A 115,343-nucleotide genomic window follows, 5' to 3' on the forward strand; every position below is an offset into this window, starting at 1 on the left:
AGGCCGCCGCGCTGCTGCGCGACCACACAGCCGCCCTCGCGGCGCGGGCCACCGCCGCGCGCACGCCGGCGCTCACGCTGGTGCTGACCTCGCGCACCGACAGCGCCGCCCTGGCGCTGCTCGCCGACGCCCACCGCTCCGATCTGACGACGCTGCCGCTGCAGGCAGGCGCTGCCCTCACCACCACTCCCGCAGAGGTGAACGCATGACCCCGAACTGGATCACCACGACCACCGAGCGCGCGCGCTCCCGTCGACCCGTCACCTGGCTGACGCTCATCGGCGTGCTGCTGCTTCCGGTCGTCATCGGCGGAATCCTCGTCGCCGCGCTCTACAATCCGACCGAACGACTCGACAGCCTGACTGCCGCCGTTGTGAACGAGGACGAGCCCGTCACGATCGACGGCCAGATGGTGCCGCTGGGCCGGCAGCTCACCGCGGGCCTCGTCGAGGGGTCGGACGACGTCGACAGCAACCTGACGTGGACGATCTCGAACGCCGACGACGCGGCAGCCGGCCTCGCCGACGGCACGTACGCCGCCGTCATCACGATCCCCGAGAACTTCTCGGCCGCCGCGACCTCGACGCAGCCGGGCGAGACGCCCGAACAGGCGACCATCAAGGTCACGACCCCTCCCGACAGCCTCATCGTCGACGACGCCATCACGTCGCAGGTCGCGTCCGTCGCGGCATCCAGCATGGGAACCCAGCTGTCGCAGGTCTACCTCGAGAACGTGTTCCTCGGGTTCACGACGCTGGGCGACCAGCTCGGCACCGCTGCCGATGGCGCGACCCAGCTCGCCGACGGCGCGACCCAGGCCGCCGACGGCGCCGCGCAGCTGCCCGCGGGCATCACACAGCTCGCCGACGGCAACACGCAGCTCTCCAGTGGTGCGACGCAGCTCGCCGACGGCGCCGCGCAGCTGTCGGGCGGCGCCACGTCGCTCGCCGACGGCGCGGGTCAGGTCGCCGGCGGGGCGACCTCGCTCCAGTCCGGGCTGACCACGATCGCGGGCAAGACGCGGGATGCCGCCGGCGGAGCGCAGCAGCTCGCGGACGGCGTGAACGCCGGCGCGACACAGCTCGAGCAGACCGGTCTCGTGCCCGACGAGCTGTCGGGCGCCGCCGGCGCCAGCGCTCAGGCCGCCGCGGGAGTCCTGGCGATCGCGCAGAACTGCGCCGCCAGCGGCGCCGCCCAGGCGTACTGCGACACGCTCCTGACTGCGGCGCAGGGTGTGGATGCCGCGGCCTCCGGCACGTCGGCAGGCCTCACCCAGTTCGACACCGAGGCGACCGCCCAGATCGCCGGACAGTTCCGTGAGATCGGCACGAACGTGTCGACCCTCAGCGGCGGCCTCACCCAGCTCGCCGGCGGCATCGACCAGTCGGCCGACGGCGCCGGCCGGCTCGCGACCGGAGCCACCGGCATCCAGGACGGCGCGGGTCAGCTCGCGACCGGAGCGACGGGCATCCAGGACGGCGCGAACGGTCTCGCCAGCGGAGCCACGCAGCTCGCCGACGGTGCGACGCAGGCCGCGAGCGGCGCAACGACCCTCGCCGACGGCGTGGCGCAGCTGGCCGACGGCACCGCCACGCTCGCGACGGGGCTGCACACGGCTGCCGACTCGCTGCCGTCGTACACCGACCAGCAGGCCACCGACCTCGCGACCGTCGTCGCCGACCCGGTCGACGCCGACGGTGCGGGGTCGTCGCTGTTCGGGGCCTCGGCCATCCCGCTCCTCGCCACGCTCGCGCTGTGGTTCGGCGGACTCGGCACGTTCATCGCTCTGCAGGCCGTATCGCGTCGCGCGCTGACCTCGCGCAAGCCGTCTGCGCTGCTCGCGCTGCGCTCGTACGCGCCCGCTGCCGGCATCGGCGCCCTCCAAGGCCTGCTGGTGGCCGGGGTCGTGCAGATCGCCGCGTCGTACTCGTGGAGCGAGTGGTGGGTGTTCGCGGGGGTGAGCATCGTCGCGGGCATCGCGTTCGCCGCGGTCAACCAGGCGCTGGTGGCGGTGTTCGGCGGTGCGGGCCGCTGGATCTCGGCCCTGGTCGGAGTGCTCACCGTCGCGACCGGCATCGTCTCGACCGTGCCCGGCGTGCTGTCGAGCGTCGCCGCCCTCATGCCCACGTCGGCCGCCTACCAGGGGATGGTCGCCGCCCTCACCTCGGCCGGAGGACTGGGTGCCGCGTTCGCGGGCCTGGTGATCTGGACGCTCGTGTCGCTCGCGGTCACGATGCTCGTGGTCGCCCGCCGTCGGACGACGTCGGCGCGCGCGCTGCTGAAGGCGACGCCCATCACCGCCTGATTCCGCTGTTGCCCCGAGCCGGTCTGCAGGCCAGGATCGAGGCGTGAGCTCCCCCGACGACACTGCCTCGCACGGCAGCGCGAAGCTTCCGCCACGGTGGTTCATCCGCACCGCGTGGGTCGTCCACCGCGGGCTCTATCGCGTGTCCGGCGGGCGCCTGGGGCTGCGCGAGCCCACCCCCGCCGTCTGGGGCATGATGCGGCTGCACACGGTCGGACGCCGATCGGGCACGCCGCGCGTGGCGATCCTCGCCTACTTCGAGGACGGCGACGACCTCGTCACGCTCGCGATGAACGGCTGGGGCGACCCGCCTCCGGCATGGTGGCTCAACCTGCAGGCGATGCCGACGGCCGAGGTCGATCTGCCCGGCGGGCGGCGCACCGTGGTCGCCCACACCGCGGCCGGGGCCGAGCGCGAACGGCTCTGGGCCGTCTACCGCACGCTCAACGGCGGCGACGACCTCGACGCGCACGCGGCGCTGCGCAGCCGCGAGACGCCGGTCGTCGTACTGTCACCCGCGAACTGACAACTGACGCGGACGGTTCCGGCGGGTCGGGGTCGTCGGGGGAGAGTCGGCCCGACCCGCCGGAGTCTGTGGGACGGGCTAGCCGTCGTCGTTCTTGACCGTGACGAGGCCCTGCGCGTCCGCGAGGTTCGCGCCGGGTGCGGGGTGCAGCGTCACGGTGAACGCCTCGTCGGGCTCCTTCGCGGAGTCGCCGACGATCGTGAAGGTGATCGTCGCGGTCGTCTCACCGGCGGCGAAGACGACCGTGCCCGACGTCGCGCCCGTGACATCGGATCCCCATGTCGCACCGTTCGCGATGACGGTGTCGACGCTCCAGCCGACCGACAGGGCTGCGCCCGCCTGGTCGCGCGTGACGGTGAGGGTGACGGTCCTCGTGGTCCCCGCGGCGCGCTCGATCACGGTCGCGTCGGAGATCCGCACGGCCTGCGCCGCGGCAGCGGAGCCCGCGTAGGCATCGTCGTCGGTGCGCAGCCGGTAGTCGGCGGCCGATGCCGTCACGCCGGTGCCGAACGCGAAGAGCCCCTGCGCGCCGTCGGCGAGCGGCGAGTTGAAGGCGTACGACGCCAGCACCTGCCCCGCGAGGGTCACGGTCACCACCGTGGCCTTGAGCGTCACGTCGAGGACGTAGTCGACGCCGGCCGCGAGCGCCCGCGAGATCACGAGGTCGATCGTGCGCACGCCCTTGGCGACGTGGCCGACGACCACTCGCTGCCCGGCCACGTCGATGCCGACGAACTTGTAGTCCGTCGCCGAGTACCAGTCGAAGAGGATGCCCGTGAACCCCGCGGCCCGCAGCGTCGCGGTCAGCTGCAGGTAGGCGGTCGGTTCGAGGTGCGGCACACCGTCGTACGGCGGCAGTCCGGGAGCGGTCGCGGACGTCGCGATGCCCAGCAGCGTCGTAGCCGTGCCGCCGGCATCCGTCACACCCTGCAGCCGACCGTCCGTCATCGTCCAGGTCCCCGTCACGTCCTTGCGAACGGCGACGGCGCTCCCCTCGAAGAACTCGGTGCGGTCGATCGTGATCTCGGGTGAGATCACCGTGAGCGCGATGTTGTCGAACTGCCCCTTCGCCTGATTCGATCCGAACCCGGTGAGGCCGCGGTTGAGCGCCACCTTCTGACCGCCGATGGTGCGCGGTGCGAAGGTGTAGCGGAACGCGTTCCTTCCGTTCGCGGTCACCGTGACGATCAGTCCGTTCACGACGACGACGAGGTCGTAGAACGTGCCGGCCTTGACGCCGCCCGGAACGCTCCCCTGCGCACGCACCCACCAGCCTGTGGCGGTGCGCTCGCCGATCACCATCTTGTTGACCGACTGGTCGATCCCTGCGAACTTGAAGTCGGTCGGCCCGAAGTAGTCGAAGACGATGTAGGCGTTGGCCTTCCAGCCGCCCGTCGGCTTCTGCATCGAGATCTTGGCCGACACCTCGTAGTACACCGTCTGGTACGCGTCGGAGTACCAGACCGCGACCGCGTCGCCCTGCGAGTCGGCGGCGGTCACCGTCAGAATGCCCTGCGTCACCGTGAAGGTGCCCGAGTCGGTGAGGAAGCCCTGCAGCGTGCCGTCGTTGAAGTCGGCCCCCCGCACGCTGTCGCGCTTGCCGCCGGGGATGTTGCCCGCCTGCGGGTCGGTCGGCCCGCCGGTCTGGGTCTGCCAGTAGCCGTGGTCCTCCTGGCGGATCAGGCCGAGCTCGCCGAAGGGCTCGCCGTTGCGCTGCGGGTCGCTGCCCTCGTCGCTCCAGCGGGTCGGGTCGGCGCCCTGGCTGCGGCTCAGCGCGTACAGGAACTCCGGCAGCGCCGGGTTGTTCTGGCGGCTGACGGTCGCCATTCCGAACGGGGCGAACGGCACCAGGTAGGTGTTGAACTCGCCGACCCAGTCGATCAGGCGGTCGCCGGCGGTGTTCGCGATCAGGATGTCGAGCCCGGCGCCGCCGTAGGCGCGGTCCTGGTAGCTGGAGTTGACGCCGTCGGGCGTGTTGTTCAGCCAGGTGTCACCGGGCTGCGTGCACGTTCCGTTCGGCGCGGTGGCGAGGCATCCGGAGTGCAGGTCGTCGTCGACGTTCAGCAGATCGTTGCCCCAGCCGCCCCACAGCGTGTCCATGCCGGTGCCGCCGACCATCCAGTCGTTGCCGAGGTCGCCGAAGATGGCGTCGTCGCCGTCGGTCGGCTGCGTGTTGTACACGTACTGCAGGCAGCCGCCCTGGTTGTCGACTGCGACGCACACCTTGGCGAGGATGTCGCCGAACGTGTCTTCGTTGTTGAGGAAGTACTGGTTCGGGAACAGCGCGCGGTCGGTGCTGCCGGTGCAGGTGTGGCCGCTCGGCGACCAGGACGTGCAGCCCCACGTGTCGCCGGCCGCGTTGAACAGGATCGTGCGCAGCGGGTCGTACTCGTCGTAGAGCAGGAACTCGCCGAGCCGCATCTCGTTGTGGTTGTTGGCGTGCCACGGGTTGGTGTCGGCGCCGAAGTGCAGGACGTCGCCGGGGTTGTACGGGTGGGCGAAGTCGATGTACTCGAGGCCCGCGAGCGTGCCGTCCGCGGTGTAATGCTGGGTGAATCCGGATGCCGCCGGCAGCGGCCCGTTCGTGCCGCCGGAGCCGGTCAGGTCGTCGGGGTCGGTGCCGATCGCCTCGGCGCCAGAGATGGCGTCGTCACCCGCGCCGCCGTGGATCCAGTCGGAGCCCCAGCCGCCGAAGATGATGTCGTCGGAGTTGTTGGCGTCGTACAGCGGCGAATCGGCGACGTGATGCTGGCTGGCGTTCACATCCGGGCCGAGGTTGTACACGGTGAGGTCGGCGGCCTTGTTGAGCGCGCCCGTGCGGTTGATCGTCGCGGTCTGGCCCTGCCCCGGCGTGTAGATGAACTCGTCGAGCACGTTGCCGTTGGAGTACTTCGTGTCGGGATCGGCGGCCAGCAGTGCGGTGATGCCGAAGAGGCGCTCGCTGTAGCAGGCGGTGACCGCGCCGGGCGCAAGCCCGTCGGCGGTGCAGACCGCGCCGCTGGCGGTGAGCCCGGTCGAGCCGTTGCGGCTCGTGAAGATGCGGCCGTCGTCGCCCAGGATGCCGTCCTGGCCGGTGCCGCCCGAGATCCAGTCGTTGCCCCAGCCGCCGATGAGGTCGTCGCTCTGCGCATCGCCGTAGAGGATGTCGTGATCGGCGCCGCCGTACACGGTGTCGTCACCGGTCTCGCCGTGCACCTCGTCGCGCCCGCCGGTCTGCCACGGCGTGGCGCTGCCGCCCGCACCGGGGAACGTCGTGTTGCGCCAGGCGCCGGCATCGGTGTCGAGGACGTTCGAGCAGACGGGCTGGGTCGGCGAGCCGTTGGTGCAGTCGCCGCCGACGCCCAGGCCGAAGTTCTCGGGCTGGAAGTCGGGGCCGCCCACCGTGTAGTCCAGCAGCGTGACGCCGCGCACGATGAGCCGTTGCGCACCGGTGCCCTGGTCGTACTGGAAGGTCACATAGTTGTTCGGCGCCTGCGCGGCGGTGGTCTGCCCGGTGCCGATCCCGGCGATGCGGTCCGTGCCGCCTGTGCCGACGATGCGGATGATGCGGCCGTTGTCGCCGATGATGGCGTCGGCGTCGCGGGCGTCCATGTCGGCGGCGGTCGTGTGATCGGCGAGCGAGCCGCCGGTGGCCGGGGTGCTCGGCTGGGAGCCTCCCGCCGTCTCGTCGTTGATGCCGACACGCGATCCTGCGCCGCCGAAGACGATGTCGGCGCCGCGGTCGTCGCCGCGGCCGTAGCCGACGGCGTACCAGTCGGACGGGCCGATCAGTCCGTCGGGGCGCATGTCGGGCGTGGTCAGGCTGAAGAAGTCGCTCGATCCGCCGATGAGGTCGTCCTGGCCGAGCCCCCCGAAGATGCGGTCGTTGCCGCCGCCGCCCTCGATGTAGTCCTCACCGTCGGTCGCTGCCTCGGTCGACGCGATCACGGTGAGCACACCGGTGAAGTCGCATTCGATGCCACGCGGTCCGGCGCCGTCCGGGTCGATGCAGCCGAGCGGGGTGCGGCTCGCGCCGACGTGCCGCGTGACCTTCGGGTCGTCGGTGATTCGGGCGAACGCCTCTTCGGCGTCGCCGTCACCAACCAGCACATCGTTGCCGAGCTGCCCGAAGATCAGATCGTGCGCGGCGCCGCCCACCAGGTGGTCGTTGCCGAGGCTGCCGGTGCCCACCGCTCCCGCGTCGATCGCGAGGGTGTGCCACTGCTCGGTGACGTCGTATTCCGCCCACCACGGCGCTCCGTCGGGGTCGCGGTATGCCCGCTCCACGCCGTCGGTCAGCAGGGCGCCGGAGTCGTTCGCGCTGGGCGCCGGCATGCCGGCGCACACCTGCGCGGGCATATCGCTGCGCGAGTACAGCAGCGTGCCGCACAGCGTCTGGAACCGGCCGTTCTCCCAGTGGCCGGGCGTGCGGTCCAGGATCACGTTGTCGCCGAACAGCAGGTCGTCGGACTGGTCGCCGTCGGCGAGGTCGTGCCCGGGTCCCCCGACGATCACGTCGTGGCCGAGCCCGCCGAAGATCGCGTCGTCGCCCCCACGCTGCACGTTGCGGCTCTCGATCGACAGCACGGTCGAGATCGCCGTGGTCTGGATGGCCTGCAGGCGGGTGTCGGGCAGGTTGGTGTCGGCCGTGTTCCACGTCGCGCCGCCGTTCTGCACCACGATGCCGAAGTCACCGAAGATGATGTCGTCGTACGCGTCGACGGGCCCGCCGGTGACGGTGCCGGGACCGTCACCCCAGATGAGGTCGCTGCCGGGCACGAGCAGGTCGTCGCGCACGAGCGCCTTGTACGGCTGGATCGTGGTGCCGTTGTTGACGTACCCGGCACCGGTCACGCTCGGCGCCGGCGACCGGTCGGCGACCGCGACGTCGAGGATGCGCGTGAAGATGTCGACGTTGATCCCGTCGTCGCCGTAGAGGTGGTCGGCGCCGCGCAGGCCGCGCAGCTCGTCGTCGCCCGATCCGCCCGCGAGGCGGTCGCCGGCCTGACTGCCGATCAGCAGGTCGTCGCCGAGCCCGCCATAGGCCGTGATGCCGATCGACGGCAGGTTGGCGCACGTCGCGTCGCACACGATGCCGGCGAACAGCCCGCTCGCATCGATGATGTCGTTGCCGGCGTGGTCGTACGGGTCGGCGAGCCCGAAGACCCACTCGTCGTCCTCGTTGTCGGAGTCGGGGATGTGCGTGAACGGGTCGAACGGCTTGGGCCCGAACTCCATGCCCAGCACGTCGCCCGGGCGGCCGCTGTACCAGACCCCGTCCTGCGACGTGTCGCCGTAGACCACGAGCGGCGAGTCGGGTCCAGCCGTGTTCTGCTGATCGCACGGCACCGGGTCCCCGTTGGCGGGGTCGATCGGCGGGGTCGCGTCGCACACGGTGATGATGTCGCCGCCGATGCGCTGCCCGCCCGCACGACCCTCGTCGTGACCGGTGACCGTGAGGGAGGTCGAGAACCAGGTCGCGACCCCGCCGACGAGCTTGACGGTCGGCTGCAGCGCGGTGCCGGCGAGCACCAGCACACCGCGAGCGACGCCGTTCACGAGCTCCGTCGTGGTGCTCTGGATGGTGTAGACACCCGGCAGTCCGCTGATGCGCACCTGCATGCCGGCACGGAAGCCGCTCAGGTCGCTCTGGCTGCCCAGGTACACCAGGCGGTCCTTGCGGATGAGGAATCGACCGGATGCCGCGACCGTGAGCGGATCGACCACCGAGACGGTCGTGGGGCCGGTGCCGCCGCCCAGCGCCGTGCCCGCGACGAGCTGCGGGCCGAGGATCATCACGGCGCCGACGCCGCAGCCCGGGAACGGGTCGACGATGCCGATCGCCAGGCAGTCGACGTTGCCGAACCCGACGATCTTGCGGGTCGAGCTCTCGCCCGCCAGCAGCACGTGCTGCGGCAGCGTGCCGTAGGGGGTGCCCGCGACGTAGCCGCTCCCGGCGAACTGGCCGGTGTACGACCACGGCATGCCGTCCAGGCGCGTGATCGTGCGTCCGAGTCCGTTCGCCCCGCTGCCCGCCGCCGTCATCTCGAACTCGTTGCCGATCGGCCGGTTGCCGCCGCCGTGGACGACCGTGAGGCCGCCGTGTGGGCCGGGCACGTAGACCGTGCGCGCGCCGCTCATCGCGGTCGTCATGACATCGCCGCGCGCGAGAGTGAGCACCGTGGCGGTGACGCCGACGAGCCGCCACTGCCCGTCGATGCCCTGGATGCGCACCAGCTGCCCGACGGCGAAGCCGTCCGCCGCCCAGTCGCCGCCGACCCGCGTGATCGTGCCGCCGTCGCCGTCGAGGTTCGGGGTCACCGTGATCGATCCGGTCCGGGTCACCGGCACGTCCTGCGCGATGACGACGGTCTTCGCGCTCACGGGGAGCGATCCGGGCGCGCCGCCGCTGATCAGTGCCAGGTACATCACCGTGTTGTCGGTGGTGTCGCCCGTGAACGAGTCGGCGAAGCCCATGACGCGGAACAGCCTGCCCGGCTGGCTCGCCAGGGTGACCGGCTGCCCGATCAGGAAGCCCTGCGCCTTCCAGTCGAACGGCGCTTCGCGCGTCAGCTCGTACCAGCCGGCGCCCGGCGGCGGGAAGCCGGCATAGGCGTGCGCCGTGCCGAGCGTGACGGTTCCGGTGAGCTTGACGGGCACATCGGGCTGCAGCGTGCCCTGGATGTCGAGCCGGTCGTTCCCCGTGCCGAGGAGCAGGTTCACGACCTCGATGGTCGAGACCGTGCCCGCCGTCTGGTACTCGCCGTCGACGTACTGGACGCTGCCGAAGCTGATGCCGCCGCGGAAGATCTGGCTCTCGCCGAAGCTCTCGGCCCCCGGCGCACTGTACGACGGCCCGAAGTCGAGGTCCTTCGCCATGCCGAAGCCGGTGAGCGTGGTGGCCGTCATGACGCCGAGGCCGTCGGCCTTGGACCCGTCGTTGTACACGGTCAGCACGTCGATCTGCTTCGACTCGGGCGCCTGTGTCGCGATCGCGAACAGCGGACCGTCCTTCTCGCCCGGCAGCTTGAGACCGAGCTCCAGCGACCGGTCGGCGCCGGTCACGCCGCCTTCGACCGCGACCGGGCCGCGCAGCTTCGAGAGCCGGTGCGTCGACGCCGGGAAGACCTTGACGCCCTGCCGCTGGATCGGCTGGTCGAACCACACGTCCGCCCGCAGCACGATGTCCTTGTCGTGGAACCAGTCCAGCGCTCCGAAGTCGACGAACGCCGCGATCCGGCGCACCGTGAACGTGCCGCCCGAAGTGAAGCCCGCGAGCGAGTCGCCGCTTCCCACGGCGCGCAGCTCGAGCACGTTGTCCTTGCCCTTGTTGGTGCCGCGGATCACGGCGATCTTGGCGCGCACCTTCGTCGCGCCCTGGCTGATCTCTACCCACTGGCCTTCGAGGAACCCGTCGGCGAGCCACGCGTTGTCGGCGCCGGTGTCGCGCACCAGCTGCCAGGACCCGTCGGGGTTCTGGGTGGTCGCCGTGCCGTCCCACGCGCCGATGCGCGTGAGCACGTTGATGCTGTCCTTCGTGACCTCGGTCGCGGTGGATGCCGCCACGCACCCGCCGACCGTCTTGTCGAGGGTCATCGCCTTGCCGTCGGCGGTGATCGACACGATCGTGAACACGGTGGCGCCGCAGCCCGAGATGGTGATGCGCTGACCGACCGTGAATCCCTCGTCGCGGAAGCTGCCGAGGTCGCTGCCGTTGGCGCGGGTCACGGTGGCGCCCGAGAAGCGCAGCCGGCCGAGGAACGCCCGCGTCGGCACGTCGCCGCCGATGATCCGGTACTGGCTCGGGCTGATCGCCACGCCGTCGACCATCACGACGTCGACCATGCCGTCAGGCAGCAGCGACACGGTCACGGTGCCGCTCGCCGGCTTCGTGGTGAGGCGGATCGTGTAGTCGTCGGTCGCGCCGGGGATGGTGCAGTCGGTGTCGAGGCAGCGCACCACGACCGTGTCGGTGCCCGACGGGATCGCGACGATCTCGGGGGTCTCGTCGTCGTACACCAGCACGTCGGTGCGCTGCAGTCCGCTGCGGAGGTTGGGGAACGGGTAGGCGGCCGCTGCCGCGGGCGCGGTGTGCGCGGCATCGAGCTCGTAGTGCAGGACGGCGACGGTCGGGTCGTCGGGGGTGTTGTTGACGCGGGCGCGCACCACCACGCGCAGCGGGGTGTTCCAGTTCGTCGCGTCGAACCAGACGCGGTACCAGGTGCCGGTGCCGTCGACGACCCGGAACCACCGCGAGCCCTCACCCGGGATGCCGCTCAGGTCGATCTGCAGCGGGCGCTGGCTGTCGGCATCCATCCAGATCTTCACCCAGATCCGGTCCGTGCCCGCCGGAGCCTTCGCGAGCGAGAGCAGCACGACGTCGGTGCGCTCGTGCGTCGAGTCGCCCTCGATGACGATGCCGCGGCCGTCCGGCTCGCACGTCGCGACGTTCGCCGCGCAGGAGGCCGTGGGCTCGACGTCGACGGCGTACACGCCGGGGGTGTCGTCGTCGTAGACGAGTGCGTTCACCTGCCGCACCGCCGCGCCGTGATACCGGGCGTCGGCGCTGATCACCGAGTGCTGCAGCACGACGATGCGATCACCCTCGGCGCGCTGGTCGAACCGCCCGGGCACGTCGTCGTCGACGGCCCACACGTAGACCCGCTTCTTCGCCGTGTCGTGGGCGTTCCAGGTGAGCACGACCGCGCGCCCGGCCTCGTCGACGATGGCGCCGTTGCGGATGTAGTGCCGCTGGAACTCGGATGCCTGGTCGCAGTCGGCATCGGTCACGCCGACGCACAGCCACACGGTGTCGCCGAACCCGTCGCCGAGCGGGTCGGGGTTGAGGTCTGCACCGTTCGCCTCTTGCGACGGCGAGCCTGCGGCCGACACCGTGACGTACACGGGGGCGGTGTGGTCGGCCGCGAGCGAGATCTCGTAGTAGGTGTAGCTCTTGATCGCGCCCGTCGATCCGGCGCCTTCGCGCACGACCGTGCCGCCGGTCTTCTCGGTGATGATGACGATGCCCTGCTGGTCGGTGGCGAGGTTGTACGGCATTCCGTCGGTCGGCAGGCCGTCGTAGCCGGGATCGCCGGGCGCCGTCACGATGTGGTCGACGGCGCCCGACAGACCCTCGAGCTCGCGGGTCACGATGTCGGCCGTGACGTCGCCCGTGACGTTGATGCGATCAGAGCCCAGGCCGCCGATGATCCGGTAGGCGACGCCATAGGCCGTGGACTGCACGAAGAACTCGTCGTCGCCCTCGAGTCCGTCGATCTCGAGCACCTCGATGGTCGTGTACCTGACGTTGAGGCCGGCACCGTAGATCGCCTTGTCGGTGATGGCGAAGTCGTCGGCGAACTCGGTGCCGAGCACGACGAGCTTGTCGAACCCGGTGCCGCCGTCGACGTTGACTGGTGCGTTGACGTTGTACTGCACCTCGTCCTCGCCGCCGCCGGCGCGGATGTCGAGGGGCCGGCTCGTCGAGAACCCGAGGCCGATGATCGGCACCGCGACGCCGTTCGCGTCGAGCGGGATGGTGTCGTCGAGCCACTTCGTGTGGTCGAGGTCGACGTTGGAGCCGGCGATGTGGTTGTAGGTGGAGTGGGCGTCGGCGTTGTTGCAGACCTTGTCGCCGTTGCGGTCGTAGCGCGTGTAGCCGGGCACGGCCAGACCGGTCACGCGCGACACGTAGCCGCTGATCATGCACGAGCCGAACGCGGTCGTCGTCGGGAACACGCCCTTCGCCGGGCGGAAGTCGACGTCGTCGAGGTCGCAGCCGGCGATGCTGTCGGCGCTGAGATCGCACACCGCGGCGAGCGCGAAGGCCCGCACGATGAACAGGTCGTTGTCGTCGTCGCCGTTCAGCTGGATCTCGGCCTGGTTCGAGTAGACGACGAACCGGTCGTTGCCGGTGCCGCCGGTCGCGAGCAGCGGCGCGTGCGTACCGGGACTCAGCCAGCCGCGCGTGGTGGCCACGAGCGCGGGGAACGTGTCGGCCGGCAGCAGCGCGCCGTCTTCGGGGTCGCGCTGGGTGCCGAAGATCTGGCCGATCTGGAACGCGTCGTCGCCCGCACCGCCGTCGAGGGTGACGGTCGCCTGCGTGTCGTCGACGTAGAACGCGTCGTTGCCGCCCTGGCCGTAGACCGTGATGCGGCCGTTCAGCGCGCGGTCGTAGGTGATCCGCTGGACGCGCGGGTCGGGCTCGTTGTTCTGGACGCGGTCGCGGTAGAGGCCGAGGCCGGCGTCGTCGTTCCCGTTGCCCGCCAGCAGCGCGATGTAGGCCGGGTGGTCTGCGGGCGCCGTGGCGCTCGCGCACGCGGCCTGCCCGCCGGCGACCGTGATGCCGTAGGGCGCTTCGCTGTCGATGCAGGTGAGCGCTCGCAGCAGCCACATGTCGTCGACGCGGGTGCCGGTGTTGTGCGTCGAGTCGCGGTCGTCGAACCCGTAGACGGCGAGCTCGTCGACGCCCTGGTTCGCAGGTCCGGAGTCCAGCACCTCGATGTCGTAGTTGCGGATGCTGCCACGGCTGCCGTTCGTGTACACCGCGTAGTGGTCGGTCTCGCCCTGCCCGTCGAGCACGAGCACGTGTCCGGCGCCGGCACCCGACTGGGCGGGGCTCGTGATGACGTCCATCGACTGCAGGTAGTAGACCGTGATGACGTCTTCGCCGTCGGCGGTGGCCGAGTCCGCGGCCGAGGCGGCTGCGAGATTGCCGTGCACCGTGGTCTTCGAGCCGAGGAAGATGTAGCCCGCGCTCCCCCACGTGATCTTGCTGTCGTCGCGGTCGAGGCCGGATCGATCGCCGAACTGGATGACGTCGACGTCGGAGCCGCCCCAGATCTCGGTGTCGGCGGCCGGGTGCGGCTGGGTCGACGGGGCGCACGTGCCCATCGGGTCGGCACCGGCGACACCGAGGGAGAGGACGCAGTCGGCGATGATGCGGCCGCGGAGGATCATCGACGTGCCGTACTCGGAGGCGACCGTGCCGGTGTCGGCGTTGCCGTGGTCGCCGCGGATGTCGATCGACAGGTCGGCGAGGATCTGGCTGTTCTGGTGCAGCGTGATGTCGTCGCCCACTCGCAGCTCGACCGCGCCGCGCTCGGCGAAGATCGTGCCGTGCGCGATGTCGCGCGGGGCGTCGTCGTCGGAGTGGGGAAGCCGCAGGTGGGACTCCGCGAAGCGGGCGCTGCCCTCGGCGACGAGGTAGAGGTCCTCATCGAGAGCCGAGGTCTCGCGCACCGTGAGGCGGACGGTGCCGTTGAAGGAGTGGGCGAGCACGAGACGCAGGTAGGCGTCCGTCTCGGTGTAGTAGATGCCGCTCGTCGCTTCGAGCCCGACATCGTCGCCGGTGTTCGCTCCGACGTTCGACAGGCGCGGGTCGGAGAGGTACGGGTCGGCGGGGGCGTTGCCGCAGTTGAGGTACGTGCACGCGAACGGGGGCGCGCGGTTCGAGTCGACCATGACGTCCTTCGACGAGAGCCCGATCGAGCCGCCGTTGGCATCCATGTCGACGGTGTCGCCGTGCACGTTGTCTGCGGTGGCGTCGAGCTTCGCGTTCAGGATGCTGCCCGCCGTGGTGCGCAGGCCGACGTCGCCCGTCGCGAGCGCCGAGCTGCCGCCGGTGAAGATCTCCCAGATCGGCATGTCGCCGACGATCTCGTCGAGGAAGATGCCGCGAGTCGTGCCGTTGCCGGCGATGTCGTGCGCCGTCAGCACTCCGCCCGAGATGCCGCTCGGCTGCTTCACGGCGGTGTTGACCTCCAGCCAGTCGCCCGGCATCCCGATTCCGCCGAGTCCGCCGGCCTCGGCGGCGAACATCGAGACGTTGACGCCCGTGACGTCGATGGTGGCCTGGCCGTCGGCATCCAGGATCCGACGCGGCGAGTGCAGCTCGACGTCGCCGTCCGTGGAGTGGATGTGGCCGACCAGCATGTCGCCCACGAGCTCGGTGGCGGTGATGTCGCCGTTGGTCGACAGGAAGATCTGCGCCACATCGGCGCCGATGCCGTCATCGTCGTCGTCCACGGGCGCCGGGTAGGGCAGCGCGGCGTCCTCATCGAGGAAGGCCACGATGTTGATGCGCGCGGACGCCGGCGCCGGCGCGTAGGCGAGCGTGCTGGGGTCGCGTGTCGGGCACGGGTGCGCGTGCGCCGTCGCCTGATCGGCGGCGCTCGTGTAGTCGCGGCTGGCCACGTGGCAGACGTTGATGTCGTCGCCCGCGCGGAGGTCGCCGTACAGCGTGCCGGCGTCGCCGAAGGTGTACGTGCTCATGACGGCGGACCGCACCCCCACGCCGAAGGCGCGCAGGATCGTGGCGTAGTCGACGGCCGGCGTGTCAGGACGGAAGTGGTACTGGAACGTCTGCGGCCACCCCGCGCGCGGCGCGCCGGCGAGAGGCTCGCCCTGCCCGTTGTCGGGTGTGTAGACGAACACCTGGAGTCCGTTGACGCTCGGCGCGTCGGTGCCCTGGATGCTGTCGTTGAGCACCACGTCGACGTCGTCGCCCGCGATGATCCGGTCGATCTGCCACGAGACCGCCGAGGCCGCGGACGCGAGCGACCGCTCGTTCCCGGTGATGTCGAGCACGGCGTCCTTCGCGGCATCCGCCTGCAGCTCGATGTCGAACAGGCAGCTCGACGCGCCGCCGCAGAACTCGGGGTCGATGTGGCGGAAGCGGATCAGCTCGACCGCGACGGGCACGCGCGTGACACCCGCACCGGCCTGTCGTCCGATGCTGCCGGTGTCGGAGTCGATCCGCAGCCGGTTCGTGCGGATCAGCTCGTAGTCGGTGTCGGCGCCGGGCCGCGCGAAGATCGCGACGCGGTTGCCGTCGACGCCCGTCGACTCGATGCCGTCGAGGTCGGAGGAGTCGTCCGAGAGGATCGAGCCGCGTGCGTTGCGGATCTCGGTGAGGCCGATCGGGTTCTCGATGTCGCCGTCGAGCCAGATGTCGGAGGCCCCTGCACCGGCGAGCCCCAGGATCTGGACCTGCGTCGGCGCGAACTTGTGCACGATGTCGAACTCGAAGGTCTGCGGCGTCGCGGCGCCGTCGATGGGCGTCCGTGTCCAGCCTCTGCCGGTGGCGGCCACCACGACGACCGCGTTCACGGCCGGCTCGTCGATCGAGACCGGGAACTGGCCGGCGACCGGGTCGGGCACATCGCCGATCGAGAGCTCAAGGATCGGGTTGGTCTCCAGCAGCACGACGTCGATGTCGTTCACGACGAGGCGGCGGTCCGACGCGTTCTGGATCAGCACCGAGTCCCACGTGTGCTTGATCTGCACCTCGCCGGCGTTGCCGCGGATGAGGCTGTCGGGACCGAGCCCGCCGACGCTGTTCGCCTGGAAGTGGATGCGTCCGCCCTCATCGAACAGCAGGTCGCCGACGACGATCCACCGGCCCTGGGCGATCTGGTCGCCCACCGCGAGCAGGCCGGAGTACGTGTGCGTGCCGGGGTCGTACGCCTTCACCTGGACGTTGCGCGTCTTGGCGACGATCGTGCCGGTGGCGTCCACCGTCAGCATCGGGTTGGGCTCGCCGAGCAGGATCGTCGTCGCCTCCCAGAAGAACGTGCGTCCGGCGCTCGTGGTTCCGGGCGTCGATTCGCTGCCGCCGTCGAAGAGTCCGCCGTCGGAGTCGGCGTCGCGGCGGTAGGCGGCGCCGTCGGCCACCTGGAACGCCTCGATCCATACGAAGGCCGCGCGGATGATGCTCTCGTCCTCGGCCGAGACCCGCGCGCTGGAGCGATAGTCGAGGGATGCCGTCGAGTCGGTGTCGCCGCCGCCGCACGAGCAGTCGGCCCGGGCGACGGCGTCGAGGTCGGTGGCGAAGTGGCGGGCGCGCAGATCGGCGCGGTCCGACGTGGTGAACTGCGCGTGCGAGCGCAGCAGCACTTCGGTGAGGTCGTCGATCGTGACGGTCGCTCCGGCGTCGCTGTCGGCGCCGAGCGCCGTCGCGTCGGCGTCGGACCGTGCGTACGCGCGGTACTTGGTCACGACGGTCGCGTCGGGGACGATCGTGCCGTCGGCCGCGGACACCTGGTGCGCCGCGCCCTGCGTGGCCCACAGGTAGCCGTTGGCCGAGAACATGCGGGCGGTGCCGAGCAGTTCGACCGCGACGGCGCTGATGAGATGGATGCCGCGCGCGGTGTCGTCGTTCGCGTCGGCGTCGGCGCCGAGCCCGCCGGTGTCGGCGTTCGCGGTCACGATGATCTCGAACCCGTGACGCGCCTCGGCCAGGAGCGTGCGGAACGCGTACACGCGCCCGCCGACCTGGACGAGGCTCAGTACCGCGACGGTGGCCTTGGCGTCTCCGGTGGCGACGCTCACGAAGCCCATGCCGTCGGTCGACGACCGGCCGTTCATGTACTCGACGGCGGTGCTCAGCAGCGACACATCGCGCCCTGCCACCAGATCGGCGCCGCTGCTCACCGTCGTCATGGCGGTGCTCGAGGTGATGCCGTACGCCTTGGCGATGCCGACGTCGATGAATCCGCCGCCCGAGTTCGCCGAGACGAACGACGTGTTCACGACCGAGGTGCTGTCGACGACGATGTCGCGGGCCCTGAGCGTGCCGCCCTGGATCTGCGCACGGACGTCGGCAGTGGCATCCGAATACGAATACGACTCGCGCACCGCGATCGCACCGACGCCGAACCCGGTGCTCGAGGCGGTCGAGACCTCGTCGCTGCCCGACCCGATGAGGGATGCCGGTCCCCCGACGCCCACCATGGCGCCGTTGCCGCCGCCGGTCAGATCGACCACGAGCTGGTGGATGCCGCCGGTGATGGCGCCGGTGAGGCCGGCCACGACGGTCAGCTTGTGCGTGCCGGTGCGGGCGGCGGTGCCGCCGCCGGGCCAGGTGATGGTCGACGACAGACCGACGAGCGAACCGCTCGCGTCCCAGGACGGCCGCGTGCGCAGCTTGATGTGATCGGCGTCGACCAGGACGACCCAGTACGTGTCGTTCGATGTGGCCAGCGGCTCGTCGGTCGCGAGGTACACCCGCTGGTCGCCGGTGGCGCCCGAGCCGCTGACGTCGATCACGTGCAGGGAGTCGGCCGCGCTGCCGAGGTCGACGAGCATCACGGCCTGCGAGCTCGTGATGTACACCTTGTACCATCCGCCGCTGACGAGGTGTCCGCTGCGGCAGCCGGTGTACACGTTGCTCGAGACTCCGGAGCACGACAGCGCGCCGCCGTCGGCCCAGTAGCGCACGATGTCTCCGGTGTGAAGGCCGTGGGTGCCGGTGTAGATCTGGTTGCTGTTCGAGGGCAGCGGGTTGCCGTCGCCGTCGCGCGCGATGACGTCGACGCCGTTCTTGGGCGTCAGCACGACGTCGACGCCGTCGGGCCGGAACGTCTGCTGGGCCGGAGCCTCGTAGTGCACCGCGGTGTCGTCGCCGAGGCCGTGCCCGGGCAGGTAGATGGTGTCGTCGCCCGAGTCGACGGCCGATCCGGGGTGGACCTCGAACGAGGCGCTGCCGATCGGACGCAGCTTGATGCGCAGCGCGTCGATGCGGATGACCTCGTAGAGCGTGCCCTCCACGAGGCCGGGCACGTCCGCGCCCGTCGAGGTGTAGCGCACGCGGTCGCCGGTCTGCAGGTTGTGCGCCGACCGGAACACGATCGTGCCCTGATCCAGGTCGACGGCGGCCTCGCCGGGTTCGGTGTTCGCGTCGCCGTCGTCGGCGATGAACTGCGCGCCCAGCTGGAGTCCGTTCGGACCCGTGACGATGACGCTGTAGGTGTGCTTGGTCACCAGCCCGTTGATGAGGTCGCTGCCCGCTTCGTAGACGACGGTGTCGCCGGTGCGCAGTCCGTGGGGCTTCTCGAACGACACCGTGTCGGTGTTCGTGTCGACGCCGTCGACGGATCCGTCGTCGAGCTGCGGCGCGAGCTTTCCGTACCGGGCGAAGACGCGCAGCGTGCCGCCGGCCTGGACGAGGCCGCCGGTGACGACGGCGCGCACCGTCGGGTTCGTGTACGAGTGCGACTCGAGGTTGTTGACGGTGACGACGCCGCCGGACTGCGAGTCGGTGTTCGAGTCGGCGTCGGTGTGCGCTTCGGCCGTCAGGGTCACGTCGCCGCTCGCGGTGACGTGACCTCCGCCGAACCGCGCCGTGGTCAGGGGCTGCACGACCGCTTCGGCCGTCGACGGCGACAGCGAGACGAGGCCGAACGACGACGACGCCACGCGCGCACGGGCCTTGTCGACGGATGCCGCGCCCACCGTGATGGTGGTGGCTCCGGGTGTTCCGAGGGTTCCGGTGACGCCGTCGGCACCCGGACCCGTGGTCGTGCCGCCGACCGAGCCGTCGATGGCCGCCGTCGTCGTGCCGGCCGAGATCGCCGTCGGGCTGCTGATGGCCACGGACACCGCGCCGAGTGCGTGCGCCTCGACGGCCGCATCGGCGGTGTTGGTCGATTGCGCGTCGACGATGACGGCGCCGCTCACCGTCACCTGGGCCGGGCCGCCGATGATCGCCGAGGTCTCGGCGCCGGTCTCGGTGGCCGACGTCGACGGGTTGTCGCCGATGTGCGCGCCCGGCAGGCTGTCGTTGACCGCGCCGATCCCGATCGACAGCGCGGCCGACGACGCGATGGCCGTGCGGTGCGCGATCGCGGTGACGGTGAGGGATGCCGCAAGCGCGACGTCACCGTCGAAGCGGGCCCTGACCGCGCCCTGGATCTGCGCGATCGGCGCTGCCGCGCCGATCGCGACGATGCCGCCCGATCCGACGTCGCTCGACGAGGTCGCCGTCATCGTGCCGTTCGCCGTGACCGAGATGGCGCCCGTCGCGCCGATCGTGCCGGTGCCGACGGTCGCGACGATGTCGGCGCCGCCCATGATGCCGGCGTCGCTGATCGACCCTGCGCCGGCGAATCCGATGCCCACCGCCACCACGTCGGTGATGGCGGTCGCGGCGATCGTCCCGACGGCGTTCACGAGCAGGTCTCCGGCGCTCGTGATGCCGCCCTCGAAGCTCGCGGTCACGCCGCCGCGGGCCGTGCCCACGGCTCCCGCGATCGCCACGGTCCCGAAGATCGCACCGGACGCGATCTCGCTCTTGGCGTCGGCGAAGTCGTGCTGGCCGAAGGTCTTCGCCTCGACGGTGACGGTGCCCGAGCTCGCGAGCTGTGCGCCCGACCCCACGGCGGCGACGATGTCGGCGTCGCCCGACAGCGTGGCGGTCGAGACCGCGCCGGCGGCGCTGCCGACCGACAGGGATGCGACGAAAGCACGTGCCTTGGCGTGGTTCTCGCCCTCAGCGCGGACCGTGATCGCCGTCGACGAGGTCACGTCGCCGTCGATCCTGGCGGTCGTGTGCCCGTCGAGGTCTGCGAACGCCAGCATGACCGCGATGGCGATGAGGCCGACGTTGACGCCGGGCGAGTTCGCATCTGCCGTGTTGCTGACGTGCGCGGTGATCTTCACCGCCCCGCCGGCCGAGACCGAGGCCGCGGAGCCCAGGAGGGCTTCGGCGTGGCGGCTGCTGTCGGCGCGCGCGACACTGATGCCCACGGCGAGTCCGCCGATGGTGACGTTCACGGTGTGCGCCTTGACGACCCGGGTTCCCGTCAGGGTGGCAGTGACGTCGCCCGCCACCGTGCCGACCGGGGCGACGGCGGCCCGCGCGGTGCCGCCGAGGCTCACGACCGCGACGACGCCGCCGATGGCGCCGACGCCGACGCCGATCGCGACGCCCAGGTCGTCGACGGTGATGTCGTCGGTGGTGGTCGCGGTGAAGCCGGCGACCGCCCCGTCTGCGGCGACCTGCACGCCGCCGGTCTCGGCGATGTTGCTGCCGCCCACGTTGACCACCGACACCGAGATGCCGGCGCCGACGAACCCTGCGGCGAAGCCGATCGAGTAGCTGTTCAGCGTGCGGTCGGCCATGGACGAGATCGCGACCCCTCCACCGGCCTTGCGCACCTGCGCGCCGGTGTCGAGGTGCACGTGCTGCGAGCCGGTGTCGTTGATCACGACGACCTGGCCGGCGATGCCGACAAGGCCGCCGCCGCCCGCGACGCCGATGCCGAGGGTGTCCTCGTCCATCTTCGCGGCGAGCGTCATGGCCCCGCCCGACGAGAGCCGTGCCGTCCCGCCCACTGCGACCTCGGTGTTGCTCTCGATGTTGAGCACAAGCACCGAGATGCCGATGCCGACCGCGCCGACGGCGGCGGCTCCCGCGACGCCGAGGATGCGCAGCCAGTCGGTCGCGCGTCCCGTGAGCGCGCCGCCCGCCGAGAGCACGCCGTTGATCGTGACGACGGTGCCGCCGGTCGGAGTCGACCCGAGCGCGTCGCCCGCGATGTTCGATGACGGCGCGGCGGCCCCGATGCTGGTCTTGGCGGCGCCCAGCTGCGTCTTCATGCGCTCGCGGGTCATCATCGCCGCACCCGACACCTCGCGCCACTGGCCGGCCGCGCTTCCCGGAGCATCGGCGACGCCGCTCGCGATGTCGGCGCGTGCGGCCCACGTCTTGCCGCCGTACGTGACGAGGTCGCCTTCGTGCCACGCCTGGCCGCTGGTCCATGCGACGGCGTCGTCCGAGGTCGCGCCGTCGAACGCGCCGCTGTAGCTGCCGCCCTTCGCCGCCTCGCCGCCGCCGGTGGCGCTGCCCAGCACGCCGCCCGGACGCCAGTCGGGGCTCTCGTAGTCGTTGCAGTCGTCCAGCGGCTCGTCGCCGTCTTCGCGGCAGTTCGGCAGGAACGTGTCGTGCTCGGTCACCGGGTTCGAGGTGACCCCGTCCTTCTTGGCGGTGTAGTAGTTGCCGTCCGAACCGCGGACCTCGTCGCCCTTGTTGTAGTACTGGCCACTCACCCAGTCTCCGCGGCCGAATGCCGAGTTCTGACCGAGCCACTGCTTCGGGTTCGATGCGGGGTTCACTCCGACGGTCGGGCTGTCGACCTTGGCCGAGTAGCGCTTGCCGTTGTAGGTCACGATGTCGCTCTGGCGGTACGTCGTGGTGCCGTTCCACGCGCCGCGGTCGGTGCCGCCGTCGGCCGCGTCGTATGTTCCGGTGACCGCGGTGCCGATGGTCCACACCGATACGGCCGCCGCGACGCCCACGAAGCCGCCGGCGAAGCTGAAGGCGACGGTCGAGATGTCCTTCGAGGTCAGCGCGAGCACGTCGATCGCACCTCGTGCGCGCACGTCGGCGTTCTGACCCACGGATGCCTGCACCGCCGCGTTGAGGACGCCCACGTCGACGCCGCCCGACACGCCCACGAGACCCGCCGCGACACCGCCCGCGATCGTCAGCGAGCGGAATCGGTCCGTCGCGGCGATGCTCACGCCCTGCGCCGCATTCGCGCCGGCCGCGTTGTTCACGTGCGCGCCGCCGCCGATCAGCGCTTCGACCTTGATCGTGAGGAGCGTCACCGCGACACCGCCGGCGACCCCCACCGCGCCGACGCCGATCGCCGGCGCGAGGCCGAACAGCTGCTCGGTCGAGTCGGCACGCACCACGACGCCGCGCACGGTCTTGCCGTGCCCGGCAGCGCCCGCGCCCACGCTGCCGTCCGCGACGCCGGTGATCCCGCTGCCGGCGGCTGCGGCATCCACCGTTCCGTTCGCGCCGAGCGACGCGCGCACCTGCTTGTCGACGCTCGCGATGCCCACGGCGGCGCCGACGCCGACGTAGCCGCCCGCCGCCGCGATCGTCAGCAGGAGGAGCCTGCTGTCGTCGCTCGCCGACACCAGCACGCTGTCACCGGCGGTGAGCGTCGCGCCGTCGCCGTTGCACAGGTAGGCCTGGCCGCCGAGCGGCGTGCCGGTGCACGCGACGGTGTGGATCTTGACGACGGTGACCGAGATGGTGCCCGCGACGCCCACGGTTCCGGCGCCGGCCCCGGCCGCGACCGACACGATCGTGTCGCGGCCGTTGGCGCTCACGATGATGTCGTCAGTGGCCTTCACCACGGCGCCGGTGCCGATGTACGCGAAGGTGTCGAGCGTGACCACCCGCACTCCGACCGGTACGGCGACGCCGGCGGTGCCGCCGATCCCGACGGCCGCGGCGATGCCGAGCTCGTAGAACTGGTTCGCCGCGGCGACCTTGACGCCCTGCGCACCGGCGACAGCGCCGGCGACGTTGCCGGTGCAGGCGGCGTTGCAGTTGATCTTCGCGTTCGCGGCGATGAACGCGGCCGTCGTCGCGGTGTGCACCGCGATCGAGCCCGCGACCTGCACGCCCGCCGTCCCGCCGATGCCCACCCCGACGCCGAAGGTGCCGATGTCGTCGGAGTTCGACGCGGAGACCGCGACGCCGGAGAACTGCGGGGCGGTCTGCACGATCGAGCGCGGCCCCATGGCCGACGCGTCGCCCGAGGGCAGGTTGCCCGCCTTGGCGATGCTGTGCGAGCGACCGCTCGTGCCCGAGAGGCCGATGTGCACGGCCGTGCCGCCGTCCGACGACTTCTTGTCGTACAGCTGGAAGACGCCGGGGCTGACCAGGTGGTAGTAGTACGTGGCGCCGTCGACCAGCCCCGCGATCGGCGCTCCGCCGCCCGACGAGTACACCACCGCGTCGTCGTTGCTCGCCGTGAACGTGTAGGGCAGCGTGATGGTGTCGGCGCCGTCGTTCACAGCCGAGGCCGGGTCGAAACGGTCGGAGAAGTCCTCTTGCACGTTCGCCCGGTCGGCGCGGAACACGCGCTGATTGTTGCTGACGCCTTTCGAGCTGAAGGTGATCGCGGGGCCGCCCTTGGTCTGCGACAGCCGGAAGGTGTCGGTCGTGGCACCGACGATGTAGTAGAGGCCCTTGTGCGTGAGCCCGCCGATCCCGACGCATCCCGCCGTCGAGGTGTCGCAGCCGACGTCGTACTGCACCCGGTCCCCGTCGAGGAATCCGTGGCCTGCGACGTGGATGGTGCCAGTGCCCGTCGTCACGTCGCCCGGGGCGAAGCGCAGGTCGACGGTGCTGACGCCGTACGAGCCCGACGCGACCGCCACGCCCTGCTGCGCCTTGGCCGCCACCGCCGCGCCCGAGCCGATCCAGGCGCGCGTGGTCTTGGTGGTGACGGGCACCGAGACCGACGCCCCGACGCCGGCGCTGCCGCCGACCGAGATGTTGCCGGCGATCACGTTGAGGGTGAGGCGCTCGTCCGCCGAGACCCGCACGCTGCCGTCGACGATGACGTCGGCGTTCGCGCCGATGTGCGCCTCTGTGGTGACGGTGATCGCCGAGACGGCCGCGTTGACGTTCACCGCGGCCGAGCCGCCGAACCCGCCGCCCACCGAGAGCGATGTGATGGTCTCGGCCGAGACGGCGTCCACGGTGAGGTGCCCGCTCGCGCGCACCGTGACGCCGTCGCCGAGCCACGCCCGCGTGGTCTTGCCGATCACCTCGACGTCGACGCCTGCGCCGACGCCGGCCGTGCCGCCGACGGTCAGCATGCCGGCGAGCGCGAACACCGTCGTGGTGTCGCTCGCGAGGACCGCCACCGTCGTGGTCGGGGACTGGATGTCGGCGCCCGCGTCGATGTGCGCCGTGGTCGTGTGGTTCAGCACGTCGACGAGGGCCGCGCCGGCGATGCCCGCCGAGCTGCCGCCGGAGCCGGCGACGGCGACGAAGGTGACGCCGAGGGTCTGCGTGGCGTTGACCTCGAGCCCGGCGCCGCCGGCCTGGATGACCGCGTTCGTTCCGACGTACGCGTCGACCACGCTGCCCCGCACGACGACGACGATCGCCGCGCCGATGCCCGCGCCGCTGCCACTGATGGCGATGTTGCCGCTGGATGCCGCCAGCGTCGCGGTGCGCGAGGCCGACACCGTCACGCCGCCCGCGGCCAGCACGTGCGCCCCGGAGCCGATCGAGGCGCGCACCCGCGGGTCGGAGCCGCCCTGGTTCGACACGAACACCAGGACGGATCCGGCGACGGCGGCCGAGCCGCCCGAGCCGGAACCCGCGACCGAGAGCAGCAGCCAGTCCTCGGCCGAAGCAGCGGTGACCGAGACGGCACCGCCGGCCCGCACGTCGGCGCCGGTACCGATCCAGGCCTCGACGTTCTGGTTGGTGATCTGCACGAGCGCGGTGAGGCCGACGCTCGCGCTCTCGAGCGAGATCGAGATGGCGCCGGCGACATCCACGACGGCGATCGTGTCGGATGCCTGCACCGTGACGTCCTGGGCGGACCCCGCTGTGCCCTGCGTCTGGTTGATCTGCGCGTCGTCACCGATCCACGCGCTCGTGTCGAACGAGTACACGTCGATGACGAACGCGCCCGACACCGCGGCGCCGCTGTTGCCTGCGCCACCGGCGACGGCCACTGCGGTGAGTTTCAGCCAGTCGATCTTGTCTTGCAGCGGCGTCTCGGGTCGGAACGGGGTCAGCGTCGTGCGCGCGCTCACGTCGAGGGCGCGCGGCGAATCGAACGAGGCTGCCGTCTCGAGGTGCGCGTAGGTCGTGATCTCGAGCCAGTCGACGGCGATCGCACCGCCGACCGCCGTTCCGCTGCCGGTCGAGAAGGCGGCGGCCGCAGCGATGGTCTGGATGCCGAAGTCGTGCACGGCGCGCACGGCGCTGTCGCCGGTGACGGCGGTGAGGTGCGCACCGGCACCCACGACCGCCTCGGTGTGCAGCAGGAGGATCTGGATGCCGGCGGACGCCGCGACGCCCGCAGTGTTCTTGCCGCCGCCGGCGGCGATGCCCCACGCGATGAAGTCGTTGCGGGCGCCCGCGGGGGTGCGCGCTTCGACCACGATCCCGCCGTGGCCGGTGACCGCCGCGCCCGCTCCGATCTCGGCCCGGATCGTCAGGTCGGCGACGTTCAGGCCGATGGCGGCCGCGATGCCGGTGTCGTTCTGGAGGTCGATCGCCGATCCCATGGCGCGCGCGTTCGCGTCGGCGTCGAGGATGCTGCGGACGACGACCTGGCCGGTGGTCGCCGTCACGGTGCGGCCTCCGGCGATCCGCGCCGTGCTCACCGCGACGAACCAGTTGACGCCGACGGCCGCCGCGATGCCGGTGCCGCCGCCGGACGAACCGGACTCGGAGCCCGACTTGGTGTTGGCGCCGCCGGTGCCGTTGCCCCCCGTGCCGCCATCGGTGCCGCCGTTGGAGGTCGGCATCCCGGCGGTGTCGCCCTTCGTGCCCGCGGTGTTCGGGTTGTCGCCGTTGACGGCGCCGGTGGACTCCTGGTCGCCGGTCTTGCCGCTGTCGCCGGCGCCCTTCGCGCTCGCGACCGCCTTCGCCTCCGACCGGACGGTCGACAGCGCCTCCACCGTGACGGCGGTCCCCTGCGCGTTGCGGGCGATCTCGGCGAGCGTGTCCCACCCGACCACGGCGTTGACGACGACCGTCGCGCCGACCGCGGTGCTCTTGCCGGCGGCATCGGCGTTGCCCTCGGTCGCCACCCACGTGACGTGCGTCGCCCGTACGACGATCGCCCCGGTCTGGATCATCGCCGTGCCCGACGTGCCGATGCGTGCGGTGACGTCGTCGTCGACGCCCACCACGAGCGATACCACCGGTGTGATTCCGGTCTTGCCTGCCGTGCCGCCCTCTGCCTTCGTGGCGAGATCCCGGAACCCGATGGCGGCGACGGTGAGACCGGCGCCTCCCGACACCGCGGCGCCGTCGGCGATCGCCGCCGTGACGTCGCTGCCGTCGATCACCTGCAGCGCGACCGATGCGCCGACGCCGGTGGCCGAGCCGACGCTCGCCTTGCTCGTCGCGGTCGCGGCGTCGCGCTCGTTGCTGTGGGCGCGGACCGTGGATGCCGCCGACGAGAGCGTCACGACGGCACCTGCCGGGATGAGCGCCTCGGTGGTGTTGCCGAGCACGTTGATGGCGACGGCACCGGCGACGCCGACGCTCGACGACTTGCTCGCCCCGGCGCGGGCGATGGAGGTGATCTCGTGCTCGTACAGCCGGAAGAGCGTGTCGTTCAGGGCGCCGGTGGGCAGGGCGACGCCCTCGCCGACGGTCACGTTCTGCTTCACCCAGGCATGGCTGCCGTTGCGCTTGTAGAAGCCGGGGGTGTTCGCGCCGTCGCCCGTGGTCAGCTGGAACCACGTGTTCTCGGCGATCTGATCCTTCGCCAGCTGCGACTTCTCGGTGACGGCGAACTTGGTGACGAACACCCATGCGCCGCCTTCGCCCTTCCACACGCTGCCGGCCGGGTGTCCGTCCTTCTCGGCGTCGAGGATGTACCAGTTGCCGTTGACGACCGAAGCGGGCAGCTCGTCGACGGTGCCGGTGAGGGTCTTGTCGGTGTCGAGCGTCCACGACCCGCCGGAGAACTTGTACAGGCCGTCGTTGCCGCCCGACGCGTTGTCGCCGTCCGCGTTCGTCTTCACGAACACGAGGTCGCCCTCGCTCGGCCCCGGCAGCTGCTCGCCCGACTCGACCGTCTCCCAGCGGTGGGCGGTGTCGTTCCAGCGGCGCACGATGTCGTCGTCATCGCCCTGCAGCATCTCGGCGAGCACCGTGAGCCCGGTCGCCGTGATCGTCGACGCGCCGGTGGTGGCGCGCACCGTGATCTCGACGGCCTGCACCGCGACACCGGCGCCGACCCCTACCGAGCCCTTCGTCGAGGTGTCGCCCCGCGCGTCTGCGAGGGAGTCGGTGTCGCCCCGGGCGATCAGCGAGACCGTGCCGCCGGCATCCACCACGATGCCCGAGGCCAAGCGCGCCGTCACCGTTCCCGAGACGACGGCGATCGCGATCGCTCCGGCGATCGAGACCGAGTTGCCGCTGGAGCTGCCGCCCGCACCCTGACCGGTCGCCGCCTTCGGCGTGGCCGACGTGCTGGTCGAGCCGCCGCCGTTCTGCTGCTTGGTGGCGCTCGCCTGGCCGAGGTTCGCGTCCGCCTTCTGGTTGACGTCCTTGCCGGTGGGCTGGTCGCCGCCCTCGCTGGGGCTCGCGCCCTGGGCCGCCGCCTTCGCCGTCGTCTTCGCGTCGATGCGCTGCGTGGCCGTGAACGAGACGGCGCCGGCCGTGGTGAGGCTGCGGTCGCTGCCCGAGGTCGACGTGATGTCGTCGAGGATCGCGAGGGCCAGCGAGACGCCGATCCCTGCGGTGCTGCCGGCGGTGGTGGAGCCCTTGGCCGTGGTGTCGGCCGTCACGGTCTGCGTGGCGGTGGCGGTGATGCTCGACGCGGTGAGCGGAGCGGAGCCTCGGCCGATGGATGCTGCGGTGTGGACCGTCGCGATGACGATCGCGACCGACGGGGTGATGGTGACGGAGCCGCCTGCGGCGCCTGCTTCTGCCTCAGTGGTGAGCGTGACGTCGTGGGTGGCGGTGATGGTCAGTGCGCCGGCACCCGTGACGGGAGGGCCGCGGGTGCCGTTGGCGGCGGGTGCGATGCCCGCGTACACCTCGTGCGTCACGAGGTTGAGCGCGAATGCGGCGCCGATGCCGACCGTCCCGTCACCGGACTGACCGGCCTTGGCGGACGACTTGTCGGTCGTCTTCGACCCGGCGGTGAAGCTGGCCGTGCCACCGGTGAGCACGACTCCCGGCAGCGGCGGTGCGGGCTGCGGCGAGGGGTCGCTGCTCGCGTCGAGCAGCGCGCGGGTGTCTTCGTCGACGAGGTTGATGGCGAAGGCGCCAGCCACGCCCAGCGTGCCGCCGGTGCCGGTGGCGCCGGCCTGCGCGACGGCCTCGAAGGCGTGGACGACGTCGGGACCGACCGCCTTCACGGTTGCCGACACCGTGAGCGACGCGGCGTGCACCGACGCGCCGACGCCGAGCCCCGCCTCGTTGATGAGCCGCACCTTGTTGACGGCGACGGCGGCTCCGATGCCCGCCGTCGTCGAGTTCACCGCGGTGCCTTCGGCCGTCGCCGAGGCATCGGTGTTGTTGGTGGCGGTCAGCGTGACAGCCCCCGGCGTCGAGACCGACGCGCCCGCGAGAAGCATGGCCCGTGCGACCGAGGTGACCAGGTTGACGGCGATGGCCGCGGCCACCGACACCGACGTGCCGTCCTCGTTCTTCTGGTCGGGCGTCGACGTGCCACCGCCTGCGCCGCCCGTGGTCCTGCCACCGGCGCTGCCGAGCTTGGCATCGGACTTGGTCTTCACGTTGTCGTTCGTCGAGTTGCCGCCCGCACCTTCTCCCGGTGCGCCCTGCGCGGTCGCCTCGGCGGTCGTGGTGGTCTTCGACACGTTCTCGGCGGCGAGCGACACGGGACCGGTGGCGGTCACGGTGCGACCGATGGATGCCTCGGCCTCGTGGTCGATGCTCGCCAGCGCGAACGAGATCGTGAGCCCGAGCGTCGCACCGTTGCCCGAGTTCGTCGCTCCGGTCGCCGACGTCGTCGCCTTCGCCGCCTGCGTGGCGGCGGCGGCGAGCGAGGCCAGCGCGAGGGCGGGGCCGGACATCACGCCGGCGAACGTGCGGACGTTGTGGATCGTGATGCTCGCGACGCCGGTGAGGGTGGCGCTGGTGCCGCCGTCGGCGCCGCCGACAGTCGTGGTGGTCGCGTCGTCGGCGCCGTTCGCGGTGAGGGTCAGGGCGCCGATCGCGCTCGGCGCCGCCCCCGCGGCCACCGCGGCGACGATGTCGTCTCGGATCAGCGTCAGAGCGACAGATGCGCCGGCGCCGACGGGGCTGCCGTTCGTGCCGCCCATCTGCTGCTTCGCGGTCGCCTGCGCGGTGCTCTTGCTGCTGCCTCGCGCCGTGACGGCGACCGCGCGGCCGGCGAACGACGTCGCGCCGTTCAGCGTCGCCGACGTGAGGGTGTCGATCTTGGCCAGTGCGAACGAGCCGGCGAACGCGACCGAGCCCGAAGCGGGCTTGGCGCCGGAGACGGCCGTCGCGGTGAACGACGAGTTGCCGGCATCCGGTCCCGCCGCTCGCACCGTCACGCCGCTCGGGGCGTCGATCGCGCCGCCCGAGATGTAGGCACGGGTCGCGAAGTCGAGGATCAGCAGGCCGACGCCGATGCCCACGCCCGCGCCGCTGGCGCCGCCCGAGCCGTCGGCGGTGCCGCCGTTGCCGGTGACGGCGACGGTGTTCTTGGCGTGCGCCCGATACGCCTGGGCCCCGGTCGTGACGACCTTGGCCCCGACGGCGCGGCCCCGCGTGTCGGTCTTCACGTGCGCGAGTCCGAAGGCCGCCGCGATGCTGATGTCGCCGCCGCCGCTGGCGCTGCTTCCGGTGTTGGACTGGCCGTTCGCGCGGCTCGCGCTGTTCTGGTTCTTGTTGGAGTCCTTGGCGCCGCCCTTGCTCGCGACGGCCGTGGCCGTCACGTTCGCGGTCTGGTCGGCGAGCACGTCGACCGATGCTGCGGACACCCCGATCGCGCTGGTGGTGTCGATGGCGGCATCCGTCGTCTGCGACAGGTGGACGACGGCGACGCCCGCGCCGCTCGTCGCCTGGTGCGCGTCGCCCGTGGCGGTGAGGGTCGCGGCGTTCGCCGCGGTGATGCCGAGAGCCCCCGCCACGGCGACCCTTGCCGTGCCGGTGATCTTGGCGATGACGTTCGCCGTGGTCCACAGGACGGCGACCGCGGCGTCGAAGCTGCCCGCCGTCTCGTGCTTCGAGCTGTCGCTCGTGGGCACCGCCGATGCGGTGACCGTCGAGGTCGCATCCATCGTCGCGGCACCCGTGACGGTGACCGCCGAGGATCCGCCGATCATGACGGCGGCGTTCGAGGTGATGATCGCCGCGTCGCCGTACTGCTTGCCGAGTGTGAACGGGCCGACGGTGGACGTGGCGGTGGCCGTGAGGTCTCCGTTCGCCACGATCGTCGCGCCGCCCGTGATCGCGACGTTCGCGTTCGCGTTCGCGATCACGGCGTACGCATGGTCGGCGTCCGTGTCGGGGGTAACGGTCGAGGTGGCGGTCATCGTCAGATCGCCCGTCGTGATCGAGCCGCCGTCGACGACCACCGACGTGTTCGCGTCGTGGTCGAGGCAGTCGACGATCGAGAAGTCATCGAAGTCGGTGCAGTCGGCGGCGCCGATCCCCTGGGTCGCGGTCTCGTCGGCGATGACCTTCACCGACGACGCGGTGACGGTGGCGCCCTGGAACATCACCGACTCGAAGTACGCCTCGAACGCGGCGTTCAGGAGGTTGATCGCCCCGAGGACCGTGAGGGTGTCGTGCCCGGTGCCGCCCGAGATCTTCAGGACGGTGCCCGTTCCGACCGGAGCATCGAACACCGTCGTCTCGAACGAGGCGTTCGCGCTGCGCAGCTGCAGTTGGCCGGTGGCCGGGCCCTGCTCGAGCACCGCGTCGTCGTCGCCGCTTCCGAGTGCGAAGTCGGCGCTGCCGGTGCCGCCGGTGTTGGCGACGATCGGCTCGATGCCCGCGTAGTGCACGACGGTCGAGCCGAACGTCATGGTCCCGCTGGACCCGTCGGTCGGCTGCGAGGCGAACCCGCCGCCGCCGTTCGTGACCAGCGTGTCGAAGCCGGCCGCGCCGTCGAAGGAGACCGGGATGCCGGGGTCCGTGCCGCCGAAGTCGATGGTGAACGTGTCGTCGCCCGACGTGCCGGTCACGCGGATCCCGGAGATCTCGGCCAACGGCCGTGTGACGCCTTGGAAGGTGACGGTGCCGTCGGCGTGGAAGACCAGCGACGAGGCTGTGCCCGACATCGTCAGCACCCACGGCGCGGGTGCGGCGGGGGCGGCCGGAGCCTGGTCGACGGGTGCCGCCGGTACCGGGTCGACCGGTGCCTCGGGCGCCGGTTCGGCCGGCACCGCGGGCTCGGTCGGCGCCGGAGCGGTCGGCGCCGGGTCGGCGACCACGGGCTCGGTCGGCGCGGGCGCGGGATCCGGCACAGGAGCCGGGGCCGGGGCCGGAGCGGGATCCGGGGCCGGAGCGGGATCCGCGGCCGGATCCGGGGCCGGAGCGGGATCCGGGGCCGGAGCGGGATCCGCGGCCGGATCCGGGGCCGGAGCGGGCGCGGGATCCGGCGCAGGCGCCGTGTCGGTCGGAGCGGCGACGTCTGCGGCGTCGAACGGCCGCACGTTCAGCGCAGCGACCGAGCCGACCATCTCGTCCGCTGCGGCGTCGGCGGATGCGCCCACCACGGTCGCGGCGAGCGCTGCGGGCGCCGGTGCCGACGCGGGTGCGGGTGCCGACGCGGGCGCGGGTGCGGGTGCGGGTGCCGACGCGGCGACTGCTACCGGGCTGGTCAGGGGCGCGCTGTACGGCAGGGTGATGCCCACGGCGACGGCGATCGCCGTCGCGTACGCGAGCACGCCGAACGCCGCGCTGCGGTAGCGCCCCGTTCCCGATCCCCAAACCATGACGCGCCTGTCGCTCGTTCGACGAAACTGACAACGCGCCGGTGCACTCGATCCGCTGCGCGGCTCCCCCGAACCCCGGCGATGACACCTGAGTGTCTCTCGTGTAACTCAACCCCAACCGGCTCGAGGACCGCACGCACACGGTGTGGATGCGGTCGGCGAACCGGACACGCGCCAAAGTAGACCCGAGTCGCGAGATCCGTCAAGAGCGTGTCGCAAATTCCCGACGCCGGGCACGAGAGCACGCGGCATTCCCGGAGCGGCATGACGCGGACGCGACGGGTCAGTTCAGACCCGAGTAGGCGTGCAGGCCCTTGAAGAACATGTTCACGATCGTGAAGTTGAACAGCACCGCGGTGAACCCGATGATCGACAGCCAGGCCGAGCGAGAGCCGCGCCAGCCGCGCGTCGCGCGCGCGTGGATGTACCCGGCGTAGAGCACCCAGATGACGAAGGTCCAGACTTCCTTCGTGTCGAAGCCCCAGTAGCGGCCCCACGCGTCGTTGGCCCAGATCGAGCCGGCGATCAGCGTGAAGGTCCAGAAGATGAAGCCGATGATCGCGAACCGGTATGCGAGCGACTCGAGGGCGTCGGCGCTCGGCAGCGTCCGCAGGAACCCCGGCCCCGTCTTGACGGGAGTGGATGCCGCACCGCCGGCCGACGTCATCGCCTCGGCCGCCGCGACCTTGCTCTCGCGCCGGGACTGCATGAGCTGCAGCACCGACAACCCGAATGCGAGGGCGAAGATGGCGGTCGACAACGACGCGACGAAGACGTGGATGACGAGCCAGACCGACTTCAGCGGCTCGGCGAGCGGCACGACTTCGGTGTAGAACCAGATCGCGGTGCCGCCGAGCAGCACCACCACCAGGCCCGTGATGAACGTGCCGAGGAACCGCAGGTCGTAGCGGAAGAGCACGCCCAGGTACACCGCGATGATCAGCATCGTGCCGGTGAGGGCGAACTCGTACATGTTCGACCACGGCACTCGTCCGGCCGCGATCCCGCGCGTCACGTCGGCGCCGACGTGGAACAGGAAGCCGAGCACGGTCAGCGACGTGCCGATACGCGCCCATACGAGTCGTTCGCGCCGCCCGACGGGCGCGTTGATCGCCGCCTCGGATGCCGTCTCCTGCGCGCGCATCGCCTCGACGATCCCGCCGCGGGAGCTGCCGGCGGCCACGAGCTCGCGCTCGCGCGCGGTCGCCGCATCCTTCGCGGCTGCGTCCTTCGCGTCGGCGGCGACGACCCCGCGCCGCGAGAGGTCGACAGTGTATGCGATGAACGCGAGCGCGTAGATCGCGATGGCCGTCCAGACCAGCAGCCGCGAGATCGAGTCGAGGTCGAAAGGCATGGCGTCGGGCATGATCCTCAGTCTACGTCGGGGGTGGTTTCAGGCTTCGAGTCGGTGAGCGACGCGAGGTGCTGCACCGCGAACTGGTCGACGGCGCCGGCGAGGGTGGGATCCTCGCCTCGGGCGAGGCCCGCGTACTCCAGGTGCACGGTGTGGCCCTGGACGACGGCCTTGACCCACATGCGTCGGCGCGGCACGAACAGCGCCGCGAGCAGCCCGGCGAGCGCCAGGATGGCGAACACGAGCACCCAGGTCGCGGCGGCGTCGCGGTGGATCGACAGCGACACATAGCGCTTGACGGAGCCGTCGTACCCGTGTGCGCCTGCGGGCGCCTCGTTCTCGAACGTGACCGTGCCGCGACCCCCGGGAAGGTCCGCGGTGTCGCCTGGCGCCAACTCGAGGGAGGTCACGTCGGTGCCCGCGCCGGTGAGCTTCTTCATGTCGCTCGTGTCGAGCGTGTACACCGACTTCGGCACGCCGCCGTCGATGCCGAGATCGCCGACGTAGACGTCGAGGGTCACGACAGGGCTGATGAGCGCCGGGTAGGCCGAGGTGTACGCCCCGCTGTCGAGCTTGACCTGCGTCGGGTAGAAGAAGCCGACGAGGCCGAGCTGGTCGCTGAGGCCGTCGGGCACCTTGATCACGCCGAGCGAGGTCATGTTGGTGTCCTGGGGCAGGAACGGCACCGCCTCTGAGAACACGACATCGCCGTCGGGGTCGCGGATCGTGAGGGTCGGGGCGTAGCCGTTGCCCATGAGGTACACGCGGTCGCCCGCCATGTCGAGCGGGTGGTTGACGCGCACCTCGCCCTTCTCGGCGTCGCCGCCCGCGTACTGCGTCGTGAGATTGGCGACGAAGTCGCCGGCCATGCCCGCGCCCTTCGAACCGCTCGGCTGGTATGTCACGTCGAACCGGTCGAGCGTCAGCGCGTACGGCGTCAGGGCGTCCTCGTCGACGAAGCGTCCCGGGTTGAACGACGTGTAGTCCAGCATCGCGTTCACCCACGTGCGGCCCTCGATGATGACCGTCTGGCCGGTGTACGTGAACCCGCCGCCGATGCCGACGGCGAGCAGCACGCCGACCAGCGCGGCGTGGAACACCAGGTTGCCGGTCTCGCGCAGATACCCGCGCTCCGCCGACACCGACAGCGCCCTGGCGGAGTCGTAGCGCTCGACGCGGTAGCCGGACTTGCGCAGCTGATGCTGGGCGGCCTCGATCGCGGTCGCTGCTGCGGCGGCGGCATCCGCGTCATCGGCATACTCGAGGATCTCGGAGCGGTGGGCGTCCAGACGCGACAGCCGCGCCGGGGTGCGCGGCGGCTTGGCGCGCATGGCCTTGAAGTGGTGCTTCGTGCGCGGGATCACGCAGCCGACGAGCGAGATGAACAGCAGGATGTAGATCGCCGAGAACCACGGCGAGGTGTACACGTCGAACAGGCTCAGCTTGTCGAGCACCGGTGCGAGGTCGGGGTTGTCGACGAAGTACTGCCGCACGCCGTTCGGGTCGGCGCTGCGCTGCGGCACGAGCGAGCCAGGGACCGCCGCGATGGCCAGCAGCAGCAGCAGCACGAGGGCGGTGCGCATCGAGGTGAGCTGGCGCCACCCCCACCTGAGCCAGCCGACGACGCCCAGCGACGGCTGGGTGATGTCGTCGGATGCCTCTGCGGCCGGGGTGGCGCTGTCGGCGTGGTCGGCGGGCCGGAGCGGGTCCACCGACGTCTCGGAGTCAGAGCGGGGCCGGGACACTGGAGAACACCCCCTGGAACTGGGCCATCACGGCGGTCCACACGCCGGTCACCATAAGGAGACCGAGCACGATGAGCAGACCGCCGCCGATGAGGTTGACGACACGGATGTGGCGGCGCACGAAGGTCACCGAGCGCGTCGCCCAGCCGAATCCGAGCGTGATGAGAAGGAACGGGATGCCGAGGCCCAGCGAGTACGCGACGCCGAGGAGCGCCGCACGACCGATCGACCCCGAGTCGAACGACATCGTGAGGATCACGGCGAGGGTCGGGCCGATGCAGGGCGCCCACCCGATCGCCAGCGCGATGCCCAGCAGCGGCGCGCCGATGAGCCCGAGGTTGCCGCGCACCTGCGGCCGCGCGATGCGCTGCGCCAGCCCGAACCAGCCGATGAACACGAGCCCCATCGCGATGATGAGCACGCCCAGCACGCGGGTGATGACGTCGGCGTACTCGAGCAGGAACCGCCCGACAGTGCCGCCGAGCATCGCCATGCTGACGAACACCACCGTGAAGCCGGCGATGAACAGCAGCACGCCGAGCACGAGGCGGCCGCGGGCCGGCGCCTCCACCCCATCGGTCGTCGAGCGAGCGACGGAGGAGCGAGTCGGAACGCCTTCGCCGTCGGTCGACCCCGGCGTGACGGCATCCCCCGCCGCATTCACGGCGACCGGCGCCGGACGCGGCGCCACCGCGCCCCCGATGAAGCCGAGGTAGCCCGGCACGAGCGGCAGCACGCACGGCGACAGGAACGAGATCGCGCCCGCGAGAACGGCGATGGGGATGGCGATGAGCAGCGAGCCGTCGGCGACGAGCTCGCCCAGGCTCACGATTCCTCCAGCGTCTCGCGCACGATGGTCTCGAGGATCGACGCCTCTTCGATCTGCCCGATCAGGCGTGCGGCGACGCGCCCCTCCTTATCGAGCACGAGCGTGACCGGCACGGCGTTGAGGGGCGACGAGCCGGCGAACGCGAGCTTCATCGAGCCGTCGACAGTCATGAGCGCGCTCGGGTAGTCGATGCCGAACTTCTTCGCGAACGCCTGCGAGGCCTCGGCACCGTCGTAGAGGTTGACGCCGAGGAACTTCACGTCCTTGCCCTCGAACGAGTCGTGCACCTTCGCGAGCTCCGGCGCCTCCACGCGGCAGGGTGCGCAGCTGGCGTACCAGAAGTTCACGACGGTGACGTCGCCGGCGTAGTCCTCGCTCGTCGTCGTCTCACCGGTGTCGAGCACGCCCTCGAACTCGACGGGCTCGGTGCGGTCGGCGGCCTCGATCTCGACGACCTCGAACCCGTTGGCCGCCGAGACGAAGCCCTTGTTGTCGCCCTCGCGGTACTGCTCGGCGAGCGGGTCGGCGCTGCACGCCGCCAGTCCGGCGATGAGCACCGTGCTGAGAAGGAGGGATGCCGCCACGCGGACCTTCCCGAAGCCGCGAGTCATACTGCTCCCACATCCACCGCGCCCGCCGTCGACGCCGGTTCGGCGTAGGCGGTCTCGGTCCATTTGCCGTCGACCATCTCGAAGCTCGTCACACTCGACAGCGTGCAGCGTCGCGCGCGCGGGTCGTGCCGCAGGGGCTGCCCGGTGACGGCCAGGTGGGTGATCCAGATGGGGAGCTGGTGCGAGACGATCACGACGTCGCCCGCGTCCACCGACTCCCACGCCTCGGTCATGGCCTTGTTCATGCGGCCCACGACGTCCGCGTACGGCTCGCCCCAGCTGGGCAGGGCCGGCTTGCGCAGGTGGCGCCAGTTCCACGGGTTGACCAGTGCGCGCGCCATGCGCTTGCCCTCGAACACGTTGGTGGGCTCGATCACGCGCTCGTCGATGACCGGCTCGATGCCGAAGAGCTCGGTGAACGGCTCGGCCGATTCCTGCGTGCGCTGCAGCGGCGAGCTGATGAGCACCGAGACCGGCCGCTCCAGCGCCTTCACATACTCGGCGGCCTGCCGCGCCATGCGCCGGCCGTCCGCGCTGAGCCGGTACCCCGGGAGTCGCCCATAGAGCACGCGGGCAGGGTTGTGGACCTCCCCGTGGCGCACGAGATGAAGGCGAGCGGCGGGCACCGCACCAGTCTACGTGGGCGTCTTCTGTGGGCCGGCTGAGCGTTCGCCCTACGGCCGCGCGCTCGCGCGAGAAGAACCCCGTGACCTGCCACGTAGACTTGTCGCTCGTGAGTGAACGCGTTCTCGTCAGTCAGTTGAAGGGTCTCCCCGACGGACCCGTCTCGGTGTCGGGCTGGGTGGAGACCGTCCGCGATCAGAAGAAGGTGCAGTTCGTCATCCTTCGCGACGAGACCGGGGCGGTGCAGCTGGTCAACCCGGCCACGCGCCCGGCAGAGGACGGCAGTGAGCAGGATGCCGCGGCCCTCGCGCTCACCGACGTCATCTCGAACCTCGCCACGGGCACCTTCCTGACGGTGCGGGGCGAGCTCAAGCACGACGAGCGCGTCAAGCTCGGCGGCGTCGAGATCAAGATCGGCTCTCTCGACATCGCCGCCGCGGCGCTCCCCGAGACGCCCATCGCCGCCGACTCCGGTCTCGACAAGCGCATGGACTGGCGCTTCCTCGACCTGCGTCAGCGCCGCAACAACCTCATCTTCCGCGTGCAGACGACGCTCGAGCACGCGTTCCGCTCGTACTGGATCGAGCGCGACTACATCGAGGTGCACTCCCCCAAGCTCATGGCGAGCGCGTCGGAGTCCAACGCCGAGCTGTTCTCGCTCGACTACTTCGAGGACAAGACGGCGTACCTCGCGCAGTCGCCGCAGTTCTTCAAGCAGATGGCGCAGGTCGCAGGCTTCGGCAAGATCTTCGAGATCGCGCCGGCCTTCCGCGCCGACCCCTCGTTCACCTCGCGTCACGCGACCGAGTTCACCTCCGTGGACGCCGAGATCAGCTGGATCGACTCCCACGAGGACGTCGCCACGATGCAGGAGGAGCTGCTGCAGGCCGGCTTCCAGGCGGTGAAAGACAAGCACGGCGCCGAGATCGAAGAGCTCTTCGGTCTCGAAGTGCAGGTGCCCAGCATCCCCTTCCCGCGCATCCCGCTCGCCGAGGCGCGCCAGATCGTGAAGGGCCGCGGCTACGACATCCCCCGTACCGACGGCGACCTCGACCCCGAGGGCGAGCGTCAGATCTCGGCCTACGTCGAAGAGACCTATGGCCACCAGTTCGTGTTCATCACGGACTACCACCCCGAGATCCGCGCGTTCTACCACATGCGCGACGAAGAGACCGGGCTCACCAAGTCGTACGACCTGCTCTTCAAGGGCGTCGAGATCACGACCGGCGCGCAGCGCGAGCACCGCGTCGACGTGCTGATCGAGCAGGCGAAGGAGAAGGGCCTGGGCGCCGAGCACCTCGACTTCTACTTCGACTTCTTCCGCTACGGCGCCCCGCCGCACGGCGGCTTCGGCATGGGCCTCGCGCGCGTGCTGATGCTGCTGCTCGGCCAGGACTCGATCCGCGAGGTCACCTACCTCTTCCGCGGTCCGACGCGCCTCGCGCCGTAAGCACGACCGCACGGAGCCCCGTGAGCGCCTCGCCGCTCACGGGGCTCCGTGCGTGTGCATGCGCTCCCCCGACGCGCTGAAGATGCTCAGCACCTCGGCCGGGCCATCGGCGGTCGCGCTCAGGCTGTGCGGCAGGCGCGTGTCGAACTCGGCGGCCTCGCCCCGCTCGATGACGTGCTCGTGGTCGTCCAGCGCCAGGCGCAGCCGGCCGCTGAGCACGTACAGCCATTCGTAACCGTCGTGCACGCGGGGTTCGGGCGCCTGCGCGACCGCCGGGAAGGTGATCTTGTACGTCTGCACCGGCGAGTGGTCGAGGGTGAGGGGCGCGATCACCATGCCCTCGCGCCGTTGGACCGGCCGGTGCACGCGGGGGTCGGCGGGCGCCTCGGGCAGCAGGTCGTCGATCCGGATGCCGAGCTGTCGGGTGAGCGGGAGCAGGAGCTCCAGCGATGCCTGGCGCTTGCCGGCCTCCAGGCGCGAGAGCGTGCTGGGCGACATGCCGGCACGGGTCGCGAGGTCGTCGAGCGTCCAGCCACGGTCTTTGCGCGCGGCGCGCAGCCGCGGGCCGACCTGATCCAGTGCATCCATGGGTTCATCTTGCCATTTCTGCAAACCTGTTTGCCAATGTGGCCGCGTGCGTCGAAGCTGGAGTCATGGAGAACGAGTGGGATGCCGTCGTCATCGGCGGCGGTACGGCCGGGCTGAGCGCCGCGCAGATGCTGGGCCGCTCCCGGCGCCGCACCTTGGTGATCGACAGCGGGATGCCGCGCAACCGGTTCGCGGAGCACATGCACGGCGTGCTCGGCCACGACGGCTCATCCCCGACCGGGTTGCTGGCCACGGGCCGCGACGAGGCTCGGGCCTACGGGGTCGAATTCGCCGCCGGCGTGGTGATCGACCTCGCCGACGAGGGCGCCGTGCTTCGCGTGACCCGCGAGGACGGGTCGGTCGACACCGCACGCGCCGTCGTCATCACGACGGGCATCCGCGACGAGCTTCCCGATGTGCCCGGTCTGCGCGAGGAGTGGGGCCGCACAGTGCTGCACTGCCCGTACTGCCACGGCTGGGAAGTGGCCGGGCGCCGCCTCGCCGTCCTCGCCACCTCGGCGGCGAGCCTGCACCAGGTCGAGCTCGTGCGCCAGCTCTCGGACGACGTCACGGTGTTCACGGGCGAGCCCTGGGACGAATCGGCGATCGTCCGGCTGAGCGCCCGCGACATCCGGATCGTGGCCGCTCCCGTGCGAGCCGTCACCGGCCGCGACGGCGCGCTCGCGATCGAGACCGAGGCCGGCGAAGAGGTGGTGGTCGACGCGCTGTTCACCGGCGGGACGCCCGTTCTCGATCTGGGGTACGCCGACGGCCTGCGGCTCGCCCGCGCCGAAGCGCCCGGCAGCCCGCTGGTCGCCGACCTGCGCGGGGCGACCAGCCACCCCCGCGTCTTCGCCGCAGGCAATGTGACAGGGCCGTTCGGCAACGTGCCGCTGTCGATGGGGGCCGGATCGATGGCCGGGGCCGGCGCGAACGCGATGCTCGCCGCCGAGGACTTCGACCGGGCGGTCGAGGAGCGCACCGCGCTGCGCAACGCCGGCTGGGAGCAGCGCTACGCCGCCGAAGAACGCTTCTGGTCGGGACGCGTCAACGCGACGATGGCGGCCATCGTCTCCGGGCTCGAACCCGGGACGGCGCTCGATCTCGGCTCGGGCGAAGGCGGAGACGTCGTCTGGCTCGCCGAGCGCGGCTGGCGCGCGACCGGGGTCGACGTCTCGGCGACCGCGGCGCGACGTGCCGCCGACCTCGCCGCGTCGCACCGAGTCGACGCCGACTTCCGTGTCGGGGACGGGGCGGCATCCGTTCCCGGCGAGTTCGACCTCGTGCTCGCGAGCTTCCTGCACTCCTGGGAGCCGGACTTCCCCCGCCTGCGCATGCTGCGCGAAGCGGCGGACCGCGTGGCACCCGGCGGCAGGCTGCTGATCGTGTCGCATGCCGCCCCGCCGCCGTGGGCTCGTGAGGTCCCCGTGCACGCCCCCGTCATGCGCACGCCCGAAGAGGAGCTCACGCTGCTCGATCTCGACCCCACCCGGTGGCAGCCCGAGCTGGTCGAGGTGCGCCGCCGCGAGGCGACGGCGCCCGACGGCACGCCGGCGCACCTCGACGACGGCGTGCTGCTGCTGCGCCGCGTCAGCTGAGACGGCCTCCGCCCCCATAGTGTGGACCGGTGATCACGATCGACGGGCTGCAGAACTTCCGCGACACGGGCGGCACGCCGCTCACGACGGGCGGTGCGACGCGTTCCGGAGTGCTCTACCGGTCGGAGGCGCTGAGCACGCTCACGCCGACCGGTGTCGAACAGCTCGCGGCGTCGGGCATCGGCGTGATCGCCGACTTCCGGACCGACCTGGAACGGGGCATGTCGCCCGACGTGCTGCCAGCGTCGCGACCCTTCGAGGTCGTCGCCCTGCCGTTGCTCGAGGGCGCGATGACCGGCTTCGCGCAGGCGGCGACGCAGGCGGCGGATCCGGATGCCGCCGGCCAGGCGATCGCGTCCGCGCTGGCGCAGCTGCCCGGGCTCGGCGAGCTGTACGTCTCGATGCTCGAGCACGGCGCGGCCGCCTTCGCCGAGGCCGCGCGCCTCGTCGCGGCCTCGCGGGACGACTCCCCCACCGCCGTCCTGGTGCACTGCACGGCAGGCAAGGATCGCACCGGCGTCTCGGTCGCCCTGATCCTGGACACGGTCGGCGCCGATCGCGCGGCCGTCGTCGCCGACTACGCCGTGTCTGCCGAGCGTCTCTCGGGGCCGTGGGCGGAACGGATGCGGGGCATGGTCCGCTCGATGGGTGTGCCGCTCACTCCCGAGCTCGATGAACTGATCACCGCGACGCCGCCGTCGGCGATCGAGCACGCGCTCACGTGGGTCGACGCGCAGGGCGGCTCGGCGGCCTACTTGCGGTCCGGCGGCCTGACCGACACCGAGCTCGACGCGCTGCGGTCGCGGCTGACCTCCTGAGCCCGCAGCATCCCCTTCCTTCCACCTTCGTGCGCCGCTAGCGTGAAGCCGGCGCGAGGCGCCGGGTGCACGGCGTCCGCCCTGCATCAACTTCTCTCGAGGGGGTTCCGATGGCGGGCAAGTTCGAACTATGGGTCGACAAGGGCGGAGACTGGCGTTTCAACCTGAAGGCGTCCAACGGGCAGGTGATCGCGAGCAGTCAGGGGTACTCGTCGAAGGCGAGCGCGCTGGGCGGCATCGAGTCGATCAAGACGAACGCGCCCGGCGCGGAGGTCGTCGAGATCGAGAAGTGACGATGGTCAGCGTGCGGCGTCCAGCGCCGCGCGCAGACGATCGGGCGACACGCGCCAGTGACCGTGCAGCTCGCCGTCGATGAGGACGACCGGGATCTTCTCCCACCACGTGGCGTAGAGCGCGGGGTCGTCGGCGATCGACAGCTCCTCGACCTCCACCGCATCCTCGGGCAGCTCGGCGACCACGGTCTCGACGACCTCGCGCGCGACGTCGCACAGGTGGCAGTCGGGCTTGCCGATCAGGGTGAGCGTGGCCATGCCGTGCCCGGCCCCGCTCAGGCCTCGACCGGGAAGCCGGCCGCGATCCACTCGTTCGTGCCACCGTCGACGTTGGTCACGTCGTAGCCGCGCGCCTCGAGCGCCTCGACCACCCGGCCCGAACGTCCGCCGACGGCGCAGATGACGTCGAACGCGCCGTCGGGAAGCTCATCGAGGCGGCCGCCGATGACCGACATCGGGATGTTGACGGCGCCGGGCACGTGGCCGGCCGCGTACTCGTCGATCTCGCGCACGTCGATGAGCGGGGTATCGACGCGCTCGCGAAGCTGCTGGACGGTGATGGACTTCATGACGGCCTTTCGGGGTCCTGCGGAAGATACACGAAGCGCCCGTCCGGAGACAGGCGCTAGGTGCGGATGCCGCTTACTTCTTGTTGCGGCGCTGGTGGCGAGTCTTGCGAAGCAGCTTGCGGTGCTTCTTCTTCGCCATGCGCTTGCGGCGCTTCTTGATGACAGAACCCACGGAAAACCTCACTATGTCGGGGTCTGGGCGCGGCGTGTGCGGCGCCCGGGAACGGGCAGATACGGAAAATGCCTCGGAACAGTCTAGCCGACGTCGGCGATGGGCCGTTGCAGGGCCTCGGTGACCGCGGATTCCGGCACACGATAGCTGCGCCCGAAGCGCACGGCGGGAAGTTCCCCCGAGTGCACAAGGCGGTACACCGTCATCTTCGAGACACGCATCAGCTCGGCGACCTCGGCGACCGTGAGAAAGCGCACGTCCGGCAGCTCAGCCATGTCATTCACCTTCCCCAGATCTGTGACCGACTGTCAAAGCCCTGATCGGGCTTGGGATCACTCTAGAGCTCCCGCGGGACGCGTGTAAACCCGTGTGGCCCGTGGTGTTGCCGGGAACTCGCTGTCAGCCCGTCGGGTTCAGCTTCGCGCGGCGATCGCGCGCCGCGCGCGCCTCCTGGCGCTCGGCCTTGCGCGCAGCGCGCAGCACCTTCTCGGCGTCGCGCACCGCCTTGCGCGCCTCGCGGAACCGCTTGTCGTCGGCGATGTCGGCGTCGTCCGGGACCGCCCACGGGATGCCGGGGTCATGGCGTCCCTCGGCCGCCGCGGCGATGTAGTCGCCGATGCCGTCGAGGCCCCGCTCGAGGGCGAACGCGAACGGGTCGGAGTCATCGAGGAACGCCCCGGCGTCGATCGCGGCGCGCAGGTGCGGGTACGCGTCGCCCGTGATGAGCGCGCGGAACATCGCGTCCTCGGTGCGGGTGATCGCCGGACCGTCGAGGCCCTGCTCGCGGGCCAGCCGCGCGTAACCCGCCAGGATGCTGCCCGCCCACCGCGCCGCACCGCTCACGAACAGCATCACCGCGAGCCGCTCCTCGTGGGTGAGCTGCGTCTCGGCGAGCGCACCGATTCCGGCATCCATCCACGCGGCCATGTTCGGGGTGACCGGCACGCCGGAGATCGGGATGTCGAGCACCCAGGGGTGGGCGAGGTGGTTCTGCACCTGCTCGCGGTACAGCGCCTCGAGCTGCTCGCGCCATCCGCCCGCCTCGCGCACGGCGTCGGACGGGATGCCGGTCGCCTCCTCCTGCATGAGCAGGATGAGGTCCTCCTTGGCGCTGACATATCGGTACAGCGACATCGGCGTGAAGCCCATCCGCGCCGCGACCGCCGCCATCGACACCGCCCCCAGCCCGTCGGCATCGGCGATCTCGACCGCGGCCTCGACGATGCGCTCGACGCTCATCTCGCGCTTGGGACCGCGCTGCGGGTTGGCGGCCACGCCCCAGGCGAGGGCGATGCCGCGCGGAAGCTCCGGCTCGAGGTCTTCGGTCATGTCGTCATCCTAGGACTGTTTATTACGTAAACAGTGTGTTACCGTCATAAACAGTTGCGGCAGTAACCAGTTTTCCTGATACACGGAAGGATGCCTCACTCATGATCCCCACACCTCCCGCCATCGACGTCCGCGGGCTCGGCAAGAGCTTCGGGCACTCCGTCGTCCTCGACGGGCTCGACCTCACCGTCCCCCGCGGCGAGATCTTCGCTCTGCTCGGCGCGAACGGCGCCGGCAAGACGACGACGATCTCGATCCTCACGACGCTGCAGCGACCCGATCGCGGCTCCGCCGCAGTGGCGGGCTTCGACGTCGCCGCCGCGCCCGACGCGGTGCGTCAGCGCATCGCGCTCACCGGCCAGTCGGCAGCTGTCGACGACACGCTCACCGGCACCGAGAACCTCGTGATGCTCGGTCGCCTGTCCGGCCTGTCCCCTCGCCGTGCGCGCGCCCGAGCGGCCGAGCTGCTCGAGCGCTTCGCGCTGAGGGATGCCGCCACCCGCCGGGTCGGGACCTACTCGGGCGGCATGCGCCGCCGGCTCGACCTCGCGCTGAGCTTCGTCGTGGTGCCCGAGGTGCTGTTCCTCGACGAGCCCACGACGGGCGTCGACCCGCGCAGCCGACGCGACCTGTGGGAGGTCATCCGCTCGCTGTCGGACGCGGGAACCACCGTCTTCCTCACGACGCAGTACCTGGAAGAGGCCGATCAGCTCGCCGACCGCGTCGCGGTGCTCGACGGCGGACGGATCGTCGCGACCGGAACCCCCGCCGAGCTCAAATCGCTCGTCGGCAGCGACACGGTCGTGCTGACGGGCGCCGACGGCGCTGTCGTGCGCGAGATCGCCACGGACGGATCGGTCGCCGGCCTGCGCGCCGCCATCGCGGAGCTCGGCGCGGACGAGGTCCCCGACGCCGAGGTCACCCTGCGTCGGCCCACGCTCGACGACGTCTTCCTGTCGCTCACCGGTTCCCCGGATGCCGCGGCACCCGCGCCCGCCCTCGACACCGCCAAGGAGCTCGCATGACCACGATGACCGCCCCCGTCTCCGCCGCACCCGCCCCACGGCCCCGACTGCGCGGATTCACCGCCGAAGCGGTGTTCGTGCGACGCAGCATGATCCAGTCGCTGCGCGACGGCGAGTCGCTCAGCATGTCCATCATGCTGCCCGTGATGCTCATGCTGCTGTTCACGTTCGTGTTCGGCGGGGCGCTCGACCCCTCCGGCTCGTACGTCGACTACGTCGTGCCGGGCATCATCCTGCTGTGCGCCGGCTTCGGCGCGGCGACCACCGCGACCTACGTGGCGCGCGACATGTCCAGCGGCATCATCGACCGGTTCCGCACCATGCCGCTGCGCAGCGGAGCGGTGCTCACCGGGCATGTGATCTCGAGCCTCGCGCGCAATCTGCTGGCCACCGCGGTCGTGATCGGCGTGGCGCTCCTGCTCGGGTTCAGCCCGACCGGCGACGTCGCGGCGTGGGTGGGTGCCGCCGCCCTCATCGCGCTGTACATCCTCGCGATCACCTACCTGTTCGCCGCGATCGGCCTGGCCGCCGGCAGCCCTGAGGCGGCATCGGGCTACGGCTTCATCCTGCTGTTCCTGCCGTACCTGTCGAGCGCCTTCGTGCCGGTGGACACCATGCCCGCGTGGCTGCAGTGGTTCGCCGACAACCAGCCCATCACGCCGATCATCGAGACGATCCGCGGCCTGCTCATGGGCACCGAGCTCGGCACCGAGCCGCTGTGGGCCATCGGCTGGTGCGTCCTGATCGTCGCGGTCTCGGCGGTGTGGGGGGCGTGGCTGTTCCGCCGCAGGAGCGGCCGCCGCTGACGCCGAAGCGACGGTGGATGCCGGCGGCCGCGGCCGCCGGCATCCACCGTCTTCGTTTCAGCGACCCGGAAGCCTCTTGAGCGCCGTCTCGAACGCGTGCTTGGCGGACGCCGCCGCCCGGCCGACCACCTCGGCGGCGTGCGCCGCGGAGTCGGTGAGCGTCGCGGCCGGCAGGTCTGCGGCATCCGCACCGTCGTCGTCGAGGAAGGGGACGAGCCAGTCGTCGACCTCGTCCAGCGGCGCGGCCGACAGGCTGTAATAGCGGTGCTGGCCCTCTTCGCGCACCGACACGAGGTGCGCGTCGCGCAGCACCTTCAGGTGCTTCGACACGGTCGGCTGGCTGGCACCGAGCTCGGTGACGATGTGCGACACGCTGGTGCCGCGTTCCCCGGCGGATGAGCGATCGAGCAGCAGTCGCAGGATGTCGCGACGCGTTCCGTCCGCGATCACGTCGAAGATGTCCGCCATAGGCTCAGAGTAGTCGGGACCCCTGCCGAGTACCATGAGCACGACCGCTCGGCGTCCGATGACCGGCGCCCGGGACACGTGCGCCGATTCGCTCAGGAAGGACTCCGCATGACGGATGGCAGGCGCACCGCTCCTGTCGTCGGCAGGAGGCCTGTCACCGCGATGGGCTGGGTGCGAGCCGTCGGCCACGGGTTCATGGAGTTCTTCCGCGACCTGACGCAGCGCTCCCCGGCGCGCTTCGCGATCATCATCTTCCTGTCGCTGATCCTCGTCTTCACGGCGCTGTTCTCGCTGCCGATCGCCGCGGCGGACGGGATGAGGACGCCGTTCGCCGACGCCTTCTTCACCGCAGTGTCCACGATCTGCGTCACGGGTCTCGCGACCGTCGACATGGCGACCCACTGGTCGCCGTTCGGCCATGTGCTGGTGTTCATCGGCGTCCAGATCGGCGCTCTCGGCGTGCTGACGCTGGCATCGATCCTGGGCCTCGTGATCTCGCGGAGGCTGGGCCTGCGCGCCAAGCTCATCGCGGCCAGCGACACCAACCCGCTGCGCACGCACGGCGGCCCGGTCAACGAGAGCCAGACGGTGCAGCTCGGCCAGATCGGCAGTCTGCTGGCGACGGTCGCGCTGTCGACGCTCGTGATCGAGGCCGTCATCGCGATCCTGCTCTATCCGGGCCTGCTCGTGGCCGGCGTGCCGTGGAACGTCGCCCTCTGGGAGGCGCCGTTCTACGCCGCGATGTCGTTCACCAACACCGGCTTCACCCCGAACGCCGACGGTCTGGAGCCGTTCCGGCACGACTACTTCTTCCTCACGGTGCTGATGGCGGGCGTGTTCATGGGCTCTATCGGGTTCCCCGTGATCTACACGCTGCGCCGGCAGCTGTGGCACGTGCGGCGCTGGTCGCTGCATGCGAAGCTCACGATCATCACGACGGTGACGCTCTTCTTCCTGGGGGGCGTCGTGTTCCTCGTGCTGGAGTACGACAACCTGCTGACCCTCGGCACGAAGGACGCGTGGGACACCACGTTCCAGGCATTCTTCCTGTCGGCGATGACGAGATCCGGCGGGTTCGCGGTGCTCGACATCGGCGAGCTGAACCAGTCCAGCCTGCTGGTCGCCTGCATGCTCATGTTCGTCGGCGGCGGCTCGGCGTCGACGGCCGGCGGCATCAAGGTCACGACGCTCGCTGTCATCGCGCTCGCGGTCGTCTCCGAGGCCAAGGGCCGCGCCTCGAACCAGGTGTTCGGGCGCCGCATCCCGAGCGACGTCCTGCGGGTCGCTCTGTCCGTCGTGGCGTGGGGGTCGACGATCGTCGCCCTGTCGACGATCACGATCACCCAGATCACGAAGGCCGACCTCGGCGATGTGCTGTTCGACGTGATCTCGGGCTTCGCGACGGTGGGACTGTCGACCGGCCTCACCGAGACGCTGCCCGATCCCGCCGTCTACGTCCTCGCCATCACGATCGTCATGGGTCGCGTTGGTACAGTGACTCTCGCCGCGGCCGTGGCTGCGACGAACCGTTCGCAGCTCTACTCGCTGCCTGTCGAAAGGCCGATCGTTGGTTGAGCGGATGAGGGGCGACGCGCCCGTCCTGGTCATCGGACTGGGCCGTTTCGGCGCCGCGTGCGCCGGTGAGCTCGATCGGCTCGATCGCGAGGTGCTCGCGATCGACGAGAACCTCGACCTGGTGCAGAAGTGGTCCGAGCGGGTCACCCACACGGTGCAGGCCGATGCGAAGAACATCGACGCGCTGAAGCAGATCGGCGCCCAGGACTTCCAGGTGGCGGTCGTGGCCGTCGGCTCCTCGATCGAGGCGTCGGTGCTGATCACCGCGAACCTCGTCGACCTCAAGGTGCCGCAGATCTGGGCGAAGGCGGTGTCGCAGTCGCACGGCAAGATCCTCGCCCGCGTCGGCGCCAACCACGTCATCTACCCCGAGCGCGAGGCGGGCGAGCGCGTCGCGCACCTCGTCAGCGGGCGCATGCTCGACTTCATCCGCTTCGACGACGACTTCGCCCTCGCCAAGCTCTACCCGCCGAAGTTCATCCGCGGCAAGGGCCTCAACGAGTCGGGCGTGCGTACGAAGTACAACGTCACGGTCGTCGGCGTGAAGAGCCCGGGCAAGCCGTTCCGCTACGCCGAGGCCAACACGGTCGTGACGAACCACGACCTCATCATCGTGTCGGGCACGAACTCCGACATCGAGCGCTTCGCGTCGCTCGAGCGCTGAGCCTCACGCGCCGGCGGCCAGCTCCTTCGCCCGGGCGAGGGCGGCATCCGTGGCGCGTGCGAACACGTCGTCGAGGCGCGCGTCCTGCAGCACGGCCACGGCACGCTCGGTGGTGCCCTTGGGACTCGTCACCTGCCGGCGCAGCTCGGCGGGATCGTGAGGGGATGCCTCCAGCAGAGCGGCCGCGCCGACGAAGGTCTGCTCGGCCATGAGCCGGGCCTCGCGCTCGGCGAAGCCCTTGCCGATCGCCGCCTTGGTGAACTCCTCGACCACGAGGAAGAAGTACGCCGGACCCGAGCCCGAGATCGTCGACAGCGCGTCGATCTGCGATTCGGGCACCTCGACCACGGTCCCGACGGTCTCGAACAGCCGCCGGGCGGTGGCGAGGGCCGCGGCGTCCGCGCGCGTGCCCGCAGCGAGGCCGGTGACGCCGCGTCCCACCAGGGCAGGCGTGTTCGGCATCGAGCGCAGCACGACGACGTCGCCGCCGAGGATCTGCTCGAACGTCGCGACCGTGACGCCGGCGGCGAGGCTCACCACGATCGTGCCCGGCCGCAGTGCGGGGGCGATCTCACGCAGCAGCTCGGGCACCATGGCGGGCTTCACGCCCACGAGCACGATTCCGGCGGCGGCTGCGGCGTCCGTGTTGCCCGTCGGCCGGTTCTCGAGCGCGATGCTCGTGACGTCCGCCAGTCCGTCCAGCTCCGCGGCGCTCGCCAGCGACCGGTTGGTGGCCGTCACTCCCCCCGCCGCCAGACCCGAGCGCGACAGACCGCGCGCGATCGCGCCGCCCATCGAGCCTGCGCCGAGGATCGCGATGGGCGGAAGGGCTTCGGGGTTGTGAGGCATGCCGTCATCCTACGAGCGGGCGTGGCGGCATCCATTCAATCGGTCTTGACTTATATAAGCAACCGCGCAATCATGGACGCATGCACGCGCTCGACATCCTCGGCGACCCGGTGCGACGGCGCATCCTCGAACTCCTCGCGGAGGGCGAGCTCAGCGCCGGCGAGATCGGCGACGAGGTGCAGCGCGAGTTCGGCATCTCGCAGCCGGCGGTGTCCCAGCACCTGCGGGTGCTGCGCGAGTCGGGGTTCGCGACCGTGCGCCCCGAGGGCACGCGACGCCTCTACGCGATCGCGCCCGAGCCGCTCGCCGACGCAGCCGCGTGGTTCGATCCGTTCCGGCGGTTCTGGCAGCCTCACCTCGACGCGCTGGCCACCGAGCTCGCACGCGGCCGTCGCCGACGCCGACTCGCCGCCGAACGCGATGCCGAGACCGACGAACCGGACACGACCGAACCCCAGGAGGACTGACATGGTCGACGTACAGGGCCAGCTCGACGCGGTGACGCGCGGGATCGCCGACGAAGACATCGACGGGTACGCGTCGCGCGTGCAGACGCTCGCGCAGACCTACCCGTCACCCCTCGACGACGTCTGGGACGCCGTCACGACGGCGCCCCGGATCGCCCGGTGGTTCCAGCCGATCTCCGGCGACCTGCGACGGGGCGGTCGGTACCAGATCGAGAACAACGCGGGCGGCGAGATCCAGGAGTGCGTGCCGCCCGCCGGCGGGGCGGCGCACTTCAGTGCCACCTGGGAGTACGGCGGCGGCGTGACCTGGCTGACCGTGCGGCTGACCGCGGAGGGCGAGAACGCGACGCGGCTCGAGTTGGAGCACGTCGCCCGCACCGACGACGTGCCCCCGGGGTTCTGGGAGACCTACGGCCCCGGCGCCACCGGCGTCGGCTGGGACGGCGGGCTGCTGGGCCTCGCCCTGCACCTGACGAACGCATCGGGGCCCTCGCCCGAAGAGGCCGAGGCCTGGGCGTTCACCTCCGAGGGCCGCGCCTTCTACCGCGGCGCCGCTGACGCATGGGGCGCCGCCCAGCAGGCCTCGGGTGCCGACGCCGAGACTGCGGCACGCGCGGCCGACAACACCTACGCCTTCTACACGGGTCAGTCGTCCGCGGAAGGATGACCGATGGATGCCGCACCGCCGGCGGTGCGGCATCCACTCTCCCCCGTCCGCGCCCGCACGCAACCTGAAAGCTGATTCACAAAGCGCGCGCCCCGGTCTATTCTCGGAAGGGCCGGGGCGCAGGGGCCCCGTCAAGGATGTGGGAGAACCCGATATGACCCTCTTCGACGGCATCACCGCGCGCACCGTGGAGACGCCCCGCCTGACCGTCAACGTGCTGGAGCGCGCGGGCGACGATCCCGCAACACCTGCCGAGCGCACCGTGGTCCTCATCCACGGCAACGTCTCGTCCGCGCTGTTCTGGCAGGAGACGATGCAGGACCTCCCCTCCGACCTGCGGGTCATCGCGATCGACCTGCGCGGCTTCGGCGACACCGAGAACACCCCCGTCGACGCCACCCGCGGCGTCCGCGACTTCAGCGACGACGTCCACGCCACCCTCGAGGCCCTGGGCATCGAGACGGCACACCTCGTCGGATGGTCGATGGGCGGAGGGGTCGTGATGCAGTACGCCCTCGACCACCCGGTGCTGAGCATGACGCTGCAGGCACCGGTATCGCCCTACGGCTTCGGCGGCACGCGCCGCGACGGCACCCGACTCACCGACGACGACGCGGGCTGCGGCGGAGGCGGCGCGAACCCCGACTTCGTGCAGCGCCTGAACGACCGCGACGCCACCGACGAAGCCCCCACCTCGCCGCGCAGCGTGTTCCGCTCGGGCTACGTCGCCACCGGCTACACCACCGAGCACGAGGACGTCTGGGTCGAGTCCATGCTGACCACCTCGACCGCGACCGGCAACTACCCCGGAGACTCCGTCGCGAGCGAGAACTGGCCGGGCTTCGGCGCGGGCGCGCTCGGCGTGCTCAACACGATGGCCCCCCGCTACTTCGATGTGTCGGCCATCGTCGACCTCGCCCCCAAGCCGCCGGTCCTGTGGATCCACGGCACGGCGGACGCCATCGTCTCGGACATGTCGTTCTACGACCTCAACAACCTCGGCAGGCTCGGGGTGATCCCCGGGTGGCCGGGCGACGACGTCGCGCCCGCGCAGGAGATGGTCTCGCAGACGCGCGACGTGCTCGGCCGCTATGCCGCAGCAGGCGGCGCCGTGACCGAGGTGAACCTCGAGGGCGTCGGCCACTCGCCGCACCTCGAGCGCCCGGCAGAGTTCCGCCACGCGCTGCTCGAGGTGATCGGGTACGTCGGCCGGGCGCACGACCCCGCGCCGCCGACCGAGGCCATCATCCTGCGCTCGTCGGATTGATCACGGCGCGGCGCCGGGCCGGACTGCGTCGTCACGCGTACAGGCCGGCGCCGCGGCATCCGTAGACTCGTCGGCATGAGTGCTTCCGGCGGCGGCAAGGCGATCCTCGCGGCGTTCCTGGCGAACATGGGCATCGCCCTGGCGAAGTTCATCGCGTGGTTCCTCTCGGGGTCGGCGTCGATGCTCGCCGAGGCGATCCACTCGGTCGCCGATTCGTGCAACCAGCTGCTGCTCATGCTGGGCGGGCGCCGCGCCAAGAAGGCCGCCGACCGTGAGCACCCGTTCGGCTACGGCCGCGAGCGCTACGTGTACGCCTTCGTGGTGTCGATCATCCTGTTCTCGGTCGGCGGCCTGTTCGCGATCTACGAGGGCGTCGAGAAGATCACCCACCCGCACGCGCTGGACGAGAAGTGGTGGTGGCTGCCCATCGTGGTGCTGCTCGTCTCGATCGTCCTCGAAGGGTTCTCGCTGCGCACCGCCGTCCGCGAGAGCAACCACGTGCGCGCCAAGGGCCAGTCCTGGGTGGCGTTCGTCCGTCGCGCCAAGGCCCCGGAGCTGCCCGTCGTGCTGCTCGAAGACGTCGGCGCCCTCACGGGTCTGTGCTTCGCCCTGCTCGGCGTGGGCCTCACGGTCATCACCGGCAACTCGCTGTTCGACGCGCTCGGCACCCTCATGATCGGCACGCTGCTCATCGTCATCGCCATCATCCTCGGCGTCGAGACGAAGAGCCTCCTCGTCGGCGAGGGGGCGACGGATGCCGACCACCAGCGCATCGTCGACGCCATCGAGGACGGCCCCGAGGTCGAGAAGCTCATCCACATCAAGACGCTGTACCTCGGTCCCGACGAACTGCTCGTCGCGGCGAAGCTCGGCTTCGCCTCGGACGCGCCGCTCGCGCATGTCGCCGCCGATATCGACCGCGTCGAGGCGCGCGTGCGCGAGGCCGTGCCGGCCGCCCGCGTCATCTACTTCGAGCCCGACATCTACCGCCCGGGCGACGACCCGACGCCGCCGACGTCGGAATTCGTGATCACCTCCTCCAACTGACGCTTCGACAAGCTCAGCGACCGACGGGTTAGGGATCGACATGGAGTACTGCGTCTTCACCGAGCCGCAGCAGGGCGCGAGCTACGACGACCAGCTCGCCTTCGCGCAGACCGCCGAGCGATACGGATTCGACGGATTCTTCCGCTCGGACCACTACCTGCATATGGGCGACGGATCAGGGCTGCCCGGCCCGACGGATGCGTGGACGACCCTGGCCGGTCTCGCACGTGAGACCTCCCGCATCCGCCTCGGCACGCTCGTGTCATCGGTCACCTACCGCGTCCCCGGCCTGCTGGCGATCCAGGTCGCACAGGTGGACGCGATGTCAGGCGGACGCACAGAGCTCGGACTCGGGACCGGCTGGTTCGAGCGTGAGCACCACGCCTACGGCATCCCGTTCCCCGCCAAGCGGTTCGACCTGCTCGAGGAGCAGCTGCAGATCATCACCGGCCTGTGGTCGACCCCGGTAGGCGAGACCTACAGCTTCGCCGGCGCGCACTACGAGCTGACGGACGCCCCCGCGCTGCCGAAGCCCGTCCAGAGCCGCGTGCCCGTCATCGTGGGCGGCGGCGGCCCGAAGCGCACGCCCGAGCTCGCGGCGCGGTTCGCAACCGAGTTCAACATCGGATTCCAGTCCGAGGCGGTCATCGCCGAGAAGTTCGCGGGCGTCCGCGCCGCGTGCGAGCGGATCGGGCGCGACCCCGGGTCGCTGAAGCTCTCGGTCGCCCTGCCGACGCTGGCTGCGGCATCCATGTCCGAACTCGACCGACGCGCCGCGAACATCGGCCGGACCGTCGACGAGCTGCGCGGAGACGTCAACATCGTCGGCGGACGCGACGAGATCGTCGCCAAGGTCGAGCGGCTCGCGGCCCTCGGCGCGCAGCGCGTGCACTTCCAGCTGATGGACCTGCAGGACCCGGCCCACGTCGAGTACCTCGGCGCCGAGGTGCTGCCGCACCTCCCCCGCTGACCCTCCCCCTCTCCCTCCCTCCCTCCCTCCCTCGCTCCCTCGCCCGCCCGGCGACCCGTCTGAACGTGTTCACTTGCGCTGTTCGTACGCCCGGAGGCACTTTCGGCGTACATTCAGCGCAAGTGAACACGTTCAGTTGGGGGGAAGAGAGTGAGACGTGGATGCCGGGCGCCCGGCATCCACTCGCTCACACCGGCAGGCGGTACGAGGGCAGCCCGCGCCGGCGGATGAGCCACTCCGCGAACACGAGATTCGGCAGCCAGCACAGGAACGGCACCGCCGCGTAGGCGTTCGCGAAGGCGGCGTCGAGCTCCCACGGCTGTCCGAGCATGAGCGGGGCGAGGAGCAGCAGCGGCAGCCAGATGCGCAGCGTCACCCCGGCGTAGGTGAGCGCGTAATTGCGGATCATCCACGCCTGGTGGCTCGGGACGTCGCCGCGCCGGATGGCCCGGTACGCGCGCCACGCCGTGACGAACCACAGCACGGCGAGCGCGCCGAAGCCGAAGAACCCGACGTAGCCGGCCCGGCTCCACGGCGCGATGACGAGGCCGGCGACGGCGCCGACCGCGACGGCGACGAGGTAGACGCGCCCGGTCCAGCGATGCACGCGCGGGGCGCGGGACCGCAGACCCCGCCAGAACTGCAGCGGTCCGGCGAGGAGCGCCACCGCTCCCCCGACGATGTGCACGTAGAACGCACCCTGGACGAACGAGGGCGCGGCCGCATACGTCGAGGCGAGGCCGACCTCCTGGCCGGCGAGCTCGGCGAGCGACGCGGTGAAGTACGGGACGGCCGAGTACGCGACGACCGCGAGGGCCGTGAGCAGGACGAAGGTCCAGCCGATGCGCGAGCGGATGCCGCCCGGACGTGGGACCGCGGGCGCCGTGCGGACGGGTTCTATGAGGCGGGTCATGGCCGTCACGCTAGGCCCGGAGCACAGACGCCTAGCAGGGGGCTGTCCCCCGGATCGGCCGCGGCAGACCCCCGAGCCGCACCTGTTCATCCGTCACAGATGTACGCGTAACCGCGCTGCCGGCGTGCATCTGTGACGGATGAACGGGAGTGGGTCAGCGTCGCTCGTCGAAGAAGGCGCGAAGAAGAGCGGATGCCTCGTCCGCCCGCACCCCTGCCACGACCTCGGCCCGGTACGGCAGGCGCCGGTCGCGCACCACGTCGTACATCGAGCCCGCGGCACCGGCCTTCTCGTCCCACGCCCCGAACACCAGCCGCGAGACGCGGGACTGCAGCACGGCACCGGCGCACATGACGCAGGGCTCCAGGGTGACCACGAGCGTGCACCCCTCGAGGTTCCAGTCACCGTGGGCCGCGGCGGCCGCGCGCAGTGCCACCACCTCCGCGTGCGCCGTGGGGTCATGGTCGCGTTCGCGCAGGTTCAAGCCCTCGCCGATCACGGTGCCGGCGGCATCCATCACCACCGCGCCGACCGGGACGTCCCCGGAGGCGCCCGCCTGCGCGGCGAGCCGCAGTGCGCGGTCCATCGCCGCGAGATCGGCCGGGTCGACGTTCACGGGACGAGCGTATCCGGCGGTGCTCTCCCGCGCCCGCCCCGTGCCGGAACCCCGGCCTCCCGTACGCGAGATCAGGAGATCTCGCCGAGGCAGGACGTTCTGGGCGGCATCATCCTGCGTCCGCCAGATCTCCTGATCTGGGAGACGGAGCGCCCGCCCAGTAATCTGGGCTCATGCGCCTGCACGTCGCCGACCACCCCCTCATCACCCACAAGCTCACGGTGCTGCGCGACCAGCGCACCCCGTCGCCGGTGTTCCGTCAGCTCACCGAAGAGCTCGTGACGCTGCTCGCGTACGAGGCGACCCGCAACGTGCGCGTCGCACCGATCGAGATCCAGACGCCGGTCACCACGACGACCGGCGTGCGCATCGACGAGCCGCGGCCGCTCGTCGTGCCGATCCTGCGCGCGGGCCTCGGCATGCTCGAGGGAATGGTCAAGCTCATCCCGACCGCCGAAGTCGGCTTCCTCGGGATGGTGCGCGACCACGAGACCCTCGAGCCGTCCACGTACGCCGAGCGCCTGCCCGAGGACCTCAGCGACCGCCAGTGCTTCGTGCTCGACCCGATGCTCGCCACCGGCGGATCGCTCGGTGCGGCGATCGAGTTCCTGTTCCAGCGCGGCGCGCAGGACGTCACCGCGATCTGCATCCTCGGCGCCCCCGAGGGAGTGGCGGCGATCGAGAAGCAGGTCGCCGGTCGCGACGTGACCCTCGTGCTCGGCGCCATGGACGAGAGGCTCAACGAGAAGGGGTACATCGTGCCCGGCCTCGGCGACGCCGGCGACCGTCTCTACGGCACGGTCTGACGCGAGGGATGCCGCGGCCTTCAGCCGCGCGGATGCCCGGGTCGCAGCATCCCTCACTCTCACCGAGACCGGGGATCCTGCCCGAACCACAGGGCCACGCCCCCGGCCTGGGCCTGCACCCCCGGTCTCGACGACCACGCCCCCGGCCTCGGCCCGCACCCCCGGTCTCGACGACCACACCCCGGTGCCGACGCGGGCGGGCCGTCAGACGATCGGCACGCGCCGCACGTCGGCTGCGTCCTGCACGGCGTACTGCACGGCGGCATCGGTGGTCGCCGCGACGGGATCGAGCGCTGCGACGGGCGTGAGAGGGCGGCCGTTGAAGCGGGTCGCCGTCACCGTCGTGTACGCGCCCATCGTCGGGCTGACGAGCAGGTCGCCGACCCGCAGGTCCGGCAGCAGCACGTCGCGTGCGATGACGTCGGACGAGTCGCAGGTCGGCCCGCCGAGCGTCGCCCAGCGGTGATCGGCGGTGTCGCGCGCACCTGCGTGCAGGTCCCGCTCGGCGAACACGAGCGGATGCACATCCTCGGTGAGCACGTTCGAGTACGAGCCGTACAGCCCGTCGTCGACGTAGTACCAGCGGCCGTCGCCGCGTTCGGCGATGCCGACGACGCTCGTCACGAGGCTCATCGCATCGGCCACGAGGACGCGGCCGGGTTCGGCGATGATCCGCAGCCGTCCCGCGTGCGGTGCCAGCACCGGGCGCAGCAGCCGGGCGACATCCTCGATCTCAGCGGACTCGGTGTCGTACGAGGCCGGAAAGCCGCCCCCGATGTCGAGCGTGTCGAAGCGCACCTTCAGCCGCCGCTCCAGGATGCCCATGAGCTCGAGCGTGTCAGCGGCAGCCGCGGCGAATCGCGCCGGATCGTCGAGCTGGCTGCCCACGTGATAGCTGAAGCCCGCGACCCGCACGCCGGCCGCGACCGCGTGCGCGACGAGCCGGGCCGCCTCGAACGGGCCCACGCCGAACTTGCTCGACAGGTCGCTCTTCGCGTGCGGACTGCGGTACGCCAGCCGCACCAGCAGCCGGGTGTCGGGCGGCGCGTCGCGGAACTTGTCGATCTCGACGTCGTTGTCGACGACGAACGTGCGCACCCCGGCTGAGAGCGCCTCCGCGATCTCGGTGGGCTTCTTGATCGGGTGCGTGTGGATGATCCGGTCCGCCGCGACACCGCGGCGTGTCAGCATCCCGAGCTCTTCTCCGGTCGCGACGTCGAAGCCGCAGCCTGACTCGTCGAGCGCCGCGAGCACCGCGTCGTGCGCGAGCGCCTTCACGGCGTAATGGAACCCGACGAACGGCAGCGCACGGCGCAGCCGTTCGTACTGCCGCCGCACCCGGTCGGGTTCGAGCAGCAGCACCGGCGTGCCGTGCAGCGCGATCGCCGCGCGCGCCGCCACGGACGAGAGAAGAGTGGATGCCTCGGACCGCCGCCGATCGTCGAACGCGGATGCGGACGCGGACGCGAGGACGGATGCGCGCAGCGTGCCCTCGACGATGTGGGCGCTCACGGCGTCACCGCTTGTTCCGCCCCGACCCCGGCATCGGTCGTGCGACGGCGGGATCCGTCGCGCAGGCCCGCTCGCGCGGTCAGTGTGAACGCGCCCGCCGCGATCGCGTAGAAGATGATGTCTGCGGCGATCTTGCCGGCGAGCATGCCCCACACCGGGTCGGGAATGAGCCAGACGCCAAGCATGAGCGCGGCCGGGCGCACCAGCAGGGTGTCGAGCAGTTCGGCGGCGCCGAACTCGGCGACCAGCAGCATCGCGGTGCGAGCGATCGCGCGGCGACGCGTGGCGGCGACCTGCGACTGCTCGAGGTAGATCGTGATGGCGAGCACGGCGTAGAAGCCGATGATCTCGCCCACCAGCGCCGCCAGCGCGACGAGGGCGGGCGCATCGGTCCACGTGGTGACGACGAGTCCGGCGATCACCATCGCCGCCGTGCCGACCAGTTCCGCAGGCAGGTAGCGGACGATCCAGAAGACCAGGCCGCGGCGTCTGGGCGCCGCCTGCTCGTCGGTGGTGTGTGCGGGTGCTGCCGTCGTCGCCGACGCCTGCTCGATCGTGGTCATGTCGTTCCCCTCCGTGTCACAGAGGAGGGGCGATGCCGATCGGTGATACCGCCGAACCCGCGGCGACGGGCTCAGTCGCCCAGTTGCGGCTCCTGCGGGTTGCGGCGACCGGTCTCGCGCTCCCAGAACTCGAGCTGCTGCGTGAGCGCCTTCGCGAGCTCGAACACCTGCTCAGGAGGGATGCGGATGCGGCTCACGACGCGCGCCGGAACTACGGTGTGGCGCTGCCCGGTCTCTGCGTCGGTGTCTTCGCGAGGCGGCTGAGCGAGCGTGAGGAAGTCCATGACGAACACCGTGGGCGTGTGCCACACGTTGGCGAAATCGGCGTAGGCCCCGCCGATGAGCTCGGGCGGCAGGTCGATCTCGAACTGGCGGGGTGCGTCCTCGGCCATGCGGGCTCCTTCTGCGGGTGTGCGCGAGTCTAGCGGGTGCTCGGTGCGGTCAGCCGCGTCCGACGAGGCGAGCGAAGCCGCTCAGCCGCGCCACCCCCTCGGGCGTGTACGGAAGGTCGTCGAGCAGTCCGGGCGAGTACACCACGTACGCGGTGTGCATGGCGCGCGAGATCGCCACGTTGAGCCGGTTGCGCAGCAGCAGGAACTCGAGGCCGCGCGGCGCGTCGCGCCCGCTCGAAGCCGCGAGCGACACGATCGCGACCGCGGCCTCCTTGCCCTGGAACTTGTCGACGGTGCCCACCGGCACGTCCGGGAACCCGGCGGCGGCGAGCGCCTCTTCGACGGCGACCTGCTGAGCGTTGTACGGCGTCACGACGATGAGATCGCGCTGTCCGAGCGGCCTCGGCGGCACAGCGGTCGAGACGCCCTCGTCGTCTGTGCGGGCATCGGTCCACTGGCGCCCGATGAGATCGGCGACCAGCCGCGCCACCTCGGCCGCTTCTTCCCGCGACTGCGTGGCGTTGCCGTGGTGGCGCATCGGGACGGGGATGAGACCAGGATGGATGCCGTCGAGCCGGCGCAGCGCCGTCGACGGATGTGCCTCGAGCCTGCCGCGGTACGACAGCGTCGACACCGGCTCGGCGACCTCGGGGCGCATGCGCCGCGTCTGCGCCAGGAAGTAGCCGTACTCCACCGGGATGACGTCGGCGCCGTCCATGACCCACCCGAGCGCGGACGTGTCGACGGGCGCCGGATGCGTGCCCTGGCTGACCTGCGGAAGCTGCTGCGGGTCGCCGAGCAGCAGCAGCCGCGGGGCGGCGAGCGACACCGCGATCGTCGACGCGAGCGAGAACTGACCGGCCTCGTCGACGACGAGCAGGTCCAGGCTGCCGCGGGGCACGCGACCCTCGTGGCTGAAGTCCCATGCGGTGCCGCCGATGACGTAGCCGTCCGTCTGGTGCTCGCCGGTGAACGCGGCGATCCCGTTCTTGGGCAGGACCGTGAACGAGTGCGGCGCCGACGCATCCTTCGGCGCCTTGCCGACCTGCGCCGCGGGCACTCCCGCCGCGATGACGCGCTCGAGCAGCTGCTCGACGGTCGCGTGCCCCTGGGCGACCACCCCCACCTTGTAGCCGTGATCGCGCACCAGCCGCGCGATCACGTGCGAGCCCACGTAGGTCTTGCCCGTCCCGGGGGGACCCTGCACGGCGAGGTAGCTGCGATCAAGATCGCGGACGGCGCGGGCGATCGCGTCGACGATGTCGTCGCCCGCCTGCGGCAGTGTTCCCGTGAGGGTGCGCGGCGCTTGGCGACGCAGGATGTCGGTGGCCGGGTCCGCGGGCAGTTCGGGCGATGCGTCGATGACGGCATCCGCCCAGGCGTCGATCGCGGACTGCTGGTTGCCGGCGCTCGGCGGCGCCGGCGGCGTCAGCGCGAGCGGAAGCTCGCTCCAGGTGATGCCGTCGACGGCGGTCTCTTCGATCACCGCGCCGTCGTCGAGCACCTCGACGACCGTCACCGAGCGGTACGAGTGCATCCACCGCGCCCGCGGCTCGAACGGGTAGGGCGCCGGCAGCTCGTACAGCGCGAACGGGTTCGTCCCCTCGCTGAGGCGCGTCCCGGGCGCGAGATCGCCGTGGATCTCGACGAGGCGCCGCTCGCCGCCGCGCCCGCTCTCGGCGAAGTGCCAGTCCTCGCGCACGGTGCTGCGCGCGTGGTCGACGACCACGACATCGCGGTTCTCGTCCCATAGCGAGACGGGCTCCCGCAATCGCAGGAAGTGCGTCGCCCAGAACGATTTCGACTCACGGGGGTAGTAGTCGATGGCCGCTGCGCCCAGTCGGAGCGCCCGCGCCGTCACCGAGTCCTCGGGCTGCTGCTGAGCGAGCCCGTCGAGCATCGTCGCGCGCGGCGACGGCTCGTAGGCGCGCTCGTCGGGCTCGGGGTCGGTCGACGGCCGCAGATCGGCCTCACGCGCGCGATCGACCAGCCAGTCGCGGAGCCGGCGCGTCGAGACGCAGTCGTAGCGGTTGTAGTCGGCGAGATCGTCGAGCACCAGACCTGCCGCAGCTTCGTCGCCGTCGGCCTGCAGCGCCCGTGCCTCGACGTAGCGCACGATGGAGTCGTCGCCCTTCTGCACGTCGCTCGTGCGCACCTCGTCGCCCATGTACAGCGGCTCGAGCTTCTTGATCGAGTACGACCGAGATCCGACACGCAGCGCCCGACGCACGATCGGGTACAGGTCGACGAATACGCCGTCCCGCAGCAGCCGGTCGACGTCCGCCTCGCGGACGCCGTGGCGGGCGGCCATCGCGAGCAGGTGTGTCGGCTCGTACGGCGCGTAGTGGTAGATGTGCATGCCGGGGAACTGCTGCCGGCGCAGATTGACGAGGTCGAGGAACACCTCGAGCGCCCGCTTCTCCTCCGCGAAGCTGTGCGCCCACAGCGGCGTGTACTGCTCGCGGTTGTCGACCCAGCCGAAGAGGTAGTCGATGCCCCACTGCGTCGGCTCCCCCGGCACCGGCGGCTCGGTGTACAGCGGGTCGCCCTCGAAGTCGAAGAACAGGTCGCCGTGGTCGGGGCGGGGCAGCGCGGCGAGCGCCTTCGGCGCCACCACCTCGTAGACCGGCATCGGCGGCGCGGCGGGCGCCTCTTCGGCCACCGCGACGACGACACCGCCCTCGCCGCCGAGCACCGCCGCCTCGACCGGAGGCTTCGGCGCCACGAGCGGCGGCGTGCCCGCCGGGCTCAGCAGCTGCAGTCGTGCCTGCGTCCGCAGGGACGCGAAGACGTCGGGGTTCATCCCCGCGGGGGCCGCGGCCGCCTCGGCGAGCTGCTCGATGGTTGCGACGCCGGCGTCGCGCAGACGCTCGCGCTGCACGGGACGCATGCCCGCCACGAGCAGCAGATCGCGGGATGCCACGACCTCGGCGTCACACGTCGCGCACCGGCCGCACGCCATCACGCCGAGCTCGCCGCGGGCGTCGCCCCACGCGATCGGCTCGCCCGCGGCGCCGAGGTCGAGCCGGCGGTCGGCCACGAGCGCGGCCAGGCGCTCGCGCCGGAGCTCGAACACCGGGAGCAGGTCGTCGACCTCGTGCTCGCTGACGCTGCCGTCGCCGAGGAGCAGCTGGACGCGGTCCGACCGCGGCACACCCAGCCGATCGAGCTGGTGCACGTAGGCGGCGAGCTGCATCAGGGCGGTGACACGTGCGTGGCGGGCGAGCTTGGTGTCCTGCACGAGCCAGCGCCGCGCGTCGTCGCGCACGAGGAAGTCGGCGAAGCCGACGAACGACTCCGTCGCGAAGGCCGCCTGGTAGACGACCTCGGCGTCCGAGGCCAGCGCCGCGTTCGTCCGGGCCACCGCATCGGCGAGGGCGGCGGCATCCGTCGACCGGGTCTCGGGGATCTCGACTACCTGATCGCCGAACCGCGCGACGTAATCGTCCAGCACCCGCCGCTCGTGCACGGTGCCGAGCCGGCCCGCACGCTCCAGCGTGAGGTCCTCGGGCTCTTCGACGGCCGCCACGCGACCCAGCCGCGCGTCGATCGCGCGCAGCCATGCGAACTCGCACTCGGCCGCGGCCTTGAGGTCGCTCGCACTCCAGACGATCCGGCCTTCGCCTTCGATGTATCGCATGCCCTCCCCTTCTTGTTCGACCCTAACCGCGCCCACCGACACCCCGACGCTCGGCCGCCCGCCTGTCACGATCGGTTCCGGCGGCGCCCCGATGGCGACAGGGGAACGGGAGCGATGGATGCCGCAAGCCCGGACCCACCTGCCAGACTGGAGCGCATGAGCCTGCCCTTCGAGAGCGCGTACCGGCACGGGTTCGCCCGCGTGGCCGCGTGCACGATCCCGGTCGCGATCGCCGACCCGGCGGCCAACGCCGAAGCCGTGCTCGAGAGCGCCCGCGTGTGCGATGCGGACGCCGTCGCCGTCGCCGTCTTCCCCGAGCTGTGCCTCACCGGCTACGCGATCGACGACCTGGTGATGCAGGACCCGGTGCTCGACGCCGTCGAGCGCGCGATCGAGGGCCTGGTGGCGGCATCCATCGATCTTCTTCCGGTGCTCGTCGTCGGCGCGCCGTTGCGCCATCGCAACCGCCTCTACAACTGCGCCGTGGTGATCCACCGCGGCGAGCTGCTCGGCGTCGCCCCCAAGTCGTACCTTCCGACGTACCGCGAGTTCTACGAGCGCCGCTGGTACGCGCCGGGCGACGACCAGTCCGGGCAGGACATCCGCGTCGGCGAGCTCGAGGCGCCGTTCGGCCCCGATCTGCTGTTCGAGGCGCTCGACGTCCCCGGCCTCGTGGTGCACGCGGAGATCTGCGAGGACGTCTGGGTGCCGATCCCGCCGTCGTCGCGGGCGGCGCTGGCCGGCGCGACCGTGCTGCTCAACCTCAGCGGCAGCCCCATCACGATCGCCCGCGCCGAGGACCGCAAGGACCTGGTGCAGTCGCAGTCGCTGCGGTGCCTCGCCGCATACGCGTACGCCGCCGCGGGGACCGGGGAGTCCACGAACGACGTCTCGTGGGACGGCCAGACGATGATCTACGAGGGCGGCAGCCTGCTCGACGAGACCGAGCGCTTCCCCGACGGGCCGCGCCGCTCGATCGCGGACGTCGACCTCGACCGGCTGCGCCAGGACCGGCTGCGCCAGGGCACGTTCGACGACAACCGCCGCACCGTCGGCGCGGACTCCGGGTTCCGCACCGTCCACTTCCGGCTCGACCCGCCGCGGGCCGATGTGGGGCTGCGCCGCGCCCTCGACCGCTTCCCCTTCGTGCCCGACGACCCCGCACGCCTCGCGCAGGACTGCTACGAGGCCTTCAACATCCAGGTGTCGGGGCTCGTGCAGCGCCTGCGCGCGATCGGGGGCCCGAAGCCCGTGATCGGCGTGAGCGGCGGCCTCGACTCGACGCACGCGCTGCTGGTCGTCGCCCGGGCGATGGACCGGATGGGACGCCCGCGCAGCGACATCCTCGCGTACACCATGCCCGGCTTCGCGACGAGCGAGCACACCAAGTCGAACGCGATCGCGCTGGCGGAATCTGTCGGCGCGTCGATCGAGACCATCGACATCCGCCCGGCCGCGACCGAGATGCTGCAGCGCCTCGGTCACCCGTTCGCCGACGGCGAGCCGGTGCACGACGTGACGTTCGAGAACGTGCAGGCGGGGCTGCGCACCGACTACCTGTTCCGCCTCGCGAACCACCACGGCGGCATGGTCATCGGCACCTCCGATCTGTCCGAGCTCGCACTCGGCTGGGCGACCTACGGCGTCGGCGACCACATGAGCCACTACGCCGTGAACGCCGGGGTGCCGAAGACTCTCATCCAGCACGTCATCCGCTGGGTGATCGCGCACGGCGAGGGCGTCGACGCCGCCGAGGCTGCGGTGCTGCAGTCCGTCCTCGACACCGAGATCTCGCCCGAACTCGTGCCGGCGGGCCAGGACGGCAGGATGCAGTCCACCGAGGACCGCATCGGACCGTACGCGCTGCACGACTTCGCGCTGTTCCACATCCTGCGCTACGGGTTCCGGCCGTCGAAGATCGCGTTCCTCGCCGAGCACGCCTGGCGCGACGCCGGCGCCGGGGCGTGGCCCCCGGGATTCCCCGACGAGGACCGGTACGCCTACGACCTGCCCACCGTCGCGAAATGGCTGCAGGTGTTCCTCACGCGCTACTTCGCCTTCGCGCAGTTCAAGCGCTCCGCGATCCCCAACGGCCCGAAGGTGTCACCGGCGGGCTCGCTGTCGCCGCGCGGCGACTGGCGTGCACCTTCCGACGGCAACGCGCGCGCGTGGCTGGCCGAGCTCGCAGCGGCGCTGCCGGATCTCGTGAACGACTGATTCGGTGGATGCCGGGCGCCCGGGCCGTCCGTGCGGCCGGGGCGTTTCGTCTTCGCTCCTTCGTCGCTCCGCTCAACGAGCGGGAGGGTCGCTCCGCTCAACGACCGGATGCGACGTCCGGCGCGTACGCGAGCGTGATGATCCAGCTGTCGCGCGAAGCGTCGGCGAGCCGGTACTGCACCTTGCGGTCGGGCAGCCAGCCCTTGGTGAGCGAGCTGTCCAGTCGCACGTGGTCGGCGGCGACGCGGGCGCCGCGTCCGTCGGCGTCGCGAACCGCCTCGACCCGCGTCCAGTGCGCGAGCAGCTTCGGCAGGTCGTGCTCGTCGAAGAGGTGCGAGTGGCGCTGCATGACGTGCAGGTCGCTCTCGTCGGGGTGGGCGTCGCGCAGGTCGAGGCCGAGCGGCAAGGCCGGATCGGTGAGCGCGACGACCGTTGCGGCGCGGAAGTTCGCGTTGCGGATCTTCAGCGGCACCTCTTCGCCGCCGACCTCGACGATCAGCTGCGTGTGGAAGCCGAAGGTGCGGGGCGCCTCGCGCTCGACGCGGACGTCCTTCGGCTCGACGCCGAGTCGCGCCGCGACGAGCTCCTTCGCGAGCTGACGCTTGCGGTCGTGCTCGGGCATCTTGGGGTCCCACCCGAGCCGCGCCGTGATCCCCGCCGGAGTGTCGAGAAGCACCGATTGCATGATCCACCTCATCCCCTGCGGACCGTCCGCACCACCATCCTGTCCCCGGCGCGAGCGGGGAGGAAGAGCGCCACGCCCACACGATGCGTCCGGGCGCAAGGGCCGCCGTCACGGTGGCTGCCCGGTGGGAGGATGGAGCCATGGCCAGGCGTGCGACGGTGGTCGGAAGCGGACCCAACGGGCTCGCCGCCGCCGTGTCGCTCGCCCGCGCGGGGTACGAGGTGCGGGTGCTGGAAGCGTCGTCGACGGTCGGCGGCGGCGTCCGCACGGCCTCGCTGACCCTTCCCGGATTCCACCACGACGTGTGCTCGGCGGTGCACCCCGCGGCGCTGTCGTCCCCCTTCTTCCGCGCGTTCGGACTCGGCGAGCGGATCGAGTGGGTGCACCCGCGCGCGTCGTACGCACAGCCGCTCGACGGCGGCCGGGCGGCGATCGCGTGGCGCGACCTCGAGCGCACCGCCGATGCGCTGGGCACCGACGCGCGGGCCTGGCGGGCCGTCGTCCGACCGCTCACCCGCCACCTCGGCGATGTGGTGGACTTCGCCGGGTCTCAGCTGCTGCGGTGGCCGCGGCATCCACTCACCACCGTCCGTTTCGGGCTCCGCGCCCTGCAGCTGGGCTCGACGCTCGGACGCGGCACGTTCGCGACCGAGGAGGCGAACGCTCTGATCGCCGGCGTGCTCGCACACGCCAACACGCGCATGCCGTCGCTCGGCGCCGCCGCATCGGGACTGTTCCTCGCGGCGCACGCTCACTCCGCCGACGGCTGGGCGTTCCCGCGCGGCGGCGCGCAGATGATCGCCGACGCGCTGGTGGCCGACCTCTACGAGCACGGCGGCACGGTCGAGACGCGGCGCCACGTCACCTCGCTCGGCGAGCTCGACTGGGGCGACGCCGCTGCCGGCGACCTGTTGCTGCTCGACACCACGCCACGGCTGCTGCTGACGCATCCCGGACTGCCGCCCAGGTATGCCGCGGCGATCCGCCGCTACCGCTACGGCGCCGCCGCCGCGAAGGTCGACTTCGCACTGGACGCGCCGGTGCCGTGGGCTCACCCGGACGTCGCGCTCTCCCCCACGGTGCACCTCGGCGGCACGCGCGAGGAGATCGAGGCGAGCGAGAACGCCGTCGCCCGCGGCGGGATGTCCGAGCACCCGTACGTGCTGGCGGTGCAGCCGACGATCCTGGACTCGTCGCGCGCTCCCGCCGGCAAGCACGTGCTGTGGGCGTACATCCATGTGCCGGCGGCGTCGACGCTCGATCCCACCGAACTCGTGGTGCGCCAGGTGGAGCGATTCGCACCGGGCTTCCGCCACCACATCCTTGCCAGCCACGCGATGACCGCAGCTCAGCGGGCGGTGTTCAATCCGGCCGACGTCGGCGGCGACGTCCTGGGCGGCGCTTTCACCTTCGCTCAGGCGTTCCGCCGCCCCGTCGTGTCGACCAGGCCGTGGCGCACGCCCCTGCGGGGCGTCTATCTCGCCTCGGCGTCGACGCCGCCCGGGCCCGGAGTGACCGGCATGCCGGGCTGGTACGCGGCCCGTCAGGCGCTGCGCGACGCCGCCCGCCACGGGTACGGCGAGCGCCTCGAGCTCGAGGACCTGTTCGGGACGTGAGCCGATGGACGGGTGGGCGGCAGTCGACTTCGAGTTCGCGCGGCAGGTGCTGCAGCGGGGCATCGCGGCTCTGTACGTCGTGGCCTTCGTCTCGACGCTGAACCAGTTCCGCCCGCTCCTCGGCGAGCACGGGCTGCTGCCCGCGCCGGAGTTGCTCACGTGGGCGCACGGCGGTGTCGCGAAGGGACGCAAGTGGTCCCCACGCCTTCTCCACGCGCCGCTGACGCGTCGCGCGGAGCCTCGCGGCGCGTGGGCCCAGCTTCACCCCACCGTGTTCCGGTACCTCCGGTACACCGACCGGCGCCTGGTGGCGCTGTGCGTGGGCGGCGTGGCCGTAGCCGGAGCGCTGGCCGCCGGCATCCCTCAACTCGGTCCGCCGTGGGTGCCGATGCTGTGCTTCCTCGCACTGTGGCTGGGGTACATGTCGATCACGTCGATCGGCCAGACGTTCTACGGGTTCGGGTGGGAGATGCTGCTGCTGGAGGCCGGGTTCCTCGCGGCGTTCCTCGGCTCGGACGACCAGCCGCCGCCGACCGTCGTGATCGTGCTGTTCTGGTGGCTGGTGTTCCGGCTCGAATTCGGCGCGGGGATGATCAAGATCCGCGGCGGGCGAGAGTGGCGCGACCTCACCGCGCTGACCTATCACCACGAGACCCAGCCGATGCCCGGCCCGCTCAGCCGCCAGGCGCATCTGCTGCCCCGCTGGTTCCACAAGGGCGAGGTGCTGGGCAACCACTTCGCGCAGCTGGTGGTGCCGTGGTTCCTGTTCGCGCCGCTGGCCGGGCTCGGGGTCCCCGGTCCCGTGCCGGCGATCGTCGGCGCGGTCGCCGCGGCGATCGTGATCGCGACGCAGCTGTGGCTCGTGCTCACGGGCAACTTCGCGTGGCTCAACTGGATGACGATCGTGCTCGCGTTCTCGGCGATCGGCGTGCCGGGAGTGGGACGGGTGGATGCCGGCGGTGGGGCATCCGCTCTCCCGGTGTACTGGGTCGTGGTGACGTGCGCGATCGGGCTGCTGTACGCATGGCTCAGCTGGGCGCCGCTGCGCAACCTGTTCGCCCGCCGCCAGCTCATGAACGCGAGCTTCAATCGCTGGCAGCTGGCGAACGCCTACGGCGCGTTCGGCACGGTGACGAGGGAGCGCATCGAGATCGTCGTGGAGGGCACTCTCGACGACGACCCGCACACGGCTACGTGGCACGAGTACGGGTTCAAGGGCAAGCCCGGCGACCTGCGCCGCATCCCCCGGCAGTTCGCGCCGTACCATCTGCGGCTGGACTGGCTGATGTGGTTCCTGCCGCTCGGCCGGTCGCTCGACGACTGGTTCACAGCGTTCCTGGTGAAGCTCCTCGAAGCGGATGCCGCCACCCTGCGCCTGCTCGACGACGACCCGTTCGCGGGTCAGCGGCCCCGCTATGTGCGGGCGGTGTCGTACCGGTACCGGTTCACGACCCGCGCGGAGTTCCGCGAGAGCCGCGCCCGCTGGAAGCGGGACCGGCGGCGGCCGGTGATGGGCCCGGTGTCGCTGCGCGGGTGAGGGATGCCGGCGCCCGCGGTCGGCGGCATCCCGCTGTCCTCCGCTCCCGGCCCGTCTGTCTCGTCTCCGCCTCTTCCGCGAGACCGCGCGATAGCACCGTCTGTCGAACCGGGCCGGTGCTGTCACGCGGTCTCGCCCCGCGGCCCGGCCAGAAGGGCGGGTCAGGGCATCGGGCCGCCGGTGTCGGCCGACGACCGGCGGGTGCGACGGCGGGCGGTGAGGTCGACGATGGCCACGAGGAACGCGAGCGCCAGGAACACCCCGACCGACAGCATCCCGAACGCGTACGCATCGTGGAACACGACCAGGTCGTCGTGCGAGCCGGACTCGCGATAGATGGCCGCGTAGAACATCGACAGCGCGACCGCCGTGCCGACGGCGGCGCCGATGCGCTGACCGAGCTGGCCGACGGAGCCCGCCAGGCCGCCCTGCTTCACCGGGATGTCGGCGAGAGTGAGCGTCTGGTTCGGGGCGATGACCAGACCGCCGCCGGCGCCGCCGATCGTCATGACGACGGCGGCGATATAGGGCACCCACGCCGGATCCGAGTACAGCGCCGTGAGCACGAGGCCGGCCACGCAGAGCATCATGCCGACGAGGCCCCACACCACGACCACGCGGCCATGCGTGTTGACCAGGTTGCCGCCGACCCACGACGTGATCGCGCTCGCGAGCGCGAAGCCGATCGACACCATGCCGGCGTACACCGGCGCGAGCCCGAGCCCCAGTTGGAGGAACAGGGTGGTCACCAGGAACATCGCGGGCGTCGCGGTGAAGTACGCCGTCTGCAGCAGCGTGCCGTTGCGGAACGACTCCACCCCGAACAGGCTCAGCGGCAGCAGCGGGCTGCGACCGCGGGACGCGTAGCGGCGCTCCCACGCGATGAACGCCGACACGAACAGTGCGAAGGCCGCCAGCATCCACCAGCGTGCCGGGTTGTCGGTCGGCGCGCCGGTCGTGAACAGGAACGGCCACATGAGCGAGACGACGCTCAGGCCGAACAGCAGTACGCCCACCGGGTCCAGCTGGACCGGACGCTGCGACCGGGTGCGGGTGTCGGGCAGCAGCCACAGCGCGAACGCGATCGCGATCAGGCACAGCGGCACGTTCATCCAGAAGATGAGCCGCCAGCCGTCGGTCGGGCCACCCAGCGCGATCAGCAGGCCGCCGAGGGTGGGTCCGAACGCGGTGGCCACGCCGATCGTCGCTCCGAACAGTCCGAAGGCGCGGCCCCGCTCCTTGCCCTGGAAGAGCTCCTGGGTCATGCCGATCACCTGCGGCATCTGCACGCCGGCGGCCGCACCCTGCAGCAGCCGCGCCACCAGCAGGAACCCGGCCGTCGGGGCGAGAGCGCAGGCGATGCTGGTCAGCGTGTACAGCGACAGGCCCACGACGAACAGCGTGCGGCGCGAGCGCTGGTCGCCCAGTCGCCCCATGGGCACGAGCGTGAGCCCGAACGTCAGCACGAAGCCCGACACGATCAGCTGCAGCTCGGTCGACCCGGCTCCCAGCACCTCGCCGATGGACGGCAGCGCGACGTTGACCTTCGTCATGTCGAGGATCGTGATCGCCGCCACCGAGGCGCACACCCAGAAGGCGCGCCATCGCGCACCTGAGCTGAGCGGGATGACCGCCGTGTGTGCGGGCACCGGCGCCGCACCCGAGCGAGGCTGATCGGTCTTCGACATCAGGTTCAGGCTATCCCCGCACGATGCGGCGGCAGTCGCTCGGGGGCGAGAATGGTCGGATGAGACTGCTCGTCGCCGCCCTCGAATCAGAGCTCGTCGCCTTCGAAGCGGAGCTGCCCGGCTTCACGAGGCTCGTCACGGGCCCGGGCAAGCTGCAGGCCACCTACGCGCTCACGCGCGCGCTGGATGCCGCGCCCTACGACGAGATCGTGGTGGTCGGCACCGCGGGCGCGATCGATGCCCGGCTGGAGGCATCCGTCTACGAGATCTCGGCGGCGATCCAGCACGACGTGACCGACATCGACGGCATCGTTGGTCAGCACGTCTCGCTGCCGAGCCGTATCGAGATCGCCGGCGAGGGTGTCACCATCGCCACCGGCGACCACTTCGTCGACGACGCCGAGGCGGTGGCCGTCATCCGGCCCCTCGGCGCGGGACTCGTCGACATGGAGACGTACGCGTACATCTGGGTGGCCGAGCGTTTCGGCGTGCCGATCCGCGTGCTCAAGGCCGTATCGGATCGTGCCCAGGACGGCGCGATCACCGACTGGCACGCCGCCGTCGCCGCCTGCAGCCACCAGCTGCGCGACCGCATCCGCGACGACTACGGCGTCTGATCCCGCCCTGCACTGCGGGACCAGACGCCGGCGAGTGGATGCCGCCCCTCAGGGCGTCATGACACCCACTGCGTCTTCGGCCAGGTGAGGGCGGCGAGCGCCGCCTGTCCTGACAGCGAAGGGTGGAAGTAGTCCCGCGTCGAGATCTCGGACTTCACGAAGGCGTAGTTCGCGACCGCGCCGCCGTCGTAGCGGCACTTCGCCGTCGCCGCGCACGCCTCAGACAGCGCCTGGTTGAACTCGTTCACCCGCTGCTGCACGGCCGCGCGACGCTGCACATCGGCCGTCGCGGTGCTCGTCGGGTTCGCGAGCATCGACTTGCAGGTTCCCAGGATCGCCCAGATGAACCGCGCGGTGCTGCTGCCCTTGTTGAGGTCGTACATCCGCTGGAGGTTCGGGATGCTGGCGACGAAGATCTCGGGCGACGATGGGCCGGCTGCGAGCGAGGCGAGGGCCGCCAGCACGTTGGCCTTGAACGTCGCGGTCGCCGTCATGCCGGCGACCGTGGTGGTGCACGCGTCGTTCGCTCCGATCTCGATCGTGACGTACTGCGCCCCTTGTGCGACGGCCTTCTGCGCCTGTGCGGGCAGCGCCGCTGAGGCGGCGCCCGAGACCGCGTCGTTGTACGGCACCAGTGCGGTCGCGCCGGCGGCTCGCAGCCGCAGATAGTGGGAATTGACCGTGGTCGTCGAGCCGGTGGACCAGCTGTTGGCGGGACAGGCGGTCAGGCTCGAGCACGTCATCGCCGCCTGTGAGATCGAGTCGCCGAGGGCTGCCATGCGGACGATCTGCGCCGGCGGCGGTGCAGCGTTCGCGGCGGAGGCCGAGGCGAGCGTCCCGGCGAGGAGAAGCGCGGATGCCGCGAACGCGGCGAGGGCGCGGCGCGCCCGGGTGGAAGTGTGCACAGTCGACTCCGTACGTCGTCGTGACGGGTGAAGGCGCGGCAGGCGGCCGCGGCCGGAGTGTGACCGGCGGTTCGGGCGGGATCGCGTGTCCCCCAGGATGCGATCTGCCGCGTACAATACACCCGCGTATCCGGCCCGCAACAGTGGGAGTTCTCCCGGTGGCGGTCGGCCGGCCGATGTGCTGAGTGGCCGCTCAGCCGGGGACGACCGCGCCCTGGCTGATCACACTCGGTCCCTGCGGGGTCGCCTCGACGACGAGCTGGGCCGGCAGCTGCTCCTTCATGGCCGCGACGTGGCTGATCAGCCCCACCGTGCGTCCGCCCTGACGCAATTCATCCAGCGTGCGCATCGCCAGGTCGAGCGTCTCGTCGTCGAGCGAGCCGAAGCCCTCGTCGACGAACAGCGTGTCGAGGCGAACACCGCCGGCCCGCGCGGTGACGACCTCGGCGAGTCCGAGTGCCAGCGCGAGCGACGCGAGGAACGTCTCGCCGCCCGACAGCGACTGCGCGGGGCGCGCCTGACCGGTGAAGGCGTCGAGGATCTCGAGGCCGAGTCCCGACGCGGCGCCTCGTGCCGCACGTGCGTCGGTGTGCTGCAGTCGGTAGCGCCCCGACGACATGTCGGACAGCCGGTTGTTGGCCGCCGCGACGATCTCTTCGAGTTCGGCCGCGAGGACGAAGGTCTCGAGATCCATCTTCATCGTGTTGGGCGCGCGTCCCGCCAGCGTGTCGGCCAGGCGAGTGATCGCGGCCGCGTCGTCTGCGCGTGCGCCGATTCCCGCGCAGGCATCGTCGATCTGCAGCCCGAGGTCGCGCAGTCCTGACACCAGGGTCCGCGCGCGGTGTTCGACATCGAGGGCGGCTGTGCGAGCCTCGTCGGCTGCCGTGAGCGCAGCCTGCGACTGCGCCGTGTCGATCGGCTCGTCCGGCGCGCCGGCGAGCTCCAGTTCGAGCTCGAGCACGCGGGCCCGTGTCGCGGTGAGCTGCGCTTCATGCGCGGCGACGCGGTCGGCGATCGCGGTCACGACCTCGGGCGGGCGCAGCGCTGCCGTAGCGGCATCGACGCCGGCGAACGGCGAGGCGTCCACACGCAGATCGAGATCGACGCGGGCGGTCTCGTACGACGCGGCGGCGCGCGCCGCCTCGTCGCGGGCGCGGAGCGCCGCGCGCGCGGCCTCGCGCACCGCCGTGGCGTGCGCGACACGTTCCGCCACCGTCGAGTACGGCCCACGGGCGTCGTCGACCGCGCGTCGCATCGCCTCGATCGTGACGCCGAGCGCGGCGACCCTGGTGCGCGCGGCCGCGAGCGCCTCGGCGAGCACGGTGCGCGATGCCTCGGCCTCGGCGTCCAGCTCTGCCAGCTGTGCACGCTGCACCGCGATGGCGTCGCGACGGGCGGCGGCCTGCTCAGCGGCCGCGACCTCGTCCGCCGCTGTCTGCAGCTGCGCCTGCAGCGCCTCGACGGTCTCACCGCCTGCCCGCGCGGCGGCATCGGCGTGGCTCTCGCGCGCGATGCGCGCCGCATCGGACGCGGTGCGCTCGGCAGCGGACGCGGAGTCGCGCTCGGCCTCGGCCTCGGCCAGGAGCTCGTCGGTGACGGGCTCGTCCGACGGGGCTGCGGGACTCGGGTGTTCGAGGGCGCCGCATACGGCGCACGCCTGTCCGTCGACCAGATGGGTGGCGAGCTCGCCCGCGTAGCCGTCGAGGCGGCGCTGCAGGAGCGCGGCGACGCGGGCCGCCGTGCTCGCCGCGACGCCGGCGGCGTCGCGATGCGCCTGCTCGGCAGCCTGTCGTGCCACAGCCAGACGCACGGCGTCTTCGGCGGCGACGAGACGCCCTGCGATCTCGGCCTGGCGCGCACGGGCCGGCTCGAGGAGGGCCGCCTGCTCACGCGCCGCCGCGAGTTCTGCGTCGAGTCGGTCGAGCTCTGCGGGCACCGCCTCGCGCTGGGCGTCGAGCGCGACCACATCGCCTTCCAGGCGCACGACGTCGGATGACGCCCGGGTGTGCTCGGCCACGTGCGCGGCCAGCTCGCTCTCTTGTGCGGCGGCCGCCGCCCAGATCGCGAGGTCGCCGGTGAGCTGCTCGACGAGTGCGGCGAGCCCGGCGTCGGATTCGCGCGCCGAGCCGGCCACGCCGTCGGAGCCGGTGGGGTCATGGGACCCGGCCACACCATCGGACGCGGTGACGCCGTCCGGATCTGCGCCGCTGTCCGAATCGGCGCTGTGCGCCGTGCGGCGCCACGCGGCGTCCGCGGCTGCCTGTGCGGCGGCGGCGGTCGCCGCGAGTTCGCCGGCTCGACGCGCGGCGTCGAGCGGAGCGCGCAGCGCCTCGGCGGCGCGCGCCTCGGCGAGGACGACGCGGTCGGTGCTGATGCTCGCGGCCGCGTCTTCGAGGGTCGACAGTGTCGCACGCGCCCGTGCGAGATCGCTCTGCGACTTGGCCAGTGCGACGAGCGCTGCATGTGCGGCCTCAGCCGCGCGTCGAGCGGTCTCGGCCGCGTCGCGATCGCGGGACGCGGTGTCGAGTCGGTACGCGGCCCGCTGCCCGGCCAGCTCGACAGCGGCGCGCCGACCGGCGAGATCGCGCGTGGACCCGGTCGCTGCGAGGTCGGCCGAAGCGGCCGTGCCGGGCGCCGCCGGATCGGAACTCGCTGCGCCGCCCGCGACTGCCGCCGCCGGCTCCCCCGGTGCCCCCTGCGTGGCCGGTGCGTCGTGCGTGGCCGGTGCGTCGTGCGTGTCCAGGCCGTTCGCCGAGATGAGCCGCTCGGCCTGGTCGAGCAGAGTCCGGGCGCGCTCGCCCAGAGCCTCGACCTCGTGCTGTGCCTGCTTGCTGCGCTCGGCCAGCGCGCGCGTGTACTCCTCATACCGGCGCGTGCCGAACAGCGCGCGCAGCAGCGACTGCCGCTCGCCGCCGGAGGCGAGCAGGAACCGCGAGAACTTGTTCTGCGCGAGCAGGATCACCTGCTGGAACTGCTGTGCGTTGAGGCCCAGCACCTCGTCGAGAAGCAGTCCGACGTCGCGGGGACGCGCCGCGCGGCCGATCCATTCCCCGTCGACGAGCTCCTCGAGTTCGGCCCGGGTGGGCTCGGCGGTGAGTCCGCCGCCACGCCGCGCGGGGCGCTGATACTCGGGCGCACGCGTGACGCGCCACCGACGATCGCCCACCGTGAATTCCAGGCGCACCTCGGTCGGGTCCTCGGGCTCGCAGTAGTCGCTGCGCAGCCGTTTGTCGCCGGAGTCGTAGCGCGGCACACTGCCGTACAGCGCGAAGCACACGCCGTCCAGGATGCTCGACTTGCCCGCGCCCGTGCGTCCCGTGATGAGGAAGATGCCGTCCCGCTCGAACGCGTCGAAGTCGACCGTCTGGGACTCCCGGAACGGACCGAAGCCGGTCAGCTCCAGCCGATGCAGTCTCATGCGGTCGCCTCCGCGCGGACCCGCTCGTCGAGCAACTCGCGCACGAGCTCGGTCTCACGGCGCGTCGCCCCCTCGCCGTCGCGCACATGGGCGAGGAAGGCGTCGACGAGCTCGGCGTCGCTGCCCGCGCTGCGCACCCTCTCGGCGTAGGTCCGCGGGGCGTCGACGCGGCTCACGGGCGGCGCGTGCCGCACCTCGGCGCAGAACGGGAATCGCGCCAGCAGGCGCCGCATCGGATCGCGCTGCGGCAGCGCATCCGTGTACTCGGCACGGACCCAGTCGCCCTCGTGCGCCGCGAACCGCTCGTCGGCGAGCAGCTCGTCCAGGGTCGCGGTCAGCGTCGTGAGGGCGCGCGGCACAGGCAGCGGCATCCATTCGACATCTCCGAGCCCGTCGGCCCCCAGCTCGACGAGCCACGAACCGCGGGGCTTGTGGCCCTCGTCGAAGCTGTAATGCAGCGGCGCCCCCGCGTATCGCACGTGCGGAGCGAGCTGCTGCCGGCCATGGATGTGCCCGAGCGCCATGTAGTCGACACCGTCGAACGTCGAAAGCGGCACGATGTCGAGCCCGCCCTGCTGGATGTCGCGCTCGAGGTGCGGCGTGGGCTCGACGCCGGCGGCGAAGCAGTGCGCGATCGCCACCGTGCGCCCGCCGCGCGCCGTGGCGTCGCCGCGCACGAGGCGCATCGCGTGCTCGAGGACATCGGCCTGCGAACGGACGCCCGGCCACTGCGCCCGCATCAGCACCGGCTCGAGGAAAGGGATGCCGTAGATGTGGACGGGTCCGTCCTCATCCGAGACCGTCACCGGGGTGCCGATGGACCCGGGGTCGGTGAGGACGTGCACGCCGTCACGCAGGAGTGCGGACTGGAATCCGAGGCGCGCCGCCGAGTCGTGGTTGCCGCTGGTCACCACGACCGTCGCACCGGCGTCGGCGATGCCGCGCAGCGCGTCCGAGAGCAGGGTGTACGCGCCCGCGGCGGGCGTGGCCGAGTCGAACACGTCGCCGGCGACGATCACGACGTCGACATCGCGATCGCGGACCTGCGCGATCAGCGCCTCGAGCACGCCACGCAGCGCATCGAGCGTGGCGTGGCCGTGGAACGACCGCCCGATGTGCCAGTCCGAGGTGTGCAGGATCCGCATGCAGCCACGGTACGTTCGGGCTCCGACATCCTCGCCGAGGCAGGCCGCGCAGACGCCGATCGCCCGCCGCCAGCGACACGACCGGCGGTGCGCGGCCCTGCGCGCGCACGACGGACGTATCGTGGAACATGGCGCTCACCCCGGAACCGGCCCCGCTGGCCACCGTCGTCGCCCTCGTCGGCGCCGACAGCGACGAGCTGCTGAGCGGCCTCGCGGATGTGCCGGCGCTCGTCGCCCTCTCGCTGCGCGACGCGCAGCCCGCCGCTGCCGCGCATGTGGTCGCATCCGTTTCACTGCCGTACGTCGTCCATGACGCCGATCCGCTCGTGCACGTCGCGGCGGCCTGGGTGGAGCTCTACGAGGAGCGTGCGACGCTCGGCTCTCTCGACGCCGAGGTCGAGGCCCTGCTGACGCTGTTCGCCGCCGGCGAGGCGGTCATGCCCGATTACTATCTCGTCGCCGGCCCCGAGGCGATCGAAGGGACCTGGCGGCACTGGTGGCTCGGCGCGCTGGCGCACCACGCACCCTCGCGCGTGCTGCCGGTCGAGGCGTCCGGTGCCGCCGTGCGCGCACGGCTGCGCGCGCTCCCTGCTTCGCGGCCCTGGCCCGCCCCGTCGTCGTGGCTGCCCGGCGTGCGTTTCGACATCCCCGATCGCGTCGGCCTGCGCGATCAGCCCGGCGCCGCCTGACATGGCGCCGGTGGAACGGTTCGCGCACGCGGGCGCCACGGTCGTCGTGGAGCGCACCGGGCACGGCACGCCGGTGTACGTCCTCGTCCACGGGATCGGCATGGGGCGCAGTGTGTTCGGCGACCTCATCCGGCACCTGCACGACGGTGAGGTCGTCGCGGTCGACCTGCCGGGGTACGGCGAGGCGCCGGAACCCGCGCGCGTGCTGACGATGGAGCGCACGGCCGACCTCCTGGCGGCGTTCCTGCGCGAGCGCGTGGGCCGCCCTGTCGTCGTCGTCGGACATTCCATGGGCGCGCAGGTCGCGCTCGAAGTGGCGGTGCGGCACGCCGCGACCGTCTCGCACCTGGTTCTCGTCGGGCCGACCGTCGATCCGTCCGCCCGGACCGCACCGCGTCAGCTGTGGCGGCTGCTGCGCGACATCGCCGTGGAGAGTCCCCGCGTGATCGGCCGCGGGACGCGGGAGTACGTGCGCGCGGGGCCCCGCCTGCGCGCGAAGTTCCGCGCGATGCTCGTGCACCGCCCCGAGAAGGTGCTGCACCGGGCGCAGGCCCCCGCGCTCGTGATCCGCGGCGAGGACGACCTGGTCGCGCCCCGCGCCTGGTGCCGGCGCGTGGCCGAGGGGCTGCCGCGCGGGCGCCTCGTCGAGATCGCGGGGCACGGTCACGAGACGATGATCAGGGATGCCGCACCCGCCGCGCGCCTGATCCGCGCGTTCGCGCACGACAGCGGGTGAGTGCCGCGGCGGCTGCCGGGTGGCGGCGGATTCCTGCCATCCCGGACCCTGCCGGCAATGTCGGAACCCCCTCGTAGGTTGGCACTGTCGAACCAACGGAGGAAACCATGTTCGCTGTATTCGCCGCCGAACAGCAGTACCACCACGACACCCGCACGAGGGAGCAGGAGCGCCTGATCCTGGCCGCCATCCGCGAGCGCTCCACCCCCGTGCCGGCGCTCGGCGGAACCATCGCCCCGAGCCGTCGGCACGGCGCGACGCCGGTCCGCCCGCAGCGCGCCGCGTGGCCGCGACCGATCGGGGTGCACGCGCACGACGACGCCGGCGCGAACTGCGTGCTCGCCTAAGCCGGCGCGTTCTCGTCGCGCTGCGGGGGCTCCGAGTTCTCGTCGGCGTCGCCCGCAGAGATCTGACGGGCGAGCTCATCGAGCTCCGCGCCCGACACGTCGACGCCCACCTGCCCCAACCGCTCGCGCAGGACATGCACGATGCGATCGGCGGGAGCGGTGCCGGTGTCCTGCCGCGTCTGCGCCACGACGCCGGTGATCGTCTCCAGCTCGGCCGGATCGTCGCGAGACAAGCCCGGAAGGCGGTCGTCTTGCGACGCGTCCAGAGGCTGCTCGCTCGTGCGCGCGTCGGCCGTGTCCATGCCGTCGCCCTCCGCCACGCCGTCGCCCTCCGCCGCGTCGGCGTGCGGCCGCGGGTCCCGGATGACACCGACCCCCACCGCCTCATGATCCGGCTGGTCGCCGCCCGGAGCAGAGCGTCCGGTCGTGCGTCCCTCCGCGTGGTCAGGGCTGCTGTCCGTCACCGTCACGGCTCTTCCCCTCTCTCGGCGGCCATGTCCGGGTCGGTGCCGCGTCGTGCCGCCTCGCCCTCGACCGGGTCGTCAGGCTGCAGCGCGGCATCCGTCAGCAGGTCCGCGTCCGCGTCCGCGTCTGCGGTGCGCTCGCGCGACTCCTGGTCGTCCACCCGTTCCCAGCCGCCTGCCGGAGCGGCGTCGACCACACCCTCGGGAAGGTCCTCGGATCGATCGCGTTGCATGACTGCTCCTCTCGTCGACCTCCAGGGTCGGGCCCGCAGGCGCGGGACGACACGGGGTTGACAAGAGCGGTCAGTGCCTCGTCAGAAGACGCGGTCAGGCGCGCGCGTTGAGGATGCCGCGGTGCGAGGGGTTCTCGTCGAACCAATCGGCGACGTACCAGCAGACCGGGATCACCTTGCGGTCGCCACTGCTCTCCAGCTCGGCGACCGCCCGTCCGACCAGCTCGCCGGCGTAGCCGTGCCCGCGGAAGGTGGGGACGGTGTACGCGCGGGTCATGGCGACGGTCCGGCCGTCGTCGCGGTAGTCGAGGATGCTCACGAGGTCGTCGCCGCGGTGCAAGGTGTACCGCGAGGCGTCCGGCTCGTTCGCGAAACGCAGCTCGTTCACCCGCACAGGGTACGCCCGGGCGGGCACAGCAGGGCGCACCACGACGGATGTCGCGGTGATCACTCAGGCGCCCCCGCCCCGGGTTGAGCAAACTGTCACATTCCGACACGATCGAGCCGCGGCATCCGGGCGATTTGACGTATTCCGACAAAGTCGGTCATAATCGGCCTCATGACTGACAACGCGCATTCTCTGTCCGCCCGGGAGGCGAACAGGACTGCCGGCATGATGATGGCCGGCCGCGCTGTCATGTGTTGTCGAATGTGCCACTAGCACGGTGACCCCCGTCGGACTCCTTCTCCGCTTCTGAACACGGATCGCATGGAGTCCCCCGAAGCACCGGTCATGTGCGTCGATCACGCGCACCCGGATCCGCTTCGCACACCGCCCAACGTCGGGCACCAGCCCTCTTCGGGCTCCCGGCCGATCAGGGCCGCAGCACATCCGAACCCGGCACCGTCATCCGGGTTCCTTCCGCAAGGACCATCATCATGTCGACCACCGCACTCCTCGACCGCCCCGCCACCGCTCCCGTCCGTCACCTCCGCGCCGTGAACCACCCCGCCCGCGTCGAGACCCCCGCTGCGCCTGAGGCGCAGCCGGCCGGCCGCACTCTTCCCGCCGGCACCGCGCCGCGCGGCTTCGCGCTGTACGTCGGCATCGACGAGGCCAAGGCCGCGGCGAACGGCGTCAGCCTCGGCGTCCTCGTCGACGCGCTGCGCCGCACTCTCGCCGACCTCGCCCCGACCGCCGAGACCTACGCCACCGTCGCGCTGGCCCCGGTCGGCTCCGGCGGTCGCGACGTCGACGTCGTGCGCCTGGCGCTGCACGAGCCCTCGGCGATCGCCCGCACCAAGCAGGAGGAGCCTGAGGACGAGGAGCACGCCGCCGGCGGTGTCGTCGTCGACATCTCGCGCAAGCGCGTGCTCATCGACGGCGAGTCCGCTGCGTTCACGTTCAAGGAGTTCGAGCTGCTGCAGTACCTCGTGCTGCGCGAAGGTCGCACGATCGAGCGCACCGAGCTCGTGACCTCGCTGTGGCAGGGCACCTCCGACGAGGACGCGCCGGGCGAGCGCACCATCGATGTGCACGTCCGCCGCCTGCGCGCCAAGCTCGGCCGCTACGAGGACATCGTGCGCACCGTGCGCGGTGTCGGCTACCGCTTCGACCGCCACGCCGATGTCGTGATCCGCTACGGCCACGGCACGCCTTCGCCCGACCGCTTCTGACGGCTTCCGCCTCGAGGCGAGGGGAGCGGATGCCGGTCCCCGGCCGCTCTCGCAGCTCGATGTCGGTGGTCCCGGCGTAGGGTGGGCGGCATGACGACGTCGCTCTCGCGCATCCCTCGCACGAGGGACGCCGAGCGATTCCAGGCGCGCAACGGCGCGACTCGCGATCCGCGGCCGACATTCGAGCGTCCGCTCGAGACCGAGTACCGCCCGCGGCACGCGCTGGATCTTCGTCGCACCGTGCTGTACCAGCGACACGGCGCGGGCGACCCGACCATGACGGTGTCGGGCACGGTGATCTGGCGGGCCAGTCGCACGCCCGCGGGTGTCGCGACACTCGCGATCCGCGAGACCCACCCTGGCGTGGTGCGGGGCGCCGCGTGGGGTCCCGGCCGCGAGTGGGCTCTGGGGCAGCTGCCGGCACTGTGCGGCTCCGATGACGATCCGTCGGGATTCGACGCCTCGCAGCATCCCGTCATCGCCGACGCCCATCGCCGCAACCCCGGCCTGCGTCTCTCGCGCACCGACCTCGTCTTCGACGCCCTCGCCAGCGCGATCTTCGAGCAGAAGGTCACCGGGATGCAGGCGTTCGGCGCGTGGCGCCGTGTCGTCACATGGTGCGGGGAACGCGCACCAGGTCCCACGCCGCAGCCGATGTTCGCGCCGCCGTCGATCGAGGGCTGGCAGCACGTGCCGTCGTGGGTGTGGCACCGAGCCGGACTCGAGCCGCCGCAGTCGAAGGCCCTCGTGCGCGCCGCGAGACGCGGCGACGCGATCGAGCGTGCGGTGCTCGCCGCCGAGGACGGCGAGGCCGTCGACCGCGTGCTCGTCAGCCAGCCCGGGATCGGCCCGTGGACCTCGGCCGAGACCCGCATCCGCGCTCTCGGCGATGCCGACGCGGTGAGCGTCGGCGACTTCCACCTCGCCCACCATGTCGGCTATGCGCTGGCCGGCGAGCGCACGGACGACGACGGGATGCTGCGGCTCCTGGCCGCATGGCCCGGCCACCGCCAGCGCGTCATCCGGCTGATCGGCGCGAGCGGAGTCGTCGAACCGCGACGCGCTCCGCGACTGCACCCTGAGGACCACCGCGACCGCTGAGGCGCGCTCCGGCAGGCTCGGCGAGCGCACTCCCCTTGTCGATGTCGGAGGGGGCGAGCACACTGGGACGCGCCACGCGGCCGGGCGCGGCATCCATTGATCCGATTCAGGAGTTCGACATGCCCAGCCTCAACCCGTATCTCTCGTTCCGCGACCAGGCCCGCGAAGCGATGACCTTCTACCAGAGCGTGTTCGGCGGCGATCTCGACATCTCGACGTTCGGCCAGTTCGACGGCATGGTGCAGGATCCCGCCGAGAACGACCTCGTCATGCACGCGCAGCTGACGAGCCCCGACGGATTCGTGCTGATGGGTTCCGACACGCCCAGCGGAATGACCTACGAGAAGCCGGCGGGCATCTCGGTGTCGGTGAGCGGCGACGACGAAGCGTCGCTGCAGGGCTTCTGGGACAAGCTCGCCGATGGCGGCACGGTCACGATGCCGTTCGACACGCCGCCGTGGGGCGGCAGGTTCGGCATGCTGACCGACCGGTTCGGAATCGACTGGATGGTCGCCCTCAACGCCTCGCAGCCCTGAGTCCGGGCAGCGTCAGAGGTACGCGCTGTCGTCGATCGCCGACGGGGCGGGGCCGAGTTCGTCGAGCTCTGCCCACACTCCGTCGGGGATCGGCGCCGCCGCCAGCTCGTCGAGCTGAGCCAGACGCGCGGCCGACGACACCCCCACCACGGTCGTGTCGACCAGCGGCGAGCGCAGCGAGAAATGCAGAGCGACGCCGGGCAGCGTGACGCCGTACGACGCGCACACCCGCTGCAGCTGCGACACCCACTCCTGCAGCTGCGGCGATGCCGGACGGTACGCGTACATCGCGCCTTCGCGCGGACCCGTGGCGAGGATGCCGGCACCGAACGGCGCGGCATTGAACACGGTCATGCCGCGCGCTCGAGCATCCGCGAACACCGGTTCGGCGGAGCGGTCGACGACGGTGAGGCGATTGTGGATGAGCACGGCGTCGAAGACGCCGGTCGCGACATAGCGAGCCATGAGCGGCACGGGCCCGGCGGCGACGCCGATCGCATCGACGCGACCGGATTCACGCAGCTCGATGAGCCCTTCGACGGCGCCGCCGCGACCCATCGCCTCGTCGAAGGTCACCGAGTACGGATCGTGCAGATGCAGCAGCGGGAGCCGCTCGACGCCCAGCCGCGCAGTCGTCTCGTCGAACGAGCGCAGCACCCGGTCGCGATCGAACACACCGGTGCCGGGTTCGCTGTCGACCTTCGAGATCACGCGCGTCGCCGCGTCGGCGCCGATCCGGGCGATCGCACGCCCGAGCACGGCTTCCGAGCGGCCTCCGGCGTAGTTGTTCGAAGTGTCGACGAAGGCGTGGGTGCTCGCGAACAGGCGCTCGGCGAACGCCACCGCCGCTTCTTCTTCTGCGGATCCGGGTTCGGTGTCGCGGCCGAGGCCCGAGGTGCCGATGGTGAGCGGGCTGACGTTCAGGGTCATGCCTCCAACCTATCGACGCCGTCCGCTGCGTCCGTCGCGGCCCTAGGCTGGGCGACATGACCACGACACGCAAGGGCTGGACCCGCGGCCACTCCGGCTGGGCCTTCGGCACGGTCCTGATGTTCACCCTGGGGATCGTGTTCGGACTCATCTGGGGCAACGTGCTGCTGGGCATCGTGCTCGCGGCGGCCGTGTCGATCGGGTGGCTCATGGCGTACGAGTCGTGGCGCGGCCGCAACGTCGGGCTGGAGAACCGCGACGACGACGGGGCTCAGCTCTAGCGACAGGCTTCGCTCTACCCCTGGCGGCCGCCGCGACGTATCGTGAGCGCCAGGAGGTGGTCCTCATGCAAGCCAAGGTCGGCGATCGCGTGATCATCCATGGCCGGGTCGTCGGGGCGACGGAGCGCGCCGGAGACGTCGTCGAGATCCGCGGCAGCGACGAGAATCCGCTCCTCGTGGTCCGCTACGACGACGGTCACGAGGCGATCCTCTCCCCCGGCAGCGACTGCGAAGTCCGTCACGCGCCGTGACCGCTCAGCCGTCCGCACGGGCGGCCGGGCGTCAGCCGAGCAGCTCCGGACGCGACGGCTCCTCACCCCGCACGTGCTCGGCGAGGAACGCGAACACCGTCTCGTACCAGACCACGGCGTGCTGGGGCTTCAGCACCCAGTGATTCTCGTCGGGGAAATACAGGAACCGGTGCGGCATGCGCCCTTCGGCGTCGGCGTGGTGCTCGGCTAATTCCGACCACAGGCGCAGCCCTTCGCCGAGCGGCACGCGGTAGTCCTTGTCGCCGTGCACGACGAGCAGGGGCGTGCGGATGTCGGCGACGAACCGGTGCGGCGAGTGCTCGAGCATCGCCTCGGGCGTGAAGATGCGCTGCCAGTACTCCGAGCTGTCTGTCGTGCCGGCGAACTGGTCCAGCGCCCACAGGCTCGCGTGCGTCACGATCGCACGGAAGCGGTCGGTGTGCCCGGCGACCCAGTTCGCCATGTACCCGCCGAACGACCCGCCCATCGCGGCGGTGCGGCTCTCGTCGATGTCGTCGCGGGCCTCGACGGCGTCGGTGATGGCCAGCAGATCGGTGTAGGGCTTCGCGCCCCAGCTGTTCCAGCCGCGCGCGATGAACTCCAGGCCGTAGCCGGTCGACAGGGCGGGGTCTGGGAGCAGTACGGCGTAACCCCGGGCGACGGCCAGCAGCGGCGCCCAGCGCCAGCTCCACGCGTTCCAGCTGTTGAGCGGGCCGCCGTGGATCCACAGCAGCAGCGGCGCCGGAGCATCCGCCGACGCCCCCTCGGGAAGCAGCAGCCAGCCGCGCACGCGAGCGCCGTCCTCGGCCTTCGTCTCGACCTCGGTGATCGTCCCCGGCGCGGTCGGCGCGGGCGCAGGCGTGGCCAGCGGAGTGACCGCGCCGTCGCGGTCGATGCGCACCGGGTGCGGCGGCACGACCCACGACGAGCGCAGGGCGACCACTCCGCCGCCGCTGCGGTCCACCGCGACGTGCGTGTAGGTGAAGTCGTCGCGCGTCAGCTGCACCGGCGCGGCACTCCCCTCGTGTCCGCTCCCGAGCGGCAGGCGGAACACCGGCCCGCGTCCGTCGTCGTCGGCCGTCGCGATGAGCGACTCGTCGTCGCTGTCGAAGGCGAGAGATGACGCCCAGCGGTCCCACTCCGCCGCGATGCGACGGGGCGCTGCGCCGTCGATGCCGGCGACCCAGACCTCGTAGTCGGTGGGTCCCGAGGGAGTGCTCTTCACCGTTCGCAGGTACGCGATGCGTGTGCCGTCGTGGCTGACCGCGGGCATCTCGAAGTCGACGTCGACCTCGTCGAAGAGGTCCGTGCGTGCGCCCGTCGCCGTGTCGATCGACACCAGCACGCGGCGTCCTCCGCGCTGCTCGCGGCGCTCGAGCGACACGATGAGCACCGAGCCGTCCGGGGTCAGCGCCGCCTCGGCGTGGTCGAGCGACCGCCCGGGCTTCGGGGTGAGGTCACGCGGGCGCGGCAGCGTCGCCGGGTACGGATTCGGGTCGGCAGCGGGTGCCGCGTCGTCGGTCGCCGCATCGGCAGAGGCTGCGGCATCCATCGACTCCTCGACGACGACAGCAGCGATCGAGTCGGCGAGACCATCGATGTCGAGCGCGAACAGGTGCGGCTGGGCGGGCCCGAGGTCGTGGTCCCAGTAGCGCACCGGATAGGTGTCGTGCAGGATGGCCGAGACCTTCTTCTCCTTGCGCTTCGCGCGCAGCGCAGCGTCGGCCTCGATCGTCTCGGACGAGGGAAGAAGGGATGCCGCCAGCACGAGCCGGGCGCTCCCCGCGGCCGTCGCCGCGATGCCGTCGACGCCGCCCGCGAGCCGCGTCACGGCGCGCGCCTCGCCGCCGGCGGCCGGCAGCAGCCAGAGCTGGCCGGACTCGTCGTCGGCGTCGCCCTCGGCGTCGGGGCGGGCCGAGACGAACAGGATGTCGCCGTTCGCGGTGAACGCGGCGCCCGCCTCGCCCTTCGCAGAACGCGTGAGCCGGCGCGGTGTGCCGCTGCCGTCCGCCGGGACGGCCCACAGCGCACGCTCGTAGCCCGTCCCGTCCTTCTTGAGCACGGCGACGGTGAGGACCGCGGTCTGCCCGTCCGGCGAGAGCGCCAGCGCCTCCACACGGGGAAGAGCGAAGTAGTCGGTGAGCGAGTCGAACGGGGTGGGGGACGCCATGCGTCCACCGTACCCGCGGAGCCAGGAGCATGATGGGGAGCGGAGGCAGGAGAGGAGTCGGTCATGAGGATCGCGGTGGCCGGAGGAACGGGCGTCGTCGGACGCCACGTCGTCGAGGCGGTGCGCGCGAACGGCGATGAGCCGGTCGTGCTGAGCCGCGGCACGGGCGTCGACCTGTCGACCGGAGCAGGGCTCGACGCCGCGCTGGCGGGCGTCGACACCGTCGTCGACACCTCGAACATCGAGACACTCTCGGCCAAGAAGGCGACGAGATTCTTCGAGAGTGCGACCGGCAACCTCGCCGCGGCCTCGGTGCGGGCGGGCGTCCGCCACCTCGTCACCCTGTCGATCGTGGGGATCGATCGGATGCCGCACGACTACTACGCCGGAAAGCTCGCGCAGGAGCGGGTCGTGGAGTCGTCGCCCGTTCCGTGGACGATCCTGCGGGCCACGCAGTTCCACGAGTTCGCCGGTCAGATGTTCGCGCGGGGCAGGATCGGGCCGCTGCACGTCGCCGTGCGCGCACGCGTTCAGCCGGTCGCCGCACGGGAGGTGGGCGCGCGGCTCGCGGCGCTCGCCCAGGGCGCACCCCAGGGCCGCGCCGCAGACCTCGCCGGGCCGCGCGAGGAGCGCCTCGAGGACATGATCACGCGATATGCGCGGCACACCGGCCACCGCGGCTGGATCCCTTCGGTGAGCCTGCCCGGACCGCAGCTCAAGGCCATGCGCGCCGGGCTCGCGCTGCCCGGCGCGGGAGCCGTGCTCGGCACGCAGACGTTCGAGGAGTGGCTCGCCGAACTCACATGACGTCGTCCGTTTGCGCGGGTGCGCGGGCTTCGCCACGATGGGGGCACGACACAGGGAGCCATCATGAGATTCGCGATCGCCGGCGGCACGGGCATGACAGGGACGCACGTCGAGGCGGTCGCGCGCGGCCGCGGTCACGAGGTCGTGCTGCTCTCGCGGGGCGGCGGGGTCGACCTGGTGAGCGGCGCCGGTCTGGACGGGCGCCTGGACGGCGTCGACACGGTGATCGACGTCTCGAACATCACGACGCCGAAGCCCGAGGTGTCGGTGTCGTTCTTCGCGGGGGCGACGACGCACCTGCTGGCCGCCGAGCGCGCCGCCGGGGTCTCACACCACCTCGCCCTCACGATCGTGAACGCCGACGCCGCACCCGACGGCTACTACGCCGGCAAGCTGGCGCAGGAGCGGCTCATCGCCGAGGGCGACGTGCCCTGGACGATCCAGCGCACCACGCAGTTCCACGAGTACGCCGCGATGATGTACCACCGCACGCACGCCGGCGCGCACGTCGCACCGACCGGCCGCGTGCAGCCGGTGTCGCTTCACGAGGTCGCGACGCTGCTGGTCGACCTCGCCGAGGGCGAGCCCGTGGGCCGCGCGACCGACTTCGGCGGGCCTCGCGAAGAGAGCCTCGCCGACATCGTGCGGCGCTACGCGCGCGCCATCGGCCATCACGGTCCGCTGCCGGCGATCGACATGCCCGGCACCCTCGGCCGCGCCTTCCGCTCGGGTGCCCTGCTGCCCGGCCCCGAGGCCCGGCTCGGCACGCAGACTTTCACGCAATGGCTGGACGCCCTGCCCGACGCCTGAGCCGGCCGCGACGGGCGTCTCGTTCGCGCTGTGGAAATCGGCATCCGCGCCCGGAACCTTCGACAGCGGATGCCGATTCCGACAGCGCGAAGGAGGAGATCGCGCCAGAACGACAGCGGATGCCGATTCCGACAGCGGGGAAGGAAGTGTGAGGGATGCCGCACCCGGCGGGTGCGGCATCCCTCACATCTCTTCGTGCGTGAGAGGATCGCCGTCCCACAGCCGCCCGCGCTCGAGCGCGCTGATCGCCGCCATCTGGTCGTCGGTGAGGGTGAAGCCGAAGACGTCTGCGTTCTCGCGCTGACGGTCGGGATCGGACGACTTCGGGATCGGCGTGCTGCCCAGCTGCGTGTGCCAGCGCAGCACCACCTGTGTCGGTGTGACGTCGTGCACGACCGCGAGCTCCTGCAGGATCTGCTCGTTCAGCAGCTCGGTGCGTCGGGCGAGCGGGCTCCAGCTCTCGGTGCGGATGCCGTGCGTGGCATGGAACGCCCGCAGCGCCTGCTGCGGGAAGTACGGGTGCAGCTCGACCTGGTTGACCGCCGGCACCACGCCGGTCTCTTCGATGAGCTCGTCGATCATCTGCTCGGTGAAGTTCGACACGCCGATGGAGCGGACGAGCCCCTCCTGCTGCGCGTCGATCAGGCCGCGCCACGTCTCGACGTACTTGCCGACGCTGGGGTTGGGCCAGTGGATCAGGTGCAGGTCGATGCGATCGAGGCCCAGCATCCCAAGCGATCCGCGGATGCTGTCGACGGCCTCTTGCCGTCCGTGATGACGACCCGGGATCTTGGAGGCCACGAGCAGCGAGTCGCGGGCGGCGCCGCTGCGGCGCACCGCCTCGCCGACCTCGCGCTCGTTCTCGTAGTTGACCGCGGTGTCGAGCAGCCGGTAGCCCGCCTCGATCGCGGCCACCATGGCCGCGATCCCCTCCTCGCCACGCAGGTTGTAGGTGCCGAGGCCGAGTTCGGGTAACCAGGCGCCGTCGTTCAGGGTCACGGTCGGGATCGCGCTCATGGTTCCATCCTGGCCCGGTTCCGCGTGCGCGGGGCCGTGCAGCGTGGCCTGCGCTCCCCGGTCACGAGGTGCGGCATGCGCCGCCGACCGTGACCGGGGAGCAGGCTCTCGGGTCGGTCAGGGCAGGTCCGCGACGTCGATGGTGCCCTCGGTGGCGGCGCGCTCGTCGGCCGCGGCGCTGTCGATCTGGTCGTCGTTGCGGTCGGGGTCGAGCGGACGGTCGTCGTCGAGACCGAGCAGATCGGCATCGGCATCGCCGGCGGCGCCGTCGTTCAGCACCTCTTCGTCCTCGTCGCCGACGGGGCCCTCGTACGGGAGCGGGTTGGTCATGGCGATCTCCTTTCGCTGCCCCGAACGTACGATCCGCTCCCCCCGACCGGAGGGGGCTTGCGGAGGGCCGCACAAGGCGGTAGCGCTAGGGGGTCGCGGCGCCGACGAAGCGGATCCGCTCACGAGAACCGGGGATGCCGCGCTCCACGCGCCGCCACGTGCCGTCGTCACCGCGCACCTCGTAGGCGGCGAACGCGCAGGCGATGCCCCGCGCCGCCACCAGGTCGGCGGAGTCCATGAGCTGGAAGTGCAGGTGCGGAGACATCGAGTTGCCGGTGTGCCCGACCCGGCCGATGACGTCGCCCGCCCGCACGGTGTCGCCCGCGCGCACCGTCACGCTGTCAGGACGCAGATGTGCGAAGCCCGCATACACGCCGCCGGCACGCAGCAGGACGTGGTTGCCCAGGATCTGCGGGATCTTCGCCGGACGGAACGTGAGCCCGTTCCACGTCATGCGCGCGAACTCGCGCACGGGGTGGATCCACCGCCGCTCGCGCATGCCGTCGGCGGCGGCGATCACCTCGGCGTCGAACGGCGCGTGCACCTCGGCACCCCACGCGTAGCAGCCGTCGCTGCGGCAGCCGATCGTCGCCGTGCGCAGCCGCGACCCCGGGTGCACGGTCGCCCCCGGCCGGTCGTCGACCTTCACGAAGTCGTACGCGTACCGCTGCCCCAGCAGATCGACGCCGTGGCTCGGGATGCGGGCGGCCGGTGTCGTGACCGCCATCCAGCCCTCGCCGCGCAGGGGGAACTCCACGACCACCGGATCATCGAGCTCGCCCATGCGTCACCCCTGCCAGCGCTCGCGGACCAGTTCGAGGGTGACGACGGCCTGGTCGCGCTGAAAGGTGCGCAGCGTCGGCATGCGGGGCGGATCGGGTTGCAGCGACGACGCCAGGAACATGCCCGCGAAGCCGGCGAGCACGTTCGTCGCGGCATCGGCGGGCATGCCCTCGAACACGGGATGCCGGACGATCAAGGCGTCGACGTCGGTATCGGGCTCGTAGTACCGCACGTTGATCAGCAGGCTCAGCGCATCGAACCACCCTGCGCCGCGCGCGGCCCACGGCCAGTCCACCAGCACGACCGAGCCGTCGGGGCGCAGCAGGATGTTGTCGGCCCTCGTGTCATAGTGCACGAGCCGGTCGCCGCGGGCGTCCGAGACACCGCGGGTGGCGGCATCCACGAGTCCCTCGAAATGCGTGCGCGTCCACGCGTCGAGACCGCGCGGCAGCGGCGGGACGACCTCGGGCGTGATGACCTGCCACCGGTCGACGGCGAAGCCCGCGAGCGCCTCGCCCGCGTCCACCACGGGCACGTCGGCCGGCAGTTCGACCGCTGCGACCTGCTGCAGTGCGTCGAGTACGGCGTCGAGCTCGCGGGGTTGCCAGGGAGTGGCGGGATGCCGCCCCTCGACGTCTTCGAGCACGAGGGCGATCCAGTCGCCGTCGTCGACGGCGCCGATGAGCGCCGGCGCGGGGACCTGCGGCGGGAGCTTCGCGGTGATCGCGGCCTCGCGGCGGTGGATGGTCGGGGTGTCCAGGTTGACGGCGGGGCTCGCGGCCTTGACGAAGGCACGACGGCCCGACGCGGTCACGACGCGGTCGGCCGAGCCCGGGGAGTACCCGCCGGGCTGCGACACCGCCTCGACGACAGGGCTGCCGAGCACGTCCTCGATCTGGGCGCGCACGGACGCGGGGATGTCGTGCCACTCGAGCCGGCTCATGAGCGGGCCACCGGGATGGTGCCGGATGCGGCGCCCACGAGAGCCTCGGCGGCGCGGGCGGTGCGGTGGGCGAAGCGGGTCGTGTCGGTCCCGCGCGCGAGCGACTGGGCGTTGAGGCCGTCGATCATGCCGATGAGCTCCCACGCGACCTCACCCGGCTCGGTCGTCGAGAACGCTCCGGTGCGGCATCCTTCCGCGACGATGCCCTCGACGAGCGTCTGCCATCGCTGCATCTGCGCGCGGACGGCCTCGGCGAGCGCGTCGCTGCGCCGGGCCATCGCCCAGCCTTCGACCCACACGACGGTGAGCTCGTCGCGTGCGCCGTCCATGAGCGTGTCGATGAGGGCGCCGAGGCGCCGCGCGGGGTCGGCGGCGGCCTCGACCACGCGTTCGACGTCACGCACCTCCTCCTCCACGAGGTCGGTGTACACGCGGGCGACGAGGTCGTCCATGGACGGCTGGTAGTGCGCGACGAGGCCCGAGGTGATGCCGGCGCGCTCGGCGACCGCGCGCAGCGTCAGCGCGCTGAGCCCCTGCTCGCGAGCGAGGGCGGTGGCCGCCGTGACGATCTCGGCGGCGCGTTCGGCGGGGGCCTTGCGGGTGCGGGGTCGGGGCACTGTGCTTGACATGGTCTCGCCAGCATAGATACTGTCTCTATTGATCGCTAGATCAATTACTTCCGGCGCAGGACGCCGGCCGAAAGCGAAGGGGCTGACGATGGCCTGGAGGATGCCGCACGAGGGCGACCCGCACGAGCGCACCTGGATGGCGTTCCCGAACGAGGGGCCGACGCTCGGCGACGACCCCGCCGAGCAGGAGCGCTTCTACGCCGCGTGGAGCGCCGTCGCGAACGCCGTCGCCGAGTTCGAGCCCGTCACGATGCTCGTCGACCCGGTTCAGGCGGCCCGGGCGCGCACGATGCTCGACGGCGCGATCGACCTCGTCGAGACGCCGGTCGACGAGTTCTGGTTCCGCGATCACGGCCCGACCTTCGTGGTCGACGACGAGCGCCCCGGTGCTCTGGGCGCGGTCGACTGGATCTTCAACGGCTGGGGCGCCCCGGAATGGGCATCGTGGACGAAGGCCGCCGCGCACGCCCGCTTCACGGCCGGGCTCGTCGGAGCCGAGGTCGTCAGCTCGCTGCTCGTCAACGAAGGAGGCGGCATCCACGTCGACGGCGAGGGAACCGTGCTCGTCACCGAGACCGTGCAGCTCGACCCGCGCCGCAACCGGTTCGCCGACAAGGAGCGCGTCGAGGCCGAACTCGCGCGCACGATCGGCGCGACCAAGGTGATCTGGCTCCCCCGCGGCCTCACGCGCGACTACGACGAGTTCGGCACGAACGGCCACGTCGACATCGTGGCGACCATTCCGACACCGGGGCGCGTCCTGCTGCACGCCCAGCAGAACCCCGAGCATCCCGACTTCGAGGTGTCGCACACCTTGCGCGCGTTCTTGCAGGAGCAGACGGATGCCGCCGGCCGAGCCTTCGAGATCGTCGACCTGCCCGCACCCGAGACGCTGCGCGACCACGAGGGCTTCGTCGACTACAGCTATGTCAACCACCTCGTCGTGAACGGCGGCGTCATCGCGTGCGGCTTCGGCGAGGAGCGCGCCGACGCACAGGCGCGCGAGATCCTCGAAGCCGCCTACCCGGGGCGCCGCGCGGTCACGGTCGACGCCCGTCAGATCTTCGCGGGTGGCGGCGGCATCCACTGCATCACCCAGCAGCAGCCGGCGCTGACGAGTGCGGAGGCGACCCGATGAGCCACTATCCCGTCGTCGAGAAGACGATCGCGCAGCTGCGCGCCTCGCTCGAGGCCGGCGAGGTCACTGCCGTCGAACTGCTCGACGCCTACGAGGCCCGGATCGCCGCGTACGACGCGCCCGGAACGTCGACCGCGCTCAACGCCGTCGTCGTACCCAATCCGGACGCGCGGGCGGAGGCCGAGGCATCCGATCGGCGCCGCGCGGAAGGCCGCACGCTCGGTCCGCTCGACGGCATCCCGTACACCGCGAAGGACTCGTTCATGGCGAAGGGGCTCACGGTCGCCGCCGGGTCGCCCGCCTTCGAGGACCTCGTGGCGCAGCGCGACGCGTTCTCGATCGAGCGTCTGCGCGGCGCCGGAGCCGTGCTGATCGGCCTGACCAACATGCCGCCGATGGCCAACGGCGGCATGCAGCGCGGTGTGTACGGCCGCGCCGAGAGCCCCTACAACGCCGCCTACCTGACGAGCGCCTTCGGCAGCGGCTCGTCGAACGGCTCGGGCACCGCGACCGCGGCGAGCTTCGCGGCGTTCGGGCTCGGCGAAGAGACCTGGTCGAGCGGCCGGGCGCCGGCATCCTGCAACGCCCTCTGCGCCTACACGCCCAGCCGCGGCGTCATCTCGGTGCGCGGCAACTGGCCGCTCGTGCCCACCATGGACGTCGTCGTGCCGCACACCCGCACGATGGCCGACCTGCTCGAGATCCTCGACGTGATGGTCGCCGACGACCCCGAGACCCGCGGCGACTTCTGGCGGGCGCAGCCGTGGATCGAGATCCCGGATGCCTCGGCCACGCGCCCGGCGTCGTACCCGTCGCTCGGGGCGGCAGGCGTGGACGGCGCCCGCGCCACGCTCGCCGGACGCCGGTTCGGCGTGCCGCGGATGTACATCAACGCCGACCCGGAGGCCGGGACCAACCCCGACGGCGGCATCGGCGGCCCGACCGCCACGCGCATCGAGACGCGCGCGTCGGTGCTCGACCTGTGGGAGCAGGCACGGCGTGATCTGGAGGCGGCCGGCGCCGAGGTCGTCGAGGTCGACTTCCCCGCGGTGACGAACTACGAGGGCGACCGGCCCGGCGCGCCGACGATCAAGATCCGCGGGCTCGTCACCGAGGCGTTCCTGCAGCGCGAGATCGTCGACCTTTCGGCGTGGGCGTGGGAGGACTTCCTCGCCGCCAACGGCGACCCCGCGCTGCACTCGCTGTCGGACATCGACGGCGCGCGGATCTTCCCGCACCCCGAGGGCGCGCTGCCCGACCGGTACACCGGCTTCGACGACGACATCGCCGAGTACCCGGCGCAGGTGCGCGAGCACCCGTACGGCTCGTTCGCCGACATCCCGTCGCTCGAAGAAGGAGTGCGGGGACTCGAAGAGACCCGTCGCGTCGACCTTGAAGAATGGATGCTGCGCCTCGGCCTTGACGCGGTCGTCTTTCCCGCGGTGGCCGATGTCGGGCCGGCCGACATGGATGTCGACGAGGCGTCCGCCGACCTCGGCTGGCGCAACGGCGTCTGGGTCGCCAACGGCAACCTCGCGATCCGCCACCTCGGGATCCCGACGGTGACGGTGCCGATGGGCACGATGTCCGACATCGGGATGCCGGTCGGCCTGACGATCGCCGGCCGTGCGTACTCCGATGCCGACCTGCTCGCCTGGGCCGCCGCCTTCGAGGCGCTGCGTCCGCGTCGCACCGCTCCCCCGCGGACCCCGGAGCTCTGACCGTGAATCGGTTCACTTGCGCTGTTTGTACGCCAGATCCCGCCTTTCGCGTACGTTCAGCGCAAGTGAACTGATTCAGCGGTGACGCGGGTCAGCGGACGCTGGATCTGACGTCTTCGCCCGCATCGCCGATCGCTGCCGCGGCGCCGGGTGCGGCATCCACCTCCCCGTCCTCGGAGGGAGGAGCCGCGGCGGCGTACGCGTCGCTGAGCTCGCGGTAGGGCTTCGACACGAACGCGAGCAGCACGACGAGCAGCAGGACCAGGCTCGCCCCCACGAAGGCGAGCGCGATGCCCCGAGCCTCGCCGTCGCCGAGCAGCCAGCCGAACCTGTTCTGCCCCTCGGGCGATTCCATGAACGGAATGAGCCAGAACTGCGCGAGCGGCCCGATGATGAAGGCCGACACCGGCGCCGCGGCCGACTCGACGCTCGCGGCGAAGCCGAACACGCGCCCCTGCTTGTCGAACGGCACGACCCGCTGCACGATCGTCTGCTCAGAGGCCTCGGCGATGGGCATGAGGCACATGAAGATGAGGATGCCGAGCGCGTAGATCCACCACTGCTCGCGGATCGCGAAGGTCATGCCGAGCACCGCGATGCCGATGTTCACGAGCAGCATCGTGCGCACCGGGTTCCTGCCGAGGCCGAACTTCGCCACGAGCGCCCCGCCGATGATGAAGCCGAAGCTGGTGACTCCCAGGACGATGCCCCACATCTCGACCGAGAACAGCGTCAGGCCGTACGGATCCATGAGTGCCATGAAGACGCCGCCGACGAGGTTGTTGAAGGTCGAGAACAGCACGAGGGCGAGGAGGCCCGGCACGGCCAGCACAGCCGGGATCACTCCGCGGAACCCGAAGCCGGTGGGCGCCGCACCCTCGACGTGTGCCACGCCTCGCTCGGGGATCGGCACGAACAGCAGGTGGATCAGTGCGATGCCGGTCGCGGCGGTCGCGATGGCGATCGTCCATCCCATGCCGAGCAGGCCGATCGACAGGCCCGAGAACACGCTCGTCACCATGAACGCGATGCCCTGCACCGCACCGACGAGACCGTTGGCGCGGTCGCGGCGCTCCGCCGGCACGAGCAGCGTCACCGTCGTCGACAGCGCGATGTTGCGCAGATTCTCGACGACGCCGCCCACGAGGATGACGCCCGCGAACGCCCAGAACCACGGACCGCCCCAGTCCAGCAGCGTGCTCTCGGGGAAGGCGAGGAACATCGCCCCCGCCACGAGGTACGCGGCGGTCGTGACGATGCTCGAGAGCATCATGACGGCCTTCTTCTTCATGCGGTCGACGATCACGCCGAACACCACGCCGAAGACCGCGACGAGCAGCATGTACGAGCCGCCGATGATCGCGGTGGCCAGCACCGATTCCGTCTCGAGATAGACCCAGAAGGTCAGCGCGAACCACAGGTAGCTGCTGGCGACGTTCGCGAGCGCGGTGTTGACGAGCACCTGGTGGAAGGCGCGCAGGGTGCGGGGGCCAGGGGTCGGCTGACTCATGGGGCTGCTCCGGCGTGTTCGGCGTCGATGGTGGTCGTGCGGGGGCCTACACTGAATGTGGACACTGTGCACATTGCAGATGTTCACACCGTACACACCAGACAGGGAGCGCGCAATGACCTCACCCGCGGTGCGCACCTATCACCACGGCGATCTGCGCCGCGCCCTGATCGACGAAGGAGTGCAGCTGGCCCGCACGGGCGGCCCGTCCGCCGTGACGCTGCGCGAGGTCACCCGCGCGGTCGGGGTCTCGCCGAACGCCGCGTATCGCCACTTCGCCGACCGCGACGCCCTCGTCCACGCGGTCGCGCACGAGGCCCAGCTCGCCCTCGCCGACGCGATCCTCACCCGCGTCGCCGCGACACCCGGCGACCTGCCGCCGCGCGATGCCTCGATCGAGCGCCTGCGCCGCGTCGGGTTCGCGTACATCGCTTTCGCCCGCGCCGAACGCGGCTGGTTCGAGACCGCGTTCTTCACGCACGACGCGCAGGTGAGCGAGGGCATCGTGACCCTCGACGACCAGATCGTCGCGCCGTTCCGGCTGCTCATGGACACGCTCGATGGGATGGTGGATGCCGGCGCCCTCGCTGCCGACAGGCGACCGTTCGCGGAATGGGCGTGCTGGTCCGCCGTCCACGGCTTCGCCGACATCGCCGTCCACGGGCCGGTGAGGTGGCAGCCGGCCGAGGTCGTGGACGCCCTCGCGGCGGCCGTCGTGGACTCGGCGATCACCGGCGTGATCGGCGCACCCGCTCCCGCGCCGTCGACCTCCTAGACTGACGCGCATGTCACACGCGTCGGCCGCGCGCCCGTCGGTGGCGCGCCGCGGGCTGTGGTGGGCGGCCGACTACGTGTACGCCGTCCGGCGGCAGCTCGCGGTGTTCTCGTTCCCGTGGTCGATCGGCCGGCCGCGACCGACACCGGACGCCTGGCGCCGTGGCGACGCCGGCCTTGCCGAGATCTACCTCATCCCGGGCGTGTACGAGCACTGGACCTTCCTGCGTCCGCTCGGCGATGCGCTGGCCGCGTCCGGTCATCGTGTCCGCGTCGTACACGGGCTCGGCGTGAACCGTCGCAGCATCGCCGACACCGCCGACCGCCTGGCACGACTGCTCGCCGAGCGTCCCCCGCCGCCCGCCGGCCGCGTCCTCGTCGCACACAGCAAGGGCGGGCTCATCGGCAAGCACCTGCTCGTCTCATCGGGCGCGGCGCACCGGGCCGCCGCAGAGGCCGCAGACGGCGGTGACCCCGCCGCTGCGGCAGCGACGGCAGCCGAGCACGGCCGCGCCCTGGGGGTGCTCGGACTGGTCGCCGTGGCGACGCCGTTCGGCGGCTCACGGCTCGCGAGTCTGTTCGTCGTGCCCAGCATCCGCGCGTTCCGCCCGAAGGACGACACCATCGTGACCCTGGGGCGAGAGACATCGGTCAACGGCCGGATCGTGTCGGTCTTCGGTCCGTGGGATCCGCACATCCCCGAGGGCAGCGCGCTGGACGGAGCGACGAACGTGGCCGTGCCGACGGCCGGCCACTTCCGCGTGCTCGGCTCGCCGGCCACGCACCGTGCGGTGCTCGACGGCATCGCCCTGCTCGCGGGCGAGCGGTAGCCGCGAGCGCAAGACCCGGCCCGACGCATACGTCGCTGAGGTGGCCGTCCGATGGGCGGCTTGCGGCGTTTCGTCTCGCGGAGACCCGCACTGAGCGAGCGGAGCGAGTCGAAGTGTCGCTCAACGACCAGCGGGGTCGATACCCCGCCACGCGGCGAGCACCTCGACATGCCGCAGCAGGAAGGCGCGCTCGTCGAGCCGTTTGCGCCGGAGCCACCCGGTCACCTCGTCGTTGCTCTTGCTCGCGTTGCACGAACGGCACGCCGGGACGACGTTCTCGAAGGTGTAGCGCCCGCCCCGCGAGATGGGCAGCACGCAGTCCTTCTGCAGGGCGACGCCGTCTGCGCCGCAGTACGCGCAGGCGCCCCATGCCTCGAGCAGCGCCTGCCATTCGTCGAGCGTGAGGTCGTTGTCGGCCGCCGCGACGCGACGGGCGCGACGGCGCGATGCGCGCGCCCGACGGGTCTGACTGACGGCCATGTCCACACCCTACGGTGCAGGTGCCGCTTCCTCGGGGAGGCCGTCCAGCAGCTTCTCGATCGTCGTGATCACGCCGTGGTCGAGGTTCGACGGCGCCCGGAACCTCGCGCGCTCGGCCACGAGCGGGTGGGCGTTGGCCATCGCGAACGACAGGGCCGAGGCATCCATCATCTCCAGGTCGTTCAGGTAGTCGCCGAACACCGCCGTCTGGGCGCGGGTGATCCCGGTCGCCGCCTGCAGCCGCTCCAGCGCGGCTCCCTTGTTGACGCCGAGGTTCATGACGTCGATCCAGTGCTCGCCCGAGACGATGACCTGGTGTGCGGCACGCAGATCGTCGAGCGCCGGCGCGGTGGTCGCGGCATCCTCGAAATCGAAGATCGCGACCTTGAAGATCTGGTCGTCGACGGACAGCAGATCGGGAACGATCTGCAGGCGGGCGTAGTACTTGTCGGCCTCGGCGTGGAAGGCGTCGTCGGCGCGCTCGATGTACGCCGAGCGCTTGCCGCACACCACGACGCCAAGATCGCGTCCCTCGATCGCACGGACCCGCCGGACGAGGGATGCCACGAACGCTGCATCCATCGCGTCCGAGCTGATCTCGACTCCGCCCTCGACGACGTACGCACCGTTCTCGGCGAGGAACACCATGTGGTCGAGGTGGTCGGCGAACGCGCGCTGGAGCGTCGCGAGCTGACGACCGCTCGCAGGCGCGAAGCGGATGCCGCGCTCGTGCAGCCGGTCCAGCAGCGGCCACAGCGCGTCGGGGATGCGACCGTCGCCGTCCAGCAGCGTGCCGTCCATGTCGACGGCGATCAGGCGCAGGTCTGGGCTGGGAAAAGGCATCGCCTCGAGCCTACGCGGCTCACTTCGCCGCCGACCCGGCGGTGAGAAACACGAAACCATCGCCGCCACGGGCGCGGGTACCTTAGGGTGCGTGACCGCTCCCGTCGATGCCACCACCACGCCCGCCTGGTCCGAGCTCAGCTCGATCAGGGATTCCTTCGCCCCCGACCTGCGCCGCTGGTTCGAGGCCGACCCGCAGCGCGCCGCGCGGCTGAGCTTCGAGCTCGCCGACCTGCACGTCGACCTGTCGAAGAACCTCGTGACCGACGAGATCCTCGCCGCCCTCGTGCGCCTCGCCGAGCAGACCGGCGTCGCCGAGCGCTACGCGGCGATGCTCGCCGGCGAGCACATCAACACCACCGAGGACCGGGCGGTGCTGCACACGGCGCTGCGGCGCCCCGCGGGCGCCGAACCCGCCCTGATCGTCGACGGACAGGACATCGACGACGACGTGCAGTCGGTGCTCTCCGCGATGACCGTGTTCGCCGACCGCGTGCGCTCGGGCGAGTGGACCGGCGTGACCGGCAAGAAGGTCACGCACATCGTCAACATCGGCATCGGCGGCTCAGACCTCGGCCCCGTCATGATCTCGGCGGCATTGGAGCCGTACGCGACCGCCGGGATCCAGGCGCGCTTCGTGTCGAACATCGACCCGTTCGACATCGCGAACAAGACGAAGGACCTCGACCCCGAGACGACGCTGTTCATCGTCGCGTCGAAGACCTTCACGACCCTCGAGACGCTGACCAACGCACGCCTGGCGCGCGACTGGCTGTGGGCGGGGCTGGAGGCGGCGGGCGCGATCGACGGCGGCGAGGCGGCGAAGACCGACTCCGTCGCCCACCACTTCGTCGCGGTGTCGACCGCACTCGACAAGGTCGCCGCGTTCGGCATCGACCCCGTCAACGCCTTCGGGTTCTGGGACTGGGTCGGCGGCCGCTATTCGGTCGACTCGGCCATCGGCCTCTCGCTCATGATCGAGCTCGGCCCCGATGCGTTCCGCGAGCTGCTCGCCGGCTTCCACGCCGTCGACGAGCACGTGCGCACGACCCCGCTCGAGCGCAACGTGCCCGTGCTCATGGGTCTGCTCAACGTCTGGTACTCGAACTTCCTCGGCGCGCAGTCGCACGCGGTGCTGCCGTACGCCCAGCAGCTCAGCCGCTTCGCCGCCTACCTGCAGCAGCTCACGATGGAGTCCAACGGCAAGTCCGTGCGCTGGGACGGGTCGCCGGTCACCACCCACACCGGCGAGGTGTTCTGGGGCGAGCCCGGCACCAACGGCCAGCACGCTTTCTACCAGCTGATCCACCAGGGCACGCGGCTCATCCCCGCGGACTTCATCGCGTTCGCGAATCCGGCGTACCCGCTGGAGGACGGCGGGCGCGACGTGCACGGCCTGTTCCTGTCGAACTTCCTCGCGCAGACCAAGGCGCTGGCCTTCGGCAAGACCGCCGCCGAGGTCGAGGCCGAGGGCACCACTGGCCCGCTCGTGGCCGCACGCACCTTCGCCGGCAACAAGCCGACGACGTCGATCTTCGCGCCGGCGCTCACGCCCGCGGTGCTCGGTCAGCTCGTGGCGCTGTACGAGCACATCACGTTCACGCAGGGCGTCATCTGGGGTGTCAACTCGTTCGACCAGTGGGGTGTCGAGCTCGGCAAGCAGCTGGCGCTGCAGATCGCGCCGGCGATCGAGGGCGACGCCGACGCGATCGCCGCGCAGGACGCCTCGACCCAGGCGCTGCTCGCGTACTACGCCGCCCACCGCAAGGCTTGAGTGACGGGATGCCGGGCGCCCGGCATCCACGTCTCCCCTGGTTCGCGCTGTCGAAATCGGCATCCGCTGCCCGACTGGCCCCCTCCCTCCTTCGCGCTGTCGAAATCGGCATCCGCGCCCCGAAGAAACGGGCGCGGATGCCGTTTTCTCTAGCGCGAACGAAGGGCGCGAGCACCGCACGCCGGACCGGATCGAGCCTGGGATCAGGCCTTTCGCGGGAAACCGCTCCCACGGTTCTTCCAGGAAAACGCCAGAAGTCGTCCAGAAGCGATGAGGCAGACTCGGGGACTTGATGCGTCCGACCCGAGGACGCGGCGCGCTGCACCCGACGGCGCGGAACCCCCGAAGGATCGTACGTTCGTCATGCATTCAGACCAGATCGCCCCTGCCCGCCGACCCCGTCGCCGCTTCACCGCCGCGGCCGTCGTCGCCGGAACCGCTCTCGGAATCGTCGTCACGACCGGCCTCACCCTCGCCTCTCCGAGCCTCGCCGCCGCCGCCCCGATGGCCGCCACCGCCATCGCGTCGGTCGCCGCCCCGGACGCCACCGTCCACACCCTGCGCGACATCCGCGCCGACGCGAAGAGCACGCTGCTCGCCGCCCGCGTGGCCGAGACCGCGGCCGACAGCATCACCGCCGACATCGCCGCCACCGGCCTCGACATCGGCATGACCGACACCTCGGTCGACACCGACGACCTCACCGAGACCACCGACCGCCTCGCACAGCTCGACATCGTGCCGGCGCTGCTGCTGCCCGGCCTCGCCGCCGATGCCTCGGCGGCGACCGAGAAGGTCACCGCCCGCGTCGCCGACCTGCGCGAGCACCTCGATGCCGCGAAGGCGCAGAAGGCCGCCGAAGAGGCGGCTGCCGCCGCGGCCGCCGCGGCCGCCGAGGCGCAGCGCCAGGCCGAGGCCGCTGCCGCCGCCCTCGCCGCCGCGAACACCCCCGATGGCGCCAAGGCCACCGCACGTCAGATGGCGGCGGATCGCTACGGCTGGGGCGACGGCCAGTTCTCGTGCCTGCTGTCGCTGTGGACCAAGGAGTCGGGCTGGAACTACCAGGCCTACAACAACAACGGCGGCGCGACCGGCATCCCCCAGGCGCTCCCCGGCAACAAGATGGCCAGCGCCGGCGCCGACTGGCAGACCAACGCGGCCACCCAGATCGCGTGGGGACTCGACTACATCTCGCGCTCGTACGGTTCGCCGTGCGCCGCGTGGGGCCACTCGCAGGCGGTCAACTGGTACTGACCGTCAGTCGAGCTGCGACAGGATCGTCTCGCTCGCCCAGACCGAGGTCCGGACGGTGAAGGTGTCGGTGTCCACGCTGACGAAACGGTCGTCGTAGTAGTCGTCGGTGGAGCCGGTCAGCTCGTGTGATGCCTCCGTGATGTCGGCGCACACCGTCGCATCGACACCCCAGGCATCCGAGATGTCCTCTTCGTAGCACTGCGCCGACACGGTCAGGTCGAGGTGCGCATCGGTCGCCACCGGCATCCCGGCCTCGAGGATCGCCGTGAGCTCCGCCGACGACACCGGCAGGTCGACCCACCTGGCGAGCGCCTCCTCCTCGGGCAGCGCGGCGACCGCGGACTCGGCGACGTCTCGCGCCGGTGAGATGTCGACGCCGAGGTGGAGGTTGCACGCGCCCTCGCAGTTGTGGCTCGCGACGACCGCCTTCGCCACCCAGTCGCCGTCCGAGAGCGCCTCGTCGAGCGCATCCTGCAGCGCGGGGAGCTGCGCGCGCACCGTGCGGAAGCCGGGGCCGAAAGGGTCGTCGAACGGGGAGCGCCCGTCGGCCAGCGGGATCACGAAGCATCCCGCCAGCGCCACGGTCGTCGCGGCCGCCGACGCGATCGCCGCGGTCGCGCGCAGTGCGCGACCGACCCGTCGCCCGCGTGCCGCCATAGGCACGAGTCTGTCATGAAACGTCTGGCGAACCCGCCGGACCGTACAGCTCGGCGACCTTCTGCGACGACAGCCAGCCGTCGTACGCGTCGGTCTGCGGCCACCCCTCTGGCGAATCCTGCCAGGACTCCTGCCGCCCGTAGGGAAGCACGTCGATGAGCGGGAACGTGTAGCTCAGCTGCTCGGTGCCGCGGCCGTTGGTGTGCCACGTGCGGTAGACGGTGTCGCCGTCGCGCAGGAAGACGTTGACCGCGAAGCCGCCCTCCGGCGGCGCGTCGACGTCGGCGCCGAACGGGCTGTCGGCCGTCGAGTACCACTCCATGCGGTTGCCGACCCGGTCGCGGTACTCCAGCGCTTCGCCGATCGGTCCCTGCGTGACGATGACGAACCGGGCGTCATAGGGCTCCAGAAAGCCCAGCCGGGCGAACTGCGAGGTGTAGCCGGTGCAGCCGGGGCAGTGCCATTGCTTCCCCGGGAACCACATGTGGTGGTACGTGATCAGCTGCGAACGCCCTTCGAAGACGTCGACCAGACGGATCGGCCCGTCCTTGCCGACGAGGGTGTAGTCGGGCAGCTCGACCATGGGCAGGCGCCGCCGCCGCGCGGCGATCGCGTCGAGCTCTCGGGTGGCCGCCTTCTCGCGGACGCGCAGCTCGGCGAGCTCGCGGCGCCAGGCCTCGGCGTCGACGACGGGCGGGAGGGCGTTCTGGGTCGTGCGCTGCATCGGTACCTCCGGATGGGCGAGTGCGTATGTTCACACCGTACACATCCGGATGCCGACGTCAAGGGCGATCGCGGAGAAATAGTGCTCGACACGCTCGAAGCGCTTCGATAATCTCGCGATGGATCGAGCTCGGGAATCGGTCTCGTCTCGATCGGGTCGAAGAAGACCCGTCACCCGAACACGACAGGAGTGTTTCATCGTGAGATTCAGACGTTCAGCGGCCGGACTCGTCGTCGCGGCCGGCGTCGTCCTCCCCCTCGCCGTCGTCGCGCCCGCGGCAGCGGCTCAGGCAGCACCACCACCTGTGCCGGCGGCATCCACTCCGTCCTACGAATGGTCGAACGCGGCCATCGCAGGCGGCGGCTACGTGCCGGGCATCGTCTACAACCAGAGCGAGCCGGGGCTCGTGTACGCACGCACCGACATCGGCGGCGCGTACCGTCTGGACCGCACCACCGACCGATGGGTTCCGCTGCTCGACCACGTCGGCTGGGACGACTGGAACCGGCTCGGCGTGCTGAGCCTGGCCACCGACCCCGTCGACACCAGCCGGGTGTATGTCGCGGCGGGCATGTACACGAACGAGTGGGATCCGGGCAACGGCGCCATCCTGCGGTCGGAAGACTACGGTGCGACATGGCAGGCCGCCCCGTTGCCCTTCAAGGTCGGTGGCAACATGCCCGGCCGCGGGATCGGCGAGCGGCTGCAGATCGACCCGAGCGACGACGACGTGCTCTACTTCGGCGCCGAGTCGGGCCAGGGGCTGTGGCGTTCGACCGACGCCGGCGTCACGTTCACCAAGGTGGACTCGTTCCCCAACGCGGGCGACTTCGTGCCCGACGCGGGCTCGGGCAACTCATACCTGATGCAGAACCTCGGTGTGCTCTGGACCGCGTTCGACCCCGCCGGCACCTCCCCGGGCGAGCCGACGCGCACGATCCTCACGGCCGTGGCCGACACCGACGACATCCTGTACCGCTCAGACGACGCCGGCGCGACGTGGGCGCCGGTGACCGGCGCGCCGAAGGGCTTCCTGCCGCACCACGGCGTGATAGACGAGGACGGCCGGTTCCTCTACCTCACGACGAGCAACACCTCGGGGCCGTACGACGGCTCGGACGGCGAGGTGTGGCGCTACGGCCTCGACGATGGCGTGTGGACGAACATCACCCCGGATTACCGGCCGGTGGGCGTGGACTTCGGCTTCGGCGGGCTCACTGTCGACAAGAGCGACCCCGACACGATCATGGTCGCCTCGCAGATCCAGTGGTGGCCCGACATCCTGATCTTCCGCTCGACCGACCGCGGTGCGACGTGGAGCCCGATCTGGGAGTACGCCTACGGCGCCGACGGCAGCACGACGCTCGACACCCGCTACGTGCAGTCGGTGGACGAGGTGCCGTGGCTGACCTTCGGCAAGGACGCGGCGCCGCCCGTGCCGTGGTCCGAGCCCGCGCCGAAGCTCGGCTGGATGGTGTCGGCGCTCGAGATCGACCCGTTCGACTCCGACGAGCTCATGTACGGCACCGGTGCGACGATCTACCGCAGCGACGACCTCACCGCGTGGGACGAGCCCGGCGGCACGATCCACCTGACGCCCGAGGCGTTCGGCATCGAAGAGACTGCCATCCAGGATCTCGTCGCGCCTGCCGGTGACATCGAACTCGTCTCGGCCATGCTCGATCTCGGCGGCTTCGTCCACGACGACCTCGGCACGGTGCCACAGAGCTTCCGCAGTCCCTACTTCGGCGGCGGGACGAGCGTGGATGCCGCGGGCCTGGCCGCCTCGACGCTCGTGCGTGCCGGCACCGACGGCAACGGCGCGCGGGTGGTGGCGGCATCCACCGATTCCGGCACGACGTGGACGACCTCGCCCGCCGCCGACGGCGCAACCGGGCCGGGCACGGTCACGGTGAACGCGGACGGCTCGGGGATCGTGTGGGCGCCCGACGGAGCGGCCGTGCGCCACTCGTCGGACGGCGGCGTGACGTTCGCAGAGGTCGGCGGGCTGCCCGTGGGCGCCCGCGTCGAGAGCGACCGCGTCGACCCGACCCGCGTGTACGCCTTCGCGGGCGGGACGTTCTACCGCTCGGTCGACGCCGGTGCGACGTTCGCGGCGGTGTCGTCGGGGATACTCCCCGCCGAGGGTCCCGTGCGGTTCGGCGCGGCGCCGGGGGCGATCGGCGACGTGTGGCTCGCCGGCGGCTCCGACGATGGCGGCGTCTACGGGCTGTGGCACTCGACCGACGGCGGCACGACCTGGACCGCGACGGCCGGCTTCGACGAGGCCGACACGGTCGGCTTCGGCAAGGCGGCGCCCGGCGCGACGAGTCCGGCGATCTACACCGCGGCCTCGCGCGACGGCGTGCGCGGTGTCTACCGCTCGACAGACGGCGGCGCCACGTGGGTGCGCATCAACGACGACCAGCACCAGTACGGCTGGATCGGCGCCGACATCGAGGGCGACCCCGACGTGTTCGGCCGCGTGTACCTCGCGACCAACGGCCGTGGGATCGTCGTCGGCGACGACGCGTCCGCCTCGGCGCCCGCGGCGTGGTCGGCGAGGGCCGTGTACGACGAGGGCGACATCGTGACCTCGGACGGCGCCGTGTGGGTCGCGACCTGGTGGACGCAGAACCAGCGGCCAGGCGCGAAGAAGAACGGCCCGTGGCAAGAGGTCGCCGCGACCCCGACCGGCGTCGCCGTCTGGACGGCTTCGCGCATCTTCGACACCGGCGACGTGGTGTCGTCCGGGGGCAGCCTGTGGCGCGCGTCCTGGTGGACCCGCGGCGACGAGCCCGGCGCGAAGAAGAACGGTCCGTGGGAACGCCTCGGGTGATGTGAGGGGTGGATGCCGGCTGCCGCGGCCGCCGGCATCCACCGTTCCTTCAGCCAGTCCGGCCGTCGACGGCGCGCATCCCCGCCGGGCCCGCATCGCGCCTCGCACCGGTGCCAGGATGGAGTGGTGACCGTGGATCTCGACGCTCCCCTCACCACGTGGGCTGCGGTGGGGTTCGACCTCGACGACACGCTGTTCGACCACCACGGCGCCGCCACCGCCGGAGCCGAAGGCTTCATCCGCGAGCTCGGCGGCGAGCCCCACGCAGAGCTCCTCGCAGCATGGTTCGATCTCGAAGCCGAGCACTTCGAGTCGTGGCGCACCGGCAAGGTGTCGTTCCTCGAACAGCGGCGGCGACGCATCCGGGGATTCCTCCCGTTCCTCGAACGCGCCGCGCCCGACGAGGATGACGCGGTCGACGCGCTCTTCGGCCGCTACGTCGCCGCGTACCGCGCATCGTGGCGGGCGTTCGACGATGCCGTGCCGCTCTTGACCCGGCTGCGGGCGCAGGGCGTGCGCGTGGGCGTGCTCACCAACGGCAGCGAACCGCAGCAGCTCGACAAACTCGCGGCCATCGGGCTCCGGCCGCTCGTCGACGTCGTGTGCGCGTCCGAGCAGCTCGGCGTGTGGAAGCCGGACCCGCGGGCATTCGAGGCCCTTGCCGATCGCCTCGACGTGCCGATCGGGTCCATGGCGTTCGTCGGCGACAATCCCGAGCATGACGTCGCGGGCGCCCGGCAGGCGGGAATGGCCGCCGGGCTCGTCGACCGCACCGCGGCCTCTCCCCTGCGACTTCTCAACGCGCTCCGCTCGGCCCAGCGCGGCTGAGACAGGCGATCGGTGGATGCCGGCGGCCTCGGCCGCCGGCATCCACTTCCCGTCAGCGGGGTCCACTCGCGCGCTGCTCATCGAGGTCATGCGTCCTCAACGGAAGAGGCCCGCTCAGCCCGTCGATACGCTGGGGGCGTGCCTGACGACGACGCGCGGCGCCCGGAGTCGCCGGCCCAGCCTCGCGAGGTGCTGCGAATGCCGGCCTTCGCGCTGTTCTGGAGCGCCGCGACGCTGCGCGCGTTCGGCGGCAGCATCGCGGGGGTCGCCTTCCAGGTGCTCATCGTCTCGGTGATCGACGCGACCCCCCTGCAGATCAGCGTGCTGAGCGCGCTCGGGGTCGTGCCCTACCTGTTCCTCGGGCTGATCATCGGCGCGCTGATGGACCGGTGGCGGCGGCAGCGGACGCTCGTGCTGACGAGCATCGGGCGTGCCGTCGCGCTCGCGATCATCCCGGTGCTGCTGCTCACCGGAACCCTCGGATTCTGGTCGCTCGCCGCAATGGTGCTTGCACTGGGCGTGCTGACGCTGTTCGCGGACTCGGCCGCGCAGCCGCTCCTCCCCCGCATCGTGCCGCGGGGCACGCTGGTCATGGCCAATGCCCGCCTCGGTCAGAGCCAGACGGTCGCCGAGACGGCGGGTCCCGCACTCGGCGGCACGCTGCTGAACCTCGTCGGTGCGCCGCTGCTGTTCGCCTTTGACGCGGTCATCAACGCGGTCGCGGCGCTGCTGCAGTGGCGCATCGCCGTGGACGAGCCCCGAGCCGAGCCTCGCCCGCCGGGCCGGCGGCGCGCTGCTGACGGGCGCGCTCATGACGGCCTTCGGCTTTGCGGCCACGCTCGGCATCGGCGCCGTGGTGTTCGCCGTCGCCGCGGTGGTCGTGGTCGTATCGCCGCTGCGCAGCGCGCGGCACGACGACCCGCCGGACGCCTGACCCTGCGCGCCGCGGCTTCGGGATGACCGGATGCCGGGGGCCCGGCATCCCTCAGCCGGAGGTCGCGGGCCCGAGCAGGTGGTCCCGGGCGCGCTCGGCCCCTTCGACCGACAGCGACCACGACGGCCTGACGAACTGCTCGGCCGACACGCGCACACGGATCTCGTCCACGGGTTGGCCGGGACGCGGCTCGGCTCGGCTGACGCCGTTGCGCTCGTAGCCGAGACTCTGCGAGACGCCCAGGGATGCCTCGTTCCACGACGCCGCACTGGACTCCGCCCAGAGGGCGCCGAGGTGATCGAAGCCGAACAGCAGCAGGGCGGCGCGCATCTCTTTGCCGAGACCGGCACCTTGGCGCTCGGCGGTGAGCCACGACGCGGTGTCGATCGTGCGGCGCCCGGCGAAGTTGCGCGCGTGCATCTCCTGGATGCCGACGGGGACGCCCTCGTGCAGCACCGTGAAGCTGACACCCCAGTTCTCCACCGTGGCGTTCGCCCGCAGGCTCCAGTGGAACTGCGCCATCGATCGCGTGAGGCGCTCGGGCTCCCAGTCCGTCCACGGCACGCCGAACGGCATGCGGTCAGGCTCGTGGATTCCGCGCAGCGCCGCCTCGACGAGTCCCGGGAAGTCCTCGTCGCGGATCGGACGCATCACCAGGCGCGGCGTCTCCAGGCGCAGCGCGAACAGGGGCCAGACGTCCTCTATGTTCATGACGCCACGCTAGGGCTCGCGCGCGGCGCGTTACATCGGGCCGCCTTTCGAGGCCTCGCGCGCCCGTCGCCGTAACATCTCGCGCTGCCGAGACCTGCGTTCGCGCCCCGAGGTTTCGGCGCCGCCTGCCGCGCATCCACCGACGCAGGTGCGAGACGCCGCGGAGTCACGTGAGACGCCGCGCTTCGAATGCCGAAATGCGGCGCCTCATACAGCACCGCGGCGGCTCCTCCGGGACCGGGTGCCGAAGTGCGGCGTCTCCTGCCGGACCGCGGCGTTTCGGCCGTACGAGGGAACGATGGACGCCGCCATCCGGTGCCGGCCAGAGCGCCCGGGTGGCAGCATCCATTCTTCGGCTCAGGCCGTGATCAGCGTGCCCAGGTCCTCGCCCTCGCAGATGCGGCGCATGAGCCCGGGGCGGCCCACGTCGAAGACGTGCATCGTGAGGTCCTGCTCGCCCGCGAGCACGAAGGCGCTGGTGTCCATCACGCGGATGCCGAGGCGCACCGCCTCGTCGTAGCTGAGCCGGTCGAAGCGCACCGCGTCGTCGTGCTGGTTCGGGTCCTTGTCGTAGACGGCGTCGATGTCGCGCTTGGCGACCAGCAGCGCGTCGGCCTCGAGCTCGAGCGCCCGCTGCACGGACGGGTAGTCGGTGGTGACGTACGGCTGCCCGATGCCGCCCGCGAGGATCACGATCCGTCGCTGCGTCAGGTGCGAGATCGCCCGCAGCCGGATGAACGGCTCCGCGACCGACTGCATCGGGATCGCCGTCATCACGCGGATGTCGGCATCGGTGCGGCCGGTGAGCGCACCGCGCAGCATGAGCGCGTTCATCACGGTGCCGAGCATGCCGATGTTGTCGGCCTCGGCTCGTCCGATGCCCCAGCCGTCGGCCATGCGCCCGCGGAAGTAGTTGCCGCCGCCGACCACGACGGCGACCTCGACGCCCAGGTCGTGCACGGCGAGCACCTCGTCGCTCAGGTGCGCGAGCCGCTCCGGATCCACGCCCGAACCGGATGCGCCGGCGAGCGCCTCGCCGCTCAGCTTCAGGACCACTCGCCCGTATCTCGACATCGAACCCTCGTCTCTCGTCCGGCGCCGGCCGGCATCGCCCGGACGATGCTACCGGTGCGGTTCACCCGGGTCTGATCGCTCCCGGTTTCAGAACAATGGATGCCGCCACCCGGCGCGCCGGGAGCGCCCGGGTGGCGGCATCCACCGTTCCGGTTCAGGCGACGGCGGCCTCGGCCACGCGCCTGCGCTGCCGTGCGGCGGCGGCGAGGTCGCCGAGGAGCGCCTCGGTGGTGTCCCAGTCGATGCACGCGTCGGTGACCGATTGGCCGTAGACCAGGCGGTCACGGGTCTCGGCGGTGAGCTTCTGGTTGCCGCCCACGAGGAAGCTCTCGATCATGACGCCCGCGATGTCGTCGGTGGCGGCGAGCTGACCGGCGAGCTCGCGCACGACCTCGGCCTGCCGAACGTGATCCTTGCCGCTGTTGGCGTGGCTCGCGTCGACGACGAGGCGGCGCGGCATGCCCGCACGCTCCAGCAGGCCCGCGGACGCCTCGATGTCGGCGGGGCGGAAGTTCGGGCCGCCTCGCCCGCCGCGCAGCACGACGTGCGCGGCACGGTTGCCCGTGGTCGAGACGACGGCGGCGGCACCGGAGTCGTCGGTGCCGAAGAACACGTGCTGCTGCGACGCGACCGTGCAGCCGTCGACCGCGATCTGCACGTCGCCGTCCGTGGCGTTCTTGAAGCCGATCGGCATCGACAGCCCGGAGGCCAGCTGGCGGTGGATCTGGCTCTCGGTCGTGCGGGCGCCGATGGCGCCCCAGGCGACGGCATCCGCGATGAACTGCGGGCTGATCGGCTCCAGGAACTCGCACCCGATCGGCAGACCCAGGTCGAGCACGTCGAGCAGCAGGCGTCGCGCGACGCGCAGGCCGCGCACGACGTCGTGGGTGCCATCGAGGCCCGGGTCGTTGATGAGGCCCTTCCAGCCGCCCGTCGAACGCGGCTTCTCGAAGTAGACGCGCATCACGACGAGCAGATCGTCGCGGTGCCGCTCCGCCGCGACGGCGAGGCGGCGGGCGTAGTCCACAGCCGCCTCGGGATCGTGCACCGAGCACGGGCCGACGACCACCAGCAGGCGGTCGTCGTCACCGCGCAGGACGGCCTCGACCTCGGCGCGGGAGTCGGTGACCGCCGCCTCGTGGGCAGCCGTCATGGGCAGCTCCCGCCGCAGCTCGGCCGGCGAGGGCAGCGGGGTGAAAGAGGCGACACGGAGGTCGTGAGTGGCGTTCATGCGGGTTCCTGTTCCCGGCGGGACCCGGGACCAGGCCACCGCCGTGTTAACGACGAAGGCAGACCCTCGAACGAGTGTCTGCCTGTGGCTCTGGAGGTGCGGTGCGCTTATCGGCGGTCGGCTCCTCCAGAGCCACTCCGATACGCATACCAGCGGAAGTCCATGCCGCGACGGTACCGGTGACTCACCCCGATTCCAAATCGCGGCGCATAGTGTGGCGTCATGATCTGGCAGACGCTCGCCTCCCGCACCGTGTACGAGAACCGCTGGATCCGGGTGCGAGAGGACGACGTCATCGGGCCCGACGGCGCCGGCATCTACGGCGTGGTCGAGATGCGGCATCCCGCCGTCTTCGTCGTGGCGCTCGATCCCGACGATCGTGTGCTGCTCGTGTCGCTGTACCGGTACGCGACGAGCCGCGCATCGCTCGAGGTGCCTGCCGGAGGCTCCGACGGCGAGGACGCGCTGATCGCCGCCCGACGTGAGCTGGCCGAAGAGACCGGCTACGCGGCGTCGGAATGGACCGAGATCGGCCGCATGGACGCCCTGAACGGCCTCGCCGACGCGCCCGAGCACGTGTTCCTGGCGCGAGGCCTGCACCGCGTCGCCGACGCCGCCCACACGCAGCACGAGGAGGGCATCGACAGCGTCCGGTGGGTGCCGTTCGGCGAGGTTCTCTCGCTCATCGCGGGCGGCGAGATCACCGACGGCGAGACGATCGCCGCGCTCGCGTTCGCCGGCATCCAGCTGGGACGGTTCCGGTGAGGACCCCCGGCTAGCATTCGGTCATGGTTTCTCACGCCGACAAGCCCGAGCTGCACGTGGAGACGGCTGCGGAGTGGGAGAACTGGCTTGACTCGGCCCCGGACCCCGGCGGAGTGCGTCTGCGCCTGCGCAAGACGGCCTCGTCCCAGCCGGGCATCACGTACGCCGAGGCGCTCGATGTCGCGCTGTGCTTCGGGTGGATCGACGGGCAGAAGCAGTCGCTCGACGCCGACTACTTCCTGCAGGCGTTCACACCGCGACGCCCGCGAAGCATCTGGTCGAAGGTCAACATCGCGCATGCGGATCGGCTGATCGACGCGGGACGCATGCGTCCCGCGGGTCAGCACGAGATCGATCGGGCGAAGGCTGACGGACGATGGGCTGCCGCCTACCGTCAGCGCGACGGCGACATCCCGGTCGAGCTCAAGACCGCCCTCGATGCCGATCCTCAGCTCGCCGCGGCCTTCGCCGCGCAATCCGCGCAGAACCGGTTCGCGATGGCTTTCCGCGTCGCCAGCCTCAAGCGACCCGAATCACGCGCCGCGCGTGCCGCCGAGTTCATCGAGATGCTCAAGCGCGGCGAGACCCTGCACTGAACAACCGCGCGCGGGCGGAGAGTGGATGCTGCCGGCCGAGTGCGCTGTGATGCCCAGCGGCCACCGACACCGGTCCGCGGAGCGATACGCCGCCCAGCGCCCGACCGTCGAGCGTCAGCCGACGAGCCCGAGCACGGTGCCCAGTCGTTCGTCGCGGGGTCCCTGCAGGGGCGGCAGGAGCAGCGTGGTGATGCCGCACTCGACGGCGCCGCCGTCGGGTCGTGACCGATCGCCGACCATGAGGGTCTCGGCTGCGTCGACCGCAAGTGCATCCAGCGCGACAGCGAAGATCGCCGGATCGGGCTTCTGTGCGCCCACTTCGAACGACAGCGCATAGGCCTCGACGAGCGCGGCGAGGCCGACGTCGACGAACGCGGGACGGATGTCGAAGTGGATGTCGCTCACCACGCCGACCCGCACGCCCGAGGCGACCAGCGCCCGGATCGTGTCGGCCGCGTCAGAGGCGAACGGGTTGAACGCCGGGTCGGACTCCGATGCGTACAGCGCCTCGGAGAGCACAGCGTCGATGCCGGCGTCTGCGAGCACCTCGAGGTAGATGCGGCGATGGAGGGCGGCATCCGCATCGATCCCCGGCGTGTCGAACCGGTCCTCAGTGCCGTTGGCCTCGAGGATCCTGGCCACAAGCTCGCGGACGTCGCGCTCCGAGCGCGGACGGCTTGCGCGCCGCAGGCCATCGCCCGCCCACTGGTCCATCGTCGGCGGCACGACGAGCGTGCCTCGCCAGTCGAAGAGCACCGCGCGGAATGTCACGCCCCGAACATATCGACAGCGGCGCACGACCGCGTCCTCATCGGACTCTCATCGAACGAATCACAAAAAGATAACGGCAAACCCTTGCTGTCGTTATCTGGCCGTTATAGAGTGCTTGCACGGTAGTTGTTTTGCTGTGGCAGCTACCGGCATGTGATTGCAGGACACTCTTGGTGCAAGGGACAAGGGCCGGTCGGTAGCCTCTCCGACCGGCCCTTACTCTTGCCGTGTGGCAGAGACAGGAGTGGCCGGCAAGATCGACGTCACGAAGACGGTCGACAGCTACCGCGCGAAGCGCGGCGAGTTCCGGATCGTCGACGTGCCCGCCCGGCGGTATCTGATGATCGACGGACACGGCGACCCCAACACCGCCCCCGCCTACGCCGAGGCGCTCGCGGCGCTGTACCCGGTCGCGTACAAGCTGAAGTTCGCGAGCAAGCGCACGTTGGACCGCGACTACGTCGTGCCGCCGCTCGAAGGCCTCTGGACCGCCGCCGACGTGGACTCGTTCACCACCGCCCGCGACAAGTCGCAGTGGGACTGGACGATGATGATCCTCGTCCCGGCACCGCGCACCTTCGGGTGGCGCGTATGGTCGCTTCGACCCCCGGAAGGCCGCCGACTGCGCCACCTCAGCGCGACGGACTGCGGCTCAGGTGGCGCAACCGGCCACCTGAGTGAAATCGAAGCGACCACACGCGTCACCTGAACCGTCGCCGCCACCGCGGCGCTCGCTCGGCACCGCGCTCACGCCACATCCGCGACGACCTCCACCTTGAAGCCTGCGGCGTTCTCGAGCCACCCCGCATAGTGGTCGGGACCACCCGCATGCGGGTACCGGTCGTGGTACAGCGGACGCCAGCCATGTGCCGGAGCGTCGTGCATGACGGCATCCACCGCGGCACGGTCTCCCGCCGAGAACGCGAGGTGGTTCACCCCCGGACGCCGCCGATCGTGACCCCCCTCGGCCAGGTTCGGCGAGCCGGTGAGCGTCAGGTACGCGCCGCCGTCGCCCCAGGTCTCGCCACCCGGCCACACGCTCAGTCGCATGAGACCGAGGCGGCCGAGCAGCCACGCCCAGTCCTCGCGCACACTTTCGAGGTCGGCGATCCACAACTCGACGTGGTGGAGTCCCATGCGTCAGACTCCGCCGCCGCCACCGCCGCCGCCACCACCGCCTGCGGAGCCGCCGCCCGACGAGCCGCCGCTCGACGACGAGGACGACGCCGACGCGGACAGGTGCGAGATGCCGGACGAGAACGCCGCCGCATTGAAGCCCGACGTGCCGACATACCAGCCGGGGTTGCCGCGGTCTCCGTACAGCACGGCGAGCTCTTCGGCCCACTGCTTCTCTTGCCCGAACACGACCGCGTACGGCAACAGGGCCTCATAGAGCTTCAGCTTCACGGTCGGATCGGTGAGATCCACCGCCACCCGCTCGGCCCCCTGCGGCGACTGCAGCATGCGGATGCGATCCGCCTCGGCCCACTCGATGAACTCCTTGAGCCCGAGAAGGTGATCGCGGGCCTCCGCCCCGGCCGCGGTGAGCGGGTCCCGTGCCACGAGGAGCGTGGCGGTGAGCGCCAACCCGATCCCGCCGAAGAACAGCAGCAGCGGAACCAGCGGGTCCACGAACGACACGAGCGCGGCGACGCCGAACACGATCACGAGCGCGGCCGAGATCCACGCGATCGCGATCGGCCATGCCTTCGCCCCGATCGGCACGACACGTCGGAAGCCGCGCGCCTTCAGGTCGTCGGCGGCCGCCTTGAGCACGGCCTGCGCGGTCTTCGAGAACCTCGTGTCGGTGCCGCCGAACTCGAACTCCTCGCCCGGCACACCCGACGGGAAGAGCCCGGGCAGCAGCATCCGTCCGTCCGCGTCCGCGATCTGCGGATCCTGCAGCACCGCCTTCAGCCGCACGCCGCCGAAGAACTTGCGCGAGCCTTCTTCGATGCGGATGCTGCCCACGATCGCCTGCTCGAGCACCTCGGCCGGCACCGCCTTGGTCGGGCGGCCGAGCAGCACCGCGCTCTGCAGCGCGTCGAGACCGGGCGGCGGCGTGTACTCGGCGATGATCACTGAGCGGCCGGGCGCGTCGCGCAAGAACCTGCGACGCGCCACGAGCGCGGCCACGAACGATCCGCCGAGACCCAGCAGTGCGACGATCCCCTGCAGCCACCCCCACGGCGACGCGAGGTACGACGTGTCGAAAGCCGCGAACGTGCCCTTCTCGAAGGCGATCGCGAACGTCACGGTCTGATACGGTCCGACGTCGGTCGCCGACGCGACGATCCCATCACCCGAGTCCGAGATGGGACACGTCGCCTCGGACCCCTGACTGCCGACGTAGCAGGCCATCGCACCCGTGCGGGCGGCATCCACGTCATCGCTCATCGTGACGCGCGCCGTGATGCTGCCGAACGACTGCGGCCACGCCGTGCCGTTGACGTCCCAGTAGAACTCGTCGACGCCGGTGTCGGGGAAGTAGCGCGTCACGTTCTCAAGCGTGTACGTGAAGACGTACGTCTGACGGCCGTGGACGAAGCCGTCGGCGCGCGAGGTCATGGAGTAGAAGCCGTCGTCGGATTCGGTCTCGGACTCGCGCGGCGTGCCGTTCTCGTCGGTGATCGACACCAGCTGCGGGTGCAATGGTGCGCCCTGGTACGAGTCCGGGACGGCCCTGCGCATGCCGTGGTTCTGGTCGTACTCGGGAAAGAGCGCGACGAACGTCTCGACGACGGTCACGGTGCTCGTGCCGTCTTCGGCACGACCGAGCTGGTATTCGACGTCGAGGCTCTCGAACGAGAAGTCGTCCACGTCGGCGCGCGCCGGCGTCGGGGCTCCGGCCGCGAGCAGGACTCCGGCGAACAGCGCGATCAGCAGGCCGATGACGCCGAGGGGGCGCGGGCGCGACGCGCGCGCTGCAGGAGAGGCCATGCCGCAAGCCTACGGTCCGCGCCAGGCCCTACTCTTGACGATATGACCGACCGCCGCCTCGCCATCGACGCGTGGGAGAGCCTGTTCCGCGCCCAGCATGAGGTGTTCGGCGACATCAACGACGACTTCGACGACGACACGCTGAGCCAGGCCGAGTACGACGTGCTGCTGACCGTCACCCGCGCGGACGACCTCACCG

Annotated in this window: 89 protein-coding genes and 1 pseudogene (2 of these 90 running past the window's edge); 44 read left to right on the forward strand and 46 right to left on the reverse strand. The window is 71.3% G+C overall.

The annotated features are described in order from the left end of the window. The 3 genes in view from IF188_RS01345 to IF188_RS01355 are tightly spaced (at most 43 nt apart) and all read left to right on the forward strand, a layout consistent with a single transcriptional unit that may run on beyond the window. Positions 1 to 209 carry the end of an MMPL family transporter gene (locus IF188_RS01345; protein ID WP_191169978.1) on the forward strand. 2,707 nt of this gene lie to the left of the window's left edge, so the window shows 209 of its 2,916 coding nt (coding positions 2,708-2,916); the start codon falls outside the window, past its left edge; the stop codon is at positions 207 to 209. Further along, entirely contained in the window at positions 206 to 2,305 is a 2,100-nt protein-coding gene (locus IF188_RS01350) for a YhgE/Pip domain-containing protein (RefSeq protein ID WP_191169979.1), read from the forward strand. The genes IF188_RS01345 and IF188_RS01350 overlap by 4 nt, the downstream gene beginning before the upstream one ends. 43 nt (positions 2,306 to 2,348) lie before the next feature. Then, positions 2,349 to 2,831, forward strand: coding sequence for a nitroreductase/quinone reductase family protein (locus IF188_RS01355; protein WP_191169980.1), 483 nt, complete (start codon positions 2,349 to 2,351; stop codon positions 2,829 to 2,831). Positions 2,832 to 2,909: 78 nt separating this feature from the next. Here IF188_RS01355 and IF188_RS01360 read toward each other — a convergent pair whose 3' ends face one another. The 6 genes from IF188_RS01360 to IF188_RS01385 form a co-directional block, all read right to left on the reverse strand. Beyond that, positions 2,910 to 32,021, reverse strand: a complete 29,112-nt coding sequence (locus tag IF188_RS01360; RefSeq protein ID WP_191169981.1) for a hypothetical protein — start codon at positions 32,019 to 32,021, stop codon at positions 2,910 to 2,912. A gap of 283 nt (positions 32,022 to 32,304) precedes the next feature. Beyond that, positions 32,305 to 33,387 carry a c-type cytochrome biogenesis protein CcsB gene (ccsB, locus tag IF188_RS01365; protein ID WP_191169982.1) on the reverse strand — a complete coding sequence of 361 codons (1,083 nt, stop codon included), beginning with the start codon at positions 33,385 to 33,387 and terminating at the stop codon, positions 32,305 to 32,307. Between the two features lie 5 nt (positions 33,388 to 33,392). Then, positions 33,393 to 35,087 (reverse strand): cytochrome c biogenesis protein ResB, encoded by a 1,695-nt coding sequence (gene resB / locus IF188_RS01370; protein ID WP_318152708.1) that lies wholly within the window; start codon positions 35,085 to 35,087, stop codon positions 33,393 to 33,395. Positions 35,088 to 35,100: 13 nt separating this feature from the next. Continuing rightward, on the reverse strand, positions 35,101 to 35,949 hold the full coding sequence (locus tag IF188_RS01375) for a cytochrome c biogenesis CcdA family protein (RefSeq protein WP_191169984.1): 849 nt from the start codon (positions 35,947 to 35,949) through the stop codon (positions 35,101 to 35,103). Continuing rightward, complete coding sequence (locus tag IF188_RS01380) at positions 35,946 to 36,560, reverse strand: TlpA family protein disulfide reductase (protein WP_191169985.1); 615 nt, start codon at positions 36,558 to 36,560, stop codon at positions 35,946 to 35,948. The genes IF188_RS01375 and IF188_RS01380 overlap by 4 nt, the downstream gene beginning before the upstream one ends. Continuing rightward, complete coding sequence (locus tag IF188_RS01385; RefSeq protein WP_191169986.1) at positions 36,557 to 37,186, reverse strand: histidine phosphatase family protein; 630 nt, start codon at positions 37,184 to 37,186, stop codon at positions 36,557 to 36,559. The genes IF188_RS01380 and IF188_RS01385 overlap by 4 nt, the downstream gene beginning before the upstream one ends. A gap of 107 nt (positions 37,187 to 37,293) precedes the next feature. On the opposite strand from IF188_RS01385, the gene aspS reads away from it, so the two are divergent. Beyond that, on the forward strand, positions 37,294 to 38,634 hold the full coding sequence (aspS, locus tag IF188_RS01390) for an aspartate--tRNA(Asn) ligase (protein ID WP_191169987.1): 1,341 nt from the start codon (positions 37,294 to 37,296) through the stop codon (positions 38,632 to 38,634). Between the two features lie 36 nt (positions 38,635 to 38,670). On the opposite strand, the gene IF188_RS01395 is transcribed toward aspS, so the two are convergent. Beyond that, positions 38,671 to 39,222 carry a helix-turn-helix domain-containing protein gene (locus tag IF188_RS01395; RefSeq protein ID WP_191169988.1) on the reverse strand — a complete coding sequence of 184 codons (552 nt, stop codon included), beginning with the start codon at positions 39,220 to 39,222 and terminating at the stop codon, positions 38,671 to 38,673. Between the two features lie 65 nt (positions 39,223 to 39,287). On the opposite strand from IF188_RS01395, the gene IF188_RS01400 reads away from it, so the two are divergent. The 3 genes from IF188_RS01400 (at position 39,288) to IF188_RS01410 (ending at position 41,931) form a co-directional block, all read left to right on the forward strand. Then, on the forward strand, positions 39,288 to 40,820 hold the full coding sequence (locus IF188_RS01400; RefSeq protein ID WP_191169989.1) for an FAD-dependent oxidoreductase: 1,533 nt from the start codon (positions 39,288 to 39,290) through the stop codon (positions 40,818 to 40,820). Between the two features lie 29 nt (positions 40,821 to 40,849). Continuing rightward, positions 40,850 to 41,638 carry a tyrosine-protein phosphatase gene (locus IF188_RS01405; protein WP_191169990.1) on the forward strand — a complete coding sequence of 263 codons (789 nt, stop codon included), beginning with the start codon at positions 40,850 to 40,852 and terminating at the stop codon, positions 41,636 to 41,638. A 110-nt stretch (positions 41,639 to 41,748) separates the two neighbouring features. Beyond that, the gene (locus tag IF188_RS01410; RefSeq protein ID WP_191169991.1) at positions 41,749 to 41,931 is read left to right on the forward strand and encodes a YegP family protein; all 183 of its coding nucleotides are present in this window, start codon (positions 41,749 to 41,751) and stop codon (positions 41,929 to 41,931) included. 6 nt (positions 41,932 to 41,937) lie between these two features. On the opposite strand, the gene IF188_RS01415 is transcribed toward IF188_RS01410, so the two are convergent. The 5 genes from IF188_RS01415 to IF188_RS01435 all read right to left on the reverse strand — a co-directional run bounded on the left by IF188_RS01415 (position 41,938) and on the right by IF188_RS01435 (position 44,001). Continuing rightward, the gene (locus IF188_RS01415; RefSeq protein WP_191169992.1) at positions 41,938 to 42,189 is read right to left on the reverse strand and encodes a glutaredoxin family protein; all 252 of its coding nucleotides are present in this window, start codon (positions 42,187 to 42,189) and stop codon (positions 41,938 to 41,940) included. 17 nt (positions 42,190 to 42,206) lie between these two features. Then, entirely contained in the window at positions 42,207 to 42,500 is a 294-nt protein-coding gene (locus tag IF188_RS01420) for a rhodanese-like domain-containing protein (protein WP_191169993.1), read from the reverse strand. 73 nt (positions 42,501 to 42,573) lie between these two features. Continuing rightward, positions 42,574 to 42,672 carry a 30S ribosomal protein bS22 gene (locus tag IF188_RS01425; protein ID WP_003792170.1) on the reverse strand — a complete coding sequence of 33 codons (99 nt, stop codon included), beginning with the start codon at positions 42,670 to 42,672 and terminating at the stop codon, positions 42,574 to 42,576. A gap of 83 nt (positions 42,673 to 42,755) precedes the next feature. Further along, complete coding sequence (locus tag IF188_RS01430) at positions 42,756 to 42,947, reverse strand: helix-turn-helix domain-containing protein (RefSeq protein ID WP_019182077.1); 192 nt, start codon at positions 42,945 to 42,947, stop codon at positions 42,756 to 42,758. A 124-nt stretch (positions 42,948 to 43,071) separates the two neighbouring features. Beyond that, positions 43,072 to 44,001 (reverse strand): TetR/AcrR family transcriptional regulator, encoded by a 930-nt coding sequence (locus IF188_RS01435; protein WP_191169994.1) that lies wholly within the window; start codon positions 43,999 to 44,001, stop codon positions 43,072 to 43,074. A gap of 101 nt (positions 44,002 to 44,102) precedes the next feature. Between IF188_RS01435 and IF188_RS01440 the strand changes: the two genes are divergently transcribed. Together IF188_RS01440 and IF188_RS01445 are read left to right on the forward strand one after the other, a co-directional pair. Continuing rightward, on the forward strand, positions 44,103 to 45,026 hold the full coding sequence (locus IF188_RS01440; RefSeq protein ID WP_191169995.1) for an ATP-binding cassette domain-containing protein: 924 nt from the start codon (positions 44,103 to 44,105) through the stop codon (positions 45,024 to 45,026). Beyond that, positions 45,023 to 45,832 (forward strand): ABC transporter permease, encoded by an 810-nt coding sequence (locus IF188_RS01445; RefSeq protein WP_191169996.1) that lies wholly within the window; start codon positions 45,023 to 45,025, stop codon positions 45,830 to 45,832. The genes IF188_RS01440 and IF188_RS01445 overlap by 4 nt, the downstream gene beginning before the upstream one ends. 57 nt (positions 45,833 to 45,889) lie before the next feature. Here the strand turns inward: IF188_RS01445 and IF188_RS01450 are convergent, their stop codons facing one another. Continuing rightward, a complete protein-coding gene (locus IF188_RS01450; protein ID WP_191169997.1) occupies positions 45,890 to 46,300 on the reverse strand; it encodes an ArsR/SmtB family transcription factor in 411 nt (136 codons plus the stop codon). Positions 46,301 to 46,462: 162 nt separating this feature from the next. Between IF188_RS01450 and IF188_RS01455 the strand changes: the two genes are divergently transcribed. Both IF188_RS01455 and IF188_RS01460 read left to right on the forward strand, forming a co-directional pair. After that, positions 46,463 to 47,875, forward strand: coding sequence for a TrkH family potassium uptake protein (locus IF188_RS01455; RefSeq protein WP_191170295.1), 1,413 nt, complete (start codon positions 46,463 to 46,465; stop codon positions 47,873 to 47,875). A gap of 4 nt (positions 47,876 to 47,879) precedes the next feature. Beyond that, entirely contained in the window at positions 47,880 to 48,539 is a 660-nt protein-coding gene (locus IF188_RS01460) for a potassium channel family protein (protein WP_378814990.1), read from the forward strand. A gap of 3 nt (positions 48,540 to 48,542) precedes the next feature. On the opposite strand, the gene proC is transcribed toward IF188_RS01460, so the two are convergent. Continuing rightward, positions 48,543 to 49,388 (reverse strand): pyrroline-5-carboxylate reductase, encoded by an 846-nt coding sequence (gene proC, locus IF188_RS01465; protein ID WP_191169999.1) that lies wholly within the window; start codon positions 49,386 to 49,388, stop codon positions 48,543 to 48,545. Between the two features lie 80 nt (positions 49,389 to 49,468). On the opposite strand from proC, the gene IF188_RS01470 reads away from it, so the two are divergent. From IF188_RS01470 to IF188_RS01490, 5 genes are all read left to right on the forward strand, one after another. Next, positions 49,469 to 49,855, forward strand: a complete 387-nt coding sequence (locus IF188_RS01470; protein WP_191170000.1) for an ArsR/SmtB family transcription factor — start codon at positions 49,469 to 49,471, stop codon at positions 49,853 to 49,855. A 1-nt stretch (position 49,856) separates the two neighbouring features. After that, positions 49,857 to 50,522, forward strand: a complete 666-nt coding sequence (locus tag IF188_RS01475; RefSeq protein ID WP_191170001.1) for an SRPBCC domain-containing protein — start codon at positions 49,857 to 49,859, stop codon at positions 50,520 to 50,522. A 154-nt stretch (positions 50,523 to 50,676) separates the two neighbouring features. Beyond that, positions 50,677 to 51,789 (forward strand): alpha/beta fold hydrolase, encoded by a 1,113-nt coding sequence (locus IF188_RS01480; protein ID WP_191170002.1) that lies wholly within the window; start codon positions 50,677 to 50,679, stop codon positions 51,787 to 51,789. 75 nt (positions 51,790 to 51,864) lie between these two features. After that, positions 51,865 to 52,836 (forward strand): cation diffusion facilitator family transporter, encoded by a 972-nt coding sequence (locus IF188_RS01485; protein WP_191170003.1) that lies wholly within the window; start codon positions 51,865 to 51,867, stop codon positions 52,834 to 52,836. Positions 52,837 to 52,876: 40 nt separating this feature from the next. After that, a complete protein-coding gene (locus IF188_RS01490; protein WP_191170004.1) occupies positions 52,877 to 53,806 on the forward strand; it encodes an LLM class F420-dependent oxidoreductase in 930 nt (309 codons plus the stop codon). A 187-nt stretch (positions 53,807 to 53,993) separates the two neighbouring features. Here the strand turns inward: IF188_RS01490 and IF188_RS01495 are convergent, their stop codons facing one another. Beyond that, complete coding sequence (locus IF188_RS01495; protein WP_191170005.1) at positions 53,994 to 54,719, reverse strand: DUF2306 domain-containing protein; 726 nt, start codon at positions 54,717 to 54,719, stop codon at positions 53,994 to 53,996. A 154-nt stretch (positions 54,720 to 54,873) separates the two neighbouring features. Next, complete coding sequence (tadA, locus tag IF188_RS01500; protein WP_191170296.1) at positions 54,874 to 55,305, reverse strand: tRNA adenosine(34) deaminase TadA; 432 nt, start codon at positions 55,303 to 55,305, stop codon at positions 54,874 to 54,876. Positions 55,306 to 55,508: 203 nt separating this feature from the next. Between tadA and upp the strand changes: the two genes are divergently transcribed. Continuing rightward, positions 55,509 to 56,141, forward strand: coding sequence for a uracil phosphoribosyltransferase (upp, locus tag IF188_RS01505; RefSeq protein WP_191170006.1), 633 nt, complete (start codon positions 55,509 to 55,511; stop codon positions 56,139 to 56,141). 204 nt (positions 56,142 to 56,345) lie between these two features. Here upp and IF188_RS01510 read toward each other — a convergent pair whose 3' ends face one another. The 4 genes from IF188_RS01510 to IF188_RS01525 form a co-directional block, all read right to left on the reverse strand. Next, entirely contained in the window at positions 56,346 to 57,653 is a 1,308-nt protein-coding gene (locus IF188_RS01510) for a type III PLP-dependent enzyme (RefSeq protein ID WP_318152709.1), read from the reverse strand. Beyond that, on the reverse strand, positions 57,650 to 58,216 hold the full coding sequence (locus tag IF188_RS01515; protein ID WP_191170007.1) for a hypothetical protein: 567 nt from the start codon (positions 58,214 to 58,216) through the stop codon (positions 57,650 to 57,652). The genes IF188_RS01510 and IF188_RS01515 overlap by 4 nt, the downstream gene beginning before the upstream one ends. 71 nt (positions 58,217 to 58,287) lie before the next feature. Next, positions 58,288 to 58,608 carry a DUF3467 domain-containing protein gene (locus IF188_RS01520; RefSeq protein ID WP_191170008.1) on the reverse strand — a complete coding sequence of 107 codons (321 nt, stop codon included), beginning with the start codon at positions 58,606 to 58,608 and terminating at the stop codon, positions 58,288 to 58,290. A gap of 49 nt (positions 58,609 to 58,657) precedes the next feature. Continuing rightward, on the reverse strand, positions 58,658 to 62,248 hold the full coding sequence (locus tag IF188_RS01525) for a TM0106 family RecB-like putative nuclease (protein WP_191170009.1): 3,591 nt from the start codon (positions 62,246 to 62,248) through the stop codon (positions 58,658 to 58,660). A 156-nt stretch (positions 62,249 to 62,404) separates the two neighbouring features. Between IF188_RS01525 and IF188_RS01530 the strand changes: the two genes are divergently transcribed. Continuing rightward, a complete protein-coding gene (locus IF188_RS01530) occupies positions 62,405 to 64,465 on the forward strand; it encodes an NAD(+) synthase (RefSeq protein ID WP_191170010.1) in 2,061 nt (686 codons plus the stop codon). Between the two features lie 97 nt (positions 64,466 to 64,562). Here IF188_RS01530 and IF188_RS01535 read toward each other — a convergent pair whose 3' ends face one another. Further along, positions 64,563 to 65,150: a hypothetical protein gene (locus tag IF188_RS01535; protein ID WP_191170011.1), complete on the reverse strand. Its 588-nt coding sequence runs from the start codon at positions 65,148 to 65,150 to the stop codon at positions 64,563 to 64,565. Between the two features lie 140 nt (positions 65,151 to 65,290). Between IF188_RS01535 and IF188_RS01540 the strand changes: the two genes are divergently transcribed. Together IF188_RS01540 and IF188_RS01545 are read left to right on the forward strand one after the other, a co-directional pair. Further along, on the forward strand, positions 65,291 to 66,766 hold the full coding sequence (locus IF188_RS01540) for a phytoene desaturase family protein (RefSeq protein WP_191170012.1): 1,476 nt from the start codon (positions 65,291 to 65,293) through the stop codon (positions 66,764 to 66,766). A gap of 4 nt (positions 66,767 to 66,770) precedes the next feature. Next, on the forward strand, positions 66,771 to 68,303 hold the full coding sequence (locus tag IF188_RS01545; protein ID WP_191170013.1) for a lipase maturation factor family protein: 1,533 nt from the start codon (positions 66,771 to 66,773) through the stop codon (positions 68,301 to 68,303). Positions 68,304 to 68,464: 161 nt separating this feature from the next. Here IF188_RS01545 and IF188_RS01550 read toward each other — a convergent pair whose 3' ends face one another. Beyond that, positions 68,465 to 69,991, reverse strand: a complete 1,527-nt coding sequence (locus IF188_RS01550; protein WP_224751272.1) for an MFS transporter — start codon at positions 69,989 to 69,991, stop codon at positions 68,465 to 68,467. 59 nt (positions 69,992 to 70,050) lie between these two features. Here IF188_RS01550 and IF188_RS01555 point away from each other — a divergent pair, with 59 nt between their 5' ends. Then, positions 70,051 to 70,608, forward strand: a complete 558-nt coding sequence (locus tag IF188_RS01555; protein ID WP_191170014.1) for a phosphorylase family protein — start codon at positions 70,051 to 70,053, stop codon at positions 70,606 to 70,608. Positions 70,609 to 70,664: 56 nt separating this feature from the next. Here IF188_RS01555 and IF188_RS01560 read toward each other — a convergent pair whose 3' ends face one another. The 3 genes from IF188_RS01560 to IF188_RS01570 form a co-directional block, all read right to left on the reverse strand. Further along, positions 70,665 to 71,513, reverse strand: coding sequence for a GDSL-type esterase/lipase family protein (locus IF188_RS01560; protein ID WP_191170015.1), 849 nt, complete (start codon positions 71,511 to 71,513; stop codon positions 70,665 to 70,667). A gap of 193 nt (positions 71,514 to 71,706) precedes the next feature. Then, the gene (locus tag IF188_RS01565; RefSeq protein ID WP_191170016.1) at positions 71,707 to 74,931 is read right to left on the reverse strand and encodes an AAA family ATPase; all 3,225 of its coding nucleotides are present in this window, start codon (positions 74,929 to 74,931) and stop codon (positions 71,707 to 71,709) included. Continuing rightward, entirely contained in the window at positions 74,928 to 76,076 is a 1,149-nt protein-coding gene (locus tag IF188_RS01570) for an exonuclease SbcCD subunit D (protein WP_191170017.1), read from the reverse strand. Before IF188_RS01570 ends, IF188_RS01565 begins: the two co-directional genes overlap by 4 nt. Positions 76,077 to 76,204: 128 nt before the next feature. Between IF188_RS01570 and IF188_RS01575 the strand changes: the two genes are divergently transcribed. From IF188_RS01575 to IF188_RS01585, 3 genes are all read left to right on the forward strand, one after another. Further along, positions 76,205 to 76,765, forward strand: a complete 561-nt coding sequence (locus IF188_RS01575) for a hypothetical protein (protein ID WP_191170018.1) — start codon at positions 76,205 to 76,207, stop codon at positions 76,763 to 76,765. A gap of 1 nt (position 76,766) precedes the next feature. Continuing rightward, the gene (locus tag IF188_RS01580) at positions 76,767 to 77,501 is read left to right on the forward strand and encodes an alpha/beta fold hydrolase (RefSeq protein WP_191170019.1); all 735 of its coding nucleotides are present in this window, start codon (positions 76,767 to 76,769) and stop codon (positions 77,499 to 77,501) included. Positions 77,502 to 77,608: 107 nt separating this feature from the next. Continuing rightward, complete coding sequence (locus IF188_RS01585) at positions 77,609 to 77,848, forward strand: hypothetical protein (RefSeq protein WP_191170020.1); 240 nt, start codon at positions 77,609 to 77,611, stop codon at positions 77,846 to 77,848. Here the strand turns inward: IF188_RS01585 and IF188_RS01590 are convergent. From IF188_RS01590 to IF188_RS01600, 3 genes are all read right to left on the reverse strand, one after another. After that, a complete protein-coding gene (locus tag IF188_RS01590) occupies positions 77,845 to 78,318 on the reverse strand; it encodes a hypothetical protein (RefSeq protein WP_191170021.1) in 474 nt (157 codons plus the stop codon). The genes IF188_RS01585 and IF188_RS01590 overlap by 4 nt on opposite strands. Then, the gene (locus IF188_RS01595) at positions 78,315 to 78,545 is read right to left on the reverse strand and encodes a hypothetical protein (RefSeq protein ID WP_191170022.1); all 231 of its coding nucleotides are present in this window, start codon (positions 78,543 to 78,545) and stop codon (positions 78,315 to 78,317) included. Before IF188_RS01595 ends, IF188_RS01590 begins: the two co-directional genes overlap by 4 nt. 94 nt (positions 78,546 to 78,639) lie before the next feature. Beyond that, on the reverse strand, positions 78,640 to 78,933 hold the full coding sequence (locus tag IF188_RS01600; protein ID WP_191170023.1) for a GNAT family N-acetyltransferase: 294 nt from the start codon (positions 78,931 to 78,933) through the stop codon (positions 78,640 to 78,642). Positions 78,934 to 79,424: 491 nt separating this feature from the next. On the opposite strand from IF188_RS01600, the gene IF188_RS01605 reads away from it, so the two are divergent. The 3 genes from IF188_RS01605 to IF188_RS01615 all read left to right on the forward strand — a co-directional run bounded on the left by IF188_RS01605 (position 79,425) and on the right by IF188_RS01615 (position 81,799). Further along, positions 79,425 to 80,162: a winged helix-turn-helix domain-containing protein gene (locus IF188_RS01605; protein ID WP_191170024.1), complete on the forward strand. Its 738-nt coding sequence runs from the start codon at positions 79,425 to 79,427 to the stop codon at positions 80,160 to 80,162. A gap of 90 nt (positions 80,163 to 80,252) precedes the next feature. Continuing rightward, complete coding sequence (locus IF188_RS01610; protein WP_191170025.1) at positions 80,253 to 81,263, forward strand: DNA-3-methyladenine glycosylase family protein; 1,011 nt, start codon at positions 80,253 to 80,255, stop codon at positions 81,261 to 81,263. Positions 81,264 to 81,382: 119 nt separating this feature from the next. Next, the gene (locus IF188_RS01615; protein ID WP_191170026.1) at positions 81,383 to 81,799 is read left to right on the forward strand and encodes a VOC family protein; all 417 of its coding nucleotides are present in this window, start codon (positions 81,383 to 81,385) and stop codon (positions 81,797 to 81,799) included. A 12-nt stretch (positions 81,800 to 81,811) separates the two neighbouring features. On the opposite strand, the gene IF188_RS01620 is transcribed toward IF188_RS01615, so the two are convergent. Further along, positions 81,812 to 82,729, reverse strand: coding sequence for an aldo/keto reductase (locus IF188_RS01620; RefSeq protein ID WP_191170027.1), 918 nt, complete (start codon positions 82,727 to 82,729; stop codon positions 81,812 to 81,814). A gap of 56 nt (positions 82,730 to 82,785) precedes the next feature. Here IF188_RS01620 and IF188_RS01625 point away from each other — a divergent pair, with 56 nt between their 5' ends. Both IF188_RS01625 and IF188_RS01630 read left to right on the forward strand, forming a co-directional pair. Further along, positions 82,786 to 83,010: a hypothetical protein gene (locus IF188_RS01625; RefSeq protein ID WP_191170028.1), complete on the forward strand. Its 225-nt coding sequence runs from the start codon at positions 82,786 to 82,788 to the stop codon at positions 83,008 to 83,010. A gap of 65 nt (positions 83,011 to 83,075) precedes the next feature. Then, positions 83,076 to 83,261 (forward strand): DUF1918 domain-containing protein, encoded by a 186-nt coding sequence (locus tag IF188_RS01630; protein WP_191170029.1) that lies wholly within the window; start codon positions 83,076 to 83,078, stop codon positions 83,259 to 83,261. Positions 83,262 to 83,292: 31 nt separating this feature from the next. Here the strand turns inward: IF188_RS01630 and IF188_RS01635 are convergent, their stop codons facing one another. Continuing rightward, a complete protein-coding gene (locus IF188_RS01635) occupies positions 83,293 to 85,431 on the reverse strand; it encodes a S9 family peptidase (protein WP_191170030.1) in 2,139 nt (712 codons plus the stop codon). A 63-nt stretch (positions 85,432 to 85,494) separates the two neighbouring features. On the opposite strand from IF188_RS01635, the gene IF188_RS01640 reads away from it, so the two are divergent. Together IF188_RS01640 and IF188_RS01645 are read left to right on the forward strand one after the other, a co-directional pair. Then, complete coding sequence (locus IF188_RS01640; protein WP_191170031.1) at positions 85,495 to 86,238, forward strand: SDR family oxidoreductase; 744 nt, start codon at positions 85,495 to 85,497, stop codon at positions 86,236 to 86,238. Positions 86,239 to 86,301: 63 nt separating this feature from the next. Next, positions 86,302 to 87,048, forward strand: a complete 747-nt coding sequence (locus IF188_RS01645; RefSeq protein WP_191170032.1) for an SDR family oxidoreductase — start codon at positions 86,302 to 86,304, stop codon at positions 87,046 to 87,048. Positions 87,049 to 87,231: 183 nt separating this feature from the next. Here the strand turns inward: IF188_RS01645 and IF188_RS01650 are convergent, their stop codons facing one another. The 5 genes from IF188_RS01650 to IF188_RS01670 form a co-directional block, all read right to left on the reverse strand. Next, positions 87,232 to 88,065: an aldo/keto reductase gene (locus IF188_RS01650; RefSeq protein ID WP_191170033.1), complete on the reverse strand. Its 834-nt coding sequence runs from the start codon at positions 88,063 to 88,065 to the stop codon at positions 87,232 to 87,234. A gap of 117 nt (positions 88,066 to 88,182) precedes the next feature. Next, complete coding sequence (locus tag IF188_RS01655; RefSeq protein WP_191170034.1) at positions 88,183 to 88,395, reverse strand: hypothetical protein; 213 nt, start codon at positions 88,393 to 88,395, stop codon at positions 88,183 to 88,185. 85 nt (positions 88,396 to 88,480) lie between these two features. Then, positions 88,481 to 89,179 carry a M23 family metallopeptidase gene (locus IF188_RS01660; protein ID WP_191170035.1) on the reverse strand — a complete coding sequence of 233 codons (699 nt, stop codon included), beginning with the start codon at positions 89,177 to 89,179 and terminating at the stop codon, positions 88,481 to 88,483. A gap of 3 nt (positions 89,180 to 89,182) precedes the next feature. Beyond that, positions 89,183 to 90,121: a protein kinase family protein gene (locus IF188_RS01665; protein WP_191170036.1), complete on the reverse strand. Its 939-nt coding sequence runs from the start codon at positions 90,119 to 90,121 to the stop codon at positions 89,183 to 89,185. Next, positions 90,118 to 90,750: a TetR/AcrR family transcriptional regulator gene (locus IF188_RS01670; RefSeq protein ID WP_224751273.1), complete on the reverse strand. Its 633-nt coding sequence runs from the start codon at positions 90,748 to 90,750 to the stop codon at positions 90,118 to 90,120. The genes IF188_RS01665 and IF188_RS01670 overlap by 4 nt, the downstream gene beginning before the upstream one ends. An 88-nt stretch (positions 90,751 to 90,838) precedes the next feature. Here IF188_RS01670 and IF188_RS01675 point away from each other — a divergent pair, with 88 nt between their 5' ends. Both IF188_RS01675 and IF188_RS01680 read left to right on the forward strand, forming a co-directional pair. Further along, positions 90,839 to 91,888, forward strand: coding sequence for an agmatine deiminase family protein (locus IF188_RS01675; RefSeq protein WP_191170037.1), 1,050 nt, complete (start codon positions 90,839 to 90,841; stop codon positions 91,886 to 91,888). Then, on the forward strand, positions 91,885 to 93,609 hold the full coding sequence (locus tag IF188_RS01680; protein WP_191170038.1) for an amidase: 1,725 nt from the start codon (positions 91,885 to 91,887) through the stop codon (positions 93,607 to 93,609). Before IF188_RS01675 ends, IF188_RS01680 begins: the two co-directional genes overlap by 4 nt. 91 nt (positions 93,610 to 93,700) lie before the next feature. On the opposite strand, the gene IF188_RS01685 is transcribed toward IF188_RS01680, so the two are convergent. Beyond that, positions 93,701 to 95,119 carry an MFS transporter gene (locus IF188_RS01685; RefSeq protein ID WP_191170039.1) on the reverse strand — a complete coding sequence of 473 codons (1,419 nt, stop codon included), beginning with the start codon at positions 95,117 to 95,119 and terminating at the stop codon, positions 93,701 to 93,703. A gap of 115 nt (positions 95,120 to 95,234) precedes the next feature. Here IF188_RS01685 and IF188_RS01690 point away from each other — a divergent pair, with 115 nt between their 5' ends. Then, positions 95,235 to 95,894, forward strand: coding sequence for a TetR/AcrR family transcriptional regulator (locus IF188_RS01690; RefSeq protein WP_191170040.1), 660 nt, complete (start codon positions 95,235 to 95,237; stop codon positions 95,892 to 95,894). Positions 95,895 to 95,904: 10 nt separating this feature from the next. Beyond that, positions 95,905 to 96,723, forward strand: coding sequence for an esterase/lipase family protein (locus tag IF188_RS01695; RefSeq protein ID WP_191170041.1), 819 nt, complete (start codon positions 95,905 to 95,907; stop codon positions 96,721 to 96,723). Positions 96,724 to 96,843: 120 nt separating this feature from the next. Here the strand turns inward: IF188_RS01695 and IF188_RS01700 are convergent, their stop codons facing one another. Together IF188_RS01700 and IF188_RS01705 are read right to left on the reverse strand one after the other, a co-directional pair. Next, positions 96,844 to 97,203 (reverse strand): HNH endonuclease, encoded by a 360-nt coding sequence (locus IF188_RS01700; RefSeq protein WP_191170042.1) that lies wholly within the window; start codon positions 97,201 to 97,203, stop codon positions 96,844 to 96,846. A 9-nt stretch (positions 97,204 to 97,212) separates the two neighbouring features. Then, positions 97,213 to 98,046, reverse strand: a complete 834-nt coding sequence (locus IF188_RS01705; RefSeq protein WP_191170043.1) for a Cof-type HAD-IIB family hydrolase — start codon at positions 98,044 to 98,046, stop codon at positions 97,213 to 97,215. A gap of 91 nt (positions 98,047 to 98,137) precedes the next feature. Between IF188_RS01705 and pgi the strand changes: the two genes are divergently transcribed. Beyond that, the gene (gene pgi, locus IF188_RS01710; protein WP_191170044.1) at positions 98,138 to 99,820 is read left to right on the forward strand and encodes a glucose-6-phosphate isomerase; all 1,683 of its coding nucleotides are present in this window, start codon (positions 98,138 to 98,140) and stop codon (positions 99,818 to 99,820) included. 363 nt (positions 99,821 to 100,183) lie between these two features. Then, complete coding sequence (locus IF188_RS01715; RefSeq protein ID WP_191170045.1) at positions 100,184 to 101,074, forward strand: aggregation-promoting factor C-terminal-like domain-containing protein; 891 nt, start codon at positions 100,184 to 100,186, stop codon at positions 101,072 to 101,074. A gap of 3 nt (positions 101,075 to 101,077) precedes the next feature. Here IF188_RS01715 and IF188_RS01720 read toward each other — a convergent pair whose 3' ends face one another. After that, positions 101,078 to 101,731: a hypothetical protein gene (locus IF188_RS01720; protein WP_191170046.1), complete on the reverse strand. Its 654-nt coding sequence runs from the start codon at positions 101,729 to 101,731 to the stop codon at positions 101,078 to 101,080. A gap of 13 nt (positions 101,732 to 101,744) precedes the next feature. Next, the gene (locus IF188_RS01725; RefSeq protein WP_191170047.1) at positions 101,745 to 102,455 is read right to left on the reverse strand and encodes a DUF899 domain-containing protein; all 711 of its coding nucleotides are present in this window, start codon (positions 102,453 to 102,455) and stop codon (positions 101,745 to 101,747) included. Positions 102,456 to 102,654: 199 nt separating this feature from the next. Here IF188_RS01725 and IF188_RS01730 point away from each other — a divergent pair, with 199 nt between their 5' ends. From IF188_RS01730 to IF188_RS01740, 3 genes are all read left to right on the forward strand, one after another. Next, the gene (locus tag IF188_RS01730) at positions 102,655 to 105,294 is read left to right on the forward strand and encodes a carbohydrate-binding protein (RefSeq protein ID WP_191170048.1); all 2,640 of its coding nucleotides are present in this window, start codon (positions 102,655 to 102,657) and stop codon (positions 105,292 to 105,294) included. Between the two features lie 126 nt (positions 105,295 to 105,420). Further along, positions 105,421 to 106,122: an HAD family hydrolase gene (locus tag IF188_RS01735; RefSeq protein WP_191170049.1), complete on the forward strand. Its 702-nt coding sequence runs from the start codon at positions 105,421 to 105,423 to the stop codon at positions 106,120 to 106,122. Positions 106,123 to 106,260: 138 nt separating this feature from the next. Then, the gene (locus IF188_RS01740) at positions 106,261 to 107,082 is read left to right on the forward strand and encodes an MFS transporter (protein WP_318152711.1); all 822 of its coding nucleotides are present in this window, start codon (positions 106,261 to 106,263) and stop codon (positions 107,080 to 107,082) included. 25 nt (positions 107,083 to 107,107) lie between these two features. Here IF188_RS01740 and IF188_RS01745 read toward each other — a convergent pair whose 3' ends face one another. From IF188_RS01745 to IF188_RS01755, 3 genes are all read right to left on the reverse strand, one after another. Continuing rightward, the gene (locus IF188_RS01745) at positions 107,108 to 107,767 is read right to left on the reverse strand and encodes a GNAT family N-acetyltransferase (protein WP_191170050.1); all 660 of its coding nucleotides are present in this window, start codon (positions 107,765 to 107,767) and stop codon (positions 107,108 to 107,110) included. A gap of 357 nt (positions 107,768 to 108,124) precedes the next feature. Next, positions 108,125 to 108,841, reverse strand: a complete 717-nt coding sequence (gene pyrH / locus IF188_RS01750; protein WP_191170051.1) for a UMP kinase — start codon at positions 108,839 to 108,841, stop codon at positions 108,125 to 108,127. A gap of 154 nt (positions 108,842 to 108,995) precedes the next feature. Continuing rightward, positions 108,996 to 110,072, reverse strand: a complete 1,077-nt coding sequence (locus IF188_RS01755; protein WP_191170052.1) for a 3-deoxy-7-phosphoheptulonate synthase — start codon at positions 110,070 to 110,072, stop codon at positions 108,996 to 108,998. Between the two features lie 222 nt (positions 110,073 to 110,294). Between IF188_RS01755 and IF188_RS01760 the strand changes: the two genes are divergently transcribed. Together IF188_RS01760 and IF188_RS01765 are read left to right on the forward strand one after the other, a co-directional pair. Next, complete coding sequence (locus IF188_RS01760; protein ID WP_191170053.1) at positions 110,295 to 110,837, forward strand: NUDIX domain-containing protein; 543 nt, start codon at positions 110,295 to 110,297, stop codon at positions 110,835 to 110,837. Positions 110,838 to 110,860: 23 nt separating this feature from the next. Further along, positions 110,861 to 111,433 (forward strand): YdeI/OmpD-associated family protein, encoded by a 573-nt coding sequence (locus IF188_RS01765; protein ID WP_191170054.1) that lies wholly within the window; start codon positions 110,861 to 110,863, stop codon positions 111,431 to 111,433. 114 nt (positions 111,434 to 111,547) lie between these two features. Here IF188_RS01765 and IF188_RS01770 read toward each other — a convergent pair whose 3' ends face one another. Further along, positions 111,548 to 112,204 (reverse strand): HAD family hydrolase, encoded by a 657-nt coding sequence (locus IF188_RS01770; RefSeq protein WP_191170055.1) that lies wholly within the window; start codon positions 112,202 to 112,204, stop codon positions 111,548 to 111,550. Positions 112,205 to 112,433: 229 nt separating this feature from the next. Here IF188_RS01770 and IF188_RS01775 point away from each other — a divergent pair. Further along, positions 112,434 to 112,769, forward strand: a pseudogene (locus IF188_RS01775) (GyrI-like domain-containing protein); the annotation flags it as partial. A gap of 182 nt (positions 112,770 to 112,951) precedes the next feature. Here IF188_RS01775 and IF188_RS01780 read toward each other — a convergent pair. Both IF188_RS01780 and IF188_RS01785 read right to left on the reverse strand, forming a co-directional pair. Next, complete coding sequence (locus IF188_RS01780) at positions 112,952 to 113,341, reverse strand: VOC family protein (RefSeq protein ID WP_191170057.1); 390 nt, start codon at positions 113,339 to 113,341, stop codon at positions 112,952 to 112,954. A gap of 3 nt (positions 113,342 to 113,344) precedes the next feature. After that, a complete protein-coding gene (locus IF188_RS01785; RefSeq protein WP_191170058.1) occupies positions 113,345 to 115,144 on the reverse strand; it encodes a DUF2207 domain-containing protein in 1,800 nt (599 codons plus the stop codon). A 42-nt stretch (positions 115,145 to 115,186) separates the two neighbouring features. Here IF188_RS01785 and IF188_RS01790 point away from each other — a divergent pair, with 42 nt between their 5' ends. Then, positions 115,187 to 115,343, forward strand: the start of a protein-coding gene (locus tag IF188_RS01790; RefSeq protein WP_191170059.1) for a MarR family winged helix-turn-helix transcriptional regulator. Its footprint extends 284 nt past the window's final position; only the first 157 of its 441 coding nucleotides appear in the window; the start codon lies at positions 115,187 to 115,189; the stop codon falls past the right edge of the window.

Source organism: Microbacterium helvum, from assembly GCF_014779795.1.
GTDB lineage: Bacteria > Actinomycetota > Actinomycetes > Actinomycetales > Microbacteriaceae > Microbacterium > Microbacterium helvum.

Bases quoted from the DNA above. Each gene is read 5' to 3' on its own strand.
- IF188_RS01350 (WP_191169979.1), top strand. From the start codon at position 206: ATGACCCCGAACTGGATCACCACGACCACCGAGCGCGCGCGCTCCCGT.
- IF188_RS01360 (WP_191169981.1), bottom strand. From the start codon at position 32,021: ATGGTTTGGGGATCGGGAACGGGGCGCTACCGCAGCGCGGCGTTCGGC.
- ccsB (WP_191169982.1), bottom strand. From the start codon at position 33,387: ATGCCCGACGCCATGCCTTTCGACCTCGACTCGATCTCGCGGCTGCTG.
- IF188_RS01380 (WP_191169985.1), bottom strand. From the start codon at position 36,560: ATGACTCGCGGCTTCGGGAAGGTCCGCGTGGCGGCATCCCTCCTTCTC.
- IF188_RS01395 (WP_191169988.1), bottom strand. From the start codon at position 39,222: ATGGATGCACTGGATCAGGTCGGCCCGCGGCTGCGCGCCGCGCGCAAA.
- IF188_RS01400 (WP_191169989.1), top strand. From the start codon at position 39,288: ATGGAGAACGAGTGGGATGCCGTCGTCATCGGCGGCGGTACGGCCGGG.
- IF188_RS01410 (WP_191169991.1), top strand. From the start codon at position 41,749: ATGGCGGGCAAGTTCGAACTATGGGTCGACAAGGGCGGAGACTGGCGT.
- IF188_RS01415 (WP_191169992.1), bottom strand. From the start codon at position 42,189: ATGGCCACGCTCACCCTGATCGGCAAGCCCGACTGCCACCTGTGCGAC.
- IF188_RS01420 (WP_191169993.1), bottom strand. From the start codon at position 42,500: ATGAAGTCCATCACCGTCCAGCAGCTTCGCGAGCGCGTCGATACCCCG.
- IF188_RS01430 (WP_019182077.1), bottom strand. From the start codon at position 42,947: ATGGCTGAGCTGCCGGACGTGCGCTTTCTCACGGTCGCCGAGGTCGCC.
- IF188_RS01435 (WP_191169994.1), bottom strand. From the start codon at position 44,001: ATGACCGAAGACCTCGAGCCGGAGCTTCCGCGCGGCATCGCCCTCGCC.
- IF188_RS01440 (WP_191169995.1), top strand. From the start codon at position 44,103: ATGATCCCCACACCTCCCGCCATCGACGTCCGCGGGCTCGGCAAGAGC.
- IF188_RS01445 (WP_191169996.1), top strand. From the start codon at position 45,023: ATGACCACGATGACCGCCCCCGTCTCCGCCGCACCCGCCCCACGGCCC.
- IF188_RS01450 (WP_191169997.1), bottom strand. From the start codon at position 46,300: ATGGCGGACATCTTCGACGTGATCGCGGACGGAACGCGTCGCGACATC.
- IF188_RS01455 (WP_191170295.1), top strand. From the start codon at position 46,463: ATGGGCTGGGTGCGAGCCGTCGGCCACGGGTTCATGGAGTTCTTCCGC.
- IF188_RS01460 (WP_378814990.1), top strand. From the start codon at position 47,880: ATGAGGGGCGACGCGCCCGTCCTGGTCATCGGACTGGGCCGTTTCGGC.
- proC (WP_191169999.1), bottom strand. From the start codon at position 49,388: ATGCCTCACAACCCCGAAGCCCTTCCGCCCATCGCGATCCTCGGCGCA.
- IF188_RS01470 (WP_191170000.1), top strand. From the start codon at position 49,469: ATGCACGCGCTCGACATCCTCGGCGACCCGGTGCGACGGCGCATCCTC.
- IF188_RS01475 (WP_191170001.1), top strand. From the start codon at position 49,857: ATGGTCGACGTACAGGGCCAGCTCGACGCGGTGACGCGCGGGATCGCC.
- IF188_RS01480 (WP_191170002.1), top strand. From the start codon at position 50,677: ATGACCCTCTTCGACGGCATCACCGCGCGCACCGTGGAGACGCCCCGC.
- IF188_RS01485 (WP_191170003.1), top strand. From the start codon at position 51,865: ATGAGTGCTTCCGGCGGCGGCAAGGCGATCCTCGCGGCGTTCCTGGCG.
- IF188_RS01490 (WP_191170004.1), top strand. From the start codon at position 52,877: ATGGAGTACTGCGTCTTCACCGAGCCGCAGCAGGGCGCGAGCTACGAC.
- IF188_RS01495 (WP_191170005.1), bottom strand. From the start codon at position 54,719: ATGACCCGCCTCATAGAACCCGTCCGCACGGCGCCCGCGGTCCCACGT.
- tadA (WP_191170296.1), bottom strand. From the start codon at position 55,305: ATGGACCGCGCACTGCGGCTCGCCGCGCAGGCGGGCGCCTCCGGGGAC.
- upp (WP_191170006.1), top strand. From the start codon at position 55,509: ATGCGCCTGCACGTCGCCGACCACCCCCTCATCACCCACAAGCTCACG.
- IF188_RS01515 (WP_191170007.1), bottom strand. From the start codon at position 58,216: ATGACCACGATCGAGCAGGCGTCGGCGACGACGGCAGCACCCGCACAC.
- IF188_RS01520 (WP_191170008.1), bottom strand. From the start codon at position 58,608: ATGGCCGAGGACGCACCCCGCCAGTTCGAGATCGACCTGCCGCCCGAG.
- IF188_RS01525 (WP_191170009.1), bottom strand. From the start codon at position 62,248: ATGCGATACATCGAAGGCGAAGGCCGGATCGTCTGGAGTGCGAGCGAC.
- IF188_RS01530 (WP_191170010.1), top strand. From the start codon at position 62,405: ATGAGCCTGCCCTTCGAGAGCGCGTACCGGCACGGGTTCGCCCGCGTG.
- IF188_RS01535 (WP_191170011.1), bottom strand. From the start codon at position 65,150: ATGCAATCGGTGCTTCTCGACACTCCGGCGGGGATCACGGCGCGGCTC.
- IF188_RS01540 (WP_191170012.1), top strand. From the start codon at position 65,291: ATGGCCAGGCGTGCGACGGTGGTCGGAAGCGGACCCAACGGGCTCGCC.
- IF188_RS01545 (WP_191170013.1), top strand. From the start codon at position 66,771: ATGGACGGGTGGGCGGCAGTCGACTTCGAGTTCGCGCGGCAGGTGCTG.
- IF188_RS01550 (WP_224751272.1), bottom strand. From the start codon at position 69,991: ATGTCGAAGACCGATCAGCCTCGCTCGGGTGCGGCGCCGGTGCCCGCA.
- IF188_RS01555 (WP_191170014.1), top strand. From the start codon at position 70,051: ATGAGACTGCTCGTCGCCGCCCTCGAATCAGAGCTCGTCGCCTTCGAA.
- IF188_RS01565 (WP_191170016.1), bottom strand. From the start codon at position 74,931: ATGAGACTGCATCGGCTGGAGCTGACCGGCTTCGGTCCGTTCCGGGAG.
- IF188_RS01570 (WP_191170017.1), bottom strand. From the start codon at position 76,076: ATGCGGATCCTGCACACCTCGGACTGGCACATCGGGCGGTCGTTCCAC.
- IF188_RS01575 (WP_191170018.1), top strand. From the start codon at position 76,205: ATGGCGCTCACCCCGGAACCGGCCCCGCTGGCCACCGTCGTCGCCCTC.
- IF188_RS01580 (WP_191170019.1), top strand. From the start codon at position 76,767: ATGGCGCCGGTGGAACGGTTCGCGCACGCGGGCGCCACGGTCGTCGTG.
- IF188_RS01585 (WP_191170020.1), top strand. From the start codon at position 77,609: ATGTTCGCTGTATTCGCCGCCGAACAGCAGTACCACCACGACACCCGC.
- IF188_RS01595 (WP_191170022.1), bottom strand. From the start codon at position 78,545: ATGCAACGCGATCGATCCGAGGACCTTCCCGAGGGTGTGGTCGACGCC.
- IF188_RS01605 (WP_191170024.1), top strand. From the start codon at position 79,425: ATGTCGACCACCGCACTCCTCGACCGCCCCGCCACCGCTCCCGTCCGT.
- IF188_RS01610 (WP_191170025.1), top strand. From the start codon at position 80,253: ATGACGACGTCGCTCTCGCGCATCCCTCGCACGAGGGACGCCGAGCGA.
- IF188_RS01615 (WP_191170026.1), top strand. From the start codon at position 81,383: ATGCCCAGCCTCAACCCGTATCTCTCGTTCCGCGACCAGGCCCGCGAA.
- IF188_RS01620 (WP_191170027.1), bottom strand. From the start codon at position 82,729: ATGACCCTGAACGTCAGCCCGCTCACCATCGGCACCTCGGGCCTCGGC.
- IF188_RS01625 (WP_191170028.1), top strand. From the start codon at position 82,786: ATGACCACGACACGCAAGGGCTGGACCCGCGGCCACTCCGGCTGGGCC.
- IF188_RS01630 (WP_191170029.1), top strand. From the start codon at position 83,076: ATGCAAGCCAAGGTCGGCGATCGCGTGATCATCCATGGCCGGGTCGTC.
- IF188_RS01635 (WP_191170030.1), bottom strand. From the start codon at position 85,431: ATGGCGTCCCCCACCCCGTTCGACTCGCTCACCGACTACTTCGCTCTT.
- IF188_RS01640 (WP_191170031.1), top strand. From the start codon at position 85,495: ATGAGGATCGCGGTGGCCGGAGGAACGGGCGTCGTCGGACGCCACGTC.
- IF188_RS01645 (WP_191170032.1), top strand. From the start codon at position 86,302: ATGAGATTCGCGATCGCCGGCGGCACGGGCATGACAGGGACGCACGTC.
- IF188_RS01650 (WP_191170033.1), bottom strand. From the start codon at position 88,065: ATGAGCGCGATCCCGACCGTGACCCTGAACGACGGCGCCTGGTTACCC.
- IF188_RS01655 (WP_191170034.1), bottom strand. From the start codon at position 88,395: ATGACCAACCCGCTCCCGTACGAGGGCCCCGTCGGCGACGAGGACGAA.
- IF188_RS01660 (WP_191170035.1), bottom strand. From the start codon at position 89,179: ATGGGCGAGCTCGATGATCCGGTGGTCGTGGAGTTCCCCCTGCGCGGC.
- IF188_RS01665 (WP_191170036.1), bottom strand. From the start codon at position 90,121: ATGAGCCGGCTCGAGTGGCACGACATCCCCGCGTCCGTGCGCGCCCAG.
- IF188_RS01670 (WP_224751273.1), bottom strand. From the start codon at position 90,750: ATGTCAAGCACAGTGCCCCGACCCCGCACCCGCAAGGCCCCCGCCGAA.
- IF188_RS01675 (WP_191170037.1), top strand. From the start codon at position 90,839: ATGGCCTGGAGGATGCCGCACGAGGGCGACCCGCACGAGCGCACCTGG.
- IF188_RS01680 (WP_191170038.1), top strand. From the start codon at position 91,885: ATGAGCCACTATCCCGTCGTCGAGAAGACGATCGCGCAGCTGCGCGCC.
- IF188_RS01685 (WP_191170039.1), bottom strand. From the start codon at position 95,119: ATGAGTCAGCCGACCCCTGGCCCCCGCACCCTGCGCGCCTTCCACCAG.
- IF188_RS01690 (WP_191170040.1), top strand. From the start codon at position 95,235: ATGACCTCACCCGCGGTGCGCACCTATCACCACGGCGATCTGCGCCGC.
- IF188_RS01695 (WP_191170041.1), top strand. From the start codon at position 95,905: ATGTCACACGCGTCGGCCGCGCGCCCGTCGGTGGCGCGCCGCGGGCTG.
- IF188_RS01700 (WP_191170042.1), bottom strand. From the start codon at position 97,203: ATGGCCGTCAGTCAGACCCGTCGGGCGCGCGCATCGCGCCGTCGCGCC.
- IF188_RS01705 (WP_191170043.1), bottom strand. From the start codon at position 98,046: ATGCCTTTTCCCAGCCCAGACCTGCGCCTGATCGCCGTCGACATGGAC.
- IF188_RS01715 (WP_191170045.1), top strand. From the start codon at position 100,184: ATGCATTCAGACCAGATCGCCCCTGCCCGCCGACCCCGTCGCCGCTTC.
- IF188_RS01720 (WP_191170046.1), bottom strand. From the start codon at position 101,731: ATGGCGGCACGCGGGCGACGGGTCGGTCGCGCACTGCGCGCGACCGCG.
- IF188_RS01725 (WP_191170047.1), bottom strand. From the start codon at position 102,455: ATGCAGCGCACGACCCAGAACGCCCTCCCGCCCGTCGTCGACGCCGAG.
- IF188_RS01745 (WP_191170050.1), bottom strand. From the start codon at position 107,767: ATGAACATAGAGGACGTCTGGCCCCTGTTCGCGCTGCGCCTGGAGACG.
- pyrH (WP_191170051.1), bottom strand. From the start codon at position 108,841: ATGTCGAGATACGGGCGAGTGGTCCTGAAGCTGAGCGGCGAGGCGCTC.
- IF188_RS01755 (WP_191170052.1), bottom strand. From the start codon at position 110,072: ATGAACGCCACTCACGACCTCCGTGTCGCCTCTTTCACCCCGCTGCCC.
- IF188_RS01760 (WP_191170053.1), top strand. From the start codon at position 110,295: ATGATCTGGCAGACGCTCGCCTCCCGCACCGTGTACGAGAACCGCTGG.
- IF188_RS01765 (WP_191170054.1), top strand. From the start codon at position 110,861: ATGGTTTCTCACGCCGACAAGCCCGAGCTGCACGTGGAGACGGCTGCG.
- IF188_RS01780 (WP_191170057.1), bottom strand. From the start codon at position 113,341: ATGGGACTCCACCACGTCGAGTTGTGGATCGCCGACCTCGAAAGTGTG.
- IF188_RS01785 (WP_191170058.1), bottom strand. From the start codon at position 115,144: ATGGCCTCTCCTGCAGCGCGCGCGTCGCGCCCGCGCCCCCTCGGCGTC.